Genomic DNA, 109,517 nt, shown 5'->3' on the forward strand with positions numbered 1-109,517 from the left:
GGCCGCGAACGACTCCGAGGCGGCCCGCGAGGCGATGATCGCAGAGTTCACCGAACGCACGAACGCCGTCCGCGCCGCCGAACACATCGGCATCGACGGCGTCGTCGAACCTGCCGAGACACGGGAGTTACTCTGTCGGACACTCGACCGGGCGGAAGCGACCGGTGACGACGATTGGCCCCCCAAGAAGCACTCGATTAACCCAATTTAGACAGACCTTTGTTATCAGTTGTACTAGAAATATAAAATTAATAAACTTTATTTGATATGGTAGAGGATGGCTGATTGTTAGTAGACACAATGTCAGGGAACAATCGACAGGGCAGACAGGGCGGACAAGGCGGACAACAGCCACAACAAGGCCGACAGCAGCGCGGTGGCCAGCAACCGCAGGGTCAGCGCGGGCAACCGCCACAGGGCGGCGGCCGACCGCCGCAGCGAGGCGGTTCGAGCGGTGGTGGTGGTGGTGGCGGTATCGACACCGACGCGATCAGAAGTGTCGTCGTCTGGGGTGTCGCCGCGTTCGCCGTCGCCGGCCTGGTTTTCGGACTCTCCCCGTTTTTGTTCGGGTTTGCCGGTGACGCCAACGGAGTCACCGAAGATGTCAACGCGAACTCGACGCAGGCCCAGGAGGCAAACCAGGAAGAGCAGGTCGCCAACAACGTCATCTCGAACGATCTCTCGAACGACAATCAAAGCGCTGCTGCCGCGTACGCACAGATGCAATCACAGAACTCCGTGATCCAGGTGATTGTCGGACTAGCCCCGTATTTCGGGATTCTGTTCGCCATAATCAGCGCGTTGCTGATGGGACTGCGAAGTTCCGCTGACGACAAGACGCTTGCCGCCGGTGTCGCTGTCGCGACTGTTGCCGGCCTCGTTCTCTTTGTCGTGTTGAGTACGGCCGTCGCCGGGTTCCAGTACAACTCCATGTCAGAGGACGACTGGGTTGAGCAGTACAATACGAACCCGGACGACTGGGGATTCAATCAGTATCCAGCCAGCGATGTTGATCAGGAGAGCCAGGAGCAGTTCGTGAACGACTACGAGGACCAGTACGGTGATACACCCAACCAGAACGTCGCAGAGGCATCGTCGATACCAACGATCAGTACGATCAGTGGTCTGAGCATTAGTTACGGAACGCTGGTCATCAACGGCCTGTTGTTCGGAATCGTCTCCGCACTCGGTGGTGCCGGGATTGCCGTCGCGAGCAGTCGGATCTCCGGGATTCTCGAGTAATCTGCGCTATTCCGGTTTTTAAAAACGAGTTTCCTCGTACTTGCGAGTCAGTAACACGGCCCAGTCCCCCCGGTACGGGCGGCTGAATTGTCCCACACCAAAGGGTTTATATAGAATCACATTCAATCAACGAGTGATTATGGCTCAGCAGATGGGTAACCAGCCGCTTATTGTACTTTCGGAGGAAAGCCAGCGAACGTCCGGGAAGGACGCCCAATCGATGAATATCACGGCCGGGAAGGCCGTCGCGGAGTCCGTCCGGACGACACTCGGTCCGAAGGGGATGGACAAGATGCTCGTCGACGACGGGGGAAGTGTCGTCGTCACCAACGACGGCGTCACCATCCTCGACGAGATGGACATCGAGCACCCGGCGGCCAACATGGTCGTCGAGGTTGCACAGACACAGGAAGAGGAAGTCGGCGACGGAACGACGACAGCAGTCGTCATCGCCGGTGAACTGCTCTCGAAGGCCGAGGAGCTTCTCGACCAGGATATCCACGCGACGATTCTGGCGCAGGGATACCGACAGGCCGCCGAGCACGCCAAAGACCACCTCGAAGAGGCCGCGACCGACGTCGACGAGGACGACACCGAAGCCCTCGAAAGCGTCGCCCGCACGGCGATGACCGGCAAGGGTGCAGAGAGCGCCAAAGACCACCTCGCCGAACTCATCGTCAGTGCCGTCCAGTCCGTCTCCGACGAGGAAGGCGTCGACACGGACAACGTCAAAGTCGAGACGGTCGTCGGCGGCTCCATTGACGAGTCCGAACTCGTCGAGGGTGTCATCGTCAACAAATCGCGCGTTCACGACAACATGCCCCAGATCAAGGAGGACGCCAACATCGCCCTCCTCGATACGGCCATCGAAGTTCCCGAGACGGAACTCGACGCCGAGGTCAACGTCTCCGACCCTGAACAGCTTCAGGAGTTCCTCGACCAGGAAGAGGAACAGCTCAAGGAGTACGTCGACGACATCGCCGACGCCGGCGCAGATGTCGTCTTCGCGAAGAAGGGCATCGACGACATGGCCCAGCACTACCTCGCCGAAGAGGGTATTCTGGCCGTCCGCCGCGCCAAGAAGTCCGACATCGCCGCGCTCTCGCGAGCGACCGGTGCCTCGACGGTCTCGAACATCGAGGACATCAGCGAAGACGATCTCGGTCAGGCCGGCTCCGTGACCGAGTCCGAACTGGCCGGCGACGAGAAGGTCTTCGTCGAAGAGGTCGACGACGCACGCGCAGTCACGCTCATCCTCCGCGGCGGCACCGAGCACGTCGTCGACGAGGTCGAGCGAGCAATCGAGGACGCACTCGGCGTCGTCGCCGCGACCATCGAGGACGGCAAGGTCCTCGTCGGTGGCGGTGCACCCGAGACGGCTCTCTCGCTCGGTCTGCGTGACTTCGCCGACTCCGTCGGTGGCCGCGAACAGCTCGCCATCGAAGCCTTCGCTGACGCCATCGAAGTCATCCCGCGCACCCTCGCCGAGAACGCCGGGATGGACCCGATCGACTCGCTGGTCGGACTCCGCAGCGAACACGACAGCGGCAACAGCACGGTCGGACTCGACGCCGAACTCGGCGAGGTCGCCGACGTCGAGGATCAGGCCGTCGAGCCGCTCCGAGTGAAAACGCAGGCAGTCGAAAGCGCCACCGAGGCCGCCGTGATGCTGCTGCGCATCGACGACGTGATCGCCGCTGGTGACCTCAAAGGTGGCCAGGGCGACGATGACGACGAAGGAGGCGGACCCGGTGCCGGCGGCCCAGGCGGAATGGGCGGCGGCATGGGCGGCATGGGCGGTATGGGCGGCATGGGCGGCGCAATGTAAGATAGGCCCTTCCCAGACCACTCACTCACCCATCGCAGCCACTTCGTTCAGCATAGACACCGCTGCCGTGCGTAAGTGACGAGCAGCAACCAACCGATTTTACTCCCGACCTTCGCGAGTCCCGAGCACCAGCTATCGCTCCGCGTCGTAGAGTCGCTGGATCTCCTGGTGTAGCCGCATCGTATTTTCGTAGCGGAGCAGTTTCTGTGTGGCCGTTGCTTTGGCGACGATCTCGTCTACCTCTGCAGGCAGATCCGGATTCACCGTCGTCGGCGGCGCGGGAGTGGCCGTCTGGATCTGCTCGCGGACATCCTCGGCCTCGCCCTCGTAGGGCGGTCTGCCGGTCAGGACCCGATACAGAACCATCCCGAGTTGATAGATATCGGTCGTCCCGTCGATACTCCCCTTCGCACCGAACTGCTCGGGAGCGGCGTAACGGATGTCGAGCATCTGCCCGAGATCGGCCCAGCGGCGGTAGACAGAGACCAGCCCGATCATATCCAGCATCGGGTCGACAGCGCCGTCGAGCGTACTCGGCGGATAGCCGACCGTCCGCGGATCGATCCCGCCGTGGACGACGCCGCGCTGATGAACAGAGACCAGCGCCCTGCTCAGCGTTCGGGCGTGTTCGAGTGCCTCCCGGCGAGGGAGTCGGTCGCGGGCCACGAGTGAACTCCCGACAACATCCGTCGCGACCCACGGACGGGGTGACTCACCCCAGTCGGCCACGGTCACGACACTCCCCTCGTCGAGTCGGTCCCAGGCGCGGAGCCGATCAGTGAGCAACTCCCTGAACCCGGGCTCGTCGACCTGATGGAACAACAACAGCGTCAGGGCGTACTCCTCGGCACCGATCCGACCCCGGGTCCGGATCGTCTTCCCGAAACGGTGGCTCCTGAACGGCGAGAGGACTTCGAGTTCATCGAACCGACTGCCCCCCTCGATCACTCGAAAGAGCCGGGAATTCGCGATCCGCTCCATCCGGCGGTGGCGTCGTCTGACCGTCCGTGGCCGGGAGTCCTGTCTGTCTGCCGCCAGTTCGATCTCTTCCTGTGTGGCAGACTCGCCCTCCTCGCCGGGCATCTCCTGAATGAACCGCGTCCAGGCGTCGCTATCCAGCGGATCGCGGTGTTGTTCTTCCAGTTCGACCAGCCGCATGACGGCACTCACGAAGGAAAAATCAGCCTCGTCCGCCTCGGGAACCTCGGTATCGACGGCGGACAGCTCCCAGGGGTCGACGTGTTCGATCAGCCCGTAGATGCGGCGAGCGTCGCTGTATCCCGTCTCAGTCATCAGCGCGCCGCGGATCTCACGGCCGTGATCACCGCGTAGGGTCGCGAGCGTGCGGACGACCGGCTCTGACTCGGGATCCGTGGCGACGAGTTCGACGAGTCGGCCGATGATCCGGGAGGCCTTGCTCGGCTGGTTGCGGGCGACGAGACAGAGCGCAATGCCGCAGTTCTCGGCCATCTCTCCGTCTGCGCTGGTGAGGCCGGCACAGAGCGAACTCACCAGTGGGTGTGTCCGCTCGCGCGGCGGTGGGAGGTCCTCCTCGGCAGCGTCGGCTTCCTGGTCGGAGGAGTCCTCCCGATCAGACGCCATACTGGTGGTTCGAGAGCCACCCTAAAAACCTTCACTCGACTTCGAGCTCGAACTGCTCGTGCTCTTTTTCGGGGTTGAGCACGACGCTGGTGTTAGACTCTTTGATTTCGGGGTCGTTCAGCAGTTCCTTGATCGTGTCGTTCATGTCGTCTGTGTCGTGGAATTTTCCGATGGCGATGATATCGTGATCGCCAGTTGTCTCGTAGACGCTGACCATCTGGTGGTGAGCAGCGAGTGTCTCTGTGACATCGACGAGCGAGCCACCCTCGACTTTGAGTTGGAGGATCGCCGTCACGTCGTATCCGAGCGCGTCGTAGTCGATTTTGGGCGTGTATCCCTGAATGATTCCGTCCTCTTCGAGGTCGGAGAGATGATTCGAAACAGTCGTTACCGAAACGTCCAGGTCCTCGGCGAGACTCCGCAGACTCGCCCTACCGTCACCCAAAAGTGCATTCACTAACTTTCGGTCCAGATTTTCATACGTCATCAACTGCGACAACGACGGCCACCCACTATAATTTTACGAATATGCAATTTCTATCTGAGAAGGCAAGGATTGCGCACTCTGTGTGGACTTTAGTGTATACGCCCCTCTCTAAGACATGTCGAAAGATGACAAGCGAAAACCTATCTCCAGAAGCAGAAGATGTGCTCGATGCGATTGACGAACAGGACGTAGATTTCCTTCGTCTCCAGTTCACGGATATTCTGGGGACACCGAAAAACGTCTCCATTCCGTCCGACCAGGCCGAGAAAGCCTTCGAGGAGGGGATCTACTTCGATGGGTCCTCGATCAACGGCTTTGTCCGCATCCAGGAGTCGGATATGCGCCTGGAACCGGACGCGAGCACCTTCGCCGTGCTCCCGTGGCGCAACAGCGAGAAGGTCACGAGCGCTCGGCTAATCTGTGATGTCATCGATACGTCGACCGGCGAACCGTTCCCGGGCGACCCACGCCGCGTACTGAAAAGCGCAGTCCAGCGCGCTCACGATATGGGCTATACCGTCAACTCCGGTCCGGAGCCTGAATTCTTCCTCTTCGAGGAGGACGAAGACGGGAACGCGACGACGACCACCCACGACTCCGGCGGCTACTTCGATCTCGCCCCAAAAGATCTTGCACAGGACGTGCGTGGCGACATCATCTACGGACTCGAAGAGATGGGCTTCGAGGTCGAAGCCAGCCACCACGAGGTCGCCGAGGGTCAGCACGAAATCGACTTCAAGTACGACGACGCGCTCACCACGGCCGACAACATCGTCACCTTCCGCTCGGTCGTCCGAGCGATTGCGGCCGAACACGACCTGCACGCCACCTTCATGCCGAAACCGATCCCGCGAATCAACGGCTCGGGTATGCACACCCACCTCTCGCTGTTCACCGAGGGCGGCGAGAACGCCTTCCACGACGACGACGACGAACTCGGCCTGAGTCCCACCGCGAAGAAATTCCTCGCTGGTGTCCTCGAACACGCGCCAGCCCTCGCGGCGGTCACCAACCCGACGGTCAACAGCTACAAGCGACTCGTCCCCGGTTACGAGGCCCCGGTCTACGTCGCCTGGTCCGATGTCAACCGCTCGGCGCTCATCCGGAAACCGGCCGCACGCGTTCCGGCCGCGTCCCGAATCGAGGCTCGCTTCCCCGACCCGTCCTGTAACCCGTATCTCGCACTCGCCGCGCTCATCCACGCCGGTCTGGACGGCATCGAGAACGACCTCGATTGCCCGGATCCGGTCCGAGAGAACATCTACGAGTTCGACGAGGAGAAACGCGAAGAGTACGGCATCGACACGCTGCCGTCGAACCTCGGCGAGGCCGTCGACGCACTCGAAGAGGACGAAGTCATCATGGACGCACTCGGTGAGCACGTCTCCGAGAAATTCGTCGAGGCAAAGAGCCAGGAGTTCGAGGAGTACCTGGTCGAAGTCTCCGAGTGGGAGATCGATCGCTACCTGGAAAAATTCTGAAGCGGCGTCGCTGGTTGCCAATCTGCGCGTCGGGTTTCATTTTCCGCGGTGTGAGCCATCGCAATCGGATCTCACGGGATTTATTGTGACTGGCGGTAGAGTGCAGATGTCTACCAATGACAGCCGACCTCTCTGCAGAAGCGGAAGATGTCCTCGACGCAATCGAGGACCAAAGTGTCGATTTCCTCCGTCTCCAGTTCACGGACATTCTGGGGACGCCAAAAAACGTCTCGATCCCGGCCGATCAGGCCGAGAAGGCGTTCGAGGAAGGGATCTACTTCGATGGATCCTCGATCAACGGCTTCGTTCGCATCCAGGAATCGGACATGCGCCTGGAACCGGATCCGAGTACGTTCGCCGTGCTCCCGTGGCGCAACAGCGAGAAAGTCACGAGCGCCCGGCTCATCTGTGACGTGCACGATACGACGACCGGCGAGCCGTTCACGGGCGATCCGCGACTGGTCCTGCAGGACGCCATCGACCGAGCCGAAGAGATGGGCTACACAGTCAACATCGCACCCGAACCCGAGTTCTTCCTCTTCGAGGAAGACGAAGACGGGAACGCGACGACGACCACCCACGACTCCGGCGGCTACTTCGATCTCGCCCCGAAAGACCTCGCGCAGGACGTGCGTGGCGACATCATCTACGGACTCGAAGAGATGGGCTTCGAGGTCGAAGCCAGCCACCACGAGGTCGCCGAGGGTCAGCACGAGATCGACTTCAAGTACGACGACGCGCTCACCACGGCCGACAACATCGTCACCTTCCGCTCGGTCGTCCGAGCGATTGCGGCCGAACACGACCTGCACGCCACCTTCATGCCGAAACCGATCCCGCGAATCAACGGCTCGGGTATGCACACCCACCTCTCGCTGTTCACCGAGGGCGGCGAGAACGCCTTCCACGACGACGACGACGAACTCGGCCTGAGTCCCACCGCGAAGAAATTCCTCGCTGGTGTCCTCGAACACGCGCCAGCCCTCGCGGCGGTCACCAACCCGACGGTCAACAGCTACAAGCGACTCGTCCCCGGTTACGAGGCCCCGGTCTACGTCGCCTGGTCCGATGTCAACCGCTCGGCGCTCATCCGGAAACCGGCCGCACGCGTTCCGGCCGCGTCCCGAATCGAGGCTCGCTTCCCCGACCCGTCCTGTAACCCGTATCTCGCACTCGCCGCGCTCATTCACGCCGGTCTGGACGGCATCGAGAACGACCTCGATTGCCCGGATCCGGTCCGAGAGAACATCTACGAGTTCGACGAGGAGAAACGCGAAGAGTACGGCATCGACACGCTGCCGTCGAATCTCGGCGAAGCCGTCGAGGCACTCGAAGAAGACGAGGTCGTGATGGACGCACTCGGCGACCACGTCGCCGAGAAATTCGTCGAAGCCAAAACCCAGGAGTTCGAGGAGTACCTGGTCGAAGTCTCCGAATGGGAGATCGACCGCTATCTCGAGAAATTCTAACCGCCACGGCCGGTCGCCGGCGATTTTTTGCGAATAGCCAGAAGGGATTTGACAGTGGCCAGTCAATCCACAGCTATGCGCGCAAGCATCGAGGTGGAAACCCTCCTGAAAATTATCCTCGCGCTGGTCGTGGTCTGGCTTGCCCTCCAGATCGTCGAGGCGACACTTGGAATACTCGGATTCCTGCTGGGACCGCTGTCGAACGTCTTCGGTCTCGTGATCATCATCGTCATCATCCTCTGGTGGTTCGATTACATCTGATCGACGGGCTTTTCTCTGTAATCGCCGTGGGATAGAGCGTGTACAGCCTGAACGTGCCTGTTCCGACCCGCGTCGCCAGCGCCGCCCGTGAGGTCGCACGGGAGTTGCCACAGGCCCGGATCCGCAACCGCGGCGAGCACACGCTCGGTGTCAAACGGCTGGCGAGTGATCCGGACGCCCCCTACAGTCGGATCGAAGCACGGACGCGCGAGGTGCTGCGCGGCCAGCCAGCTTTCGAGGTCCGAATTGCTGAGATCGATCTCTTCGAGGACCCACCGCTCGGATCGGCCCCGGTCGTGCATTTTGTCGTCGAATCGCCGGGACTGCTGGCGTTACACGAACGACTCGTGTCGGCGTTCGATCCCGTCGACGAAGCTCTCGAAGGCGACAGCTATAGTCCGCACGTGACCATCGCCCGCGGCGGCTCGATAGAGATGGCCGAACGGGTCACCGGCGAGATCGATCCCATCGAGTGGACGGTGTCGGAACTGATCTTCTGGGACGCGACCCACGACCAGCAGATCAGCACCGTCTCGCTGCCAGCTTAGCTCTCTTCGACAGCCTGCTGTGCATCTTCGAGCGTGAACTCGCCCTCGTAGAGTGCACTCCCGACGACGACTGCACTGGCTCCGGCCTCGCGGAGCGCGAGAATGTCCTCGATTGTGGCGACGCCACCGCTGGCGATGACGGGAATATCGACCGCCGCCGCGAGTCGTTCGACCGGCTCCGTGCGGACACCGTCGAGTTGGCCTTCGACATCGACGTTCGTGAACAGAATCGCGCCTGCGCCGAGATTCTCGTACCGCGTCGCAGCCTCGACTGGATCGAGACCAGTCCCCTCTTGCCAGCCCGAGACGACGACTTCGCCATCCTTGGCGTCGAGACTCACCGTCACAGTACCGGGGTGTGTCTCGCTGATCTCCTCGACAATCTCCGGATTCTCGACCGCTGCGGTGCCGAGAATTACGCGGTCGAGGCCCTGGTCGAGCAGTCCCCGCGCGCCTTCGGCGGTGCGGATTCCGCCGCCGAGTTGCAGGTCGATCTCGCAGGCGTCGACGATGGCATCGATGGCGTCGGCGTTCTTGCGCTCGCCCTCGAAGGCACCATCGAGATCAACCAGATGGAGAGTTTCAGCGCCGGCCTCGACCCAGTCGGTCGCGGCCTCGACCGGATCGCCGTAGGTGGTTTCGGTGCCGCGCTCGCCCCCGACGAGTTGGACGACCTGTCCGTCCTGCATATCGACCGCTGGAATGACCTCGAACTCGTTCATACCGAAAGGTGGCCAGGGAGCGTCGAAAGAATGTCGATTAGGATCAGTCGCGCGCGTACAGCGGCGCGCCGACCAGAAGTGCCGCCTGCTCGCGGTCGGGGACGACAGACAGATACGGCTGTTCGACGGGGCCGAAGACGCTGACGACCGCGCCAACCTCATCGAGATTTTCGTCGATGACATCGGTGCCGAGATCCGGATAGCTCTCGTCGGGGCTGCGGACGATCAGTTTGCCCTGTGCCATCCGCACGGCCTCGCCGATGCGTTTCATGCCCGAATCGCGTCGAGATAGGCCGCCGTCGCCTGCAACAGGTCGCTCTTGCTCGCGTCTTCTGCTCCTTTGACCAGCACGCGGCCGCGGGCCTCGTACTCGCGGGGGTACGTCTTCGAGCGCTCGATGACTGCGTCGTAGCCGACCTGTTGGACCGCCTGTGCGATTTCGTCGACCTCGGGATCTTCGACGGCGAGTTCTTTCGAGACGCGCCGTCCCTCTTCCCGCGTGAGATCAGCATCGAGATAGGCGGGCCAGATGACGTTTTCGACCATACAGAGGATTGCGGGGTCGTGGTACAAACGTCTTATTCTAGCGAGATTTGAGCGCAGCGAAAATCTCGGTACTGCGAGCGGCGCAGCCGCGAGCAGGGAAATCCGAGCATCGCGAGGATCTCGGTTATGTGAATGAACCGACTACGTTGAAATCTCGTCAACTGAGACGAAGGACATGCTGGAAACATTGCGAGAGTTTCGCACTCTCTGCTAGCCGTGCCACGCAGCGAAGGTTCAGGGTTGGGAGTTCCCAGATTATGTACGAACTACTTATATTTTGTTACAAATACAGTGAAATATGCACAATCGTCGTGAGATTCTGGCGACTATCGCTGGAGCAATTGGTGTAGCTGGATGTACTGAAGAAGGAGAAAACCCGACTGGAACGTCTGAACAGCCATCAGCCGACAGTGATGGCGAATCGGCAGCGAATGAAACGGAATCCAACGGAACCGAGGAAGAAAGTGTCGAAGACGAAACCGATGAGGAGGGCACCGCTGACGACGACTCACCCGATTGTGCAACGACAGTAACAATCGAGAGTGGTGGGATGGAGCCAAATCTTTCGAGGAGTGAAGAGGTATGCATAGTCCAATACGACTCCTACATGCCGGTCGAGAATCCTGAAGAGACTGGCGTCATCACCGTCGAAACTGGTGAAGAGATTGGCTACGAGAAATTAGGCGGGACTGGAGACATAATTAGATATTATCCGGATGGCGACGAAGAGGGCACGCCGGTACTTGCGCGTGCAGTCAGGTGGGAGGATGGATCCTATGTCACGAAAGGCGACCGAAACAGCGAACCATATCCGTGGGACGCACCAGTTGAGTCAATCATCGGCGTCGTTCGAACAACTCTCGAATAGGTATGCCGTTGTCCCGATCCGTCTGCCTGGCCGCTGCTGAAGATACGCCGTGTATCGTGCACCGCGATTAGAACACCGTTTTGGCTGGTAGAGGACTCAGCGATCAATTCGCACCGTTCAGCGACCAACTGTTTCGGACAAGGACAGACCTAGTAGAGTGGATTTCGACAGAGCCACCGAAGCGACAATCCCCCCTGCTCACGGGTCGTTCCTCCCCGTTCGTATTCAGGAGATCCGAGCGCCAGCGAGGATCTCCCTGTCGACAACTCCAAATCCCGGGCGAGTGAATGCGACGCCATGAGCGACGATCCAATCGATCCCTCGGATGACCCACCCGAACGGACCCCGACGGTCTCCTGTTCGCGCTGTGACCGCGAGTGGGATCTCGAATACGAACTCGAAGAACTCCACGCCGGCAACAGCGCCGTCGAACAGTTCGCGATGGACCACTTCCGCCACACCGGCCACTACCCCGACGACGTGACACCGTGGCAGGTGGAGTGTCGAGAGTGCCCCAACGGCGAGCAGTTTCTCAGCGAACGCCCCGCTCGACGCTTTGCACGCACACACGCGAGACACACTCGGCATACGGTCGGGATAACGAGTCCTGACGAGGAAACCGAGTCAGTTCAACGGGAGTGATCACTCTCCGCCACGCCACGCAACGACCCGATCCTCGACAACCGTCGAGTACTGCATCAGCATCGTCCCGAGGATACTCATCACGAGGACGTAGCCGACGGCGAAGGCGTTGAGTTCGGTCGCAACCGCCGCCGGGAGCGTCCCGCCGCCGGGAGCGGTGACGATGAGCAGCGAGGCGATGATCAGCGTGAACTCCCCGCGGGTGACCATCCCGAGTCCGACGCGGGTCGCCCGGCGATCCGAGAGGTCGTAGACTTTCCCACCCCAAAAGCCACTCACCAACTTCGTCGGTGTCGTGATGACCACAGCAACAGCGACGAGTCCAACCACGCCAGCCAGCAGCGTCGGGTCGGTGACGAGGCCGATCCAGAAGAAGAAGACCCCCGCGAAGATATCTCGAACCGGTTCGAGCAGTTCCTCCAGCAGTTCGGCCTCTCCAGTCGAACTGAAGGCCATCCCGACGAAGAAGGCCGCGACGGCCTCGCTCACGCCGACCGCCAGTGCGATGCCAGCAATCAGGACAGTGACGCCGGTGACGCGCAACACCACGAACTCGTGGGAGTTGGTGTCGATCAAGCGGCTGAAAAAACCAGTTCCGAGATAGACGACCGCCAACAGCAGGAGGATGAAACCGACTGCCGTTCCGACCGAGAGCACGGCCGTCCCGAGATCGCCGCCGCCGACGACCAGCGCCGAGAGGACCGCCAGATAAACCGCGATAAACAGGTCTTCGTAAACGAGAATCCCCAACATTGGCGAACTCTCCTCGTTTGCGATCCATCCCAGATCAATCAGCGACTTCGTGATGATTGCAGAGGAAGAGATGTAGACCATTCCGGCGACGACGAACGCGGCCAGCGGGTCGCGAAATAGGGCGAAACCGAGCACGAGGCCAACGCCGAAGTTGACGACGAGATCGATCGTCCCGGCGGTACCGATGCGGTCTCTGTTGGCAAACAGTCGTTCGAGATTGAACTCCAGACCGAGGAAAAAGAGGAGAAAGACGATCCCCAACTCCGCGCCGAGTTCGATGAAGTGGTCGGCCCCCGCCGAGAGCCCGACCGCGAGTTCGGTGCCGAGATATGTCTCGGTAAGGCGGCCGGCGACGAAGCCGCCCGAAAGCATTCCGACGACGATGTAGAAGGGAATCACCGACTGGCGGAGTCTGGTCGCGACGGCACCGACAATCGCGAGCGCGACGAACATCACACCGACCTCGAACAGTTCAGCAGCCACGGGAGACACCTCCGGAGCCTGGGCTGCGCGGAGTCAGTGCCGGGACAGAACCACAGATCGCCCTCACGTATATGCCTCGGCGAACTCCTCGTGATTCTCGCCGGTGCCGACGACGATGAGTTGGTCGCCGGCCTCGGCGACGAACTCCGCTTCGGGACTCTGGACCACATCGTCGTCGCGCTCGACCGCTGCGACCGTCGCACCGGTCGCCGAGCGAACATCGGCCTCCGCGAGACTTTTGCCGACCAGTGGGGACTCTTCGTCGAGGGTATACCATTCGAGCATGATGTTGTCCCCGATCCGTGTGGCGGTGTCGTCCACTGCGACGGGCTGGAAATGAGCACCCTCCAGAATCGAACCCACAATACGGGCCTCCTTATCGCTCAAATCGAGCAGTTCCTCCGCGTCAGCATTCGGCTCGGGACGGACGAACAACTCACGGCGACCTGTGTTGTGGACGACGATAATCGCACTTTTGTTGTCCCCAATATCGAGCTCGAACCGTTTGCCGACGCCGGGCAGATCGGTCTCCGAGACGTCCATACCGTCCGTTATCGGGAGACAATGATAATCCTGTGGGATCTCAGGCTAGCTCGATCCGCTCGACGAACGGCAGCGCGCGGATATCGTTGATCAGCCCCCCGGTGATGGGATCGTCAGTGATGACGTACAGTTTCGGCTCGTCGGTAAACTCCGGATCCTCGGTCATTACTTGCCGGATCGAGACATCGTGACCCGCAATCGCCGTCGTCACCTCGGCGACGATCCCCGACTCCTCAGCATCCCGAACGGTGACGGTACAGACCGCCAGATCCAGTACGGGCGCGAGATCCATCAGACTCGGGACGGCAGAGATATTCTGAAAGATCGGCCGGAGTTCTTCGTCGTCGAGAATCGCGTCGGTGGTCGAATCGACGACCCGACGGTCGACGCCAATCTCGCGAGCGATCCCGGTGTTGGGAATCTCGATCCCCCCGGAGACGACCCGGCCGTCGTCGTTGACCGAAAATCCCCGCTCCAGCAGCAGGCGGATGACCTCCTGCTGGCTCGGCGAGTCGGAGAACTTCTCCATAATCTCCTCGAACATACCGGAGGGTCACACTGCAAGAGTAAATGTGTTGGGCATAGTTGCCCATTACTGTGCTAATCTGTGCATTCGCTGGCAGGTGGCTCAGAGTTCGCCTTTGGTGCTCGGCGTGTCCGCACGACGCTCGTCGATTCGGGTCGCGTCGTCGAGGGCGCGAGCCAGCGCTTTGAACAGCGCCTCGATCTCGTGGTGTGCGTTCTCGCCGGTGACGGAAGCGTGCAGCGTCAGCCCGGCGTTCATCGCGAGCGAGCGCAGGAAGTGCCGAGCCATGTGGCTGGTCATCCCGCCGACGGAGTCCTGGCTGAACTCGCCGTCGAACTCGAAGTGCGGTCGTCCGCTGATATCGAGGACGATCCGGCCGCGGGACTCGTCCATCGGGACTGTGCGGTCGGCAAAGCGGGAGATGCCGCGCTTGTCGCCGAGTGCTTCGTCGAGGGCGGTGCCGAGCGTGATCGCCACGTCCTCGACGGTGTGGTGGTCGTCGATATCCAGATCGCCGTCGCAGTCGACGGTCAGATCGAACAGGCCGTGCGTGCTGAAGGAGTCGAGCATGTGGTCGAAAAAGCCGACTCCCGTGTCGATTGTCGAGTCACCGTCGCCGTCGATATCGAGGGTCACGTCGATATCGGTCTCGGCGGTTTCGCGGGTGACTGCGTCGGTGCGCTCGCTCATACCTCTACCCAGCGGGGCCGGGTATTTGGCGATTGTGCCTCTTGGACGGACCTGTGTTCTCAACAGAGGATCGACCGGTGGCAACAACCAGAAAGCCCCCTTCCAGTCCCACCCGCAGTGGCCTGTGACACGAGCAACAGGGTGGGGCTTTCTGGTTCTCCAAGTCTGTGCTCGATAAATCACATACGCGATCTCCAAATCCACTGACCATCACGGGTCGACATGAAACTGTGCTGTCGAAGTTCCTTTCTATCGGCCCCACCCATGAGTGGTATGGAACGGATCGAGTTGTCCAACCACGCGTTCGAGGGAGACAACAACGCCTACCTGTTCGACGACGGGCCGGAGACGGCGCTGGTCGATACGGGCGACTGGCTGGAGGGCTCTGAAGGCCAACTCCGCCAGGAACTGACTGATCGGGGGATCGAATTTTCGGACATCGACCGGATCTTTCTGACACACTGGCACGGCGACCACATCGGACTGGCGAGCGCGATCCAGGCCGCAGGGGATGCGACAGTATACATCCACAGTGCCGACGCGCCGCTGGTCGCCGGTGACGAAGATGCGTGGGCGGAGATGTACGACCGACAGGAACGGTACTTCGATCAGTGGGCTATCCCGAAAGACAAACAGGAGGTCCTGTTCGAGTTGTTGGACGGCGAACCCTACACGGAGAACCCGCCGACAGTGACACCAATCGAGGACGGAGACACGTTCACGATCAACGGCATCGAACTCGAAGCGGTCCACGCGCCCGGCCACGCGGCGGGGCTGTGCATGTACGAGGCCGACATCGACGGCAGCAGCGAGGTGTTCACCGGCGACGCGCTGCTCCCGCAGTACACGCCAAACGTCGGCGGCGCAGACATCCGCGTCGACCGGCCACTCGCGAAGTATCTCGACACCCTCGGTGACATTGCCGAGGCCGATTACGACCGGGCGTGGCCGGGCCACCGCGACCCCATCGACGACCCGACCGCCCGGGCAGAGCATATCATGCACCACCACGAGGAGCGATCCTGGCGGGTGCTGGACGCGCTGCGGCGACTCGGTCCATCTGATGTCTGGACGGTGAGCGCAGATCTGTTCGGCGACCTCGAACACATCCACATCCTCCACGGGCCCGGCGAATCCTACGCCCACCTCGAACATCTCGGGCGGGATGGACTGGTCGAACAGGAGGGCAACGAGTATCGACTGGCCGACGGTGTCGAGGCGGAACTCGACGCACTCGACGAGCAGCGCTGGCCGCTTGTCTGATTCGACGCTCGTACCCGAATGGTAAAGCAGTTCCTGGCCGAAGAGAAGTACAATGACCCGTTCGGAGTCGGTTTCTCGCCGTGAATATTTCAAGTGGCTGGTGTCTGTTGGCGGAACTGCAGCGCTCGCAGCGTGTCTCGACGCCCAGAACGAAGCGCCGGGTGAGGAGTCTGTGCCGATCCCGAAAGGCGATCCGAGCGAGCGACCCGACCGCCAGCACGCGTGGAACGACGCTCTGGAAACCGACGATGCCGGTAATTATCGGCTGCCGACCCACCACGTACTGGTGGCGTTCAATCTACTCGACGATCCGACAGCCGACGATGCAGACACCGTCGAATCGGCCTTGCGTTCGATAGAGTCAGCGTACGGCTACGACTCGGACGGACTCCTCTTTACCGTCGGCTACGGACCGTCGTACTTCGAGCGTCTCAGCGCTGACTCGCCGATTCCCGAACCGAGGGCACTGACAAGCATCGAGGATCCCGTCTTCGACGAGTTCGACGGGCTGATCCACCTCGCCAGCGACAAGCCGGACGTAGTGCTCGAAGCCGAGTCAGCGCTGTTTGGCGAGCTTTCGAAACCGAACGGCGTCGAGATGGATGCGACGCTCAACGGAATCGTCGAGCGGGCCGACCCGCGTCGGACCGGCTTTCTCGGGACCGGTCAACCGGCCGCACACGCCGACGAGATTGGCGGCCTGCCCGACGGAATATCCGAGGAGACGCCGGCGTTCATGGGCTTCAAATCGGGTTTTCAGTCCAGTCAGGCCCCCGAAGATCGGGTTACACTCCAGTCGGGCCCGTACGCCGGTGGGACCACGACGCACCTCGAAACCCTGGATATACAGCTTCGAGCGTGGTTCACCCAGGAGGACCACTGGCTGCGTGTCGCAAAGACGTTCAGCCCGGAACACGCCGCGGAGGGGACAGTCGGAGAGACAGGCGAGAAACTCGATACGGCGACGGGGGCCGCGGAGGCGGCCGAACAGACTGCGTCGGATGCCCGGACTGAAGGGGTCGTCGGCCACGCACAGAAGACCGCCCGCGCCCGCGACGAGGACGGGACAGCGCCGCTGTTGCGCCGGGACTTCAACACGACCGACCGCGACGTGCCCGGGTTGCACTTTCTGGCACACCAGCGAACCATCGACGACTACGTTCGGGTTCGACAGGCGATGGCCGGCGAGGATATCGACGGCGTTGGCCAGCGAGTCAACAACGGCCTGTTACAGTACATCTTCGTCGTGCGGCGAGGGAACTTCCTCGTGCCGCCGCGGTCCAAGCGGTCCTTGCCGGGCATCGGAGAAGCGTAATCGGAGACTCAGACAGTGATCGTCACGTCGGACATCTCCAGGAACGCGGACTCGTAGCCGGCGTGTCGGGCGGTCTGCGGTGGGGCGTCGATGCTGATCGTAATCGTATCCCCAGTCTCGACTCCATCGATCGGACGGCGATAGTGGTAGTCACGGCTCGGATCGATCGTGGGTGTCAACGAGCCCTCGGTGACGGTCTGACCATCGCGTTCGATGCGCGCCGACAGCGACATGAGCGGCAACACGAAGCGGTTGAACGGCGTCCGCGGCGAAACCACGAGCGACGAGTCATCCGCAAAGACCAGAAAGTCAGCGTCGCCGCTGGTGGCCCGTCCGAGCAGGCGACCGGGGATCTCGCTCGGTCGCGGCGCGAACGACAGTGGGTGTCTCGACATCTGCATCGGCGGGACAGCGGCGTGCGTGCCGCGCTTGTTGATTTTCTCTGTCCCGCTAATGTTGTAGTTTCGTTTCGAGAGCTGGAAATTGTACTCGAAGCTCACCGAGTCAATCCCCTCGAAACTTCCCTGGAGGCCACCGCGCTTTTGCAGCGACGGGCTGCCGATATCGACAGTGATCGTATGTTCGCCCCACTCTTCGAGCGTGAAGTTATCGCCGAAGTGAAATCCCATTTTCTGGCTGAGCATCGGCCACAGCGCCTTCTGAATGGGGGACGATCCGTCCCGCTCGACGGAGACACGAAGCCCAGAGGCAATCGGGAAGACCGTCTCTGTGTCGGTGTCCCAGACTGACGCCATGATGTGAACGGCATCATTCCGATCCGTGAGGTCGATTCGATTTCGACGAGAGCCGGCGACTGTCCAGAACTGCGTGGGAAACGCATACGAGAGCCCCACGGTAAGTGAGCCGGATTGGGCGAAGCCGATCATCTCCATTCCGCCGTCGTGACCGGTGTGATAAACTTCGCCGTCCCGTCGCCACGGCGGGCCGGGTTCGACCTCCGGTGAGGGAGAACCCGCAGAGAGACAGCCAGCCAGCGACGCGAGGCCGGCGGCACCGCCAATCTCCAGAAATACTCGGCGTCTCATAGCTACTTATAGGGCAAAACGCGGTTAACCGTTCTGGTGTAGCCCTCGAAGGCCAAACTCACTCCGGGCTGACCAGCGACGCCTCGTCAGGGACGACTTCCCTGTCGAGTTCCTCGACGACTTGCTCTAGAACGGGCACCATGTTCTCGGTATCTTCCTGGTTGTACTCGATGAGTCGCTCCAGTGCGCCGTCGGCACCGCGTTCGTGTTCGTGCCAGAGGCGGACGGCTTCCCGGCCGTCCACGTCGGGCAGTTCCCGGCCGATCCCGAGTTCGCGTTCGATCTCGCTCAGCCCGCCAGAGAGGCCGACTTTCCGACAGGTCGGCATCAGATCGATATGCGGCAGATCGAGGTCGAGATCGAAGGCGTATTCGAGAAACGGGATGTCGAATCGGGCACCGTTGAACGTCACCACCAGCCCAGCGTCCTCGAAGACGCCGAGCAGATCATCGCGCGTCAGATCGTCACCGCGGACGAGCGTTTGGGTCTGACCGTTCTGATGGACGGAAACCGTCGTGACGACGTTCGAACGCTTATCGAGTCCCGTCGTCTCGATATCGAAAAAGCAGGCCTGCTCACGGAACGTCTCGTAGAGTCGCCAGCGCGATCCGGTCGGGAACGACTGCGCGAAATAGGAGACGTTGTCGTCGTCCAGTGCCCGGCGCCCCCCCTCGATGAACGACTCGATTCGGTCCGCCCGGGTCGGCCCGACACCCTCACAGTCGTGATCGAACTCCGTCCAGTGAGTGACTCCCTGTGTCCAGAGACGGCGCTCGATGGTCTCGCCGATCCCCTCTGCTCCGAGAAAGCTGTTCTCGACTCGCACAGGTCTACTGTGTGAGCGGCCGGATTAACCGTTTCGATCAGCGACTGGACTCTCCGTGCGGGTCCGGGCGTGTCGATCTGCGAGCACCGACGACAGGAGTGTCCGTTCGGCTTTGCGGAGATGTTCGTGCAGCGTCGCACGGCTGATCTCCAGTTCCTCGGCTAGCTCCTCGTTGGTAATCTTCCGCGGCCAGTCGTAGTACCCCCGCGAGAGGGCTTCGCGGACGACTTCGCGCTGGCGGTCCGTGACCTGTGACTCGCTTTGTTCCTCGAACTCCGTGAGTGTGCCGAGCGTGACGGTCCCGAACGCTTCGAGGTCACTGATGATTGCCTTGAGATCCTGCCGCCGGAAGACCAGCACATGATACTCGCGCTGGCGACCAGAAATCGTGTTCGACCGGCGCAGCGTCCCGTGGTTCTGGTAGATCGCAGAGTACGCGCCACAGGACGGTTTCGTGACGAGCAGGTTCTCCTCGTCGAGTTTCGCGACGTGTTCGACGTGGTCGGCCGCGTCGAGTTCGGAGTGGAACCGGTCGGTGTGCGAGCCAGATCGCAGGACGAAAGTCACCAGTCCGTCCTGAATCTCCTCGATTTCGATCGGTACTGGCTCCGGGAGGTCGGCGGTCAGCCGGCGGAGGATGCAGTCGCGGTCCTGCGTGAAATGAATGGTTGCGGTAAACATGCTCCCCCTTAGACAGAGACACGCAAGCGGAGAGCAAAAAACCACACCCCGAGAAACGGTTCGAGCGACCCGCAGATCAGGCGTTGACGCGTTCGAGATACTGCGTCACGACAATCTGGCCAGTCGAAGTGAGTATCGGGGCGTGTTCACCCGACTCGACCAGCCCCTTCTCGTGGAGTGCGTGCAGCAGTTTCCGGATCTGATCCGGGTCCGTTCCGAGTACGCTCGCGAGAGAAACCTGCCGGTCTCCGGTGGAGTAAAGCGTCGTCAGCAGTTCGGTTTCTGCCTCGGACAGTGAGAGCTCACGGAGTGTGGCCATCTGCTTGTCGTACTCTCGACGGAGATACCGTCCGAGCACCGAGAGCGTTCGGGCCGAGTCGGTCGCCGCGACCGTCGTGATGGTGTCGCCGGTCCGGACGTGATCGACGACGACCACGGACCGGTCCAGTCCGTCGATCGTCCGCTGCTCGCGGCTGAAATCGATCACGCCGTCGAGCGCGACGACGACGGGCCCGCGTCCCGTCTCGAAGGTGAGTCGCTCGCGTTCGACGGCGAGAACGGCACTGCGGAACCCGGCGTCGAGCACGCGCCCGCCGAGTTTGGCCGGGTGTTTGATCGTGGCGTGGGTGCCGTTCAGAATCGTCTTGAACAGAATCGTAGTGAACTTCCGGACAGTCGGTTCGTCTGTTGCGATCAGCGCGACTTCCTTCCCGCCGGCCCGCTCGAAGGCGACTGTCACGGGTGTTCCGGGCAGCGGGTCGAACAGTTGCGGGACGGAACCGGTTCGAATGTCGAATACCGCCGACAGCGGGATCGCTAACTGTTCGTCGGCCGTCGCCGCCAAGACGAGTTGATCCTTGCGGAGGACGAGACGGCCCGTCGTCGGCGTCTCGATGCCGTCGGCTTCGACGGCGAACTGGGCCGTGAAGTCTGCGAGGACCGACGACATGCTCTGAACTGGCCTATCGGACAGGACCTTCTTTAGCCTTACTACGGAGCGAAAAGAGGCCTCGCAGGAGATCCGATGGCCATCCGCGAGGATAGCCGCCCTTCCGTTCCTGCACAGCGGGATATATACAGCCAACAGGTGTTGGGAGTACTATTAGGCCTGTTTCGACCGTGTGAATACACGGTACGATATAGCATGACACACAATCTCGGCGTCGACGTCGGTGGCACGTTCACCGACGTCATCGTCTTCGATCAGGAGACACACGAACTGACCATCGACAAGGTGCTCTCGACGCCAGCGAACCCCTCAGAGGGAGTCATCGCGGGCGTCGAGGAGGCGGTTGCGAAGGCCGATGCTTCGGTGAGCGACCTCGACCTGCTCTTTCACGGGACGACGGTCGTCACGAATATGCTGCTCGAAGAGACCGGCTCGCGGGTCGGCTTGCTCACCACGGAGGGCCACGAGGACATCCTCCATCTGGCGCGGGCGTGGACGCCCGGTCCGCTGTACGGCTGGATGGACATGGAGAAGCCGGATCCGCTGGCTGATCTGGTCGACACGCGGGGGATCGCGGGGACGATCAGTTCACCGGACGGCGAGGAGACCGAACGGCTCGACGAGGCTGCGGTCAGAGAGGCCGTGCGCGAACTCGACGAGTCGGGTGTCGAGTCGCTGACCGTCGCACTGTTGAACTCCTATCTCAACCCGACCCACGAGCAGCGAGTCCGGGAGATCGTCGAGGAGGAGACTGACGATCTGCCAGTCTCGATCTCTTCGGAGATCGTGCCGGAGTACGGCGAGTACGAGCGAACGCTGACAACAGTCATCAACGACTACGCGCGTCCGACAGTCATCGAGTATCTCGACGACCTCGACGAGTCGCTCGCGGACATTGGCTCGGAGGCGACCATGAACGTTGTGCGGTCGGATGGGGGGCTGATGAGTTCCGAGGCTGCCACGGAGCGACCAGTCGATCTCGCGCTGTCGGGGCCGAGCGGCGGCGTCGTCGGCGCGGCGACCATCGCCCAGAAGAAGGGTGTTCCGGACGTATTGACACTGGACATGGGCGGTACGTCGACAGACGTGTCGCTGGTCGAAGATGGCACGCCGGAGACGAGTCGAGAGACGAAGGTCGGCTACCGGGAGTTCAAGTCTCGGTCTGTCGACGTGAACACGGTCGGGGCCGGCGGCGGCTCGATCGCACGCGTCCAGTTGAGCGGCGCGTTACAGGTCGGGCCGGAGAGTTCCGGTGCCGATCCGGGGCCGGCCTGTTACGGACAGGGCGGCGAACAGCCCACAGTCACGGACGCAAACGTCGTCCTCGGCCGCATCCCGCCGAACGTCGAACTCGGCGGGAAGATGGAACTGGACCGGGAGGCCGCCCGCGAAGCCGTCGCGACGATTGCCGACGAGCGCGACAGCACGGTCGAGGAGGCCGCACAGGCTATTTTAGACATCGTCAACGAGAACATGCACGGCGCGCTCCGTGTGGTGTCGGTCGAACGAGGGTACGACCCCCGGGAGTTCGGACTGGTCGCCTTCGGCGGTGCCGGGCCGATGCACGCTAACGCGCTGGCGGATATCATGGGCGCGTATCCGCTGATCATCCCGCCAGGACCGGGTGTCATGTCCGCCTTCGGCTTCCTGACCTCGGACATCCAAAACGAGTTCTCCGAAACCTATCTGGAGACCGATCAGGATGTGGAGGGAGCAGATGTCCACGACCAACTCAAGACGCTCGAAGCCGAGGCCAGCGAGTGGCTGGCTGGCGAGGGCGTCCCCGAATCTGACCGCGAGTTCGAGTACTTCGCGGAGTGTCGATACTTCCGGCAGGATATCCAGATGTCCATCCCGGTCGATATCGAGAATCTGACCGAGACCGGATTAGGCGAGATTAAAGACGACTTCGAGGCCAGACACGACCAGCGGTTCGGCTTCTCGCTGGACGCGCCGCTGGAGATTGCGAACCTGCGAGTCATCGGCAAGGGTATGCTAGAAGGCGTCACTATCGAGGAGACCGAACCCGGGGATCCTGACCCGTCGGCCGCCGAAATCGACGCAAACGACGTGTACTTCGACGGCGAGTACTACGAGACGCCGACCTACGACCGGACCGAACTGCGACCGGGCAACGAACTCGCTGGGCCGGCCATCGTCACCGACGACGACTCGACGGTCGTCGTCCAGCCGAATCACACCGCGATAATCGACCGCTACGGAAACATCGAAATCACCCGAGGTGACGCACAATGAGCACCGAAACACCCGACTTCGTCGGCGAGCACGATATCGACCGGACCACACTCGATATCATCGAGAGCACACTCGCGAACACTCGCGACGAGATGGATCGAGTCGTCGAGACGACGGCGATCAGCCCCGTCATCCGCGAGCAGTCCGACCAGTTCCCGCTGATCGCCGATCCGCAGGGCCGGATGGTGATGGGACAGTTCGGCTCCGCCATCGACGAGATTATCGAGAACTCCCCCTTCGAGCGCGACGACCTCGAAGACGGCGACGTGATCGCCACGAACGACCCCTACGCCTGCGCTGGCGCAGTCTCGCACACGCCGGACATGCTGCTCCTTCGGCCCATCTTCTACGACGACGACCTGGTGGGCTTCTCCAGTCAGTGGGGTAACCTGATGGACGTCGGCGGGAAGACGCCGGGCAGCATGCCCGTCCAGGCCCGCACCATCTTCGAGGAGGGGATGCGCCTGCCGCCGGTCAAGTTATACAAGGCCGGCGAGTTCGACAGCGAACTCCTCCAGACGTTCGCGCACAACACCCGCCTGCCCGAACACGCCGAGGCGGATATCAAGGCACTGGCGGCAGGAACCAAGGCCGCCGAGAAGCGCATCCACGAACTCTGTGACCGCTTTGGCAAGGAGACCTACCTCGAAGGATGTGACGCCATCCTCGACCGCACCCGCGACGGGATGATCGACCTGATCCACGAGTTCATCCCCGAGGGCGAACGATACACCTTCGTCGATTATGTCGACGACGACGGGATGGGTAACGGGCCGATCAAACTCAAACTCGAAATCTACCGCGAGGGCGAGACGGTCTATCTCGACTGGAGCGGCACCGACGGCCAGGTCGAGGGCACGGTGAACTTCCTCTTGAACGAGGAGATGTTCAAGATGTTCACCGGCGTGTTCCTGATCATGGCCTTCGATCCCCTCCTCACGTTCAACGACGGCTACTACGATCTGTTCGAGGTGAATCTGCCGAAGGGGTCGGTCGTCCAGCCAGAGTTCCCGGCCGCACTCGGCAATCGCCTGCCGATGATGGCTCGGCAGTTCGACGTGCTGCAGGCGACGTTCTCGAAGCTCATCGACGGCTTCTCGGTGGCGGGGAGTTACGGCACCTCGCCGAATCTCGTCTACGCGGGGACGGACTCGGAGGGCAACGACTTTCAGATGCTCGAAATCCTCTACGGCGGGATTCCGGCCCGACCCGGCGGCGACGGCCTCGACGGCCACTCCTGGTGGCCGCTGTTCAGGACCGTGCCGGCGGAGTACCAGGAAGCGTACTACCCGCTGACCATCGAGGAGTACAGCACCCGCGAGGACACCGGCGGAGCCGGGCAGTTCCGCGGCGGCCACGGCATCACGAAAGTCTACACCTTCGAGGAACCCGGCGCGATCACGTTCCAAGACGACCGCGCGCACACCTACCCGTGGGGCGTCGAGGGCGGCAAACACGCCCAGACCAGCGAGAAGAAACTGATCCGCGCCGACGGCACCGAGGAAGAATTACCCTCGAAGGTCGAAAATGTCGCCGTCCAACCTGGCGACAAGCTGCTGTTCAGAACCGCCGGCGGTGGCGGTCTCGGCGACCCGCTCGAACGCGACCCCGAGGTCGTGGCGACAGAGGTCGACCGCGGACTGATCAGCGAAGACGCCGCTCGCGAGGAGTACGGCGTCGTCCTCTCGGGTGGATCGGTCGACGAGTCGGCGACGAAAGACCGCCGGAGCGAGATCCGCGAGAATCGCGGCGAACCCGAGGCCTTCGACTACGGGCCGATGCCGAATGAGGAGGACCTCGCCGAAACCATCGCCGCGGAACGCGACGAGTTCGAGGATCGACACAACTGAGCCATGGACTGGCCATACGACCCCGACGAGGATAGCGGGCCCGACCAGTTCGGCGAGTCGGTCGGACTCGGCGACCGGCCCGCGCTGCTCGTCGTCGATCTCATCAACGCTTTCACCGATCCCTCGACGGGACTCGGCTCGGAGGTCGGCGACGTGCTCGACGAGACAGAGCGCCTGCTCGCGGCCTTCCGGGAGCAGGATCTCCCGCGGTATTTCACGACGGTCGCCTATCAGGACTCCTACGGCGACGCCGGACGGTTCGTCGAGAAAGTGCCGGCGCTGAAAGAGTTGCGTCAGGGGACAGAAGCCGTCGAGGTCGACGAGCAGATCGCACCGGAAAACGACGAGCGCGTGATTCTGAAGAAGTACGCGAGTGCGTTCTACGGAACTGATCTCGAAACAGAGTTGACCACCCACCGGGTAGATACGCTCGTGCTCGCCGGTGTGACCACCAGCGGCTGTATCCGCGCGACGGCCGTCGACAGCCTCCAGCACGGCTATCGGACAATCGTACCAGAAGATGCCGTCGGCGACCGCGAAGAAGGCCCGCACCGGGCGAATCTCTACGACATCAACGCCAAGTACGGTGATGTCGTCACGACCAGCGACGTGATCGACTATCTCGACGATGATTAGGACTATACCACAGATGGCGGCAGGCATCGACAGCGAGCAATCAGCAGGCAAAATGAGAGAGGGACAGCGATGACCGAATCCGGCGCACAAATCAGAAGCCATCTCGCAGGCGACGACCTGCTCGTCTGTCCCGGCGTCCACGATCCGATGACGGCCGCCGCGGCCGATGCCGTCGGCTTCGACGCCATCTATATGACCGGCTACGGCACCTCGCTGTCACAGACCGGCTACCCGGACGCGGGGCTGGTCACCATGCCAGAGATGATCGACAACGCCGCGAACATTCAGGAACGGAGCAGCGTGCCGCTGATCGCCGACGCCGACAACGGCTACGGCAACGCCACCAACGTCATCCGGACAGTTCGAGAGTACATCAAAGCCGGCGTCGGCGCGATACACATCGAAGACCAGACCTTCCCCAAACGCTGCGGGCACACGAAAGGCCGGCAGGTTATCGGCCGCGAGGAAGCGGTCGGAAAGATTGCCGCGGCGGCGGACGTGCGCGACGACCGCGGCGAGGACTTCGTTCTGATCGCCCGAACCGACGCCCGCGGGACCGGCGACGGCTCGCTCGACGAAGCAATCGTCCGCGTCAACGACTTCCTCGACGCGGGCGCTGACGTGGCCTTCGTCGAGGGACCGACCGACGGCGGCGAACTGCAGCGCGTCGGTCGGGAGGTCGACGGCCCGCTCGTCTACAACTTCGTTGGGGACATTGGGAGTTCACCATACGTCGAGTTGGACTCCCTGCGGGAGTGGGGCTTCGATCTGGTCATCTTTCCCATCGCCGCGACGCTGTCGACTATCGCGAACGTCTACGCCGACATGGCCGCCTTCGCCGAGGATCCCGTGGCGGCGATGCGATCGATCGACGACCGATTCGCCGAACAGCCAGTCGGCAGCCTCCACGAGTTTTCGGGCTTCCCAGAGGTCGTCGAGTGGGAGCGGCAGTATCTCCCCGAGGAGGAACAGGAGAAATACGAGGGCTCGCTGGGCGACGAGGTCGACGGGGAGTGAGAGAGCCGCGATTCGGCCGCTCCGGGTCCTTTCGCATCCCTTTTACAGATCGATCTGTTATGTTGTTCTGAATGATTTCGAAGGGCTGTGAACAGTGTGCCGAGGGTGGCAAGATGGTACTCTTTGTCTACGGCTACTGTGACCAGCGCGACTGTTTCTACTGCCCGCTCGGCGAGAACCGCAAGAACGTCACCGACGTCTACGCCAACGAGCGCGAAGTGACCGACGACCAGGATATCATCGACGAGGCCAAGCGAATGGACGCGATGGGGTCGTCGATCACCGGCGGCGAACCGCAGGAAGTCCTCGAACGGACCTGCCGGTACATCGAACTGCTGAAAGACGAATTCGGCGAGGACCACCACACGCACCTCTACACCGGCATCACCGGCGGCCGGGAGAACATGCGCCGCCTCGCCGAGGCGGGACTGGACGAGATTCGCTTCCACCCGCCGTTTGAGCTGTGGGGCGAGATGCACGGTACCGAGTGGGAGGAGATCCTCCACATCGCACGCGACGAAGGCCTCACGCCCGCCTTCGAGATTCCGGGCATCCGCGCCGAAGAGGAGTTCCTGGAGTTCCTCGACGAGGGTGCTGCCGAGTTCTGTAATATAAACGAGTTCGAGATGAGCGACGGGAACTTCCGGCGGATGCAGGAGGAAGGCTACGAACTCAAAGACGGTCACATGAGCGCCGTCGAAGGAAGCCACGAGATTCTGGAGACGATGGGTGACCACGAGAAGGTCTACTTCTGTACCTCGGTGTTCAAAGACGCCGCCCAGCACCGGAATCGCCTCAAACGGATGGCGACGAACATCCGCCGCCCCTTCGACGAGGTGACCGACGACGGCACGCTCGTCTACGGCAAGACGTGGGTGTCGAGCGACCGACTCGACGAACTCGGCGTGCCGACCGACTATTACTCGACGAAAAGCGAGCACATCGAACTCGCGTGGTGGTTGCTTGAGGAGATGATCGAGGAAGGCGACCTCGACGAGGGCGAAATCGTCGAACAGTATCCGACCGTCGAGGGGACTGTCGTCGAACGAACGCCGCTGGCCTGAGCGATGTATCTCTCACACCCCGTCCGGCGGATGCGCGAGGATCCCATCGAGGACGAGGAGGTCGAACTAATCGTGACCGCTGAAGACGAGCAGGAGCGACGCGACCTCGAAACAGAGATCGAAGGCGTGGATGGCTCCGTCGAAGAGCCCCTCCAGTTCGGCGCGCTCCGCGTCGAAATCGAGCAGGAACGCATCGACGACCTCTGTGGCCTCGATGGGATCGAATCTGTCGAGACCGAACACGCCGTCGGCATGGGTGGCGACGCAGGCGAGGATGTCGAGGAACTCGGAGAGTGAATTAGAGTCCCCGAAAGACGACGAGAACCGCGAATCCGATTACTACCAGTTGCCCGCTGCCAAGAGACAGTCGGCACTGATCGAACGTAGCCAAAGGGGAAAGAGCGTGTGACAAGAAGAGGGTAAGACCCTCTATGTGAAACAGATGCCCTCGGTGGGTATATAACCGACCCAGCCGGAGTGAAAGTGAAAGTGCCAGACTGCAGCCGTGTGTGAGTCGAAGTAACAGGAAAAGCGGGTCAGACGAGCAGGGCCGGTCCGAAGACCATCACGAGGACGGCAAAGACCATGCCGATGGTGATGATGCTAGTAAAGACCGTCACGATGAGTCGGCGGTTCGGCACCGGAAGCCGAGAGACGACCGACTCCGAACTCGTCCGCAGGATGTGGCCGCCGTCGAGCGGGAAGGCCGGGATGCAGTTGAACAGTGCGAGGTTAAAATTGACCCACCACGTCCAGAACAGCAGATTGATCGCGGTGAAGACCACCCCGCCGAGCGCCGAGAGCGGCCCCTGCACAACGAAGAACGAAGCCATCTCTCCATTGAATCCGGCGAAGTTGTAGCTGACAGACGGATCGAGCAGCGTCGCGAAGGGCAGGATGAGCAGATTCGCCATGTAGACGAGAACGGAGGTCACGGCGGGGAATGCGGCGGCGTTACTCCCGTCGAGGAAGGAGAGGAACTGCTCGGCCGGATAGGTATCGACGCCGAAATCGTCAAAGGCGAAGCCGCTGTATCCATCCGCGACGATCGTCTCGGGAACTCCGAGCGTCGAATCCCCGTCGACGGTTGCGTTGAGAATCTGACGCTCACCGTCGATATACGCCTCGACAGTAACCTCGCTGCCGGGGTCACGCTCGGCGAGTGCGGATTCGTACGCAGAAGCGTTTGCGGTCCGCGTGTTGTCGATACGAGTGATCGTCACTCCGGTTCCGTCCGTCGGCGCGCCAGCCTCGGCGAGTGCCGTTCCCTCGGGGATTTCGGCAACGTACGCACCGATTGGAATGGTTTCGTTGCCCCGGTTCATCGTTTCGAGAGTGGCGACCGGCCGGTCGGCGACCGCCGACGCGAAGTCGGGTTCGGTGTCGACTGCCGTGCCGTTGACCGCGGTGATGCGGGTCAGTGGATCGGTGTTGACGATCCCATCGGCGACTCCCTCAGCATGTTCGACGATGAGCAACCGTCGGTCGACGGTGACCGATTCGGCGTCGCGTCGGTCGACTTCGACAGTTCCGGCACTGTTTGCGTCGAGTTCGGCCTCCAGTTCGGAGGCGTTCTCGATCGGTGTGCCGTCGATTTCAGTGATCACGTCGCCTTGGTCGATATCGACCGATGCGGCACCGGAGCCGTCGATTGTCGCTCCGACCGGCGCACCGGGGACGACGGCGACTGAGGCGGCAAGCGGGAGCAAGAGGACGACCGCAATCGCACAGATCGCGAAGTTGTTGGTGATACCGGCGGCGAACATTCGGGTCTGTGCGCCCCGATCAGCGGCTTGCTGGTCGTCGGGGTCCGGTTCGACGAACGCACCCATCGGGATGATCGTAAACAGCGCCAGCCCCATCGATTCGATCTCGATGTCCTCGACACGACAGAGCAGTCCGTGCCCCCCCTCGTGGACGACGAGGCCGACGAGCAGGCCAAAGACGATGGCCGGCGCGGCCGACAGCGGGAGGAAATCGTTGACTCCGGGGATCACCAGCGCGTTTTCGGGGCTCTGGAGCGTTCCGGCACCGTCGGGTTGGGCGAACACCGCGGGTACCGACAGGGCAACAGCCAAGCCGGCAATCGCCATCACGACGAGTGCGATACCGACGCCGAGATTCCCCCAGGCTCGCCAGAACCGCTTGCGCTGGGCGATCCGGTTGAGCACCGCCCGGCCGCGTTTCGTGTGGACGGTCGTGAGCGGGCCCGTGACACTGACCGAATCAGGGAGGTAGCCACGCGCACTCAACCCCATCGCAACTGCTGTATAGAGAAGGACACCGAGGAGGACCCACGTCAACAGGCCAAACATTACCTGTACCCTAGGCCGGTCCGGCAAAGAGGGTTTGGTCTCGACAGATCAGGTGCAGGCGGAATATTAACTACCCGGAGCACCCAGGCCCTCCATGGCAGAAATTCCAGCCGAATTCCACGATCTCTTCGAGAAAGCGACGTTCGCACACGTGACGACGATGTTCCCGAACGGACTCCCGCACACGAGCCCCGTCTGGATCGGCTACGACGAGGCCGACGACCGCCTGCTCGTCAACACGGAGCGACACCGACAGAAGGCCAAAAACGTCGAGCGAAACCCCGCCGTCTCGGCGAGCATGCTCGATCCCGACAACCCCTATCGGTTCCTTTCGGTCAGCGGCGAGGTCGAAAAGATCACCACTGAGGGCGCACGCGAACACATCGACGAACTCTCACAGCGGTACTTCGGCGAACCCTACCCACAGGAGATCGTCAGCGAGCGCGTCATCCTCAGAATCCGGCCGGAGCGCGTCTTCTCGGCTGATCCCGACGAATAACGACGTGTCCCAGCCTCCCGGACGCTACCGCTCGCGGCGGAGTCGTCCCACGACGAACTCCTCGTCCAGTCGGGCGAGGAACGGACCGAGTTTCGGGCCCTCGTCGTCGTCGAAGAACAGTCGGTAGCCGGCGCCGAAGAAATCCCCAACAGCGATGTCGTACTCCTCGGCGAGATCGAAAATCTCGGCCTGAATCTCGTCGCCGTCGTGACCCTCCGCGACGAAGTCGGCCAGATCATCGAGCGCCGCCGCCGTCGCGTCGTCGAACGAGGCCTCGGGCATTTCCGCGCGCTTGAGTTCGTAATCGAAGGCGTTCTCGGTGAGACGGGCCCACTCCCGGGCGCGTTTGACTCGCGACAGGGCCTCTTCGATGGCCCACTCGGGCGCATCGTCGGGAATATGACCCTCCCGGCGGGCGATTTCCTCGCGCAGTTCCGGGTCGTCGGTCATCCCCAGCACGGCCGCGAAGGTGTACGGGATGCGAATCCGGTCTTCCGTGATCTCGTCGACGAGATGCGGATAGAGGCGTTCGGCCAGGTCGCGTTCACTGTCCTCGGCGTCGACTTCGCCGAAGTACACCTGCTCCAGTCGGTCGAACTCGTCGACGAGTTGGTCGATTCGCTCGATACTGAAATCCCGCTGTTTGAGCGGTTCTTTCCCGAAGAAATACCGGAATACTTCTGGTTCGAGGATGTCCAGCACCTCGCCGACGGTGACGATGTTGCCCTCCGAAGACGAGAGCGCCTCGCCCTCCAGCGTGAACCACTCGTAGACCATCCCGACCGGCGGTTCGACGTCGACGACGTTGCGGGCGATATCGACGCCGCTGGGCCAGGAGCCCTCGGCGTGGTCCTTGCCGAAGGGCTCGAAGTCCACGCCGAGCACCTTCCACTGGGCGGGCCACTCGAAGCGCCACGGAAGTTTACCGTCGCTGAGATCGGTCGTCCCCTCGTGGCCACACCCGTCGATGGTGTCGCCGCCTGCTTCAGCGTCGGTACAGCGATAGGAGACCGTCCCGGCGTCGAGATCCACGTCGGTGATCGTCTCGGTCAACTGCCCGCAGTTGCCACAGCGGGCGAAAAACGGCACATAGTCGTCGTCGATCTTGTTCTGGTACTGGGCGAGGGTCTCGCGGGCTTGCTCGCGGTTCTCGAGAACGTGCCGTGTCACCTCCTCAAACTCGCCGGATTCGTACAGTTCGGTGTTCGAGACAAAGTCGACGTCGACGCCGAGTTTCTCGGTTTCCAGACGGAGTAGTTCGGTGAAGTGCTCGCCGTAGGAGTCACAGCAACCGAACGGGTCGGGGATGTCGGTGTACGGCTTGCCGAGATTGCGGCCGAGTGCGCCGGCGTCGATCTCACCGAGGCCGACGAGATTGCCGTCGAGATCCGCGAGGCGTCGGGGAATCTTTCGGAGTCGATCGCGGTCGTCGGCGGTGAAGACCTGCCGAACCTCGTGGCCGCGGTCACGGAGCACTTCGGCGACGAGATGACAGCGCAGAATCTCGTTGGCGTGGCCGATGTGGGGAACGCCGGAGGGTGAGACGCCGCCCTTGATGACGATCGGGTCGTCGTCGCTGCGCTGTTCGACCGCATCCGCCACGGCATCGGCCCAGAAGGCGTGGTCGGTGTCGAGCACTTCGTAGGGATCGGGGTAGTCAGCTGTCATGAGTGTCCTCCGGAATCACGTCCGTGCCGTCGTGCGTTCCCTCGACTGCCCGGGAGAGGGCAGTGGGGTCGGTCCCGTCGAGAACGACCGCGCGCAAGCCAGAACGCTGGAGCAGTTTCGTCGCCAGCAGATCGACCGGCGCGTTACTGCCGGCGGACATCTCGATATCGGAGACGACATCCACGAGTTCGGCGGGAGACAGCGAGTCGAGTTTCGTCGCGTCAGGGTCCTCGTTGGGGTCGGCGTCGTAGACGCCCGGGACGCTGGTCGCGTAGATCAACAGATCGGCGTCCGTGTACTCCGCCAGCGCAGTACCGACGGCGTCGGTGGTGTGGCCGGCGACAGTGCCGCCCATGACGGGAATGTCGCCGTGGCGCAGCGCCTCGCGGGCGCGCTCGTGAGTCTCGACCGGCGTCGGGACCGCCCGGTCTTCGAGCGCGGCGATCAACAGGCGCGCGTTGAGTCGCGTCACGGCGATACCTAACTGGTCGAGTTCCATCTCGTTTGCCCCCAGTTCTCGGGCGGCACCGATGTACTCCCGGGCCGTCGGCCCGCCGCCGACGACGGCACCGACGGTGTGACCCGCGTCTTCGAGTTCCCGGAGCACCCGGCCGTACTCGGCGACGCGGTCTGATTCGACACTCGGCGCGAGCACGCTCCCGCCGATTGAGACGATCACTTTCATTGCATCGCCGTAACCGCGATTCCATCTTAAGGGTTGTCAAGGCCAGCGAAGCCGACGTAATCGCCCAACCAAAGCAAGCAAATGGTACATGTTCGGTAGCAACAACCAGAACATTCTGCCGGATCACGGCAGTCATACGGAGATTATTCTGGATAGAACTCTCTGGAATTATCCGTGGTTTTACAATCGATAAGACAACTTCAGATAGTAGCTTAAACAATCTAGGCACCTAAGATCGGTTCGTGAAAAGTCCGTTTTACGCTGATTCAACCTGAATGCAGCCAAACCAACACGAAGCTTCCTTTCTTTATATGCCCCTGTACCGCCATGATATGAGTGTAGACATGAGCACGACACAATCCTCCGACGACACGCGGTCGAAAGAAGAACGACTACGGTCGTATCTCAAGGGGAAAGCCCAAGATGGAGAGATGTACTTCAAAAGCAAGTTCATCGCGGAGGAGGTCGGACTCTCCCCGAAAGAGATCGGAGCGCTGATGGTCAAACTCAAGAAAAATACCGTCGACCTGGAGATCGAAAAGTGGTCGTACACGAGTGCGACCACGTGGCGCATCGAACCGGCATAGTGTGTCGTGTCTGGTCCCCGCGACAACACGCCGCCCGCAACTGACGCCCACAGCCCGACGGGCCGTGGTTTTTATTGATGAACAAGCCCTAACAGACAGCGATGGATAGCAGCGCCGAGACTCCTCCCCCGGCCGAGGAGATCGCATCCGTTTTTAACGCCTACGAAGTCCGCAGGGAAGACGACACTGTCCTTTACGTCGGGGAGCCGACGATCCCCGGTCAGCAACTCGAACGGGAACTGTGGCCGCTCTTTCGGGAACGAGGATACGAACTCTCGATCCAGCGTGGCTACAAGACCAGCAACGGGATCCCGCTGTCTCGCGGCGAGTACGTCCTTGTGGCGGAACCGAACTCGATGGAACTGGACGGCATTCCCCGGACGAATCTGTTCTTGTTCGTCGCGACAATCTTCTCGACGATGTTCGCGGGCGCGTACTTCTGGTATCAGGTGCCCCTGTTCAGCGAGCCGTGGCGGGCCATCGAGGCCTGGCCCTTTGTCGTGGCCGTGCTGGGCGTGCTCGGCGTCCACGAACTCGGCCACTACGTCATGAGCCGCTATCACAACGTGCAAGCCTCGCTTCCGTATTTCATCCCCCTGCCGACGTACATCGGCTCGATGGGGGCAGTCATCAAGATGAAAGGGAAAATTCCCGACCGAAAGGCGCTGTTCGATATCGGTGCCGCGGGACCGCTCGCGGGGCTGGCAGCGACGGTCGTAGTCACGGCAATCGGATTGCAACTCGATCCGCTGCCGGCACAGGAAGCGGCAGTTGCCCAGGCCGAAACCGGTGTCCGGTTCAACCACCCGCCGTTGCTCGAACTGATCGCGCTCGCAACCGGTGCGACCGAACAACTCAGCAAGAACGCGATCCACCCAGTCGTCTTCGGCGGCTGGGTCGGGATGCTCGTCACGCTGTTGAACATGTTGCCGGTCGGCCAACTCGACGGCGGACACATCCTCCGGGCGATGGTCGGCGAACAGCAGGAACGGATCGCCTCGTTCGTCCCCGCCGTGCTGTTCGGACTGGCAGGCTACCTGCTCGTCGTCGTCGACGGGATCGATTCGGTCGGCATCTGGGCGATGTGGGGGCTGTTCGCCGTCGGTCTCGCCTACGCCGGCCCGGCTGATCCGATCAACGACGAGTCGCTGGACCGGAAACGGATGGCACTCGGCGTCATCACCTTCGTTCTCGCTGCGCTCTGTTTCACGCCCATTCCGGTCGAAATCGTCGAACTCGCCTGATCACCCGTGTGTGTAGCCCCGGTCCGGGAGTTCCTCGTCGTCGAGCGTGAGTCCTGAGCCGACAACATCGCCGATTCGCGTGAACGGAACCGAGAGTTCGTCGCGGATCTGCTCGACAGCCGAGTCAGGGACCGTACAGACGAGCTCGAAATCTTCGCCGAAGAAGGCACCCATCTCCCGTCGCTGTTCGTCTGTCTCGGCGACTTCTTCGACGACATCGGCGACCGGAAGCGGCGACTCGATTGCGAACCCGCAGTCGCTGGCTTCGGCCAACTGATGTAGTGACCGCGCGAGACCGTCGCTACTGTCCATCATCGCCCCCGCGTGCTCGGCGAGCGTTCGGCCAGCCGGGACACGTGGGCTGAACCGGAACAACTCGTTCGCCCGGTCGGTCTCCCCGCGTTCGAACAGTTCGAGTGCGGCCCCGCTACGGCCCAGTGTTCCCGTGACACAGACGGCTTCGCCCGGCGTCGCGCCCGAGCGGAAGACCGGCTGGTCGGCCCGACCGACGACCGTCGACGCGACGGTCAGTTCCTCGTGGTCGTCGAGATCACCGCCGACGTACTCCCCGCCTGCTTGTGCACAGACGTCTCTGGCGCCACGCACGAACGATTCGATCTCCTCGTACTCCAGTGAGGTCTCGGCGTAGGCCGCGACGGCAGCAACTGGCTCCGCGCCCATCGCCGCGATATCCGACAGCGACGCGCCGATTGCCCGCCATCCCGCGGTGTAGTGAGTCGTTCCAACCGGGAAATCCGTCGACCGATGGAGCATGTCTGTCGTGACTGCAAGGCCGTCGACGACCGCCGCATCGTCGCCGGCATCGGGAATCGTCCCAGCAAGCGCCCGAAGCGCCTCACGCTCGTCCATACTGACGGTACGCCGTGGGGGCACAAAAACGACCCCACCGAAACTAACAGATTTTGTATGCTCAACATATTTGTTACGAGTGGAGTGACAACAGAGCGATTGCTTGCGGTGTGTTTAAGTCCCCCGGGTGTGGTACGGTACAACGTGTAATCAGGATGAGTGGAGAGCAGGGATCGAACGAGAGAGGGGGAGTGGGGGCCCGGGCCGGAGATTATTCGCATCTCGTCGAGGAGGCTGAAGACGGTCTGTACATGCTCGACGCGGAGGGGCGCTTCGAGCTATTGAACAGCGCGTTCGTGGAGCTGACTGGCTACGCGCGCGAGGATCTGATCGGGGCAGATCCGCAGTTAGTACTCGGGGATGGAGAGGTCGAGCGGTTCAACAGACAGATCAGGTCAGCTATCGCATCCGACGAGACGTCGGGCTCGATGCTGACGACAGTGGTGACCAAGGGGGGCCAGCGAAAGCCCGTCGAGATTCGATTCAGCCTCTTGCCCTCGGAAAACGACGAGTACAACGGCCTGACCGGGGTCGCGCGGGACGTTCGCGCCCGACGCCACCGCGAGCAGAAACTCGACGTGTTGAGTCGGGTGCTCAGACACAACGTCCGCAACCGCCTCAATCTGATTTTCGGCCACGCCGCGACGCTGAAAGACGCCGACGAGCAGCGGTATCGGACCGCGGCAGACAAGATCGAAAGCGCCGCGGAGGAACTGATGGAACTGAGCGAGAAGGCCCGGACGGCACAGACTGAAGTCGGGTTCAATCCCTCGGATCACAACCAAACCGATATCACAGAGTTGATCGAGCATCTGGCCGTCCAGATCCGCCGTGAGTATCCGGACGCGAAGATCAAACTCGACCTCCCGACGGAATTGATTGTCAACGCACCCACCTCCTACCGGATCGCGATCAACGAACTCGTCGAGAACGCTATCGAACACAACCCGAACTCCCAGCCGACCGTCTGGATCCGGGTCGAGCAGACTGACGCCGCCGTGCGAACGATCGTCGAAGACGAGTGTCCGCCGATTCCCGAGAGTGACCGACAAGCGATCAACGAGGGCAAGGAGACGCCGCTGATGCACTCGCTGGGTATCGGCCTGTGGCTGGCCAACTGGGTTGCAGACACCGTCGGCGGCGAACTCGAACTGAACAGGCGGGCAGACGACGGCGGTAACTGTGCGGTGATCGTGCTGCCGCATCGCTGAAAAACCGGCTGTGAGTCGGTAACAGGGGCGCTGTCGGGCTTCACAACTGTTATATGACGCCGACAGGAAGGAATTGCCAATGACAACAGTCTACGACGTGCCTGCCGAGGAACTGATCGAGGCACTCGTCGAAGTGCTCTCCGAGGAAGATGCAGTCGAACAGCCAGAGTGGATCGCCTACACGAAATCCGGCGCGGACCGGGAACTGCCACCCGAGCAGGAGCAGTTCTGGACCCGCCGGACCGCGAGCCTTCTCCGAAAGGTCGCCGTCGACGGTCCCGTCGGCGTCGGTGCGCTCCAGACGGAGTACGGCGGCAGCAAACAGGGCTCGAACCGCTACCAGGTCCGCCCGAAACACAGCGCCGACGGCTCCGGCAACGTGATCCGAACCGCCCTCCAGCAGCTCGAAGAAGCCGGCTACGTCGAGACCGCAGAAGGTGAGGGCCGCAAGGTCACGCCCGACGGACAGGCGCTGCTCGACGACACCGCCGAGGACGTCCTCGACGACCTCGACGACCCCGCGCTCGAACGCTACGCCTGAGGCGATGACCAGCCCGGACGGCTCGACCGAGACGCCGTCGGCGCTCTCTCGGGACCTCCGGGACGGACTCGCGGTTCATCTGCCGTATGCGCTCTTTTCGGCCGTCCTCGTCTGCTGTTCGGTCGTCGCCGGGATGCTCTCGCAGTCGGTCGGCAGCGGACGGCTCGCGCGGCTGCCCTTCACTCGACTCGCGAGTTCGATTCTCACACAGGACCGCCCGCTGGTCGCGCTCATCCGGACGGATACCGAGTTCGTGTCGATGCTGGTCGTCGGCACCGTCACGCTGGGAGCGATCACCGCACTCGGTCTCGTCGCACAGGGCGTCGTCGTCGGTCTCTACGTCGGCTCGTCGATCGGGACGGTGAGCCCTGGCCTTCTCGTCGTCGCGGTAGCACCGCACGGAGTCGTCAAAGTCGTCGGGCTAGCACTCGCAGCGGCCGTCAGTTTCAGGCTCGTTCTCCGGGCACTGGCTGTCCTCGTCGGCCAACAGCCGCGCTATCTCACCAACAGGGAGTGGCGACAGACCGGCCTCGTCGTCGTGATGGCGTGGCTGACCGTGTTGCTGGCGGCAGTGATCGAATCGGTCGTGACCGTCCGACTCACGCGGCTGCTCGTCTGATTAGTCGCCGACGTTGACCGTCAGCACCGGGACCGAGCCGGATCTGACGACCCCTTCGGTGACGCTGCCGAGCATCTCTCGGGCGCTTCCGGTGCGGCCCTCGGTCGCCATGACAACGAGATCGACCTCCTGCTCGTCGACGTAGCCTTCGATCTCTTCGGCCGGGGTCCCACGTCGAACGGCGGCTTCGATGTCCTGGCCGGCTGCACGCGCCTGCTCGCGGACCCTCTCGACCGCTTTCTGACCCGCCTCGTCGAGTCGGTCGAAAACATCCTCGAACTCTGTCTCGTCGAGTGTCTCGGTGATCCCGTCGGCCTGAACGACGTAGATCGTATGGACCGTCGCATCGAACCGGTCGGCGAGGACGAGGGCGTGCTCAAGTGCCTGCGCGACGCTTTCGGACCCGTCGGTGGGAACGAGAATATCGTCGTACATGGAGCCGTGTTTTCGCCCCGGCAAGAAAGTTCTACGGCCGTCTGTCGGCCGGGTGAGAACTAGTCCCCGGCAAGTTCGACAACATCGTCGAAGAAGGACAGCGAGTCGTGGGGGCCGGGGTTGGCCTCGGGGTGGTACTGGCGGGTGATGATCCCGAGGTCGTCGTTGTCCAAGCCTTCAGGGGTGTCGTCGTTGACGTTGCGCTGTGTGACTTCGAGTTTGTCGCCCGGGTCTGCAACGGTGTAGCCGTGGTTCTGCGTGGTCATGACGACCTGGTCGGTTCGCAGGTCACGCACTGGCTGGTTGACGCCGCGGTGGCCGAACTCCATCTTCTCGGTGCGGCCACCGAGGGCGTTGGCGACGACCTGCTGGCCGAGACAGATACCCGCCAGCGGCACCTCGCCGACGTAGGTCTCGACGATTTCGCCGGCCTGCTCAAAGTTCTCCGGGTCGCCCGGCCCGTTCGAGATAAAGAGTACGTCGGGGTCGACGGCGTCGACCTCGTCCTCGGTCGCGTCGTACGGAAGCTGGTGGACGACCGCATCCCGTTCGACCAGCGAGTCGATGATCGATCCCTTCGCGCCGCAGTCGATCAGCGCAACGTCGGGACCAGAGCCGCCCTCGTTGTGAACGGTCGGATCGCGAACGGAGACCTGCGAACCGATATCGGTGTGATCGGACATGTGCTTGCACTGGCGCAGTTCTTCGAGTGCGTCTTCCTCGGTCACGTCCGGACCGGCCGCGATGCCGCATTTCATCGCGCCCTCGTCGCGAATCTCGGTGACGATTTCACGAGTGTCGAGGTGGTCGACCGCCGGCACGCCCTCGTCTTGCAGCCACTCGGCGACATCGTCGGTCATCTCGCGGGCGAGCACACCGCGGGGGTGGACGCGGTCGGACTCGAACCGTTCCTCCCGGACGCCGTAGTTGCCGATCAGGGGATAGGAAAAGGTCAGCAGCTGTTCCTCGTAGCTGGGGTCGGTCAGGCTCTCCTCGTAGCCGGTGTACGCAGTTGTAAACACCAGTTCGCCACGCGTCGTGCCCGGCGAGCGCGCGCGTGCCTCGATAACACGCTCGCCCTCGATTGCGACGTAGGCAGCAGTCATTACGAGATGCGTACGAAAGTCCCGCTGATAAGCGTTGCTTTCGAAGGTGAATTACGAAATTCGTAGCGTTGAAGTACGGGCCGGCTAAACCTACAAATCTCGATGGACGACCTCGACCGCGAGATTCTGAACATCCTCCGCCGCGACGCCCGTACGCCCTATACGGAGATCGCCGATCAGGTCGGCACCTCCGAGGGGACGATCCGCAACCGCGTCGAGCGGATGGTCGAGTCGGGCGTTATCGACCGCTTTACCGTCTCGACGCGGACGGGAAACGTCAAGGCGATGATCGAGATCACCGTCGACGTCGACGTCAACACCGGCGGGCTGACCGAACAGTTCGCCGAGTGGAAACGCGTCGATTTCGTCTGGCAGGTCTCCGGGGAGGAGGATATCGTCCTCGTGGTCGATGCCGCGGACACTGACGACCTCAACGAACTCATCTCACGGGCCAGAGAGCGCGAGGAAGTGATGGGCACGAAAACGAGGCTGATTCTCGACGAGTGGCTCGGGTGAGGGGCCCGAGTGTTACGCGTGATCGCTGGCCGCTGGTTCCGAGTTGTAGGTGTTGAGCCGGTAGATCAGCCAGCCAGTCGCGACGAGAACGGTGACAGCGAGTCCCAGCCCGATCCAGTCCGGCGGGTCGTATCTGGTGAGCGCATAGCCGTACGTACCCGTCGCGACACCGACGCCAAGCATGAAACTCCCGACGAGTCGACCGGCGACGCGGTCCGGAATCTCCGAGTCTTCGTAGCCGGCGATCAGGAATGTCCAGTTGAAAACCGCCATACAGAAGCCGAGAACGACACAGAACCCGCCGATGTAGACTGCTCCGTGTAGATCGAGCAGCAACTCTTCCATGCCGCCACGTTTTCGGTACAGTCCTATCCCAGTTGTGGTCCCGTTTCTAGCGGAGAAACTACGCGTCGGCGACCCGACGGAAGTTCTCGAACACACGGTGAGCACTCACCTCGGCCCACGAAAACCCGTTCGTCTGCCAGTCAAACGCGGCCAGTTCGTCCGTCAGATCGGCGTCGAGTTCCGGATGAAACTGGACAGTCCAGACCGGTCGCTCGCGGTGGGCCGTCCCGAAAATCTCCGCGTGCTCCGCCGCGGCGATCCGATTCAGCCCTTCGCCCATCTCGGTCACGCGGTCGCCGTGCAGCGCCGGGACTGCTGGCCCGACACCCTCGAACAGCGGCCGGTCGGCCAGATCCGCGCTGACCAGCCCGGCGGTCATCTCGCCGGGGTCGACGCTGCCACCGAGGGCGACGTTGACGACCTGGTGGCCGAAACAGACCCCGAGCGTCGGAATCTCTCGCTCGACGAGCGTCCGGATCAGTTCGATCTCATCGTCGATCCACGGGTGTTCGTGACGCTCGTAGACGCCGGCCGTACTCCCGGTGAGAACGACCGCATCCGCGCCGGTGGGGTCGAGTCGCTCTCCAGCAGGATAGTCGATCCGGCGCGCGTCGGGAAATCGGTCGGCCAGCGCCTCACAGTGGAACGTCGCCTCCTCGTCGACTTCGTTCAGGACGACAGCGACCGACGATGCCATACCAACTGAACGTGTCGGTCGGAAAAAAGTCTGTCTCGCGGTCAGTGCGGCGACCGTACACACGACAAAAACCCTTATCAGAATCGGCAGAGTACCTAGGAGAGAATCCATGAGCGTTACACTGAAAGATTTCTACGCTGACTGGTGTGGGCCGTGCAAGACGCAGGATCCGATCGTCGAGGAACTGGAAGACGACCTCGGTGATCGACTCTCCGTCGAGAAAATCGATGTCGACGAGAACCAGGACATCGCGAACGAGTATCAGGTCCGTTCGATCCCGACGATTGTCATCGAAGGCGAAGACGGCTCGGTCGTCGAGAAATTCATCGGCGTCACGCAGCGCGAGGAACTCGAAGCAGCGATCGAACAGGCCGAAGCCGCCTAATTGAGCGGATAACCGAACTTTTGCCGTCGAAGGTAGTGATCGAGCAGCGCCGTGAGCGGCTGCGCTGTCGTTACTCCTGTCGGTCGATGACGAAGGTGGTAAAGTCCCGGAGATGAGTTTCCGGTTCGGATTCCAGGTCGAGGTCGTCGAGGTGGCTCCGGGCGCTCTCAGAGAGTTCCCGCGCACGCGTATCTGCGTACTCGATTGCCCCGACGCTTTGCATAATCTCGATGGCTTCCATGATCTCCTCGTCGTCGTTGTCCTCGGCCCAGAGGATCTCTTCGAGGCGGGCCACATCGTCGGCCGGGGCCTCCTGCGCGGTGTAGATTGCCATCAGGGTCTTTTTGCCCTCGCGGATGTCGTTGCCGAACTCCTTGCCGAACTCGCCGGCCTGATCCAGCGTGTGCTGGATGTCGAGGATGTCGTCGCCGATCTGGAAGGCAATCGAGAGTTCCTCGGCGTACCGAGCGAGTTGTCGTTCGACCTCGTCGGACTGATCCGTGACGATGGCCGCGAGACGGGCGACGATCCGGGCGAGACAGCCCGTCTTGCACGCACACATCTCGTAGTACTGCTGTTCGTCGACGGAGATCTCCTTCTCGTTGTGCCAGCAGATGTCCATCCCCTGTCCGAGATGCGTGCGGTTGAGTTCGTGGGTCAGCATCTCGTAGATCGCGAGTCGCTGGCTATCCGTGAGATCGTCGCTGTACTCCTCGATTACCTTCAACGGAATAAAGTACATCGCGTTGCCGGCGTTCAGTGCGATGTCGGTTCCGTGTTCGTGATGGAGTGCCGGGCCGCCGCGGCGCATCTGCGCCTCGTCTTCGACGTCGTCGACGATGATCGTCCCGTTGTGGAGAATTTCGGGGATACAGGCGTAGGGGAGATACTCCTCGGGGTCTTCGTCCAGCGCCTCGACGATCATCAAGAAGAGAATCGCCCGCCAGCGTTTGCCGCCGCGGTCCAACAGGAGCCAGATCGGATCCGCGAGCGCCTCCTGAATGGCCGCTGGCTGGTACTTGTAGGTCGGCTCGCCGAAGAAATCAGTTAGATAGGCATCGTCGATTCGCCGTGGCAGTATCTCTTCGATCGCATCGTCGATGACCGGCCGCCACTCGGCGAGAACTTCCCGCATGTACGATGTCTCGCAAGCAGTGACCAAAAAACCACTCATACGGCCGAAGGCGCGAACCTGAGAACGCACAACCAGCCCGGAACGACTGCGGCCACAGGACGAGCCAGACGAGCGGGACCAGCGTCCTTCCATCTGATGGTAACAAATGGTATCTGAAGGTAACAGACGTAACATTTATATCCTCAGGGGTAGTACCTAAAGATAGAGGTAGTACAACAATGACAAACTTCACCAATCCGATCGAAACGACCTTCGAACTCCAGCGCCGCTCCATCGAACAGAGCCAGCAAGCCATCGAACAGAGCTTCGACGTCGGCCAGCAGATCAGCGACTCGCTGATCGCCGGCCTCGAAAGTCAAGAGCAGTTCCAGCGTCAGCTCGTCGAACTCAACCGCGACACCGTCACCAGCGCCCTCGACGCCATCGAGGGCCTTCCGGGTGCGGACGTGGCAGTCGACGACCTCCGCGAGAACATCGACGACGGCTACGACGAGTTGCTCGCCGGTCACGAGGACGCCTTCGACAGCATCTCCGAGGAACTCGAAAACGGCGTCGACTCCTACGACGACCTGACCCAGGATCTCCTCGAGACGGTCGACGAACAGCTCGACCTGATCGTCGAGGCCCACGAAGAACTCGAAGACCAGTCCGTCGAAGCCGTCGACGAACTCGCCGGCCGCGTCGAAGAACTGCAGGAGCAGGCCGACGACGTGCAAGACCAGATCGAACAGGTCTCACAGGAAGCCGCACAGGCTGTCGAAGCCTGATCCGTCCCGGTTCTCTCTAACGCGATTCTCTCTGTATTCCCCACTCACCACACGCTCCCCGATTCTCAGTGCGAAAGAAGATTCACTCCAGTTGGTCGGCCGCCTCCCGGAAGAGGCCGTCGAGAATCTCCGGCGTCGTCGGGTGATAGGCCCGGTCGGGAATCTCCCGAACGTCCAGACCGAGTTCGACGATCACCTGTAGTGTCTTGGCCATCGCGTCGGCGTGGAAGTGCAGCCCCTGATATCCGAGGACGGTCCCGTCCTCGCTATCGACGACGAGTTTGGCCAGGCCCGCAGCTACGTCCTTCGCTTTGAAGACGCCGTCGTCCTCGGCGTTCCGTGTCACGGTAACGATATCGTGGCTCGCCGCCCGCGCGCTCCGTTCGCTGTGCCCGACCCGGGCGAAGGGGTAGACGCCCAGTCCGGAGAAGATGACGTGATGATGGGTGTTCTCGTACGGAGCGAGTGAGTCTCCCTCGCTGTGTGCGAGGATGTTCTCGGCGGCCTGAAAGCCCTGTTCTTTGGCGACGTGGAGAATCGGCTCTCTCTCGTTGACATCGCCGACGACGAAGACTCGCTCGCTGTCTCGGGCCTGCATCGTATCCTCGACCCACTCACCGGTGGAATCGAGAGCGGTGTGTTCCAGCCCGAGGCGGTCGAGTGTGGGTCGGCGACCAGTGAAACAAAACAGTTGGTCGGCCTCGACGGTCCGCTCTTCTCCGGCATCGTCTGTGAGTGTGAGCCGGACGCCGCCGTCTGCCGTCGGTTCGAGGCGCTTCTCGTAGACGTTCGTCGGGATGGTTACGTCGAACTCCTCGCGATACAACTGGAGAGCGGCGTCGCCGAACTCGGGGTCGGCCTCGTCGATGGGTCTGTCGTCGTGTTCGACCACCGTGAGTTCCATCCCGCCAGCCTCGCAGAGATAGGGGACCAGTTCCATCCCGATGTAGCCAAAGCCCATCACGATGCCACTGTCAGGGAACTCGGTCGCGTCGAGCACGTCCGCGCTCGTCATGAACTCCACATCCTCGATACCCGGTGTCTCGGGGACGTTGATGGTCGATCCCGTCGCGACGACGACGTAGTCGGGGTCGTACGTCTCGCCGCCGGCCTCGATGGTCCGGTCGTCCACGAAGCGGGCAGTATCGTGGACGAAAGTCACGTCCTCGCGCTCTGCCAGGTCGTGAATGCCCTCCCGGCGGTGTTCGGCCCACCCGAGCGTGTGGTCGTCCTTGCGCTCGACGACACGTTCCAGATCGACATCCGGAATCTCACCGACCAGCCGGTCGTCGTGGCGAGCCTGGTACCGGTGAGCGCCTGCAGAGAGCACTTCCTTCGAGGGCATACAGCCGTCCAGGATGCAGAGCCCCCCGCCGGGTTCGCCGTCGTCGAACAGGAGAAGTTCGACCTCTCCGGCGAGTTCGCCCGCGACCGCCGACCCCGCACTCCCGTAGGCGCCGATAATTGCTACCTGAGTGTTCATACTACGACCTTGATAGGCGGCGGCATAACGCTACCGGGGACTGCCATCGAAGGGACGAGTGTGTATGTATAACATCGAAATCGTTATGACTTGTTAGTAGTATCCTAAATACAGATATCGATGAGTGGAGTCAGCCCGGCGGCCCGTGACGCGAGGGGCCCCAGCGGCAGACACGGGGGGAGTCGATCGGGGACAGAGCGACGACAGGCAGTGCGTGCAGTTGTGCTCGCGGGGTTGCTCGTCTGCTCGGTAGTGGCACCGTTTATCGGGACGATCACGCCTGTCGCGGCACAGAACACGGGCGGCCCCGTCGAGGGGAGCGTCGACCTCGACGTGGAGACACAGGACGGCGACCTCCAGCGCGGTGAGGAGCAGACGCTGAATCTCGCCGTCTCGAACGACGGGACGGTTCTGACGAACGGAACACACCCGACGGAGGTTCGCGACCGCGCGACCCGGGCCGAATCCACGGAGCTCAACATCACCGATTCGCCGGCCGAAATCGACGTGCGCTCGGGCGAGCAGTCCCCCGGCGACATCGACAGCGGCGAGACGGTCGTCAGCGGATTCGACGTCTACGTCGACGAAGACGCCGATCCCGGTGAGTACGACCTCGGCGTCCGCGCGGAGTACAACAACGTCACCGTCACCGAGTACGAGCAAAACAGCGACGGTGACGTGATCGCCGTCGACGAGTCCCGGGAAAATGTGACGGAGCAGTTCACCGTCACGGTCGAGGTGGAACCCGAACCAGCCTTCGAGATCAACGCCGCCGACGCCGACGTACAGGTCGACGAGAGCGGCGACTTCACCGTCGAACTGACAAACACCGGCGGCGAGGACGCCGAGGATGTGGTCGTGACCGCGGAATCGACCGATCAAGACATCACCTTCGGCTCCGGTGGTGGGGCCTCGGACCGGGCAGTCGGCCAGTGGGCTGCCGGGGAGACGAACGAACTCACCTATCAGGTGAACGCGGCCGAAGACACCGTCACGGAGCCGTATCCGATCGATCTCACCGTCGACTTCACTGACCCCGACGGCAACGACGGAACCGATAATTTACGAACGTCGATCCAGCCACAACCCCGACAGCAGTTCGTCGTCGAGGGAACCGACCACAGCGTCCCGGTCGGTGACAACGGCATCGTCGAAATCGACGTTCGCAACGCCGGCCCGCAGGATATCGAGAACGCCTCGGTGACTGTCGCGAGCGGCGATCCGGTGATCACCTTCCCCGAGTCAGACGGTGAAGCCACGTCGACGACGACGTTCGTCGGCGACTGGGCCGCAGAGACGACGGAGCGGCTGGCAGTGCGGGTTGCCGTCGGCTCCGACGCCGTCCGGCGCAACTACACCCTCGATCTGACCGTCGACGGCCGCGACGAGTCCGACTCGGAGTTGAACGAGCGAACCCGGCAGTTCGGCTTCGAGCCCGAGCCGAGACAGGTCTACACGGTCGAGAACGTCTCACACGACCTCGTCGTCGGCGACAACAGCCCCGTGAGCGTGCAGTTGCGAAATCTTGGGCCACAGAACGTGTCCGATGCGAGAGTGACACTCACTTCCAGTGACTCCGCGCTCACCTTCGCGGACGGCACGACGACGACGGAGATTTTCGTCGGCGACTGGACGGCCAACGAGAGCCGGATGATTTCGACGCGGCTGATCGCCTCCGAGGACGCCGTGACGAGTAGCTACTCCATCGAGGCCGCCATCGACGCCCAGGACGGAAACGGGACCGCGTTAGCGACTCGGACGCAGGAGTTCGGCGTCGAACCGCTGCCACGGCAGCGCTACACCATCGAGGAGACAACGCACGACGTGGCTGTCGACGACGACGGCGTTCTCCGGGTCGAGCTCCGAAACGACGGGCCGCTGAATCTCAGCGACGCCTCTGTCGAAGTGACCGGAAACGACGCCGCGATCACCTTCGGAGCTGGCGGGTCCGGGGAGGCAGTCGAGGTACAGGACACCGCCTTCGAGACTGGAGAGACCGGACAGCCATCCTCCGAGGCGTTTGTCGGTGACTGGGCAGTCGGCGAGACGAAGACGGTCGCGTATCAACTCGGCGCCAGTGAGGACGCGCTCGCGCGCAACTACACGCTCGAAGCGACGGTCACCGCACGCGACGCCGACGACGAGGCAGTGACGGCTCGCACACGGGAATTCGGCTTCGAGCCCGACAGCGAGCAGACCTTCGAGATCGACGGCACCGAAAGTACACTCCGGGTCGGCGAGGACGGCACGATCAACGGCACTCTGACGAACACCGGAAGCGAAGCCGTCGAGGGGACAGCAGTCCTGCTGAACTCCGACGCCGAGACGGTACTGCCCCGGGAGACCCAGTACGCGGTCGGCGAACTCGCGCCCGGCGAGACCGCAGACTTCGAGTTCCGCATCGGGATCAGCGAGGAAGCCGAAGCCGGACCGCGGATCTTCGAGTTTGAGAGCCGCTACCGAGACGACGGCGGCGAGAAGCGGGTCGACAACTCTCAGGACGTGTTCGTCGAAGTCGCGCCGGAACGGGACGCCTTCGTCGTTGAGTCGGTCGACGAGACGCTCGAACCCGGTGAGAGCCGGACCGTCGAGATCGAACTGACCAACAACCTCGATTACACCGTCGAGAACATTCGCGCGAAGATCTTCCCGGAGTCGCCGCTTTCGAGCAGTAACGACGAATCGTTCGTCGCCAGCCTCGAACCGGGCGAGACGGGCACCTTCGTCTTCGATCTCAGCGCTGGCGGCGACGCCGTCCCGAAGGGGTATCCGGTCTCGCTGGATGTCCGGTACGACGACGACCGCGGCGAACCGCAACTCGCAGGCACTTACGACGTGGCAGTCGCAGTTGAGGAGAGCAGCGGCGGGGGCATCTCGCTGTGGGTGTGGCTGCTCGGCCCGATGCTCCTGCTCGGCGGGGTTGGCCTGTACTTCCGGGAGACGGTCAGCACTGCCGGCACGCAACTCTCGGCGAAACTACGGGGCAGCTAGGCGATGTCCGGGCGCGGGGTCGACTATCAGCCGGTGCTCGATCTCATCAATAGCTGGGTGACCGGCCGGCCGAAGACGATCATTCTCGTCTTTCTGATCGTGACCGCACTGTTCGGCCTCGGTCTGCCCTACATCGAAGTCGACCCCGGCGAGGAGGGATTCACCGAGGGCACCGACGAACAGGAGGCCTTCGACGCGGTCAACGAGGAGTTCGATCGGCCCTTCGCCAGCGGTGAGGAGACGACACAACTCATCCAGCGCAACGAGAACGTCCTCTCACGTGAGGGAGTCTTGCGGATGCTCGAACTGTTACAACGGGTCGAGCAGGACACATCCTTGCGCGTCCGAGAGGGCTCGGCTCCTGCGGAGGGTGTCGCGACCGTGCTGGACTCCGACGCCGAGACCCGCGAACAGCAAATCAGGATCGTCGAGTCCGCAACCGACGCCGAGGTTCGATCCGCCGCCCGGACACTGCTCGAAGAGAACCCGTCGGTCACGAACTCGCTGAGCAACGATCTCAACGAGGGGGCGCCGTACGCCTCGGCGTCGATCGCCATCGTCGAACACGAGATTCCGACCGGCGACAGCGGCGAACTCGAACGCGTCCAGACGGACATGCAGGACACCGCGGATACCGTCGGCGGCGACGTGGTCGTCTTCGGGTCGGCGATTTTCGACAGCGAGTTCGAGGCGGCACTGATCGACTCGCTGTCGCTGATGGTGCCGGCGGTGATCGTCCTCATTCTCGTCTTTCTCCTCTTTGCCTACCGCGATCCGATCGATATGATCCTGGGACTCGCCGCGCTGTTCATCGCCGTCATCTGGACGTTCGGCTTCATCGGCCACGCCCGGATCCCGTTCAACCAGATGATGGTCGCCATCCCGCCACTCCTCCTCGCGGTCGGGATCGACTTCGGGATCCACGCCGTCAACCGCTACCGCGAGGAACGAGTCGAGGGAAAAGGACCAGAAGAAGGGATGGTGATCGCAAACGAGCAGTTGGTCGTCGCCTTCTTTATCGTGACAGGGACGACAGCCATCGGCTTCGGGGCGAACATGACCAGCGACCTGCCCGCCATCTTCGATTTCGGCTTCGTCGCCTCGCTGGGCATCATCTTCACTTTCCTGATTTTCGGGATCTTCCTGCCCGCCGCGAAACTGTTGCTCGACGAACTCAGACAGGGGACACGGATTCCCGCATTCGGCCAGCAGCCGCTGGGTGACGAGGACTCTCCACTCGGTCGACTCCTGCCGGTGAGTGCCCACGTCGCTAAGAAGGCCCCGTTCGTAATGCTCGCGGTCATCCTGCTCGTCACTGCGGGTGCCGGCTACGTCGGGACGGGCGTCGACACGGAGTTCGACGACGAGGAATTCCTGCCGTACGAGGACGTGCCGGCCTACATCGATGTCGTGCCGGAACCGCTGGGACCGGGTGAGTATCAGGTCCGGGGGCTGGTGACCTTCCTCGGTGACAACTTCGAGAGCGGCGAGGACAACGAGGTGACCGTCTACGTCGAGGGACCGATCTATCAGGGTCACGCCCTGGAGTCTGTCGATCGCGCGAGCGAGGACCCACCGTCGGCCATCGTCTCGGACGGACGGCAGGCCGAGTCCGAGAGCGTCATCGACGTGATCGAGGAGTACGCCGCCGAAGACGAGGAGTTCGCGGCGCTGGTCGACCGCAACGATCTGTCGGGCAACGGCGTCCCCGACCGGAATCTCGAACGGATCTACGCGGAACTGCTCGCCTCGCCGTACGAAGATGAGACACTGCAGTACGTCACCGAGGACCTGCAATCGATGCGAGTCATCTACTCCGTCGACGCCGACGCTTCACAGGAAGCGGTCACGACCGACGCCCGGACGGTCGCAGACCGACACTGGCTCGACGCCACCGCGACCGGCGATACGATCATCTTTCAGACCGTCACCGAGTTACTCTTCGCCTCCGCAATCGTCAGCCTGAGCGTGGCGCTGGGCCTCACGGCGGTCTTCCTGATCATCATCTACGGACTCTTGGAGGGGCGGGCCTCGCTCGGGCTGGCGAATATCGTCCCGATCATCTCGACGGTCACCGTGCTCGCGGCGACGATGGCACTCCTCGATATCCCCTTCAACGCCCTGACGGCGACGATTCTCTCGATCACCATCGGTATCGGTGTCGACTACTCGGTGCATATCACCCACCGCTTCATCGACGAGTACAACGCCGGTCTCGGGGCCTATCCGGCGCTCGTCCGCACACTCCGGGGGACCGGGGGCGGAATCACCGGAAGTATGATCACGACCGCAGGCGGGGTCGGTGCGCTCGTGCTGTCGGTGACACCGATGCTCGCGCAGTTCGGCGTGCTCATGGCGATCAGCGTCATCTACTCCTATCTGGGCTCGATTATCGTCCTGCCGCCGACGCTTTTGGTCTGGGAGCGACTGTTCGGGTAGTCAGGATTCGCGCTCGATATCCCGGTAAGTGTCGACCAGTTCGTCGAATCTCTCGACCTGTTCGCGCAGTTGTGGGGCGAGTTCGTTCGCCCGCTGTTTGGCGCGTTCGTACTCCTCGCTGTCGGCGAGTTCCGCGCGGGTGAGTTCCGTTTCGAGCACGTCGATCTTCGAGATCAGCGAGAGGAAGGTATCGAGGTCATCGGAGTCGTCGCGGCCGGTGTCGAGGTGTTTCGCCAGCGTGTCCTGCAACGTCTCGCTGAAAATCGGCTTGCAGAGATAGTCATCGAAATCCATTTCGAGAATGTTGAGATCGGGATCGACCGCCGTCGCCATGATCACCGGACAGTCGTAGCCGCGCTCGCGCAGTTGTGCGAGCACGTCGTCGCCGTGCATGTCAGGCATCCGGCGGTCGAGCAACACGGCATCGACATCATCGTCCATTGCTTCGAGTGCCTCCTCGCCGCCGTGTGCGATCCGCGTCTCGTAGATCCCCTCCAGCCGAAGTGCGTACGTCTCTGCAACGTCTTCCTCGTCGTCGACGATCAACACGAGGGGGGCTGACCCAGCAGCGGTGCTCACAGCGACAGCTATCAGCTATATGTAAGAAAGGGTTACGTCTGCGTCGTCAGCCCGGGTGGCGGCCGATGCTCTGGAAGGCCTCGTCGAGTGAATCGAACTCGTCGAGGAGGTCGCTGAGATCCTCCCGGAGCGCGTCGGCGCGGTCGGTAAGCCGTTCGAGTTCCTCGCTCTGTTCGCGTTCCTGTGGTGGCAGTTCCGATTCCAGCAAGGCGAGTTTCGAGGTGACCTCGAAGTACTCGGAGAGTTGCTCGTCGTAGCGCTGGATTTGAAGCTGTTGTTCGATTGCAGCGACGAGATCTTCTTTCTCGACGGGCTTGCAGAGATAGTCGTCGAATGGCATCTCGACGATATCGAGGCCGGGATCAACCGCAGTGAGCATGATGACCCGGCAGTCGTAGCCCTTTTTTCGGATCTGTTCGAGCACCTCGTCGCCGGAGATATCCGGCATTCGACGGTCGAGCAAGACAATATCTACGTCGATGTCGATAGTGTCGAGGGCGTCCTCGCCGCCGTAGGCGACGCGCGTGTCGTAGTCGCTGCGCAGGCGCAGGGCATACACGTCCGCGACCTCCTCCTCGTCGTCGACGACGAGAACGGTCGCAGTCTCGCTACCCGATGGCACATTTGGTGTTCGGTACCCCCGGGGTAATAAGTCTGTGTTATCACAGACCCACCGACGGGCAAGCTTAATCAGGACTCAACATAACTATTCGATATGATCCGGCGGTCTGAGGGACAGTTATGAGCGACGACGACTGGTTCGAGAGCGCCCTCTCCGGTGACGACGAGGACGAAGAACACTCTGAGAGCGAGGAGAATCCATGGGGTGACACCGACGATACCGAACAATCTGAAGAGAGGGAGTCACCCTGGGGCGACACCGACGATACCGAACAATCCGAGAGCGAGGACTCTCCTTGGGGTGACGCCGACGACGACAAACGCTCCGACACAGCGGACTCTCCGTGGGACGACAGCGGCGACGGCGAGACCTTCGGCGGAGAGACGACCAACGGAGCAGGCGAGGACAGTCCCTTCGGGTCCGAAGCCAGTTTCGACGAAGAGATGAGCGAGGGTGATTCGTTCGACGGCAGCGGGGAGAGCGATCCCTTCGGCGACGACGGCGGTGGGTTCGGGTCAGGCAATGGGGGCGAGTTCGGCGGCGGCGAAGAGGACCTCTTCGACGACGAGGGGTTCGGCGGTCTCGGCGGCGGCGGAGACTCCGAATTCGAAGAAGAGGACTTCGAGTCCGAAATCCCGCGAATCGATCTCGGGATCGAGGGCCTCGACAATATGATCCAGGGAGGAATTCCGGAGCGACACCTGATGACCACAATCGGAAGCGCCGGGACCGGAAAGACGACTTTCGGCCTGCAGTTTCTCCACCACGGGCTCATAAACGGCGAAAATTCCGTCTTCATCACGCTCGAACAGAGCCACGAGGCGATCATCGCGACGGCCAACGAGTTCGGCTGGGACTTCGAGAGCTACGAGGAAGAGGATCGACTCGCAGTCGTCGACCTCGATCCCGTCGAGATGGCCAACAGCCTCGACAACATCCAGGCCGAACTTCCGCGATTGATCCGGGATTTCGACGCCGACCGCCTCGTACTCGACTCCGTCTCGCTGCTGGAGATGATGTACGACAATCAGGCCAAACGCCGGACCGAGGTCTTCGATTTCACTCGGTCGCTGAAGAAGGCCGGCGTGACGACGTTTCTCACCAGCGAAGCCAGCGAGAACAACGCCTACGCCTCGCGACACGGTATCATCGAGTATCTGACCGACGCCGTCTTCGTCCTGCAGTACGTCCGCGGCGAAACCCAGGAGACCCGACTGGCCGTCGAAATCCAGAAGATCCGAAACGCCAACCACTCCCGCGAGAAGAAGCCCTACGAGATGACCGACGATGGACTGTCGGTCTACCAGCAGGCCAATATCTTCTGATACTGGTGGCTGTAAGAAACTGAGGAATTTCGACCCCATGTGGAGTCGAATATCTTTACGAATTTACAGCCACCAGTATGAGCCGCGACCGGGAAATCCATACCGATCCGGCCGATAGTGGTCGTATGCGAGTACTCGCGTTCGTCTACGATTCTGCGGATCCTACCGAGCACGTCGAGTCGGTGCTGGACCGACTGGATGCCCGCGACGAAGAAGTCGACCACGTCGATATCGCGGCGGCCGAGACCGAAGCCGACGGCCAGCGCGAAGCGATGCTGACGGTCAAAAACGCCGTCGGCATCGGAACACCTCCCGACGAACTGTACGGCGAAGACGGAACGCCTGATCTCTCCGTTGGCGCGTTGATCACCGAGAAACCGACCGGTCGGCGCTCGCTACACGTCGGAGAAGAAGCACTCGACACGCTACGGAACGACGAGTAACGGAGAGAGTAGCACGATAGAGATAATTACGAGACGTCGTCGGGTACTTCGTCGTCCTCGACGGAGCGTTTCATCGAGTCCCGGCGTGCCTTGGCATCACGGCCGGTCGCTTCTTCGAGGAAGTCGTTTTTGATCGCGACGGCTTCTTCGGCGGCCTCGACGTGGCCCTCAGCGATGACCTCCTCGGCCGGTCGCTCCTCGATATCGAGCGCGAGTTTGTCCTTTTTCGAGCCATACTCGACGGTCCCGACGGTGACTTTCGAGAAGACAGGATTGTCCGGATCCTCGATGATGTACAGTTCGCCGTCTTTGTACTCCTCGGTTCCCGAGATGGATCCGAAGTAGTCCTCGATCGTGGCTTCCATATCCTCGATACGGTCTTCGAGGTACTCGCCCCGTCGCATCTTGTACTCTCGCATAGTCGTGGTTTGCGAGGGATCGGTCTTACCTCTTTCGTGCTCAGGACAGCGCGTCACTCGGTGACGTGTTCGAGCGCGCCGCGGTGACACTCCGGACAGAAATCGCCTCGCCGAAGGGAGGATTCCGCAACCGATGTGGTAAACTCACACTCCGGGCAGTGAAACTCGCCTTCGGGGACGGTGACGGCGCTGCCGGCCGGTTCGATCTCCTGCTCGTCGGGTGTGGGGTCGACCTCGGTCTCCGGTTCCCACTGGTCGTCGCCGTCGTCGGGTTCCTCGGGCCACTGACCGGGTTCGCGCTCGGGCGTCTCTTCGGCCTCCTCCTCATCGAGAATCACGCCGTCGTCGGTCTCGGGATCGGTCTCCTCGACGCCCTCCGCGGCGACATCGGCGGCCCCCGATGGCCCCGAGCCGGTGTCCTGAATCGCTGGCTCCGCTGGCTCCTCCGTCGAGTCGTCCGAATCCGAATCGTCGATCACCTCGGCGTCGTCGACCACCTCGGCGTCGTCAACCACCTCGGCGTCTCCGACAGACTCGGACACTTCCTCGACCGATTCGGCCGGTGGGTCCTCGACAGTCGGTTCGCCCCCCTCCGCCTCCTCGTCGGCGTCGAGATCCCCAGCGACGATATCCGCGGCGGTCTCCAGCGTCGTTACTTCCTTGTTCTCGGAAACAACCCGCGTCTCCCCACAGCGTGTACAGGTCTGTGTCTCACGAATCGTCGTGACGACCTCGCTTCCGTCCTCCTCGCGCTCGCGTTCGATCTCGGAGTCGCCATATGCGTGCCCGAAGACGGAACACTTGAAACTCATTGCCATGAATATCTCATCCTGCGAACCATAAGCGTACTGCTTGTGTGAGCGACAACTGCGATAATCTATAAGACCCAGCCTCGCGTACTCTGTACTGATGCGAGCGAAGGAGGAGTACCGTGACCGTGACGAGACAGAGGTTGCCGTCCTCGACGCGCTCGCCGACCGGACGGAGACTGGAACCACGGTGTTCGATCTCCGCGCGCTCGTCGACGAGGACATCGACACCCTAGAAGAGGCCCTCGCCGAGTTGAACGAGGACGGACTGATCGAGGTGACCGAAAAGAACGGGCGAACGATGATCTTTGCCAAAGACCACGCCATCGGGAACGGTACGGCACCCGACGACGGCGGGACCGATTTCTTCGAGGAGCTCCGTCGCCGGTTCCCTTTTTAGGGAACTGTTAACACGCTGTCGGCCGTATGGCTGGTATGCGCGTAGTGTCACTGCTACCCTCTGCCACAGAGATGCTCTTTACGCTCGGGATCGAACCCGTCGGGGTCTCTCACGAGTGTGATTACCCGCCCGAAGCCGCCGACCTGCCGGCGGTCAACAGCTCCCGCATCGACGCGACGGCCGACAGCGGCGAGATCGACGATCAAGTACAGCAAGCCATCGACGACGGCGGCGTCTACGAGATCGATCGGGAGACGCTGGCTGATCTCGATCCCGACGTGATCGTCTCACAGGGTATCTGTGACGTCTGTGCTGTCGAGGACACGGAGATCCGCGAGGCGGTCGCCGACCTGGGGCTGGACGCCGAGGTGATCACGAGCGACCCCCACAGCCTCGCCGACATGCTCGACGACCTGGAACGTCTCGGACGGCGACTCGACCGCGCGGAACAGGCGGCGACCGTCAGAGCCGATCTCGAAGCCCGCATCGAGGAACTGACCGCACAGACGCCGGACAGCGGGCCGCGAGTCGCCGTGCTGGACTGGCTCGATCCGATGATGGTCGCCGGCCACTGGGTCCCCGAACTGCTCGACCGTGCCGGCGCAACCTGCGGGCTGGCCGATCCCGGCGACCGCTCGCGACCCCGCGAATGGAGCGAGATCCGCGAGTACGACCCCGAGGTGTTGATCGTCGCACCCTGTGGGTTCGGACTGGGACAGACCCGCGGGAACATGACTGATCTGACCGAGCGTGAGGGGTGGGCAGAGCTCTCGGCTGTCCAGAACGACCGCGTGTACGCCGTCGACGGCCATCACTACATGAATCGGCCGGGGCCGCGGTTGGTCGACTCGCTGGCCGCGCTCGCGAGTGCGGTCCATCCGGGGACAGTCGAAGGGCCACCCGAAGCGACGGCTCACCTCTCGACGGACCGCATGCTCACAGAACAGCCACTGGACTAGTCGGCAACGTCAGACCGGACGCGAAAGCGCTGGTAGTTGCCGTGGGAGAGTTCGAGCGAGCCGATCCACCAGTTCCAGCGCTCGACGAGCCCGTACTCCGCCGGGGCGTCCTGCAGGTTCGAGACGACCGTCTCGACGGTGAGTTCGTAGCCGAGTTCCTCCTCGATCCGGCCGGAGTCGGCCATATCGCGTGCCTGTCGGGAGACGGCACGGCGAGCGCTCTCGCTTCCGCAGAACTCGGCTTCGAGTCGTTCGACGAGGCGTTCCCGGTCCACATACGACCGTTGTCCCGCTCCTTTGTTAATCTATCTGCGCGGCAAGCAAAAAATCGGGATCGTCGGTTCGAACGTTACTCTTCCTGAACGATGATCGCACCGTGCATCCCGACGCTCTGGTGCGGGGTGCAGTAGTACGGATTGTTACCGGCCGACTCGAAGGTCTTTGAGAACGTGATATCGGAGCCCTGCTGTGCAGAACCGCTGTCGAAACTCGTCGCAGCGGAGTCTGCCGAGACGACGTTGTGTGCGCCGCCGTTGCCGGTCCACTCCCAGGTGACTTCTGTTCCGGGACTGACGATGACGGCCGGCGGGTCGAATGCGAGTCCATCGCTGCCACCACCGACATCGACGGACACCGAACTCGATCCTGTCTCGTCGACTGCGCTTCCCTCGTAGAGGTTGGCGCTGTTGTCGCTCAGATACGTGTCGACTTCGCTGGGAACGTCGGCACCGCCGCTGCTACCGTTGTCACCGTTGTCGTCGTCGCTGCCGCCGCTGCTACAGCCCGCAAGTGCGACGGTCGTTGCTGTTGCACCTGCAGCCGCAAGGAACGTTCGCCTGTCTGTCTTCTTTTGCATAACAGTATATTTGTTCGTCTCTGTAAGTAAGAGTCTCCCGATATATCCCAAAATCTGGGAATAAGGAGTTTCAGCGGCTGAACGGATCATAGTCCCGCCGTTCGTGAACTGTGTGTTGTGTGGCTGAGGGGAGTAAGCCCCCTTCTGTTCGTCGGCATTCGGCTACGCACCCGGACCAGTCGCCGGGCTACCTTATCGGTCCGGGCTTGCACCAGTGAGGGTTCGCCGTTCCAGCCGTTCTCTCCCGTCGTGCGAGACTCAGAGAGTCTCGTTTGCTCACGGACAGCGCAGCGCTACGCGCCGCGACTTCGAGGTGCGGAGCACCTCGCAACGTCCGCTCGCATGTTCGAGGTCCGGGGGACCTCGCTTCCCTCGGCGGGTTAACTCCCCGTTGCTTCGTCGGCGGATGCCTTTTGCGCGGGGTTCGCACGCCTCATCGGTCGGGGAGAGGGGTCGCGTTTCTGTTCCAGAGCCGGCGGTCTCCCGCCCCGGACTTGCGCCCGGTCACCTGCCCGACTGGTGGGGGGACTTTCCTCATGTCCCTTGTCTGTGATGCCGGGACACGGAAGCCGACCTCCCTCTGCCATCTTGCTCTACGATACCGGGGACAGTAAGGCGTTCGGTCGGGAGAATCCCACCTCGGCGGCCGAGCCAAAAGGCAATTGTCAACGATGAGAACCGGACAGAAAGGTGATTACCGTCGACCCCGAACCCTGCGGCATAATTGTGAGTCAGTTCTTGAGTCTCCTTTTCACGTGGCCAGTGCTCGGTGCGTTGGTCGCGGGCCTCGGAACTGCCTCACTCGTGTACTACCTCTCGCAATACCGGGACAGACCCGGTGCGCGGTGGTTCATGCTCGCCCTCACGGGACAGGCACTGTTCTGTCTGAGTTACGCCGTCGGACTCACGGTCTTCGATCCGGCGATTCGAGAGTGGATCGAAATAGCCGGAATCATCGGACTGCACTGGATCGGCGTCCCGTTTCTCGCGTTTGCCCTCGAATACACCGGGCGCTCGAAACTCGTCCGGTCGTGGTGGTTTCGGTCGCTGTTCGCGGTACCACTGGCCGTCACGGTCTTGCTCCCGCTGAACGACTGGCACGAACTGTTCTGGACCGGATTCACGATCGAATCAGTCTACGGTGTCGCGACCGTCTCGTACGCGTTCGAGCCGCTGTTCTACGTGACAGTGCTCGGCGGGACGACGGTCGGCGGAATCGGCGCACTCGTCCTGTTCGATACCGTCTGGAGTTACGGCCCGCTGTACCGGAGTGAGGCGCTCGCGGTCGGACTGAGTTTCGGGCCGGCCGCTGCCGGGTTGTTCGCCTGGCTGCTCGGCGTCAGGCTCGGCGGCGAAGTCAATGTCCTCGTCTACGCGTTGCTCCCGCACATCGCGCTGGACGCCTACGCCTTCGTCGGCAAGGGAATGTTCGAGTTCCATCCAGCGACGAGTCGGGCAGCGGAACGGTCGGCGTTCGAGGACCTCCAGAGCCCCGTGTTTGTCCTCGACACCGACAGTCGGGTCGTCGAATCGAATTCGGCCGCGGCCGACCTATTTGGCGTCGATCCGGAAGCAGTTGCCACGAACCACATCTCCGAAATCGTCGACAGCGAGATCGATATCGAGTCGACGACACAGCGACTCACCATCCAATCCGACGGGCGTCGACGGGAGTTCAGCGTCGAGTGCGCACCACTTTCGGACTCCGATGACAACCACGTCGGCTACACGCTGCTCTTTCAGGAGATCACCGAGGAAGTCCAGCGCAAAGAGCGGCTCTCGGTGCTCAACCGCGTGCTTCGGCACAACCTCCGCAACGAGTTGACCATCGTGCAGGGCCATCTCGGCATCGCCGAAGACCGAGTGATCGACGAGCAGGGCGAACAGAGCCTGACCATTGCGACCGACGCCGTCGACAACCTGCTGAGTACGAGTGAGACGGCACGGACCGTCGAGCGGACACTCGACAGCACCGGGACCGACCGGCAAGTCGTCGACCTCGCGACGATTTTCGAGACGATCAAAGAGATTCAGGCGGAACATCCCGCCGCCACCATCTCGGTCGAAACACCCGCGGTTCGACTCCGGACGAATCCACTCATTCTCCGGTCGGTCCTCCGGCAGTTGGTCGAGAACGCGATCGAACACGGGGAAAGCGACCCGACGGTGCGGATCACTGCCAGCCAGACCGATACCGCCTTCGAGATCACCGTCGACGACGACGGTCCCGGTATTCCGGACCACGAGCTAGAGGTGATCCAGCGGGGCGAGGAGACGGCACTGGAACACGGCAGCGGACTCGGTCTCTGGCTTGTCAAGTGGGGAACGGCACGTCTCGGCGGCGGTGTCACCTTCGAGACCGAGGAGGGAAGCACGATCACGCTGTCGTTTCCCCCGTCAATCGTCGCCGAGACAGCCGAAGAAACCGAGAACGTCGTCGCCGACGGGCCACAGCGAGAGTAGTTAACAGAGTTCGCCGAGCGCGTAGACCGTGTTCTGACCGGTGATCTCGCAGGTGACGATCTCGCCGAGGTCGGCGTACTCCTCCGCACCCGGAACGGCGACCTGTCGATACGCACTGTCGTAGCCGACGAGGCTGTCCTCGGTGCCATCTTCGACCAGCAACACTTCCCGCTCGGTGCCGACCATCGACTCGTAAGCCCCGCCGACAACCTCCATCTTGAGATCGGTCATCTCCGAGGAACGGTCCTTCTTGACCTGTCCGCCCAGCCCCTTCATCTCGGCGGCGTCGGTTCCGGGCCGCTTCGAGAACCGCGTCACGTTGATCTTCTCTGGACGAGTCTCCCGGAGCAGCGCCAGCGACTGCTCGTGGTCGTGTTCGGTCTCGGACGGGAAGCCGACGATGAAGTCCGTCGACAGCGTCCACTCGTCGAGATACTCGTCGAAGGTCTCGACGACTTCGACGTACTCCGAGACGGTATGTTGGCGGCGCATGTCCCGCAGCATCTCGTCGCTGCCGGACTGGACCGGCGCGTGCAGGAAGTTGTATAGCTTGTCGTGTTCCGCGAAGACCTCCGCCAACTGTTCGCGGACACCGTGGACACCCTTCGGGTTAGCCATGCCCACGCGAACCCGGAACTCCCCGTCGATTTCCGTACAGATCCGGTCGAGCAGTTCGGGCAGCAGGCTCTCGCCCTGATTTCGGTCCCAGCCGTAGACGCCGGTGTCCTGGCCGGTAATGCGGATCTCCTTCGCGCCAGCATGGACCAGCGCGCGAGCCTTTCGGACGTTCTCCTCGACCGATGGGGAGTCGATCCGCCCAGTCGCCTGCTTCGTGATACAGTACGAGCAGTCGCTCATACAGCCCCGAGCGATTGGGAGGATGCCGACGACGCCGTCGATGACCGGTTCGGTGTCGGGCGTCGCCGTCGGGCACTCGCCGTTGCGGACATGTTCGGGCACCTCGTCCCAGTGCAGCACTTCGGCGTCGATGTCGGCGTCGCGGAACTGCTCGCCCTGGGCCAGCGCCATACAGCCCGTGATGACGAGATCCGCCGGCGTCTCTTCGTCGAGTTCCTCGGCCCGCCGGAGCATGTTGTGCTCGGTTTTCTCGACGACCGTACAGGTGTTCAGGATTGCAACGTCTGCTTCCTCCGGTCCGTCCGCAGGGTGGTGGCCGCCGTCCCGAAGCGCACGCTCGATCTGGCGGCTCTCACCCCGGTTGGAGGTACACCCATAGGTCTCGATGTGATAGCGGGCCATCTTGTCCGTATTCGGGGATGGGGAGACTAAAACACGGCGTTTCGTGCCGACGGCGCGGTCGTCTCACTCGATCGTCGGGAGTTCGTCGGCGGCCGCGAACACGTCGTTTGTCGGAAACGACTCCGTCCAGTCGTAGGACACGAACATCCCCTCGTACCGCGAGGACGGGAACTGAAACACCACGATATCCTCGAAGAGAAACATCTCGCCGACGAACTCACCACCCTCGATGACGGCGCTGAGATTTTCCGAGGCCAGTTGGCTGGCGAGATGTTCGCGATACGTCTTCTCGAACTCCTCCTCAGTGTACGTCTCTTCGAGATCGTCCCTGATGTACTCGATCTCCCAGTCTGTATTCGCGAAGGTGACGATAATTCGCAGACCACTATCGATCTCCCGAAACGTCTCGACGAACCCCGATGTCATACGTACCAATAGTTTGCAACTAATATAAACGGTCGTGTCGTCTTCGGAGCGGGCCGAGCGCTGATTCAGTTTCGTCGGCCGTTTTCGACGGTAGAGACCAGTAATAACGTAGCTAGCGAAAGACCGGAGATTGAGAGAAAGAACGGGTGAGGGTGTAGGGATCTCGAAGCCGCAGGGGCTACGACTCGCCCTCCCACGCCATGCGGCAGTCCTCGTCACAGAAGTGAGCCGCCTCGACGCTCCCGTCTTCGATCCACGTGATGACGCGGTGTTCGGTGCTGTCGAGGATTGTTTCACCGCAGGACTCACACGCTGGGGCCTCATCCGCCGAGATGTCTTCGTTGAGATCGGACGTCGGATCAACCATGTTGACTCAAGCGATGGGTTGCCCATACTTAATCTCATATATTGGAAGACGAGAGTTGGCGCGCGAGACCGGAGAAATTGGGCGAGTTTTTTACCCGCGGCCCCCTGTGAGACGAGTATGGCATCAGACGGCACGTACGCCGGGTACGGCGGACGACACGTTCCGGAACCGCTCGAAGAACCGCTCGCCCAACTCGCGGCGGGATTCGAGGAAGCGATCGAGTCCGAACAGTTCTGGGAGGAGTTTGAGTATCTGCTCGAACACTACGCCGGTCGACCGACACCGGTCTTCTACGCCGAGACGCTCTCGGAGCGGTACGGCGCGGACATCTACTTCAAACACGAAGACCTGCTCCACGGCGGCGCACACAAACTCAACAACACGCTCGGGCAGGGACTGCTTGCCAAGCAGGCCGGCAAAGAGCGGTTGATCGCCGAGACGGGTGCAGGCCAGCACGGCACCGCGACGGCGATGGTCGGCGCGCTGCTGGATCTCGACACGACCGTCTACATGGGTCGCAAGGACATCCAGCGCCAGGAGATGAACGTCTTCCGCATGCGCCTGATGGGCGCGGAAGTCAAATCGGTCACCCGCGGCAACGAAGGACTCGCCGAGGCAGTCGACGCCGCGCTCGAAGACCTCGTCGAGAACGTCGACGACACGCACTACCTCGTCGGCAGCGCAGTCGGTCCTGATCCCTTCCCACGAATGGTCCGCGAATTCCAGTCCGTGATCGGCAAGGAAGCCCGCGAGCAGATTCAGGAGCTACACGGTGATCTGCCGGACGCCTGTGTTGCCTGTGTCGGCGGCGGCTCGAACTCCATCGGCCTGTTCGATGCCTTCCGCGACGACGAAGATGTCGCACTGTACGGCGCGGAACCCGGCGGGAAAGGGCTCAACTCCGGACACCACTCCGCGCCGCTGTCGGAAAACGCCGACAGCGAGGGCGAAGTGTTCCAAGGCGCGATGACGAAAGTCATCGACGACGACACCGAGAACCACTCCATCAGCGCCGGTCTCGACTATCCGGGCGTCGGTCCGGAACACGCCGCTCTGCAGGAAACCGGACGAGCGGAGTACCGGGCGATTACCGACGAACAAGCGCTGGCCGCCTTCCGCGAACTCTCCGAGAGTGAGGGGATCATCCCGGCCTTCGAGCCGAGTCACGCCATCGCGCTGGCGATCCAACTGGCCGAAGAAGACGAGCACGACACGATCTTAGTCAATCTCTGCGGGCGCGGTGACAAGGATATGCGCTCGGCGGCCGAGCAGTTCGATCTGACGCCCTCCTCGGAGTAGACGGAAGAAAAGTTACTCCTGAATGTGACCTTCGTCGCGGAGTTGGTCGGCTTCCTGCTTGTCGTATCGCCAGGTGATGTCGGCTTTTTCGTCCTGCCAGTCCCACGGTTCGACAAGGACAACATCGTCTTCACGGATCCAGATGCGTTTTTGCATCTTGCCGGGGATGCGAGCAGTTCGTTCGACACCGTCCATGCACCTGACGCGGACGCGGTTGGCTCCGAGCATGTCGACGACGACCGCGAACACCTCTTCGTCGTCGGGCATCCGAAGGTCCTTGCGCCCCTCGTTGTCGCTCATACGTCACGATTTAGGAGGGAGACGTATAACTTCTGCGAGAATCAATCGGCGTCGAAAGTCACCGACTTTATTATCGGGTGTGGTCCATCGATAGCCATGGGACGCATCCAGGAGGCCAGCGAAGAACTCGAAAAGATGGCCGGCAGCGAGGGTAAGTACGGTATCGGTATCGTCGCGGCGGGGTTGGCTGTGATCGCGACCGACCGCCCGAAACTCGCGGGCGGACTCGGGCTGGTGATCGGAGGATTGTGCCTGCTCACCTACGGCATGATCAGCCGGTTTATGAAGTCGATGGGGATGGCCTAGTGGTGAGTAAGCAGAACCGCTCTCGTTCTCTGACGGGATTGGAAGTTTCTTTGCTCTGCACTCAGAGCTACTGCTATGCAACGACGAGCGTATCTCGGTTGTGTTCTATCAGCGGCAATTGCTGGGTGTTCTGAACTCACTGCGCAAACGGAAGATTCGGAACCCACGGCTCAGGAAGAGGGGGACTCACAACAGTCGTATACGACGGACGATGGGATTGAACTGGCCGTCGACCGCGTCGAGACGACAGACGAGGCTGTGCTCGTGCTTGACGAGGAAACCTCACTGGTCCCGAAGGGAGAATTACAGATTCTGGTTGTCGGACTCTCCGCAGACAATCCCACAGAGAGCGCAGGACAACTCCCGACACCACCACAGTTCAGCATCGAAGTAGACGGAGAAACACAAGATCCGTACCAGGTGACGTTTCGAGATGATCCAGACGGCATCGCCTCGGCAATCGCCGAACCGGTCAGCGGATCACTGTTCCCGCCGACGACGGAGCTTTCGAGTGGTAGTGAAACGACTGGCTGGCTGATATTCAGCATTCCGACCGAGTCCGCAACTGCAACGCTTCGACTGCGAGGGCCAGAGGGGAGTGTGTCGAATGAGTGGACGGTTTCCGATCAGGAGTGAGAACGGACTAGCCCTCCGGTCGGTCGGCGCGGTGTTCGCTGATCAACCGGTCGACCATCTCCGCGCTCTGCTGGCGTTCGCGCTCTTCGGCGCGCTCTTCCCAATCTGCGATCGCGTCTTCGACCTCGGATTCCCGCGCAACGGCGAGTTCGTCCACCTCCTGAACCGTCACAAGATCCGCCGGCGCGACCGGAATCTCGTGGTCAAAGAGAACCCGGTCGGCCATGTCCGACAGTTTCCCGTTGCGCAGGACAATCTGCGGGTCGATGTCGGCAAGTAGTTCGGCGGTCGACCGCCCCGCGCCGCTGGCGTCTCGCAGGAAGACCACGTCGTCCTCGGCGAGGCCGAACTGCTCGTCTGCAGTCTCGATTGCGTCGCGGGTGAACTGCTCGACGACCTTCACCGGAACCAACCCGGATTTTTTCTCCGACACGTCGGCGAAATTCGAGTGATCGAGTTTCCACAGTGCTTTCAGCCGTTCGAGTTTGCCGTCCAGTTCCTCGACGCGCTCGCGCTCGTCTTCGAGTTCCCGCTCCAGTCGGTCGTTTTCCCGCTCCAGGCGGGTAACCTCGCGGCTCTTGCGGGTCTCGCGGCGCTGTTCGCTGCGAGCCTCGTCCAGTTTCTGTTCGTACTCGTCGATACGGTCGTCTTTGCGCTGGATGGTCTCTTCGAGCGTATCGACGTGATCTTGCAGGCGCTGGACCTGCGTTTCCAGCCGGTTGATCCGCCGTTCCTCGGCGGTCAGTTCCCGCTCGACGTGTTCGGTCTCCTCGCTGTCGTCGCTGTCGTCCTCTTTGAGATCGTCGAGCACCTCCGCCAGCGGCTCCTCTCCTGCGACGACCCGTTCGATGACGGTGCCGAGATCCTGCCGCGGCGGGGTTTCGCGGGCGATTCGCTCGAACTGGGCTTTGCGGGCGTCGTAGGCCCCGAACGCGGCCGCGATGGCGTCGCGTTCGTGGTCGTTGTCGTAGCCCTCCTCGCGGGTGCGGTGCTGTTTCACGTCGACAGGGAGGTCCCGGTCTGGCACCCAGCCAGCGGCATCGAAACTCCGGCGGATCTTCTCGACAGTCTCGGGCATCGGCGTCACGTCCGCGGCGACGATCACCGGCCGACCGCGTTCGATGATCCACTCGATCACATCCGCGGTATCTGCTGTCCGAGTGCTGATCACATCCAGCACTGCGCCGTCGGTGCTGACGATGGCGACGGCCGTCGTCGTCCCGGGATCGATGCCGACGATGATCCGGTCACGGCGCTTGACGATTGGCTCGAACTCCACGCCGTCGCGGCGCTGTCGTTCGATCTCGATCCGTACGTCGCCGGATCGCTCCGTCGAGACCGGCAGGTCCTGCGGGCGGGCCTCGACGGTGAAGATGGCGTTCGAGAAGCCGCCGTACTTCTCGGTCACGTCCCGTTCGTACTCAAGGCCGGCATCGTCGAGTTCGGACTCGACTTCGCGGGCGCGTCGTTTGACCGAGCCGTGAATCCGGCGGGTGTACCGGTCTTCGCTCCAGCCACCGCCCCCGCCGGTCGATCGCCCGCGGGCGACCTTGACTTCGGTCGTGTTCGTGAAGGCGGTGACCTCCTTGCCGACGTTGGCGGCGGCGAGGCGGGCGGCGGCCTCGGCTTCTTTCATCGGCTGTTTGCCGTAGGGAACGCCGTGGCGGGAGGCAACCCGGGAGAGCGGTTCTGGCTCCGTGCCGCCGGTGACCTGCACGAGTGTCGTCTCCGGCGGGAGCGAGCCGAGAAAGTGAACGAGGGCGTCTTTGTCCTCGGCGAGTTCGTACATGTTGTCGGTCGCGACCATCGCGGGTCGCTCGTCGTCGATCCGACGGCGGAGTTTCCGGTAGCTGACCACGTCTCGCTCGATGTTGTCGCCGTCGAAGACAACGAGTGCGTAGGAGGGGGCATCGCCGCGGACATCCCCGCTCTGAATGTCGACGCCGAAGATGACCGCATCCAGGGCTGCCGTGCGATCGCTCACAGACGGCGGTAGGGCTGGCATTCGTTTGAATGTTATCCCGCGACCCGTGCGGACCAAACCGCACGATTTAGTACGCGGAGTCTCGTGGTGGCCAGTATGAACATCTCCTACGACGACAAACTGGCGGTGCTCGGCCTGGTTGCCGGGGGATATCTGTTGATCACCCTCCTCGGGACGTTCATCGGTCTCCCCTGGGCGACGGCTGCCTCCCCGCTCGTCGGCGTGGTCCAGACCGTCGGCATCCTGCTATCGATCGTCCTCGTTGCCCTCCTCGTGCTCGTCACGCAGGGATACGATCTGGAGGACATCCGCGCGCTGAACTGAGCTATCTGTCCTCGTCGATCGGCAGTTCCGGCTCGTATCCGACCGCTTCGATCACCGCGTCCAGCACCTCTTCGACGTTCTCGTCGGTTGCGACGCTCATCACGTAGTCTGCTTCGTCTGGCGGCGCACCCTCGAATCGATCCCGCTTGTTCGCGACGGTCACCACTGGCACGTCGAACCGGTCGACGATATCCGCCCGCAGTTCCAGTTGGACGTTGAGGGGATAGCCACAGTCGCCGGAGGGGTCGAGAACGACCATCACGGCGTCGCCAGCGTGTTCGAGCGCGCTGACGGCTTGCGATTCGGAATCGTTGCGCTCCTCCGGCGGCCGGTCGAGCAGCCCCGGAGTGTCGACGAGCTGGTACTTGATGCGCTTCGCTTCGACATGGCCGATCTGAATGTCCGTCGTCGTGAACGGATAGGAGGCCTCCTCGTTGCTCGCTCGCGTGACCTCGTTGACGAAGGAGGATTTACCGACGTTGGGGTAGCCGGCGACGACAATCGTCGGCTCGTCCGGGCGGATATCCGGCAGTCCGCGCAACTGCTCGCGGGCGTCGGCGACGGCCAGCAGGTCGTCTTCGATTTCCTCGACAACGTCTGCGATGCGGGCAAACGCCTGCTTGCGGAACTGCGTCGCAGTCTCCCGGTCGCCGGAGAGGCGCGGTTCGTACTCGTAGCGGATCTCGGTAGCCTTGTTGCTCGCCCAACTCAGTTCGTTGAGATGCTGCCGCAGCGCGTCGGCGTCGACGATAGCGTCCGCGAGTTCGTAGTAGAAGGGATCGAGACGGTCGAAATCCGGCCAGTCAGAGACGACGTTCTGGAGATTGTCGGAAACGATATTCGCCGCTGTCAACAGCATCGACTGCTGGGCGTCGGTGCCGTCTTTCGCCCGGCCGGCGCGGGCCGCTCGCGAGAAAGCCTTGTCGATCAGCTCCTCGCTGCGGGGCGTCGTCGGTAAACTCTCGAATGGGTGGCTCATTGTCCATCTCTACCCGGTGAGGACTGAAAAGCGCGTCTGTTCGACAAATACAGCGAGCGCGCCGAACTCCCGGGCCGATCGACGGACACTACGCATTCGGTACCGGATTCGATACTGAGGCGGTGAGTGTGAGTCGAGACCCGCACTTTTATTCAGAGTCTTGAGAACCACAGAAAGCATATATGGGTGTCACAGAGAGAGTTCGATATGTCGACAGTATCGCCGGAGGAAGCGGTGCTGTTCGCCGGGGTCGGGACCGTCGTGGTGTTTGCGTGTGTCGTATTCCTCCGAGAGAAGATCACTCTCGATCTCTCGCGTCCCCAGTTGCTACTACTGGTGACAGTTGTCTGTCCACTGGGCACCGTCGGTGTCGCTGCTGGCATCGAGTACAACGCCAACACGATCGATTATACGGTCGACCAGTGCGGGACTCACTCTGCGGAAACCAACTTCAGCGAGTTATCGCCAGCGGCCCAAGAGGTGTTTCGCTCGACGCTTCAGGCGAACGGCGAATACACGACCCAAACGCACCCCGACGACCTCGTGCTCGAACGGGATACGGGTGCGACGAATTACATCCGGTACGAATCGGAGTGTTACGCGCTGCGCGGCTCGTACCGCGGTGATTTCGGAACGGGGTTCGTGATCTGGCTGGTGTATCTGATCGGCGGTGTCGTGACGCTCGTCTTCTTCGGTGCCACCGCACTCGATTACGCACTAACCGACCGATCTGACACCGGTCGGACGGATCGCTGATCGAGACAGAGAGCCGACGAGCGAGAGACATCGTCTTCCTTCGACAGACACCTAACTAGTTGCTACCCAACAGCTGATCAGATACTAACTAGTTATGCGCAGTATTACTACGTGTCTGTACCGTATTTTAACCTATAATGAACCCCGACGGGACCGCGAATATTCTCATCGTCGACGACGAGCGACCGCTACTGGAATCGTACGCGGCAATGCTGGGAACCAGATACGATGTTGCGACGGCCGCGACCGGCGAGGACGCCCTCGAAGCGGTCGACGAGAAGACAGACGTTGTCCTGCTCGACCGACGGCTCCCGGAGTATGCCGGCCGAGACGTACTGGCCGAGATCCGCGAGCGAGAATTCGACTGTCAGGTGCTGTTCTGTTCCGCCGTCGTCCCGGACGTGGATATCCTCGCGGCCGAACTCGACGGTTACCTGCACAAGCCGGTCGGGACGGACGAACTGATCGACACGATCGAAACCCAGCTCGACGTGCGCGAGCGTTCGGAACCCGTCCAAGAGTACCTCCGGCTCGAACGGCTCAGGGCGACGCTCGACGACGCACAGTCGCAGTCACATCTGAGTGACTCCGAACGGTATCAGCAGTTGCTCGACCAGCTCGAACAGAAAGAGCAGGCGGTCGACAGTTCACAACACACTGCCTCTGCAGTGTAGTCCGACGCCGGGCAGCGGATAGTTACCGTCGGTCGGCGAGTTCCGCCCGCAGATCATCGATGTCCATATCGTGCATCGAGAGCACGACGAGCAGGTGATAGACGATATCGGCCGCCTCGTGGGCCATCTCCGCCTCGTCTTCGTCCTTGGCCGCGAGCAGAAACTCCGTCGTCTCCTCGCCCAGTTTTTCGAGCGCGGCGTTTTGCCCTTTCTCGTGAGTGAACAGCGACGCCGTGTAGGAGTCCTCCGGAAGCGTCTCCTTGCGGTCTTCGATCACGTCGAACAGTTCGTCGAGAATCTCGTCGGCGGACGCGTCGGTCATATTGCATCCTCACCGGGAATGGCCTTCAGCGCGTCGAAAGCATCGGAGTGCGATCAGGCTTCAGCCAGCACCGTCTCGAAGAAGGCCAGATCGTGAATCCGGGAGTCGTCGGTCAGTTCGGGGTGGAAGGAGAGTCCGACGACCGGCCCCTGCCGAACGGCAACGGGGTCGTCCTCGATCTCCGCGAGCACCTCGACATCCTCCCCGACACTGTCGATGACCGGCGCGCGAATGAACACCGCCGGGAAGGGTTCGTCCAATCCGGTGACCGGCAGCGGAGCCTCGAAACTGTCCCGCTGGCGGCCGAAGGCGTTGCGCTGGACCGTCACGTCGAGCAGATCCAGTGTCTCGACGCGGTCATCGTTGGCATCGGTGCTGACGAGGATCAGTCCCGCGCAGGTAGCGAGGATCGGTTTGCCGGTGTCGGCGTGGGCCCGGATCTCTTCGGCGATGCTTTCCTGGTGGACCAGCCGAGAGATTGTCGTCGATTCGCCGCCCGGCAGGAGGAGGACGTCACACTCCGGGACGATGCCGGCGTTGCGAATCTCGACCACCTCGGCGTCTTCGCCGTGGGCCTGGGCGGCCTGCTCGATTGCCTCAGCGTGTTCGCTCACGTCGCCTTGCACCGCCACGACACCTGCTCGAACCGTCATGCACAGGAATAGGGAACGAGTGAGAAAAAGCGTCTCGGTCTCTCTGGCTGGACAGGCAGAGAGACCGAACGAGCAGCGTCAGGGTTAACATGTTCGGGCGCACTACAAGTATCTATGAGTACGACCGACGACAGTCCCCAGCAGTCCGATATCTCGGTCACCAAGACCGCTGCATCGGAGGCGATCTCGCTGCTCGAAGGCGAAAGCATGGACACCGATATCGCCGGACTGCGGTTATACGTCCAGCAGGGCGGCTGTGCCGGACTCTCCTACGGCATGCGCTTCGATAACGAACCCGAGGAGGACGATACGATCTACGAACACCACGGGCTACGTGTGTTCGTCGACCCCGCCAGCATGAACTACATCGAGGGTTCGGTGCTGGATTACGAAGGCGGCCTTCAGGGCGAGGGCTTTCACGTCGAAAACCCCAACGTCGTCAGCGAATGCGGCTGCGGCGAGAGTTTCCGCACCTAACTCTCTAGCTCGAAGGCTACCTCGACCTCTGCCTGGTACTCCCGGCCGTCTACACTCGCGAGTTCGACCCCCATCTCCTCGACTTCCACCCAGTGGACCTTATCGAGGGTGTCGTGTGCCCGCTCGATAGCGTTGTCGACGGCGGCGTCGAACGATTCTGGACTCGATCCAATCAGTGTGACCTTTTTGAATACCATGAGATTCACCTGTCTGCGCACGGCCGTTGCCGTGCCCATGTGTACCATACACCAGATACACAAAGTAGATTGGGGTACGGCGGGAGAGCGATGGGCGTTCCCCACAAGGCTATGTGGATCGAAATCGAAGGGTAGCGCAGATGCCACCATCGGACCCAGTCGTGTTGATCGTCGAGGACGAGGCGGATGTCGCGGAGACCTACCGGCTCTGGCTCGAAGACAGCTACACCGTCGAGACGGCCAAAAACGGCGACGAGGGGATCGAGAAACTCGACGAATCGATCGATGTCGTGTTGCTGGATCGGATGATGCCCGGCCTTTCGGGCGACGAAGTCCTCGAACACATCCGCGAGGAGGGAATCGACTGCCGGGTCGCGATGGTGACTGCGGTTGAACCGGATTTCGATATTCTGGAGATGGGCTTCGACGCGTATCTCTCCAAGCCCGTCAAGAGCCACGAACTCGAAGAGACGGTCGCGAATCTGCTCGAACGCTCGACGTACGACACGCTGTTGCAGGAGTACTACGCGCTCGTCGAGAAGCGCGCAACGCTCGAAGCGAGCAAAAACACGTCCGAACTCGAAGACAACGAGGAGTACGAACAACTGAGAGCACGACTGGACGACCTCCGTGAGGAACTGTCGGAGACCCTCGGCGGGATCGAAGACGACGAGGATTTCATTTCGACACTTCGCAACATCGACGACAACTAATGTACGATCTCGCCACCGTTCTCGGAACCGAGAGCCTCTCAGCGCTCGCTCCCGGATCGAGCCTCCTGCTCGCCGACGCCGGCGGGGCCGATATCGACGAGTGGCTGTTCGCGCTGCTGTTCGACGGACTGGAAAACGGCGACGGTGCTGTCGTCGTTTCGACTGATGAACCGGCGACAGCCGTCGTCGACGCGCTCGACGACCGCGGAGCAGTCGATCCACAGTCGATCTGTGTGATCGAGTGTGCCGGCGACGAACGGTCGCGGCGGACACTCGACAGCGGTGTGTTCGTCTACAGCGTGCCCGATCCCGACGATCTCACCGGGATCGGTATCGGGCTCACCGCGTGTTTCGAGCGCCTGGAAGCCGCGGGCTACGAGCGGAGTCGCGTCGGATTTCGCTCACTGTCCTCGATTCTCGACGCGGCCGGCGAAAAAGCAGCGTTCAAGTTCGCACACGTCGTCACCTCACGGCTCGGGTCGGCGGACTTTCTCGGTGTGTTCGGACTCGAACAGCCGTACGATCCCGAGTCGAAGCGGATTCTCATCGAGGCATTCGACCGAACAATCGAACTCAAAGCGACCGGTGACGGAGCGAAACGTCGAGTACAGGATCGCCAGCACAGACCGGACGCCTGGCAGGCCGTCGGCCCGCCGGGCTCAGATCGGTAGCTCGATCCGGTCGCGAGTGAACTCACGCAGTCGGTCGGCAGCCGCGCGGGCGAACCGGTCGATCGGCTCTCGGAGCCGACGACCGATACCACCGATACGACCCTGTTGATTCTCCGGATTGGTCAGCCACGCCGCTATGCCGACGCTGGCGACGGCGAGGCCGATCCCAGCGATGACGTCGGTCAGCCAATGGATCCCGAGGTACATCGTCGAGATCACGACCGAAAGCGCGAGGACGGCCGAGATCGGAAGCCAGACCGGATACTCCTTCCGGGTTCGGTAGGCGAGCAACACTACCGTGACCGCGAGCGAGGTGTGCAGGGAGGGGAAGACGTTGACGTTAGAGTTGACCTCGCTGGTGAGCAGATTCGACTCTGGCCAGTGGAGATAGAGCAGTTGGTCGACGAGATCCGGCATGACGTTTCGCGGGCCGTAGGCGATAAACAGGACGTAACAGGCCACGCCGATGATGTAATTGAGTGCGTACGCGAGAATCGCCTCTCGAACCGGCCGGTCGTCTTGCATGAGCAGGTAGGCGACGACCGGGAATGCGAGCAGGAAGATGTAGCCGTAGATGTAGGTGTACGAGAAGTACACCGTCGCTGCGGGCGTCGAGTACCCCTGCAAGACAGCGACGAACTCCCCTTCGAGCGCCCAGATCTCGTCAGTGATCTGCCAGTTGAGCAGCCACGATAGCGTCGGCCCGACCGAGCGCAAAAACGAGTTGGCGGTCAGCACGCCGCCCAGCAGGAGGATATACGGGAATAAATAAAAGAGCCTGTCAGCGGCCTCCTGGCGGAACTCCCAGACACGGTCGAGGCCGACGATCGTGACGATGCCGGCGACGATCAGGACGGTCACGACGGCACTGATTTCGGGTAGGAGTGGAATCATTGGAGGATGAAGGTGTCGTTTTCGTCGAACTCGAAGCCTCGCTTTCGGAACGCGGCCCGGGCCTCCGAAACGTTGACTTCACCATCCGAGCCAAGGAAGGGCACGACCGGATCAGTCTGATCGAAGGAGAGCTCTTCGGGATTCCATTGTGTCCCGTCGAACGGATGGGCTGCCGGCCGACCGTATCCCTCGAAAATCTCCTCGGTGACGTACTCTTTGTCGACCAGTCGGGCCAACAACCGACGGAAGTACGGATTACTAAACGGCGTGGATCCAGTATTGAACCCGATCTGATACGGCGAGTGTGATTGTTCGGTGAACTGGGAGACGCCCGACGCACCGATAATTCGCTCGATGATCGCCTCCCGAGGGTCCACGCTGGTCGCGGTCGCGTCGACTTCCCCCTGCGCGACCTGATTGACCGCGGTTTCGTTCGATGGCACCATCACGAATTCGAGCGTGTCGAAGGAGGGTTCACCGACGAACTCCTCCGGGATGCCGTCGAGGATGCCGGCACCGCGCTGGAGGAAGTGATCCTCGAACGGTTGGAGGACGACAGCCTCGTCGCCGGAGACGTTTTCGACTGCCAGCGGTCCGCTGCCGACTGGCTCCGTATTCGAGTTGACAATCGCCTCGGTCACGTTGCCGGAGCCTTCGATGCCCTGAATGTCTGCAACTTCGCTCAGATCTCGCCAGATGTGTTCCGGGAACACCGGGACGGTCAGTGCCTGGATCGCGACTTCTTCGCTGGCATCGACCAGCGAAAGTTCGACGGTCGTGTCGTCGACTGCGTGCGCGTCGGTAACGAGTCCGCTCCAGGCCTGAAATCGCGGAGATGGGACCGTCTGAGCGACCTTGCCGAGCGAGGTGTCGGCGAGGAACTCGTAGGTGAACGCAACGTCGTTCGCGGTGAGTGAGGTTCCGTCGTGCCAGCGCAGTCCTGGCCGGAGTGACACACTGAGCCGACCAGGCGTCTCCAGGCTGTACTCCGCAGCCAGCCACGGAACGAGTTCGTCTTCGATTCGACGGACGAGCGGATCGTACAGCAGATCTGTCACCGGATTCATCTGCCGATACTCGACAGACAGCGGATTGAGATTCTGGGACATCCGCGAGTCAGCAACGGCCAACTGGAGCGCGAGTTCCTCGGAAAACGGGATCGACGGAGCCCGTTCGAGTGTGAGATACGAGAGCGGATTCTGCAACGGCCGATTCTCCCAGCCTGTGAAATTATCTGTTCGGGCGGCCCGTATCTCGTCGGGGAACGCGACGGTCGCCAGCGGCTGATCACGGCAGAGGAGTTCCAGCACGTCACTGACCGCCTCGTGTCGCTGGTCGCCGGACGCACTCCGCTGTGCTTCCAGCAGTTCGTCAGCGGAGAGATCCGCGTACCGGAACGGATTCTGCCAGCCGGGTTCGGTCGCGTACACCGAGTGCAAAAGCGAGTACAGCGCCTGCGGATCGTCCATCGGCGGAATCTGGGCGACGAACAGATCGTAGTTTCCGTTCAACAGCACCTCCCGGTACAGTTCCGTCTCCGGGAGGACGTTCAGCGTCGAGTTGATTCCGACCGCTTCGAGATTCTCGACGAGATGGCGCGCCAGAAGCGTCGCCATCCGATCCGAGTCCGCCGGCGGCGCAGTGACCGATAGCGTCACCGCCGAGGGCGAATCCCGGTTGAGAATACTTCTGATCCGCTGGATACAGCCGCTCGTCGAGCCGAGCGAGAGTGCTGCTGCTCCGCCAAGCAGCTGTCGTCTCGTGATCTGCGGCCCGTTATCTGTGGCTGTTTCCATCGTCTATCTATCTGTATTTAAATCGGTGTGACGTACATAAGCGTAGTGATTACTCTCTCGTTGTGCAACAAGTCCCAAATCTCGACAGTTACGGCAAAACGGCGTCCAGAACGGCATCAGCCCCGTCTCTGACGGGATCAGTCACTGGAACACCGAGTGCCTGTCCGTATCGGTCGAGCTGTTCGTCCGCCCCGTTCCTCTCGAAGTCGGCGGTGTTGAGCAGTCCGGCGTCAACGGTCGCGCCCGAAACCGGGCCGGCCATCGATTCGTACAGCTCTGCGTAGGCCGCCGGATCCGGAAGCTCGAAGGACTCGTAGCCGCCGACGCGCTGCTGGCCTGCCACGTGACAGAAGACGAGCGAATCCGGCTGCGCGCCGTGGAGGATCGCTGCCGTCACGCCCGAGTACGCCGGGTGGACGAGCGCCCCCTGCCCCTCGACGAACAGCACGTCGTGATCGCCAGCCTGCTCGACGAGTCGCTCGGTCGCGCCGGCGGCAAAATCGGAGATGACACGGTCGATGGCGATACCCCATCCCGAGATCATGATGCCAGTCTGGCCCGTCGGGATGACTTCGGCGTCGATGCCGCGCTCGCGAGCCGCCTCGCGGAGTTCGTAGCTGGCGGTCATCTTCCCCGACGAGCAATCCGTCCCGACGGTGAGCACGACGTGGGCGTCGACCTCGCCCGCCGTGCCGGCGGCGACGGTCAGATCGTCCGGCGGTCGGCGTATATCACGGATCTCCGCGCCGTGTTCCGCGGCGAGACGCTGGAACTGTTCGTCGTCGCCGAGGACGTAGTGCAGTCCGGAGACGACATCACAGCCGCGTTCTAGCGCGGCCACCACGTCGGGCCGCCACGACTGCTCGAACCCGCCACCGATGGGTGCGATGCCGATCAGGAGGGCATCACAGTCGGGGACGTCGTCCATGCCGGCAACGATAGGGGCGTCCTGCACGTCGGGAAGGTGACCGTGGACGCGCTGGCCCGCATGCTCGCGGTCGAGGACAGCCACGACGTCGTGATCGCCGTATCTGAGGACACCGACGGCTGTTTTGGCGTCGTCAGGGAACCGCTCGTGAGCGAGGATGGCGATCCGCATATCTGTACACGCGAGAGCATCACCTGTAAATCTGACTTCCCGGCTCATACTGCCGGCTGTAAAACTCTACAAAATTCAGCCACCGAGGTGGCCGATATTTTTACGAATTTACAGCCGGCAGTATCAAAGCACGCGAAGTTGGACCCGCCAGAACTGCTCGGCGGCGTCTCCGAGCGCCTCCTCCGGTGAGCCGGTCGCGTCGACCGCACTCGTCACCGTGGCGAGATCTGAGACCTCGCCGAGGACGGAGCGCTCGCCGACGAGGTACAGCCGGTCGGCCTCGCGTTCTTCCAGGGCGGCCCGGCAGCGGTCAAGGTGGTCGTCGATCTGTTCGTCACGTAGGCGCTCGAAGCGACTCTGGGAGAACCCACCTTTGGAGTGTTGGCTCTTGAGGGCGCTGTCGAAGCCGTGGAATCCGACGCGCTCGTCGCCTTCGTAGGTGCCCATCGCGAACAGATCCGATCGAACCAGCGCGAGCGTGTATCGGCCGCGCGGCCGGAACCACTCACGGTCGATCCGGAAGCCGTCGCTCCACTCGGCGAACGGCTCCGGACTGACTGGGGGCCGCAGGCAGGCCTCGATCAGCCCCGCATCGTCGGCGACGACGAGACACGGCGCTGCCCGGGAGACGAGTGCGGCTCGTTCACCGACGGCCTCGCGAATCTTGTCGGGCAGGTCGTGTTCGTCGGATATGTACGCGGTCAGTGCGCCCTCCGGCTCGGTTTCGACGGAATCCAGCCGGTCGAGCACTTCCACCAGCCGGCGGCCCCGAAGCGTCTCCTCGCGGCGGAACTGCTGGGAGCGGTCCGCGTCGTCGAGTCGCTCGACGCGGTCTTCGAGTTCTTCGACGCGGTCTTCGAGCTTGTTTGCGCGTCGCTGGGCCTGCTGGCGGTCGGTGACGGCATCGGCACGGCGCTGTTGCTCGGCGTCGAGTTGGGCCTGGAGGCTCTCGCGGTCGGCTTCCAGTTCCTCGATGCGCTCTTTGAGTTCGGTCCGGCCGAGCAGGTCATCGAGCATCGTCAGACCGGTCGGCAGGCAGCTATTAAAATCCGATGGCCCACGGCGACCGGTCGTGCTACTGACCCGCCGTCCCGCCGGACAGTCCCAGCAACTGGGCGGCCCTGTCGGCTTTGGCGAGCAACACCTCCTGCAGTGTCGGCGGGTTCCGCAGTTCAGTCTCGGAGAGAACCGACTCGGGGACAGAGAGTGTATCCGCTGGCACCCCCTCGTCGCCATGGACGGCCAGATGTTGCGAGCCGAGTTTCATCACAAGCGGCCGGTCGAGGCGGTCGATCCCCTCGCCGTCGGCGTACAACTGTTCGTTGACCCGCTCGTGTTGGGCCTGACACATCTGGGCGTGCGCTTCCGTAGTTGGTTCGACGTACAGTCGTCCGAGGTAGTATCCATCCGAGAACTGTTCGAACATGCTATTCGTTTCCGTGTTAACGACTGTCACAGATAAGCAGTTTGGCGAGCGTTTATATCGAACGGCAATCAAGGCTGTCGATCGAAGTGCGAACGGCTGTGTCCAGCGGACAGATCTGCGGCCACGGTTCGGAGTGTACGCCAACAGCGAGTACCGACGCAGATCCAATTATAAACGCTATTGGACAGTATAATCCGGTTTAAATGCGGAGTAAACGGCCCGAACGAATATCCGGTTTTATGTGGAAACGGGCATAAGCAGAGAGTACGAGATGAGACACCGCCAGATCACAGCCCTCGGGCTCTTAGTCGTGCTCGGTGTGGCTGTTGTGGTTCCGGCTGTTGCCCTGACAGATCTCGGGACAGCGACGAGCGTTCAGAACGATACTGCGGACAACGAGACCGAATCGCCCGGCCTCGGCGCGCAGATGAGTTCGTTCGCCCAGGCCACCGCCGCCGACGCTGACAGCGGAATCGACCGCGGGCTATGGGGAGTGCAGGCGAACGAGACGACCGGCGACAACGAGACTGCCGAGTTGATCGACGAGCGAGCGACAGAACTCGAAAACCGGTTAGCTGCCCTCCAGAACCGGACCGAGCGCCTCGAACAGAACCGTGAGAATCTCACGGAGGCGGCGTACACCGCTCGTGCGAGTGCGCTGCGCTCACAGATCACAAACGTGCGCTCGTCGATCGATCAGGCCAACCAGACGGCCGCCAGTCGCGGTGTCGATACCGAACAACTCGACCGACTCCGGAACAACGCGGCGAACATGACCGGACCAGAGGTCTCTGCGATTGCACGAAACATTACAGACGCCCCGCGCGGCCCGCCCGACGGAGTTCCCGGTCGCGGCGGCCCGGGTGAGAGCAACGCCGGCCCCGGACAGGCCGGTGACCGCGGACCGTCAACTCCCAGCGGAGACGCACCTGGAAACGGGCCGGGAGAGACCGACACCACCGGCAACGGATCCGCCGACCCGGGAAATCCAGGTGAGGGCGACGCTGGACCCGGCAACGAGACGGCCGGAGATGGCGGTACTCCGGACGGAACAAACGGCGGAGGGTCGGGAAACGATACAGGTGGCCCGGATAGCTCGCCGAACAACAGCAACGACAGTGGAACAGGCTCTGCGGACGACAGAACCGACAACTCGCCCGGCAACGGCGGCCCGCCGAGCGGAGCTGGCCGGTAATTGCAGGCACAGATTTTAATAGGAGAGGTACTTACGTCGGGTGAATGGACTCCGGCGAGTTTCTGGATATTCTCGGAAATGCGAACCGGCGCCGCATTCTCCAGTTGCTCGCGGAGCGGCCCTGTTACGTGACAGAGATCAGTGATTTTCTAGGCGTCAGCCCGAAAGCGGTGATCGACCATCTCGAAAAACTGGAAGCGGCCGGACTGGTCGAGAGCCGGACCGACAGCAAACGTCGCAAGTACTTTTCGATTGCGCGACACGTCCGGCTGGAAGTGACCGTCTCACCGTACGAGTTCGGGACGAAAAGCGCCTATCCGGCCAGTTCGCGGCTCGATATCACCTCCTGCCGGCAGTTGAGTATCGATCTGGAGCACGACCCCGAGGCGACGGATTCGAGCGTCACCGCCTCGGAGATCGAACCCGACGATGTCGTCTCGCTGACCGAGGCACTCAACGATGTCGAGCAGCTAGAAAACGAACTCTCGCTGGCCCAGCGGTGGGCACAGGGGAAACTGACGGAACTGCGCGAACATCTCGAATCGGTGCTCGACGACGAGCAGAGCCGGTTGCTCGCGGATCTGTTGCTCGCACTCGCAGATGGGCCCAGCGACCTCGACGCACTCGCTCGGTCGGTCGGAGCCCCGCCGGCTGTGGTCGACGAACTCCTCGAGAAACTGGTCGACGACGGCATCATCGAAGAAGACGACGGGACGTACAGCCTCGTCGAGGACAATTAATCCAGATCGGTGGTCAGGCCCGCCCGGAGATCCCGACCGAAGTAGTGACCGACGACGCCAGCGACTGCGCCGGCGAGGATGGCGAATCCGACGAGTGTCGCTCCCGACGCGACGAGCGCGACGATCAGGTTGCCCAGAAGCGTCGCGCCGCCGCCGACGGCCGCGCCGGCCAGTGCCATCTCGACGTACCGGCGGGTGTCGGAACCGAGTCCGTAGGCGAAGCCGCCGGCGGCGATTCCGAGAACGGTGCCGGCGACCGAGAGGAAGGGAACGAAGCTAAACACGACCACGCCGACGACCGAGGCGACCAGCGCAGTCGCGAGCGAGCGCTTGGTTGCAATCGAGCCGAGTCGTGACCGAACGACGCCGCTGTCGGTGGTCTCGGATTCGCGCTCAGCCTCGCGGTCCGGACCGGCCGATCCGTCGAGGGCGTCGACGTCGACGGTCACGTCCCGGTCGATCTGGGACTCGCGTTCCCGCATACCATAGCATTGTTCGGCCAGCAACATTTCCCTTGTGTTCGGTTGCTGGCCGAGAAACGTTACGACTCCCAGATCGTCGTCACGACCGCGTCGTCGGTTTCGATGGTCTCGTACTCGTAGCCGCGGTCGTCGAGTTTCGGGAAGAGAAACTGCGGGACGCGGTCGTTGTACTGGACGAGCACGCCGCCGTCCATCTCGACCAGCGTTTCCAGGGTCTGTTTGAGTGGCTCTGGCGGGCCCAGTTCTCGAACGTCCAGCCGTTCGACCGGTGTCCCCGTCGGTGCGCCAGTCCGATCGATTGCACGGTCTTCAGTGAGCATATCGCTGGTTTCGAATCTCGGACACACCAGTACTCCGCCGAAGATGTTCGGGGTTGGTCGATCATTTGCCCATCACTCCTGATCGACAGCAGGCGAGGGGTCGGCCTCGCCGCGCTCGTGGTCGCCGGGGACACCCAGAATCCCGACGAGGGTGTGTGGGCTGTGTCGGCGGACGACCAGCAGCATGTTTGCGGTGAAGATGGACGCGCCGAGAATCACCAGCGCACCGCCGGCCGCCAGCAGTAGCGTCGGCCCGTCGAAGTAGACGCCGGCGAAGACGCCGAGTAAGCCGCCGAACAGACAGCCAAAGTCCGCAACAGCGAGGCGGTCGCTGTAGAGGTCGTCGATCATCGGTACCGGCTCGTAGCCGAGCAGGTCGCTGTAGCGGTGGACCCAGATGATGAAGGGGACAATATGATACAGCGTCCCGAGGACGACGAAGCCGATGACGCCGAAGGCGAGCAGGTGGACCGCCCCGGGCGCGGCGAGCAGGCTGTCTGCCGCCAACGGATCGACGAGCCACGCTCGCGCGGTCAGCACTCCCCACGCACCGATCATCACGACGACGACGGTATACCGTGAGAGCATCGGCGTCCAGTCGACCTGCGTCTCTAACAGTTTGCGGGCGACGATGACGCCGACCGCGAGAATCCCGGCGACGACAACCAGCCCACCGACGCGGGCGAGGGTAGCGATTTCGAGCAGTCGACCGGCCGCGAGGGCGGCGACGCCGGCCGGGTAGACCGCTGACTCGAAGCGCTGGAGGAGTCGATCGCTGCGGTGGAGATCAGTCTGGGTGAACATCGTCACCAGTTGGTAGAGCGCGCCGACGACCGTCGTCATCACCGCCCCGAACACCGCGAGCGTCGCGTGACCCTGGACGACCGCCAGTCGATTGAATCCCCACTCGAACAGCATCCCGGTCGTGAAGTCGATGGCGAGCAGCAGGCCGAGTCCCGTGGCGAGGAGGAAAAAAACGAGCGCCAGCGCGAAGTGGGCCTCGGTGATGTCGAACTCCCTGAGCGGGGGAAGTGTCCGCAAGATGTTGTAGACGAAGATCCAGAAGCCGACGAGCATCACGCTGCCCGCGACTGCGAGCAGTGTGAAATTCATCGTCAGCAGTCCCGCGACGAATCCGGCGAGTCCGCCTGCGACGAGCCAGAGCTGGGCGGCCGCGAGTCGCCGGGAGTGCAGCGAGACGGCCGACCAGACAGGGACGAACTGGGCCATCGCCCCCATGATCGTGATGCAGATCCAGCCGGCCAAAAGGACGTGCAGGTGGGCGAGTCGGACGAATCCGGACAGCCAGCCCATCGCCGTCGCCAGCCCGAGAGCCACGCCTGCAAGCAGAAAGACCAGAGCGACGACGAAATGCCGCAACGGCAGCGTCATCGGTGGCTGTTTGTCCGTCTCCAGTCCCGATGGAATTGCGCTCATACCAGCGGATACGGCTCTGCAATCCCTCCGCCTGATGCCGAAGATGTTCGGAAAAAGCGCGCGGCGGCGTCAGTTCTGGGTGCGAGTCGGCGCGAGCGAGTCGTCCAGTCCCATCGCCTCGTCAGTCGTCGCGACGCTCTCGGACTGGGATTTCGTGCCCAGCACCGCCCGGATCGCGTCGACATTTTCGGGGACAACGTCGGATTCTTGGTGGATGGCCTGGAAGAGATAGAGATCGTTGCCTTCGACGGTAATCGATTCGCCCCAGATGCAGTTCTCCCAGATGTCCGCCCGCGGCCGACCGGCATCCTGTGCGAGTTCCTTGATGGCACCCGCGCCGTCGAGACCGAGCCACTCGGGGATGACGAACGTGCGGCGCTGGTCGTCGAGCAGTTCGCGGACCTCCTCGGCGTCTGGTTCGCTCTCCAGGGAGACGTTGATGCTGTGGGTGTGCATCAGCGTCGCCGGCACCTTCAGCCCGAGCGTGTCGATAGCGAGGTCGGGGAAGATGGTGTTCACGTCCGGGCCGTGATGGGAGGGGAGTTCGAGCGGGTTCGGCAGGATGTCGTTGATCGGACCGCGGCCGCTCTGTGCGGGGTCGCCGCCCCGGCGGACCAGCGTGGCGCGGACCTTCTCGATACCATACTCCTCCTGCAGCGGCGCGACCAGTCGCGAGAGGCCGGTCGTGTTACAGGAGACGACGCGAACGAGATCCATCCCCTCGACGGTGTCGAAATTCGAGCGGGCGTTGAAACTTCCGTCGACCACTTCGGCGTCTTCCCCGCCCTGCAGGAGCGCGGGCGTGTCGTACTCCTCGTACATCTCGGCGTTGTCGGCCCCGATGCCGGAGGGACAGGCGTCGACGACGATATCGCTCTGTTCGACCAGTTCCTCGACATCCCCCGCGAGGTCGATGCCGGCCTCGGCGAAGCGCGGTTTGCGCTCTTCGACGGCCGCGTAGAGGTCGAATCCTTTCTCGACGGCACTGGTGGCCTCGAAGTTCGGTCGGGTCTTCGCGACGCCGACGACTTCCATGTCCGGCTGTTTGCGGACGGCGTCGGCGACCCGTTTTCCGATTGTTCCGTATCCGTTGATTCCGACGTGGATCATTGTGTGAAGGTGTGTACGGTCGGTGTATATCCCTTCCGGAGTCAGTTCTCGGGAACCCCCTCGCCACCGCGGCCCTCGCCGCCAGCGAATCGGTCTGCTCCCTCGTATGCGGTATCCAGCGAACGTGAGCCGTGCCAGCCCTCGATAGCCAGCCCCTCCTCGATCGAAGTGCCGAGTCCGTCGTAGACGGCTTGCCGATCCGACCGGACCGTCTCCTGTGGGAACTGCGCGATGACTTGTCCCATTTCTATCGCCCCTTCCAGCGGGTCGTCGACGATTCGGTTGACCAGCCCCCACTCCCGCGCCTCCTCGGCCTCGACGGCACGACCGGTGAGGATCATCTCCAGGGCGCGGCCGAGACCGACGATCCGCGGGAGTCGCTGGGTACCGCCGTCAACGAGCGGGACGCCGAATCGGCGCTCGAAACAGCCGAGGGTGGCCGACTCGCTGGCCACCCGGAGATCACACCACAGCGCCATCTCCAGTCCGCCCGCGATGCAGTGACCCTCGATCGCCGCGATTGTCGGCTTGGACACCTCTCGGCGGGTGAATCCCAGCCAGCCCTCCGGTGTGTCTTCGAGATCCATCGCTTTGAGATCCGCCCCCGCAGAGAAGGTCCCGTTCGCGCCATGCAGGACGCCAACGAGCGCATTATCGTCCGCCTCGAAGCGATTCCAGGCGTCGCCGAGTTCGCTTGCAGTCTCGTTGTCGATTGCGTTCTGTCGGTCCGGTCGATCGATCGTGATGGTTGCGACCGGCCCCTCACGGTCGTAGCTGACCATGGCTCTGTGCTCGGAGCAGGAGTGCAAAAAACTGGCCCTGTGGCCCCCAGACGGGGTTTCTGTCGGCGAAACGCCGCAGAGTGATTATCCGGGACGGTCGGAAAAAGAGGACACATGGTCGTGGCACAACTCATGATTGTCGGCGTCTCGGCGCTGATCGGGGGACTGATTCTCTCCTCCGCGCGGAGCCGATACGGCCGCGCGCAGACGCTTTCAGCGATCGTGACAGATCAGGGCGGGAATTCGACAGCAGCGGGAGCAGAGACGAAACCGATCGAGGGGGCAATCGAGGTCGACCGTCCGGCTGAGCCGGAGCGTCGACCGCCGGAACACTACAGCCCGGATCAGCCGACCGACGCCGCGCCCGCAGTCTGGGCGTGGCGGGTCCAGCGAGAGCGCGATGCAGAGCAGGGAGCGGATATCTGGACGACAATCGATTCCGGGCTCGCTGTCGGCGAGTTCGCCGTCCGCGAGGACTGGGATCGCGTGCGGATCGATGCCGAGAGCGTCCGTCCCGAGGAAATCGACGACCCGTTCACCGACGACCGGCTCTTTCTCGGCGATCCGGAGATCGACGAGTACGTCGAAGAATACAGCGGCTCGCTCGGTGACTTCGGCCCGCTGGAAAACGTCGAAGTCAGCGTCAGTGTCGGAACCGAGACGACGACGCCCAACAAATATCAGGCGACAGTGATCCGCGACGGCGACGAGATGCTCGCCCGCGGCCGGGTCGACGACCGCGGCGAAGAGTCGGTGCTCCGCGGCAAGGAGGGTATCGAGATGGCGATCGGAGATCTCTCGACACGTGCAGAACAGATGTACAACGCCGCACGGAACCGGGCGATTCTCGGCGCAATCGTGATCGTCCTCGGGGTCGGTGCCGCAATCGCGAGCCTCGTCTGATACTGGTGGCTATACGGAACTGAAGAATCTCGCACCCTCGTGGGTGCGAATATCTTTACGAATTTATAACCACCAGTATGAGCGGTCCTTGCCGGAACGCCAACTCGAAGGGAAATCCCTTTGCCCCGACCACACACACTGTCAACTATGAGCGACGGCGAGGACACAGACAACGCGGACGAGTCGCCCGAAGAGGGGGCGGGCGAGGAGGCACCAGCCGAAGCAGAACCGCCCGAAGAAGAACTCGCGGACCCGGACGAGTTCGACCGACGACTCGACGAGGCCGCCGAACTGGTCGAGGCCGCAGAGACCGAAGACGACCTCGACGAGGCCGACGAGACTATCGACGAGATCGAAGCCGACCTCGACGCAGCGACGCTGCCGACGCCCGAACCGGAGGTCGGCGAGGACGAAGACCCCGAGGATGTCGAGCCACCGGACCCGAAAGAAGAGTTCGAGGATCGCATCTCCGACCTGCGCGACGACATCGAGGAGCAGCGCGGCCCCTACGTCGAGGACATCACCGACGTACTCGACGGCGCGGGGACGACGATCACCACAAGCGAGTGGACCCACGAGGGCGAAGACGAGGTCGCTGAAGCGGTCTCCGCTTTCTTTGCCGACGCGAGCGACACCCTCGGCGAAGATTTCGAGTTGACCGCGGAGGAACCCGAAGCAGTCGCCGAGGAACTGGAGGCAGTCACCGAAACGATCGGCGAGACGGAACTGGATCCCGACGACGACGCCCAGACGATTGCGACCCTGCTCGACCGGAGCGAGACGCTTGAAAGCGACCTCGACGACGCGATGGTCTGGAGCGATCTGGAAGTCCGCGAACAACTCCGCCGACAGGGCTTTTACGACGTACTCGACCCGAGCGTGACGAAGGATTTCCCGCCGGAGTTGAGCGCCATCTACGTCTACGAGGCCCAGGGTGAGGTCGAACCCATCCTCGAAGCGCTAGACTCTTTCGGCTCGGATTTCATGGAGAAGGACATCCTCGACGTGCTGGAACACCTCGCCCCCGAGGAGGCCTTCGACCCCGTCCACGCGCTGGCCCAGCGCCGGAACAAACAGCCCGTCCGAATCCTCGGCCGCATCGGTGACGAAGCCGCCTGCGATACGCTGGAGGACTTCCTCGGCGGCGGCGACGTGGAACTCGAAAAGATCACGCTGCGCTCGCTGGGGATGATCGGTGCCGAACAGTCGACCGATCCCGTCGCACAGCGACTCGCCGCCGACAACCGGGAGATTCGCTCCTCGGCCGCCCGTGCGCTCGGGCTGATCGGCGACACCCGCGCGGTCGAACCGCTCGGTGACGTACTCGAAGACGACGATGCCGACGAGGTCCGTGCGAGTGCCGCGTGGGCACTCAACCAGATCGGGACCGAACGCGCACTCGAAACGGCCGCCGAGTACGCCGACGACCGCTCCTATCTCGTCCAGTCCGAGGCCGAAAAGGCCGAAAGCGTCTGATCTGACGAGCAGCCGTGTCTCCGTTTCTGTGCGCGAGTTGGTAAACAGATACTTGCAGGTCGGTTCCAACTAGGGGGTATGGTTTCGTACGACTACGTGATCGTGGGGGCAGGATCGGCCGGGTGTGTGCTGGCAAACCGGCTCGCGACGGAGACGGAGGGAGACGTGCTCGTTCTGGAGGCGGGCAAGCCCGACGAGAAAGACGAAATCGAGATTCCGGCGGCGTTTCCCGAGACGTTCAAATCCGACGTAGACTGGGAGTACTACACCGAACCGCAGGACGAACTGGCAGGCCGGGAACTGTACTGGCCCCGCGGGAAGACCATCGGGGGGTCAAGTTCGATCAACGCGATGATCTATATCCGCGGCCACCCCGCCGATTACGACGGCTGGGCCGAAGACAACGACGGCTGGAGCTACGACGAGATACGCTCGTACTTCCAGAAGGCCGAACACAACGAACGATTCGACGACGAGTACCACGGCCAGAACGGCCCGCTCAACGTCGCCGACCAGCAGGCCCCGAACGAACTCACCGACGCCTTCGTCGAGGCCGGCAAAGCGGTCGGCTACGACGAGAACCTTGATTTCAACGGCCGTGAACAGGCAGGATTCGGCCAGTACCAGGTCACACAGAAAGACGGCAAGCGGTTCAGCGTCGCCGACGGCTACCTCAAGCCCGTACTGGACCGGGAGAGCGTCACCGCGCTCACGGGTGCACACGTGACCGACATCCGCGTCGAGAACGGGAAAGCGACGGGCGTCGAGTACGAGCGAGCAGGAGGAACCGGCAGCGTCGACGCCGAGAAAGAAGTCATCGTCTCCGCTGGCGCGATCAACTCCCCACAACTGCTGATGCTGTCGGGGATCGGTCCCGCCGAGCATCTCGAAGAGATGGGGATCGACGTGGTGGCGGATCTGCCCGGCGTCGGCAAGAATCTGCAGGATCATCTCTACGTCCCCGTGGTCTACGACTCCGCAGAACCGATCACGCTCGACAACGCTGAAACCATCGCAAACTTCGGGAAGTACAAAGCCTTCGGCGACGGCCCGCTCACCTCGAACGTCGGCGAGGGCGGAGCCTTCCTGCAGACGCCGCTGGCGGACGACCGTCCGGACGTGCAGTTCCACTTCGCGCCAGCGTACTTCATCGAACACGGCTTCCGCGAACTAGATCACGACCACGGATTCTCAGTTGCGAGCCTCCAACTCCGACCGGAGAGTCGCGGCTTCGTCGAACTTGAGTCGACGGATCCTCGCGACCACCCTCGGATCGACCCGCAGTATCTCAGCGCCGAAGGCGACATCGACGTACAGGTCGAGGGACTGAAGATGGCCCGCAAAGTTATGCAGGCCGACCCGTTCGAGGAGTACAGAATCGAAGAACGCCTGCCGGGACCGGACGTGGAGAGCGACGAAGAACTGGCCGACCATGTCCGCCAGTACGGCGAGACGCTGTATCACCCGGTCGGGACCTGCAAGATGGGCAGCGGCGAGATGGCGGTGGTCAACGACCGCCTTCGGGTCCACGGCATCGACGGCCTGCGCGTCGTCGACGCCTCGGTGATGCCGACGATTACGAGTGGCAACACGAACGCACCGGTGGTCGCCATCGCGGAGAAAGCCGCAGAGATGATCATCGAGGACTGAGTCCGCGCGACCGGACCGCACCGACGACGAGATAGACGAAGGGCGTATCGAGGCCGGCGAGCAGCAGTTTGAACAGATACTGGCCGACGATCAACTCGACGACGGCGCTGGTCGGCAAGCCCTGAAAGAGAAAGAAGGCGACGGTGACGAAAATCACCGTATCGATCAGTTGACTCGTCGCCGTCGAGGCGATATTGCGGAGCCACAGCGATTCTCCACCTGTCGCCTCGCGGAGTCGAGAGAACACGAATACATCCCAGTTCTGGCTGACGAGATAGGCGAGAAGACTCCCCACGACGATACCCGTACTCGCGCCGAGCGTCTCGGCGAAGGCGCTTTGCCCGACACTCGACGCACCAGAAACCGGGGCCCAGATGGCGAGCCAGAGCAGCGCCAGCAGGACGAAATTCATCACAAAGGCGACGTTGACGAGCAGTTGGGCCGCCCGCCGGCCGTACAGTTCGGTGTAACAGTCCGAGGCGAAGAAGGTCAAGGCGTAGGAGAACACCGCCGCCGGGACGAGGATGCTGTTGCCGGTGATCGGAAGCGAGACCGGGAGGGAGACGGCAACGACTTTCGCGGCGGTCACCTGTGCCGTCACCAGCGCCGTCACGAACAGCGCTGCAATCGAAAGCTGTGGGAGGCCGAGCAGCGAACTGTCCGTGACGCGGGCGGTTTCCCGGTCAGTCGTCATCGTCTCGTTCCTCGTCGAGCCGTCCCTGTCGTTCGTCGATTTCGTCGAGCAGGTCCAGCGTTTTCCGGATCGAGGCCCGGACTGCCTCGCTGCGGTTGACGAACTTGCCGTCCTCGCCGACGTGTTCGTCCAGATCATCGAGCAGTTCCTGTGGGACTTCGACACTGATCTTGGGCATTGCTGATCACACTTACTCGCCGTGGGTCGCGAGCCTTAGCCGTGTGCAACACGGCCGGGTGGAAAACGCTGTGGATCCACTGGGATGAGAACTGGCCGAAACTCTAACACGGAGGCCGTTGACGTGTCCCTATGGCAGACTCAGAGCCAGCAATGACGCGGTTTCCGGTCCCGGATCTCGAAGACATGCCGGAAGATATTCGAGAACACATCGAGGAGGAAACCGAGCGCGCGGGCTTTATGCCCAACGTAATGCAGGCGTTCGCCTATCGGCCGCACCAGTACCGGGCGTTTTTCGACTATCACGACGCCCTCGTCGACCACTCGCCGCTCGCCCGCGAAGAAATCGAGATGATCATCGTCACCGTCAGCGGTGCGAACGACTGCCTGTACTGCGTCGTCGCCCACGGCGCCATGCTCCGCATCTACGGCGAGGACCCACACCTCGCCGAGCAACTGGCGACCAACCACCGGACGGCCGACATCAGCGACGCTCACACCGCGATGTGTGACGTGGCGGTCAAACTGACCGAATCACCCGCCGAGGTGGGCGAATCCGACCTCGAACGGCTCCGCGAACATGGATTCAGCGAGAAAGAGATCTGGGATATCGGCAGCCTCACCGCACTGTTCAACCTCTCGAACAGGATGGCAAGCTTCGCTGACATGCGGCCAAACGAGGAGTTCTACACGCTCGGGCGAGAGTAATACTCGGTCGTCCGGCAGGGAAACGCGAGCCTTCGAGCTAGTACGGAGTCTATACTTAATTCGCTGTTCGACGCAGTCGGGATATGGACGAGCAACGAAACAGACGGCAGTATTTGCAGTTATTCGGGGCAGCGTTCGTGGTCGGGGCTGCAGGATGTACCGACAGCGGTGACAACGAGACCGGCAGCAGTGACAGCCCTGACACCGAAGACGACACCAACAATGACGAGGGAGCGGATACCGACGACACCAGCGGAAACGAGACCGACGACGACACCGGCGACACTGACGAGGGAGAGAGCAACGGCGATGAACAACCAGACGGAGACGAAGAAGACACCGCACCGCGACTGGCAGAGGTGTTCACCTGGACAGATTCGTACGTGATGGAGATCGAGTCCGACGAGTTCGAGGGGACGTGGCGGTTCAACGACGGCGACTGGCAGCTCACGACAACGACCGACAGCCAGACCTCGGAAACGTACAGCATCAGTACCGACAGCGGGAGAGAGACCTATGTCGTCACGCAGGGCCAGTGTGTCAAGACCGAATCCACCGATCAGTTTGGGGACCGATTCGATCCGGAGGAGCCAGCCGACGACAGTCAGGAGTACGTCGCCAGCGGACGGACCACTATCGACGGCGAGGAGGTCTACGAATTCGACGTCGAAAACGGCACCTACTACGTCAGCGTAGACACCGGCTATCCGGTCAGATTCGAGGGCACAGACGGGACCAACGCCCAGTTTCATTCGTGGGATGACACCGAACCGATTACGCCACCAGACATGGAGTGTGTTGAGCGGTAGCTCTCACTCGGGTTCGGGACGCCGGCGCTCGCGCTGGCGGTCGAGCACCCGCGTAACTCCTTTTCCGGGTCCACCCTCGATTGGCCAGCCACCCTGTCGCCACGTCGGAGGTTCTGGCTCGAACTCCCCACAGGAGGAACTACACTGCCGCGGCGTCTGGTGGCACTCTTTCGCTCCACAGGACGGCCGGGCGACGGCTTCGGTCAGGTCGAACTCGAAGTGCCGACAATCCGACCGCATCGAGTCGATGTAGGAGCGCCAGCCGTTCTCGTAGGCTCGCTCGGCGATTTCTCTGCGTTTTTCGGCTTTCCACTCGGGGTCGGCGTACTCGAACCGGCAGGCTGAGGCGTCGTGTGCACCGCCGGTGGGCCGCTCCCGAATCCGGGTGCCGGGATCGGCGACCGGGAGACTCTGGGGTTGCCACTGCACCGAGACGGCTCCGGGTCCGCGCTGGTTGGGGTCGACGCTCAGGATCCCCGCCTCGACGGGGAGGTCTTCGAGCAGCACCGGCGCGACGCTGCTGTCGGTGTCGCTGGTCGCGACCCACACCTCGTCGGCGAGTGCGAGCGCCACGTCGCTGTGCAGTTGGTCGGTCAACTGGCGTGCGGCGCTGGCGTTGAGGTCGGGCTTGTTCTCGATAGCGACGATCCGTTCGGTCCAGTCGGGATAGCGGAAGCGACGGCGGAGTTCGATCCGATTACCGCTGGTCCGCTCCTCGATCAGATTCCGGTCGGCGGCGCGGTGGACTGCCTCGCGGACGTACCGCCACGGATAGCCCGGATATGGCAGGCAGTCCTGATACCACGCCCACTCGGCGGGGGCGTGGCGGACGACGTGGAGGAGGTCGCTATCGAGCCGCTGTGAGCCGAATTTGGCGCGCTGGCGGAGTCCGTCGGGATCGCATTCGATGACGAGGGTGTCCCAGCGGCGGTGTTTCGTCCCGAACTGGCGGGCGACGATAATCGGCCGCTCGCGCTCGCGGCCCGGCGGCCAGTGCTCTTCGGCCCACTGGCAGACGCTCAACTCGAAGGCGAACTCGCTGTCCACACCGAGTGCCAGCGCGTGTGTATGATTGAATGTATCGACTATGGGGTGTTGTTGGGTGAGAAGGGGCGATCGGATTGAACAACCAGAAAGCCCCCGCCTGTTCGAGTCGGGGGACTCGTTGCGCTCCTCGCCTTCCGGCTGCGGTGCTTACGTCGTCCGCCTTCCTCGAACAGGCGGCCACTTTCAGTCCCGCCCACGGTGGCCTGTGGCACAAGCAATAGGGTGGGACTGAAAGGGGCCGACAGCGTGCCGGCGGAGCCGGCACGTTATGAGGTGGTCGGCAGAGCCGACCACCCACGCTCCGGGAACCCCGGCGTCCGCGGCTTCGCCGCGGGCTCGGGAGACGGAGTCTCCCGGTGACGCAAGCACCTACTGGAGCGTGGTTCGAAAGACGCGAAGCGTCTTTCGTCATCACGAGAGAGCTTCGCTCTCTCGAACGACAGCGAGCCGCGGGACCGGAGCGTGTCGGGGGCTTTCTGGTTCCTCAAAACCACAGATACAGAATTCGAGACTGCTAGCGGAGAATGGTTTCTTGTGTCCGCAGTCCAACCCCCACGCATGGCAACAATCGAGCCCGAATCCCTGTTTCCGAACGAGAAGACCCTCGAAGCCGTCGCGGCCGGCAAGATGACACAGATCCACCGCGGCCAGCAGTACGCTGACGAAGGCGACACCTTCGAACTCGACGGTGATACCTTCGAGGTGGTCGACGTGACCGAACGCAAACTGGGCGATATGACCGACGAAGACGCTCGCCGCGAGGGCTCAGAAGATCTCGAAGCGTACAAGCAACGAATGGTCCGGGCCCACGGCGGGAACTTCGAGTGGGACGACAACGCAGATGTGATTCGACACCGCGTCGAACGCGTCGAATAGTCAGAGTAGCGGTTCGCTTTCGCCGTAGGTCGCGACGACGACCGCAGTCGTGTACTGGTCTGGAGCCGAATCGGCAGTGACGATTTTCGTCTCGACATCGCCGTAATCCAGGTCGCGGATGTAACAGCCGCGCTCGATCCCCGCCCGGAGCAGTTCGCCGACCGTCTCGGGATCCGTATCGGCGACTTCGTAGAAGATGCCCGAATCGTCCTCACCGCCGCCGCGGACCCACGCGAGGCCGGCCGAGGCGCGGGCGCCCGGTGGACTCGTCTGTCGGGCCAGCACCACGTCGAGAGCGTTGCCGGTCGGACCGAGATCCGGCGCGGTATCGACGAGGTCCAGCGGTGCGCCGGCCGGGATCACAGAGGAGAGCGTTCGGAGATTGTACTGGTGGAGACCGGCGTCGGCCAGCGCCGTGTCGAAAGAGGCCTTGGCGGTCGCAGCGTGGCCGGTTCCCCAGACGAGCCTGATCATACACGAACTGCACGCCCCAAGCGGTTTCAGCGTAGCGATCCGCGAAAGCCAATCAGAACGTTCAGGGCCCCGCCAGCCGACAGGGCTGGTAGTGAGTGAGGAGTCCGCCGACCCTGACGAGGAGTCTCCGCCCGACGAGCGCCCGAGTGACGACGAGTCCGCGGAGCGCCGGGAGTCGATCACCGAGGGCAGTCTCCTTCGACCGCTCTTTCAGCTCGCCTGGCCCATCGTCGTCATCCAGCTACTGCAAGTCACCTACAACGTCGTCGACACGCTGTACCTGGGTCGGCTATCGGCCGACGCTGTCGCCGCGATCAGCCTCGCCTTCCCTCTGATCTTCCTGCTGATCTCCGTCGCCGCCGGCTTTACCACGGCGGGCGCGATTCTCGTCGCGCAGTACACCGGCGCAGAGGGCGACCGGTCGGCAGGACTGGTCGCTGGCCAGACGGTCACCTTCGTCGGCCTCCTCTCGGTCGTCATCGCTGCCGTCGGACTGATCTTCACCAGACCGGGACTGGAACTACTCCCGACAGCGCAGGAGACCGGCGAGCGAATCATCCCGCTCGCGGCAGATTACATGGAGATTTTCTTCGTCGGAATCCCCTTCCTGTTCGGCTTTTTCGTCTTCACGGCCATCCTGCGCGGCTACGGCGACACCCGGACGCCGATGTACGTGATGGTCCTCTCAGTCGTCGCGAACATCCTCCTCAATCCCTTCCTGATCTTCGGCTTTCAGGGCAACCCGCTGTTGCACCTCGTCATGCTCGGCGGCGTCGAATCCACTCTCTTCGCGGCGACCGGGTTCACCGGCCTCGGAATCGAGGGCGCGGCACTGGCGACGATCATCGCGCGTGGCTCTGCGAGCGTGATCGGACTCTACCTGCTCTTCGGGACGGCTGTCGGCCCGACAGTCCAACTCGCCCATCTCCGGCCGAATCTCGAATTCATCGAGGATATCGTCAGGCTCGGCGTGCCGAGCATGATCGAGAACTCGATGAACGCGCTGGCACAGATCACGCTGGTCGCCATCGTCGTCACGTTCTCGCCGGCGGTCGTCGCTGCCTACGGCCTTGGCAACCGGATCGTCTCGCTGGTCTTCCTGCCAGCGATGGGACTCGGCCGAGCAATCGACACGATGGTCGGGCAGAATCTCGGTGCCAGCCGTCCCGACCGGGCGACACAGTCGATCTATCTCGCCGTCACGACGGCCGCTGGCGTCATGCTGCTTGTCGCCGTCGTCGCGGTTGTCGCCACCGAACCGATCGTAAGTGTCTTTCTCGGCGACGTGCCCGATGCACCCGAGACAGTCGCCAGCGGCGTCGGGTACGTCCGCACGCGCTCGGTCGAATTTGCCTTCATCGGCATTACGCAGGTCATTCTCGGCGCGTTCCGGGGTGCCGGCAACACGAAGACGGCGATGATCATTTCGATCATCACGCTGTGGGTCGGCCGGGTCGGCTCGGTCTGTCTGCTCGTCTTCGGCCTCGGCTGGGACGAGAGCGGCATCTGGGTCGGGATGGCCGTCGGGAACATCCTCGGGGCGGCCGTCGCGGTGCCGTGGTTGCTTCGCGGCGGGTGGAAGGAAGCGTACATCGACGAGACGGCCGACAGCACCACTGCGGACGACAGTGCCGTTGCCGACGGTTAACGTTCAGCAAATCGACCGAGTCCGACGAACAGGAACGCCAGAAGTAGAAAGAACGCCCCGATGCCGGCAACAAAGACGAGGACCGTCGGATAACCGTACGTGGCGACATCCAGAAATGGGTACGGATACGTGTTCGCGAGTTCGCCGCGAACGAGGACGAAGGCGGCGTACCCGGCCGGGTAGGACAGCCACTTCACTGGCCCCCGCCACGAGAGGTGACGTTTCGGCGTGACGAGCCACCAGTAGCCTACGAAGGCAATTGGAATCAGGTAGTGAAGGAGGAGATTGAGCAGGAGATCGATGCCGAGCGACCCCCACCCGCTGCGGAGCAACAGTTCGTAGACGAGGGCAACGAGCGCGATGCTGGCGGCAACCCCCGTGACGACGCCTGCTCGGCGGAAGAATCGGCCCGGTTTCGATTGGGGGGCCAGAAGCGGAAGCGTCACCGCGAGGGCGACGGCGGTGTTCGTCCAAAACGTAAAGAAACCGCTGAACACCAGCAGTTCCCACAGGAGATCCTGCACACCGCCGGTCGAGGCCAGCGAGCGAAGCAGGGACGCGCCGAGCGCGAACCAGCCAAGCAGTGCGATGGTCGCGGCGAGGAGTTTCGTTCGGTCGGTCTGCTCGATTCGTGGTGAGAGTAGTTCGGCCATGCTTAGCGAACAAAGTAGGGACTGCTGTCGGACTGGAAGCGACCGAGATCTGATATTTGCCGGTAATCCGACGCGAGCAGCGTCTGGAGTCGATCGATCAGTGCCTGTTCGTCATCGTCGGTCCACGTCTCGGGATCGTCAATCGGGACGATTAGCCACCCCGACCCGCGTAACTCCGTCGCGTGCAGGTCGTCCATCTCGGCCGCTCGGTCGGCGTCGATAGCGGTGTACGCTGCCAACACGTGTTCGGTCGCACGCCGGCCCACCGGGAGCAGCACGTGAGCCGTAATCGCCCGGAGTTCGGCGTCGAAATACGGTTCGAGATCGCGGTACGAGGACGCCGCGGGCGGGTGGCTGTCCGGTTCGCACATGTGGAGATACGAAAAGTACGTCTGTGCGGAGTCGACTGTGCCACCCTCGTTATCGACAGCCGTCAGGAGACCGCCGTCGAGAAGCGCATCGAAAAACCGCTCGGACCACGGCATATCGGTGAAAGGGATGTCTGTCGCGAGGCCGCCGTGGACGCCGGGATGATCGCCGATAACGTGAAAGTCGGCATCGGTGACGCCGTATCCGGGCACGAACCGCTCACAGGGTGGGTCCATATCGAAGGGATTCCGGGTCCGATCTGCGATGAATTCCACACATGCGGTACGACGGCAGCCATCAAGGGCATTTCGGAGCGAGATGTCAGCCCGGAACCGGCGAGAGCAATTGCCCGCCGTCGACGACGAAATACGAACCCGTGACGTAGGCGGCCGCCGGGCTACCGAGAAAGACTGCCATCGGCACACAGTCTGCTGGCGTTCCGAGCCGATCCGCCGCGATATCTTCTTTGACCAGTTGGTCGGCAGTGGCCTCGTCCATCACCTCCATCACACCCTTCGTCCTGATGACGCCGGGCGCAATCGTGTTGGCGCGGATACCGAAGTGAGCCCACTCCGCCGCGACCGACTGCATCAGATTGTGGACGCCGGCTTTTCCTGCACCAGAGTGTGCGTAGTAGGGTGCACCGCGGACGGAGTTCGTCGCGCCCATCGAGAGAATGACGCCGCCCTCGCCGCGGTCGATCATCCGCTCGCCGACCTCGAAGGTGCAGTAGGCTGTGCCGTCGAGGATCGTGCCGACGACAGACCGCCAGCCGTTAGCCGAAAGATGCTCGGAGGGCGTGAGGAAGTTCGCCCCGGCGTTGTTGATGAGAACAGTTAGAGAGCCGAGTTCCGCCTCGACGATGTCGACCATCTCTTCGACGCGGTCCGGTTCGCGGATGTCGACCGTGGTTGCGCAGGCGTCGACGCCGCGCTCCTCGATTTGCTCGGCGGTGGGTTCGAGATTGTCCATCGAGCGACTGGCGATCGCCACGTCAGCGCCGTGGTCGGCGAAAGCCAGCGCGATCTGTTCGCCGATGCCGGTGCCGCCGCCGGTGATCAGCGCCGTCTCTCCAGCGAGTAAATCCTCGGCGAAAATATCGGTGCTTGGTGGCGTCTCGGGGAAGTTCTCGGTCATCTACTCGACCCCCATGATCTCGCGGGCTTCGTCTGGCGTCGCGGGTTCGCGGTCGACCTGTCGGGCCATCTCTGCCGCCGCCCCAACGAGGTCGGCGTTGCTCTCGGCCATCTCGCCACTCGGGAGGTAGAAGTTGTCCTCCAGTCCCACACGGACGTTGCCGCCCATCGCCAGCGCCGCATTCACGAGCGGCCACTGATCGCGGCTGATTCCGATCACCTGCCACGTCGAGTCGTCGGGCAGTTGGCGGACCTGATGAGCCAGATTCTCGACGGTTGCCGGAATCCCGCCGAGCACGCCCATGATGAGGCTGACGTGGAACGGTCGGTCGAGGACGCCATCCTGCAGCAGCGGGCGAGTGTTTCCGATATGGCCGGTGTCGAAACACTCCAACTCGGGCGTAACGCCGGCCTCGTTCATCCCCTCCAAGAGGGTCGTGATCTCCGAGAACGGGTTGTCGAAGACCATATCGAAAACGAAGTCCTCCCGTTTCTCGGAGTATTTCGCGTAGTTCATCGAGCCCATATTGAGCGCGGCCATCTCTGGCTGGACTTCCTCGACGTACGCCAGTCGGTCCTCGACGGGCGTTCCGACCGCGCCGGTCGAGAAGTTGATGACGATATCGGTCCGCTCGCGGACTTCGTCGTAGATTTCCTGGTAGGTCTCCGTCTCGAAGGTGGGCGACCCTTCGGGCGTGCGGGCGTGGATGTGCGCGACGGCAGCGCCGGCCTCTCGCGCCGCGGCGGCCTCCTCGGCGATTTCCTCGGGCGTGTACGGAATCGCCTCGCACTGGTCGCGGGTCGTCAGCGCGCCAGTCAGCGCCGCCGAAATGACGACCGTCTCCGGATCGTTACCTTTCGTGGATTCCTGTCGCTCGTAGATGGACATCCTAGCGACCCCTCCAGTCAGGTTCGCTGTCGGTCAGGAAGGCGTTGATCCCCTCCTCGGTTTCGTCGCTCATCGCGATCAGCGTGATTATTTCCTTCAGGTAGGCGAGCGCCTCCCCGAAGCCCATGTCACGCTGCTCGTAGTACGCCTCCTTGCCCATCGCGATCAGGACGGGCGAGTTCGCCGCGAGCGTATCCACGAGGTCGTCCAGTTCCTCCTCAAAGTCCGCAGCCGGAACCACGTCGGTCACGAGACCGATTTCCTTCGCTCGCTCGGCGTCGACTCGCTTGCCGGTAAAGAGCAGATCGAGTACCGCCTTCTCGCTGCCCGCGCGGGCGATTGGAGCCATCGCCTGTGCCGGGAAGAGGCCAACCTCGACCTCAGGTGTGCCGAACTCGGCGTCAGCGCTGGCGATGACGAACTCGCAGGCGCTGGCCAGTCCGAGGCCGCCAGCGAGACAGTAGCCCTCGACGGCGGCGACGGTGAGCGCGTCCGTCGCGTGCATCTTCTCGATCAGTCCCGCGAGCGCGCCGAAGTTGTCGCGGTAGGCCTGGGTTCCCTGGCCGATGGGGAACTCGGTCATGTCCCCGCCGGAGCAGAAGGTGCCCTCCGCGCCGCGAATCACGACGACGCGCTGTTCGCCCTCGTCGGCGGCGTCGAGTACGTCGTGCAACCCAAGTATGACGTTCTCACCCAGCGCGTTGCGCTGGTCCGGGCGGTCGATGGTCGCCCTGACGACGAGTCCGTCGTCGCTGACCGTCACCGCGAGGTCGTCGTTCGAGAGTTGCTCAGTCATCGTCGATCCCCCGGAGTTTCGTCGACGGCGGTACCCCCACTGTTGTGCGTCCGCATAGCATACGAATGCTATTCTGGGGCAGTGAATGTAAAATATCGGTCCGTCTGTCGCGCAAAGTCACTCCAGTCGGTCCCGCAACTTCGCAACGTAAGGACTGTTCTCCCAACTTCGGTTCGAGCCAATCGTCTCCAATAGCGTTCGTGCCGCCTCCTTGGTCGTGTGCTCGTTCCGCGCAAAATCGCAGATGAATCGTGGGGTAGGGACGATCCGCGGCCCCTCTAGCACTGCGTGTACGAGTGGAAAGTTCGTGCCACCGAACTCGTCGGTCAGAAACCCGTCAGCATCGATCGCGTTCGCAAGTACGATCCCGTCGGTCTCGCCGTCGTCGAGTCCAAACGTCGGGCGGGTTTCTGGCGTGTCGGTTCGCTCGTAGGGATCCGTGATCTCGTAGTGATCGCTCGCCGCGAGGACGTTGTTCGCGGCAGCACCGTGGATGCCTCGATACTGGCTGAGTTCTCGGAGTTCGTCGAGCACTTCGGGTGGAACAGACACTGTACAAGAGGTGAGGAGATACTGGAGCGGGTCGGGACACCTGTCGGTACCGTACTCGGGGTCAGCACGCGGAACCGCCAAACTGACGAGCGCGCTCGTGTCGGCAACGGCCGAGCGCAGACGATAGCCGCTCATTGCTCGTCGGCGCTATCGGAATCTGCCGTCGTTGCGTCGCCGCCATAGAGATCGGTCTTCTCGGGAGCCGCCAGATCGAGGGGGTCGTCGTCGAGATCAGATTTGAGTAACCGGAGCCGCTGGGCGGTTTCGACACCGACGAGTTGCTTGACCATCTCGAAGTCAAGTTGGTCGTCGTAATACTTCGTCGCAACTAACTCCTGAAACGTTTCGCTGTCAGCCGTCTCCTCCAGATACTGTCGGATTGCTTCGACGAGGAGGTCCGTCCGGTCTTTGTCGAACAGATCAGCTATCGCGTCGAGGCGCTCGACGAGATACTCCGGGGACTGGAAGTGGACGCGGCGGGGATCGTCACTCGCACTCATTTCGTGTGCATATTCTGCACACAGGACAATAATCGTTGCGACAGATGCGCAAATCTTGCACACAGCTATTCCACTTTCACCGAGGTACGCGAACGCTTAACCCCGCCGCTCTGCAAATCGAGTACGAATGGCAGCGACTGACGCCAGCGAGACCATCGAGCGCCCGCTCGTCACGAAGGGGTTGCTCGAACAGCGAGCCTATCAGACCACCCTCGCCGACCGGGCAGCGGAGGAACATAGCCTCGTCTGTCTGCCGACCGGTCTCGGAAAGACGGCCGTCTCGCTGCTTGTCACGGCGGATCGGCTCTCCTCGGTCGGCGGGAAATCCCTCCTGCTCGCGCCGACGAAGCCGCTGGTTTCCCAGCACGCCGAGTTCTACCGCGAGGGCCTGGAGATTCCCGACGACGAAATCGTCGTCTTCACCGGCGACGTGCGCCCGGACGACCGCGCGGAGTTGTGGGAGGATGCCCGGATCATCATCGCCACCCCGCAGGTCGTCGAGAACGATCTGGTCGGGAATCGAATCTCACTGGCGGCGGTCACCCACTGCACCTTCGACGAGTGTCACCGCGCGACCGGTGACTACGCCTACAACTACATCGCCGAGCGCTACCACGAAGACGCCGAAAACCCCCTCGTCACGGCGATGAGCGCCTCGCCGGGCGACGACGAGGAGGCAATTTTGGAGATCTGTTCGAATCTCGGGGTCTACAACGTCGAGGTGATGACCGAGTCCGACGCCGACGTGTCGGAGTACACTCACGAGACGACGGTCAATTGGGAACGGCTCGAACTCCCCCACGAGATCACCGAAATCCGTGATCTAGTCCAGGAAGTGATCAAGGATCGGCTGGTCGAACTGAAGGATCTCGGGGTGACGGGCAAGACGGCGCCCGATGTCTCAGAGCGGGAGATCCAGAAGATCCAGGGTCGGCTCCAGCAGTTGATGGACGGCGACGACTCCGCGGGCTACGAAGGGATGAGCTATCTCGCCGAAGTCCGAAAACTCCGGACGGCGATGACCTACATCGAGACACAGAGTGTCGAGTCCTTCCGGCGGTACATGGACCGCCAGCAGGAGGCCGCCCGCTCTTCTGGGGCCTCGAAGGCCGACCAGCGGATGGTCTCCGATCCGAACATCAAGATGGCCATCCGCAAGTCCGAGGAGTACGACGATCTCCACCCGAAATTCAGGCGTGCGCGGATGCTCATCGCCGAGACGCTGGGGATCAACGACGGCGAGCGCGTCATCGTCTTCACTGAATCGCGCGACACCGCCGAAGCACTCACCGACTTTCTGGACGATCACTTTACTGCTGAACGCTTCGTCGGCCAGTCCGATACGGACGGGAGCGACGGGATGACCCAGAACGAACAGCAGGACACCCTCGACCGGTTCCGCGCCGGCGAGTTCGAGGTACTCGTCTCCACCTCCGTCGCTGAGGAGGGACTCGACGTGCCGGAGGTCGATCTTGTCCTCTTCTACGAGCCAGTGCCGACGGCGATTCGGGCCATCCAGCGGAAGGGCCGAACCGGCCGCCAAACCGAGGGCGCGGTGACGGTGTTGCTCGCCGAGGACACCCGCGACGAGGCCTACTTCTGGAAGGCTCGGCAGGATCAAAAGCAGATGAAAAAGGAACTCCGGGCGCTGAAGAGTGCGGTCGGAGAGATCGAATCTGCACTCGGTGAACAGGTCGGACTCGACGAGATCGAAGCCGAAGGGGGTGAGACCGACGACGAGAGCAACAGTGAGTCAGCGGAGAGCGCCGGGGACGATGCAGAGGCCGCAGATGACGGACAGACCGGGTTGCACTCGTTCGCCAAGGACGGGAGCGATGCCGAGTCGTCAGACGGCGAAGGTGATGACGAGCCTGAAGCGCCAGAGAAGTCCGCGGGTGAAGACGACGAGGGAATCGTCGCCGAGGCAGCAGGTGACGACGAGACGGTCGAAATCGTCGCGGACCAGCGTGAACTCGACTCGACGATTGCGCGGGATCTCTCGACGCGAGAGGGAATCGAAACGCGACTCGAAACGCTCGCCGTCGGAGACTACGTCCTCTCGGATCGCGTCGTCGTCGAGCGGAAGACCGTCGAGGACTTCCTCGACACGCTGACCGGCGGCGACCGGTCGATGTTCGAGCAGGTCGGCGACGCGGCGCGCAACTACGGTCGCCCGGTGGTGATCATCGAGGGCGGTGATCTCTACGGCGAGCGCAGCATCCACCCGAAGGCGATCCACGGCGCGCTCGCGTCGCTGACTGTGGACTTCGGCGCGAGCATCATGCAGACCGAGGGCGAGGAAGAAACGGCAGATCTGCTCGAAGTAATCGCCAGCCGCGAGCAGGACGAGGAGGGCCGGGAGGTCAGCGTCCACGGCGAGAAACAGTCCCGAACGCTGCCGGAACAGCAGGAGTACGTCGTCGCCTCGATTGCCGAAGTCGGCCCCGTCACCGCGCGGGCGCTGCTCGAAGAACTCGGAAGCGTCGAGGCCGTCATGACCGCCGAGGAGGAGGACCTGCTCGATGTCGAGGGCGTCGGGCCGGTGACAGCCGAGCGGGTTCGGGAAGTCGTCGCGAGTTCGTACTCCCCCGAACACTAAGGTGTCGTCCGACCGAACGATGGGACATGGCTCAGGCAGTACCAGATTCAGTTCTCGCGGAGACAGCGTGGAACAAGCGACGGTTGTACGCGCTGTCGAACCGCATCGGTCCGTCGGGGACCGACTACGACTTGACGCTTCCCGTCACCGCGCCGGCACACAGCGAAGAGATCGGTGAGATTCCCGAACTCGGCGAGGACGACGTCGGGCAGGCAGTCGAGCAGACCCGCGAGGCGGCCAAAGAGTGGCGTGAGTTCAGCGTCGACGAACGGGCAGAAGTACTCACGAAATTCGCGAATCTCGCCGCCGACAACCGGAAAGAACTGCTCGATCTCCTCCAACTGGAGACTGGAAAATCCCGCGCACACGCCCTCGAAGAGACCATCGACGTACCACAGAACGCCGATTATTACGCTGACAAGGGGCCGGGTATCCTCGCGACTGAATCCCGTGCGAGTGGCATTCCCTTCGCGACCAGTGCGGAGGTCCAGTACGATTCCAAAGGCGTCGTCGGGATCATCTCACCGTGGAACTACCCCCTCGTCCTCTCCTTTGCGGACGCGATTCCCGCGCTGTTGGCTGGCAACGGCGTCGTACTGAAACCTGACGAGAAGACGCCCTTTACCGCGCTCCGACTGGCCGAACTGCTCGAAGAAGCCGGCCTCCCCGAGGGCGTCGTGACGATTGTCACCGGCGACGGGCCGACTGTCGGCTCGGCGATCATCGAGCGCGTGGATTATCTGACGTTCACAGGAAGCTCGGAAACCGGCAAGATCGTCGCCGAGCAGGCCGGCCGCAACCTCATCGACTGCTCGCTCGAACTGAGCGGCAAGAATCCGATGATCATCCTCGACGACGCCGATGTGGAGGAGGCCGCCCGCGGCGCAGTCCAGGGCTCGTTCACCAACGCCGGCCAGCTTTGCCTCGCGAACGAACGAATCTACGTCCACGAAGATATTTACGACGACTTCCTCGACGAGTTTGTCTCTCAGACGGAGAGTCTCGAACTCGGCGCTGACTTCGAGTTCGACGCCGACGTTGGCTCGTTGATCGACAGCGACCAACTCGAACGCGTTCAGTCACACGTCGCCGACGCCGTCGAATCCGGGGCGACGGTCCACACCGGCGGCAACGCTCGCTCGGAGATCGGCCCGTACTTCTACGAGCCGACGATCCTGACCGACGTGCCGGCCACATCCTTGCCCGCCTGCGAAGAGACGTTCGGCCCACTGGCTGTCGTCGAGTCGGTCAGCTCTGCCGAGGAGGCAATCGAGAAGGCCAACGACTCCGATCACGGCCTCAACGCGAGCGTCTGGTCGGGTGACCGCGAGCGCGCGAAGGAAATCGCTCGGGAAATCGAGTCGGGAACGGTCTGTATCAACGATCCCTTCCTCGTCGGCTGGGCCTCCTACGACGCGCCGATGGGCGGCGTCAAAGAGTCCGGAATTGGCCGCCGGCACGGACCCGAGGGGCTCAAACGCTACACCGAACCGAAGACAATCGCCACCTCGGCAGTCGGCCCGCTCGGACCCATCCCGGGCGTCCCGGACGAACTCTTCGCCAAGGGCTTCTCGGCCGTCTCGAACATCCAGCGCCGTCTCAATCAGTTGCGGCGGTAGGCTCCGGAAGTCGGGAGAGTTATTGAGCCGGCTTCCTTCCTCTGTGGTATGTATCTCGCCGACGAGACGTGGCCAGACCTCGGCACTTATTTCGACGAGGAATCGCTCGCGCTCGTGCCGCTTGGCTCGACCGAACAGCACGGTCCACACCTCCCGGAGGGGACCGATCACATCATCGCGGAGAATTTCGCCCGGGAAGTCGCCGACCGGACAGGCTATCTCTGCACGCCGACGATCAACATCGGCGTCAGCCCGCATCACAAGCAGTTCCACGGGACGATGTGGGTCGACGCTCCGGTCTTCCGCGACTACGTCGAATCCTTCACGCGGAATCTCGCCTACCACGGCATCGACCGCGTGATCTTCGTCAACGCCCACGGCGGCAACGTCGACCACCTCCGCGAAGTCGGTCGGCGACTGCGCGACGACGGGGTCATCTACGCTATCGAGTGGATGTGGAACGACAGCATCCCCGAACTGGTCGACGACCTCTTCGAGCAGAACGGCCCCCACGGCGGCCCGAAGGAGACGGCGATGATTCAGCATCTCCGGCCCGAACTGGTCCACGACGGCGAACTGGAAAACGCCCGCGACGGCGGCGTGGCGAGCGTCGAGGAAGCAGGGACCGAGAAATTCGGCTCGATGACGTTCTACGACGCGGCCGACAACACGGGCAACGGCGTCCTCGGCGATCAGACCGACGCGACTGCCGAGAAGGGCGCGGAGATGTTCGAGCAAGCGTCGGCGCAGTTGGTGCGGCTGTGTAAGTGGCTCGACGAACAGCCATTCGAGGACCTGATGCCCGAGCCGCACGTCTGAGTTCCGATCCGGGCACAGGAGTCGAACGGTCGGCCGGTTCACCGATCCGACCGACGACAGCCAGAGAATCGAGACAAAAAAGCACAGCCGCGTAGGGCTTTTTGCTGGTAATTACTAAGCTGGTGCAGATGTGGCGTGAAAAGTTCGCTGAGCGTGTCGCCGCCTTCCTGAGCCGCCCACAGACGCGGCGACAGAAACACCTCGGGGCGTTCGAGCGCCTCGAAGAGGGGGCAGTGTCGACCGGGGTGCTCTCACAGTGGGACGGCAGGTCGGCGCTGTATCTCTGCGAAGACTGCAACACACTGAATCAGACGGGCTATCTGCTGTGCCGGCGCTGCGCTGGGCTGTTACGACGCCACCCTCGGCTGCAGCCCAGTCAGATAGACACACATCTGGATGCAGCCGAAGCCGTTCCGGACCAGGGCCGCAGTGATAGTGACTGACTCGCAGATGATCGCGTGATCGAGCGAAACTGTCGTCCAGCAGGCTTGCAGACGGCTCTGTTGGAGAGGTGTGCCACGAGGTGGACTGAGAAGTGGGCCAAGGCGCGGCGACGGGTATCGTAATGCTTTTTTCTACGACCACCATCGATTCTGTTGCCAGCCGCCTTAGCTCAGACTGGGAGAGCACTCGACTGAAGATCGAGCTGTCCCCGGTTCAAATCCGGGAGGCGGCATACCTCTTTTTACTCCCTCGGGTTTCCTCGCTCACTTCGTTCGCTGCGGGAACCGCTCAGTCGCAAAAACTAGGGGAAAAACGGCCGGACGCTCCCTGCGGTCACGTCCGGTGAAACCGCGACTCGCTTCGCTCGTCGCGGTATGCTACATTTGAGTGTGGATCGAACTGTCCCCGTCCCCGCGAGCGAAGGGAGCGGGGGCTCGGAAGACGAGCGCAGCGAAGTCTTCCGGTGGTTCACAATCCGGGAGGCGGCATTTTCCTGCGAACAACGTGAAGGAGCGTAGCGACTGAACTGTGAGCAGTGAAAATGCTCCCGAGCGGATTTGAACTAGGCTGAGGGTCTGCGAGCGTAGCGAGCAGGTTCTCAGGCGTAGGTCACAATCCGGGAGGCGACATTTCAGCACTTTTTACTTCGTCGGGTCGCCGCAAGCGACCACTCTCTGTTCACGACTTCACCGTTCGCTATCGAGGCCTCACCTCGTTCGGCCTCGCACCGCTCACGCCGAGTGAACCGCGCTCGCTGGTGTTCGCACAGATGCTCTCAATAACGCAGACGAGTCGCAGCGCCGAGCGAAGCGAGGCGACCGTCTCGGCGAGATTCACAATTCCGGAGGCAATAGTAAAATCGAGAATAGTAAAATTACGATTTAGATAATCGGAATCATAATTGTTGTCGAGCCGAAACCAGCTGTATGGCCACCCAGCGTTTCGTCAACCGCGGGGACGAACTCGGACTGCTGGAGTCGCGGTTCGAGAGCGACACCGCAGAACTGTTCGTCGTCTACGGTCGACGGCGGCTCGGAAAGAGCGCGCTCGTTCGTGAGGCAGTTCAGGATCGTACAGATGCCATCTACTGGCAGGCGACCGAGGAGACCGCAGCCGCACAGCTCGAGAACTTTGTCGGCACTGCCAGCGAGACGTTTCCCGTACTGGAAGACATTCAGCGCGACTGGGAAGCCTTGCTCCGGGCACTGGGTCGAGAAGACGCGGTGGTCGTTCTCGACGAGTTCCCGTACCTCGTCGAATCCGACGACACGCTCCCCTCGAAGATACAGCGTGTCTGGGATACGCATCTCGAGGAGACGGGTACGACGCTTGTGCTCGTCGGCTCGTCGATCAGCATCATGGAAGACAAGGTTCTCAGCGGCGGGAGTCCACTGTACGGCCGACGAACAGCAACGATCGATCTGCCGCCGCTGGCCCTCGCGGACGCCCGGCAGTTTTATCCCAGTGACGACCCGGATACAGTCATTCAGACCTGGAGTGTCTTCGGCGGCACGCCGTACTATCTCCAGGCGCTCGACCCGACTCACTCGCTGGCCGAAAACGTCCAGTCACAGATCCTCTCGGAACACGGTGTCCTCCACAACGAACCCGAGTTCCTGTTGCGGACGGAGTTCGGGATTCGGGAACCACAGACGTACTACACCATTCTCCGGGCAATTGCGACCGGAAAGCGAGCCGCCAACGAAATTGCTGGCTTCGCCGGTGTCGACTCCAACGCACTCGGCTCGTATCTCTCGAAACTCCGGCGGCTCCGACTCATCGAACGGGATATTCCTGTGACCGCAGACCCCAATTCGACACGGAAGAGTCGATATCGGCTGAAAGAACCACTGTTCCGGTTCTGGTTCCGGTACGTGTACGGTCAGCAGGGCGAACTCGTCCAACTTGGAGATGACGCGTACGAGCAGGCCGTCGAGCCGACGTTTACCGACTACATGGGGACGATGTTCGAGCGGGTCTGTCAGAACGCGCTCCCGACACTAATTCCCAAAACGTACCAGAAGATCGGATACTGGTGGCACAAGCACCACGAAATCGATGTCGTCGGCCTCGCAAGTGACGGAATGCTCGTCGCGGGCGAATGCAAGTACACCACCAGAGAGATGACCGAAGGCGATCTAGCCGATCTCGAGCGGAGTGTGTCGCAGGTGCAGTGGACGCCATCCGGTGGAACCGAGCGCGAGGAACACTACTGCTGTTTCTGTCGGTCGGGGTTCTCCGATGACCTGCAACAGGTAGCTGCGGACCGCGACGATGTGTCGCTGTTCGTACCCAGCGACATCGTCCCGAATGGCGATTCTGAGTGAAGCACGAAGACGGTTCACAATCCGGGAGGCGGCACTTCTGTGATTCTGACCGGTGAGCGAAGCGAACCGTCAGAATCCAGAATGCGACGACAGACGGATTTGAACTAGATTGAGGGTCTGCGAGCGTAGCGAGCAGGTTCTCAGGCGTAGTTCACAATCCGGGAGCCGGCATACCACTTTTTACTTCGTCGGGTTTCCTCGTGAGCCGTGGGCTTGCGGCTCCGCCACTCGCCTACCGAGGTCTCGATAAAACCAGACGAGTGCGGCGAGCATCTCTGGGCGTGGCGCACGAGTCCGAGAACTGTCGTCGAAAGCGTCTCCGGTCACTCTTCGTCGTCGTAGTGTTCGCCGAGCGCGGCCGGAATCCGGGTTCGCTTGACGAACATCAACACGAGGATGACGATGACGAAGGGGAGAATGCGGAAGATGGGTCGTGGAACGTCGAGCGCGCTGATCTGCTGGAGGCGGAACTGGAGTGCGTCGAAACTCCCGAACAACAACGCGCCGCCGACAGAGTAAATCGGGTTGTAGTTGCCGAAGAGATAGGCCACGATGCCGAGGAAGCCGCGGCCACCGATACTCGTCTCGCCAGCGCCGACGAAGCGACCGAGTTGGCCCAGCGTGAACCCGGCACCGCCGATGCCACAGAGGACGCCGGAGAGTAAGACCCCGATATAGCGCGTCCGGCTAACACTCACACCAGCCGTGTCCAGCGCACGTGGGTTCTCTCCAGCGGCACGGATGTACCGTCCGAGCCGTGTCGAGCGCAGCGTGTACCAACAGATCGGGGCACTGATGAGCATCAGATACACCATCGGCGAGGCGTCGAACAGGACGGGTCCGACGGCGGGAATCTCGGACAGGAGCGGAATCTCCCAGGTCCCGAACGTGCCGACCGAGGGGCTGTTGACGCTCTCGTAGAGCACGAGCGAGGCGAAGGGGGCGGCACCGAGTGCCACCAGCCAGACGGCGAGACCGGCGATCACCTGATTCGATTGGTAGCGGATGACGAAGACGGCGAAGGCAGCGGCAGCGCCGACACTCACGAGGATACCGACCACAAAGCCCAGCCACAGCGCCATCCGCGGCGAGACGCCGGCCTCGGTAAAGCGCACGACAGCGACGATACTACTCAGCGCCGAGAGGATGAGGAAGCCCTCGATTCCGATGTTGATGATGCCCGTCTTCTCGGCGAAGATGCCGCCCATCGCAGCGAACGCCACCGGCACTGCCACCCGGAGCACTGCGCTCGCGTATCCTGTGTCGAGCAGTGCGTCGAGTACCTGTCCACTGGTCGATTCGTCCGGGAGCACCACACTCGCGAGCACGAGCGCAGCGAGTAGTCCAAGGCCCGCGAGCAGCCACTTACCGCCCCGTCGGAGTGTTTGGTTCATTCTGTCTCACCCTCGTTGATGTCGATGACGCCACGCCGGTCCAGTCGCCGACCGAGCGCGCGGAACAGTTCCGGTGTCGCGACCAGCAGGATGACCAGCCCGCGCAGTACGCCGACGAGTTCACCGGGAATGCCCGTCTGGAGTTGCACGACTTGTCCCCCACTCTGAAGGGCCCCGAACAGGAGACCTGCGGGCAACAATCCGGCTGGACTGTTGCCGGCGAGAATGGAGACAGCAATCCCGTCGAAGCCGACTGGTGGGGCGCCAGTTTGCCACCGTCCGATCACCATCATCACGAACAACGCACCTCCGAGGCCGGCCACGATGCCAGCCATCGCCATCGAAAACAGTGTCGTGCGCCGTTCGTTCACGCCGCCGAACACTGCCGCTTTCGGCTGGGTGCCCAGCGCCTGAATGTCGTAACCGATGCGACTGCGCGCGAGCAGCCAGTAGAAACCGACGAGCACGACCACGCCGAACACGAAGACGAATATCGAGAAGTTGGCGCTGCTCGGGAACAGCCACGGCTCGAAGGTCGCTTCCTGGGGAAGTGCCGGCGTCTGTGTCCCCTGGACGGTACTGTCGTCGAAGTAGCGGTCGACGAAGACGAACGCCACCGCAGTAGCGATGAAGTTCAACAGAAGCGTCGTGATGACTTCGTTCATCTCGAAGCGGACCTTGAGATATGCCGGTATCAGGCCGTAGGCCCCACCGACGAGTGCGCCCGCGAAAAGCCCCACCGGAATGAGAACGAACCGGCCCGTCGTGCCACTCGGAACGAGTCCCGCAACCCACACGACCGCAACGGCGGACCCGAGTGAGCCGAGGACGAACTGTCCCTGCCCGCCGATATTGAACAGCCCGGCTTTGTACGGAATCGCGAAGCTCAGGCCCGTGAACAGAAGCAGCGTCGTCCACTGTAAGGTGGTCGCGCGCCCGAAACTGTTCCCGAAGGCACCGCTGAACAGAACGCGATACACCTCGACTGGATTGTAACAGAACTCGACGCCGAAGATGAACAACACCGGCGTCTCACACGTCGCGGTGTAGCCCGCTGCGAGGATGACAACCATTCCGACGCCAGTTGCGACGATGATCGCACCGAGACTCACCAGCAGTCGTTCGCTGGCGGAGAGACGAACTAACCCCGCAAACAGCCGTTCGAGCCAGTTGGAATCGTCACTCATTGTTCTGGAGCCTGTGTTTCGAGTTGTTGGCCAGCCATGAGGAGGCCGAGTTGTTCTTTGGTCACCGAGCCCGGGTCGACGACATCGACGAACGACCCGTCGTAGAGCACGCCGATACGGTCCGAGAGGTTCATCACCTCGTCGAGCGAGGCCGACACCAGCAGCGTGGCGACACCCTGCTCGCGCATCTGGAGAATCTGGTCGTGAATGAACTCCATGCTGCCGACATCGACACCTCGTGTCGGATGGGCTGCGACCACAAGTGACGGATCACGAAGGAACTCCCGTCCGACGACGAACTTCTGCTGGTTCCCGCCGGAGAGCGACTTCGCCGTAGCCGTCGGGTCCGGCGGACGAACGTCGTACGTTTCGATTATCTCCTCGGTGTGTTCGCGGACGGCACTCCAGTCGAGTTGTCGCCCGTCGCGGAACCGGTCGGCGTACTGGTTGCCGAGCACGGTGTTTTTGATCAGATCGAACTCCAAAACGAGTGCGCGTTCCTGGCGCTCACCGGGGATGTACGACATCCCCATCTCGATGCGTTCCCGCCGTGAGCGGTCGGAGATGTCCGTCCCCTGGAAGCTGACACTCCCCTCCGATGGGTCGCGGAGACCGGTGATCGCCTCGATCAGTTCTAACTGTCCGTTGCCGTCGACGCCCGCGATGCCGAATATCTCGCCTTGTCGAACACTGAGGTCGACACCGTCGACGGCCGTCACGTCCTGATCGTTCTCGACGAAGAGATTCGAGACCGAAAGCTCGACCTCGCCGGGGTCGGCTGGTTGTTTGTCGACGCTGAGGAGCACGTCACGGCCGACCATCCGCCTGGCGAGGCCGTTTTTCGTCGCCTCGTCGGCGTCGACTGTTCCGACCGTCTGTCCGTCTCGGAGGACGGTAATCTCGTCGGCGGCGGTGAGTGCCTCGCCGAGTTTGTGGGTGATGAAGATGATCGTCTTGCCCTGAGCCGTGAGTTCGTCGAACACCTCGAACAACTGGTCGGCTTCCTGTGGCGTGAGCACCGACGTCGGTTCGTCAAAAATGAAGAAGTCGGCGCCACGGTAGAGCGTCTTGAGAATCTCGACGCGCTGTTGTTGGCCGACACTCAGCCGCTCGACGGGCGTGTGAATATCGTCTTCGAG

Annotated in this window: 118 protein-coding genes, 1 tRNA gene and 1 other RNA gene (2 of these 120 running past the window's edge); 57 read left to right on the forward strand and 63 right to left on the reverse strand. The window is 62.4% G+C overall.

Annotated elements, in window-relative coordinates; all coding sequences use genetic code 11:
• The 3 genes from V8P86_RS02270 to thsA all read left to right on the forward strand — a co-directional run.
• On the forward strand, positions 1-211 hold the 3' end of the coding sequence (locus tag V8P86_RS02270) for an acyl-CoA carboxylase subunit beta (RefSeq protein ID WP_336325617.1). It extends 1,382 nt beyond the left edge of the window; 211 of the gene's 1,593 nt are visible here — the last part of the coding sequence; its start codon lies off the left edge, out of view; its stop codon occupies positions 209-211.
• An 89-nt stretch (positions 212-300) separates the two neighbouring features.
• Positions 301-1,242, forward strand: a complete 942-nt coding sequence (locus V8P86_RS02275) for a hypothetical protein (RefSeq protein WP_336325618.1) — start codon at positions 301-303, stop codon at positions 1,240-1,242.
• A gap of 151 nt (positions 1,243-1,393) precedes the next feature.
• On the forward strand, positions 1,394-3,070 hold the full coding sequence (gene thsA, locus V8P86_RS02280; protein WP_336326290.1) for a thermosome subunit alpha: 1,677 nt from the start codon (positions 1,394-1,396) through the stop codon (positions 3,068-3,070).
• A gap of 132 nt (positions 3,071-3,202) precedes the next feature.
• Here thsA and V8P86_RS02285 read toward each other — a convergent pair whose 3' ends face one another.
• Both V8P86_RS02285 and lrp read right to left on the reverse strand, forming a co-directional pair.
• Positions 3,203-4,672 (reverse strand): protein kinase family protein, encoded by a 1,470-nt coding sequence (locus V8P86_RS02285; protein ID WP_336325619.1) that lies wholly within the window; start codon positions 4,670-4,672, stop codon positions 3,203-3,205.
• Positions 4,673-4,703: 31 nt separating this feature from the next.
• Complete coding sequence (lrp, locus tag V8P86_RS02290; RefSeq protein ID WP_336325620.1) at positions 4,704-5,159, reverse strand: HTH-type transcriptional regulator Lrp; 456 nt, start codon at positions 5,157-5,159, stop codon at positions 4,704-4,706.
• Positions 5,160-5,284: 125 nt separating this feature from the next.
• Between lrp and glnA (V8P86_RS02295) the strand changes: the two genes are divergently transcribed.
• From glnA (V8P86_RS02295) to V8P86_RS02310, 4 genes are all read left to right on the forward strand, one after another.
• On the forward strand, positions 5,285-6,640 hold the full coding sequence (gene glnA / locus V8P86_RS02295; protein WP_336325621.1) for a type I glutamate--ammonia ligase: 1,356 nt from the start codon (positions 5,285-5,287) through the stop codon (positions 6,638-6,640).
• A gap of 116 nt (positions 6,641-6,756) precedes the next feature.
• Positions 6,757-8,109 (forward strand): type I glutamate--ammonia ligase, encoded by a 1,353-nt coding sequence (glnA, locus tag V8P86_RS02300; RefSeq protein ID WP_336325622.1) that lies wholly within the window; start codon positions 6,757-6,759, stop codon positions 8,107-8,109.
• Positions 8,110-8,184: 75 nt separating this feature from the next.
• A complete protein-coding gene (locus V8P86_RS02305; protein WP_336325623.1) occupies positions 8,185-8,370 on the forward strand; it encodes a DUF7554 family protein in 186 nt (61 codons plus the stop codon).
• Between the two features lie 38 nt (positions 8,371-8,408).
• A complete protein-coding gene (locus V8P86_RS02310) occupies positions 8,409-8,918 on the forward strand; it encodes a 2'-5' RNA ligase family protein (protein WP_336325624.1) in 510 nt (169 codons plus the stop codon).
• Here the strand turns inward: V8P86_RS02310 and hisA are convergent.
• From hisA to srp19, 3 genes are read right to left on the reverse strand one after another with little or no spacing between them, the layout of a single operon-like run.
• Entirely contained in the window at positions 8,915-9,640 is a 726-nt protein-coding gene (gene hisA, locus V8P86_RS02315; RefSeq protein ID WP_336325625.1) for a 1-(5-phosphoribosyl)-5-[(5-phosphoribosylamino)methylideneamino]imidazole-4-carboxamide isomerase, read from the reverse strand. The two genes, V8P86_RS02310 and hisA, sit on opposite strands and share 4 nt — an antisense overlap.
• Positions 9,641-9,683: 43 nt before the next feature.
• Positions 9,684-9,911 (reverse strand): H/ACA ribonucleoprotein complex subunit GAR1, encoded by a 228-nt coding sequence (locus V8P86_RS02320; RefSeq protein ID WP_336325626.1) that lies wholly within the window; start codon positions 9,909-9,911, stop codon positions 9,684-9,686.
• Positions 9,908-10,186: a signal recognition particle subunit SRP19 gene (gene srp19, locus V8P86_RS02325; protein ID WP_336325627.1), complete on the reverse strand. Its 279-nt coding sequence runs from the start codon at positions 10,184-10,186 to the stop codon at positions 9,908-9,910. Before srp19 ends, V8P86_RS02320 begins: the two co-directional genes overlap by 4 nt.
• A 298-nt stretch (positions 10,187-10,484) precedes the next feature.
• Here srp19 and V8P86_RS02330 point away from each other — a divergent pair, with 298 nt between their 5' ends.
• Positions 10,485-11,054 (forward strand): S26 family signal peptidase, encoded by a 570-nt coding sequence (locus V8P86_RS02330; RefSeq protein WP_336325628.1) that lies wholly within the window; start codon positions 10,485-10,487, stop codon positions 11,052-11,054.
• A 297-nt stretch (positions 11,055-11,351) separates the two neighbouring features.
• Entirely contained in the window at positions 11,352-11,696 is a 345-nt protein-coding gene (locus V8P86_RS02335) for a DUF8062 family protein (protein ID WP_336325629.1), read from the forward strand.
• Here the strand turns inward: V8P86_RS02335 and V8P86_RS02340 are convergent, their stop codons facing one another.
• From V8P86_RS02340 to hisB, 4 genes are all read right to left on the reverse strand, one after another.
• On the reverse strand, positions 11,697-12,932 hold the full coding sequence (locus V8P86_RS02340) for a cation:proton antiporter (protein ID WP_336325630.1): 1,236 nt from the start codon (positions 12,930-12,932) through the stop codon (positions 11,697-11,699).
• Between the two features lie 63 nt (positions 12,933-12,995).
• Entirely contained in the window at positions 12,996-13,475 is a 480-nt protein-coding gene (locus tag V8P86_RS02345; RefSeq protein ID WP_336325631.1) for a cation:proton antiporter regulatory subunit, read from the reverse strand.
• A 40-nt stretch (positions 13,476-13,515) separates the two neighbouring features.
• Complete coding sequence (trpY, locus tag V8P86_RS02350; RefSeq protein ID WP_336325632.1) at positions 13,516-14,019, reverse strand: TrpY family transcription regulator; 504 nt, start codon at positions 14,017-14,019, stop codon at positions 13,516-13,518.
• Positions 14,020-14,103: 84 nt separating this feature from the next.
• Positions 14,104-14,691: an imidazoleglycerol-phosphate dehydratase HisB gene (gene hisB, locus V8P86_RS02355; protein ID WP_336325633.1), complete on the reverse strand. Its 588-nt coding sequence runs from the start codon at positions 14,689-14,691 to the stop codon at positions 14,104-14,106.
• 273 nt (positions 14,692-14,964) lie between these two features.
• On the opposite strand from hisB, the gene V8P86_RS02360 reads away from it, so the two are divergent.
• Together V8P86_RS02360 and V8P86_RS02365 are read left to right on the forward strand one after the other, a co-directional pair.
• A complete protein-coding gene (locus tag V8P86_RS02360; protein WP_336325634.1) occupies positions 14,965-15,954 on the forward strand; it encodes an MBL fold metallo-hydrolase in 990 nt (329 codons plus the stop codon).
• Positions 15,955-16,006: 52 nt separating this feature from the next.
• The gene (locus tag V8P86_RS02365; protein ID WP_336325635.1) at positions 16,007-17,269 is read left to right on the forward strand and encodes a DUF7405 family protein; all 1,263 of its coding nucleotides are present in this window, start codon (positions 16,007-16,009) and stop codon (positions 17,267-17,269) included.
• 8 nt (positions 17,270-17,277) lie between these two features.
• Here the strand turns inward: V8P86_RS02365 and V8P86_RS02370 are convergent, their stop codons facing one another.
• The 4 genes from V8P86_RS02370 to V8P86_RS02385 form a co-directional block, all read right to left on the reverse strand.
• Positions 17,278-18,315: a DUF7350 domain-containing protein gene (locus V8P86_RS02370; RefSeq protein WP_336325636.1), complete on the reverse strand. Its 1,038-nt coding sequence runs from the start codon at positions 18,313-18,315 to the stop codon at positions 17,278-17,280.
• A gap of 58 nt (positions 18,316-18,373) precedes the next feature.
• Positions 18,374-19,141 carry a ribonuclease H-like domain-containing protein gene (locus tag V8P86_RS02375; RefSeq protein WP_336325637.1) on the reverse strand — a complete coding sequence of 256 codons (768 nt, stop codon included), beginning with the start codon at positions 19,139-19,141 and terminating at the stop codon, positions 18,374-18,376.
• 24 nt (positions 19,142-19,165) lie between these two features.
• On the reverse strand, positions 19,166-19,822 hold the full coding sequence (locus V8P86_RS02380) for a helix-turn-helix domain-containing protein (RefSeq protein ID WP_336325638.1): 657 nt from the start codon (positions 19,820-19,822) through the stop codon (positions 19,166-19,168).
• A 76-nt stretch (positions 19,823-19,898) separates the two neighbouring features.
• Positions 19,899-20,771, reverse strand: coding sequence for a CheF family chemotaxis protein (locus V8P86_RS02385; protein ID WP_336325639.1), 873 nt, complete (start codon positions 20,769-20,771; stop codon positions 19,899-19,901).
• Positions 20,772-20,966: 195 nt separating this feature from the next.
• Here V8P86_RS02385 and V8P86_RS02390 point away from each other — a divergent pair, with 195 nt between their 5' ends.
• The 6 genes from V8P86_RS02390 (at position 20,967) to V8P86_RS02415 (ending at position 27,891) form a co-directional block, all read left to right on the forward strand.
• Positions 20,967-23,027: a hydantoinase/oxoprolinase family protein gene (locus V8P86_RS02390; RefSeq protein WP_336325640.1), complete on the forward strand. Its 2,061-nt coding sequence runs from the start codon at positions 20,967-20,969 to the stop codon at positions 23,025-23,027.
• Positions 23,024-24,877 carry a hydantoinase B/oxoprolinase family protein gene (locus tag V8P86_RS02395; protein ID WP_336325641.1) on the forward strand — a complete coding sequence of 618 codons (1,854 nt, stop codon included), beginning with the start codon at positions 23,024-23,026 and terminating at the stop codon, positions 24,875-24,877. Before V8P86_RS02390 ends, V8P86_RS02395 begins: the two co-directional genes overlap by 4 nt.
• 3 nt (positions 24,878-24,880) lie before the next feature.
• Positions 24,881-25,513 (forward strand): isochorismatase family protein, encoded by a 633-nt coding sequence (locus V8P86_RS02400; RefSeq protein ID WP_336325642.1) that lies wholly within the window; start codon positions 24,881-24,883, stop codon positions 25,511-25,513.
• Positions 25,514-25,582: 69 nt separating this feature from the next.
• Positions 25,583-26,530: an isocitrate lyase/PEP mutase family protein gene (locus V8P86_RS02405; RefSeq protein WP_336325643.1), complete on the forward strand. Its 948-nt coding sequence runs from the start codon at positions 25,583-25,585 to the stop codon at positions 26,528-26,530.
• Between the two features lie 71 nt (positions 26,531-26,601).
• Entirely contained in the window at positions 26,602-27,594 is a 993-nt protein-coding gene (locus V8P86_RS02410) for a radical SAM protein (protein WP_336325644.1), read from the forward strand.
• A gap of 3 nt (positions 27,595-27,597) precedes the next feature.
• A complete protein-coding gene (locus V8P86_RS02415; protein WP_336325645.1) occupies positions 27,598-27,891 on the forward strand; it encodes a hypothetical protein in 294 nt (97 codons plus the stop codon).
• 239 nt (positions 27,892-28,130) lie between these two features.
• On the opposite strand, the gene V8P86_RS02420 is transcribed toward V8P86_RS02415, so the two are convergent.
• Positions 28,131-29,909: a site-2 protease family protein gene (locus V8P86_RS02420; RefSeq protein ID WP_336325646.1), complete on the reverse strand. Its 1,779-nt coding sequence runs from the start codon at positions 29,907-29,909 to the stop codon at positions 28,131-28,133.
• Between the two features lie 94 nt (positions 29,910-30,003).
• On the opposite strand from V8P86_RS02420, the gene V8P86_RS02425 reads away from it, so the two are divergent.
• On the forward strand, positions 30,004-30,408 hold the full coding sequence (locus V8P86_RS02425) for a pyridoxamine 5'-phosphate oxidase family protein (RefSeq protein WP_336325647.1): 405 nt from the start codon (positions 30,004-30,006) through the stop codon (positions 30,406-30,408).
• A 24-nt stretch (positions 30,409-30,432) separates the two neighbouring features.
• Here V8P86_RS02425 and lysS read toward each other — a convergent pair whose 3' ends face one another.
• Both lysS and pyrH read right to left on the reverse strand, forming a co-directional pair.
• The gene (gene lysS, locus V8P86_RS02430; RefSeq protein ID WP_336325648.1) at positions 30,433-32,076 is read right to left on the reverse strand and encodes a lysine--tRNA ligase; all 1,644 of its coding nucleotides are present in this window, start codon (positions 32,074-32,076) and stop codon (positions 30,433-30,435) included.
• Positions 32,066-32,761: a UMP kinase gene (gene pyrH / locus V8P86_RS02435; RefSeq protein WP_336325649.1), complete on the reverse strand. Its 696-nt coding sequence runs from the start codon at positions 32,759-32,761 to the stop codon at positions 32,066-32,068. The genes lysS and pyrH overlap by 11 nt, the downstream gene beginning before the upstream one ends.
• Before the next feature lie 344 nt (positions 32,762-33,105).
• Between pyrH and V8P86_RS02440 the strand changes: the two genes are divergently transcribed.
• Together V8P86_RS02440 and V8P86_RS02445 are read left to right on the forward strand one after the other, a co-directional pair.
• A complete protein-coding gene (locus V8P86_RS02440) occupies positions 33,106-33,348 on the forward strand; it encodes a DUF7123 family protein (protein ID WP_336325650.1) in 243 nt (80 codons plus the stop codon).
• Positions 33,349-33,449: 101 nt separating this feature from the next.
• Positions 33,450-34,592: a site-2 protease family protein gene (locus V8P86_RS02445; RefSeq protein ID WP_336325651.1), complete on the forward strand. Its 1,143-nt coding sequence runs from the start codon at positions 33,450-33,452 to the stop codon at positions 34,590-34,592.
• Here the strand turns inward: V8P86_RS02445 and thiL are convergent, their stop codons facing one another.
• Complete coding sequence (thiL, locus tag V8P86_RS02450; protein WP_336325652.1) at positions 34,593-35,462, reverse strand: thiamine-phosphate kinase; 870 nt, start codon at positions 35,460-35,462, stop codon at positions 34,593-34,595.
• Between the two features lie 155 nt (positions 35,463-35,617).
• Here thiL and V8P86_RS02455 point away from each other — a divergent pair, with 155 nt between their 5' ends.
• The 3 genes from V8P86_RS02455 to V8P86_RS02465 all read left to right on the forward strand — a co-directional run bounded on the left by V8P86_RS02455 (position 35,618) and on the right by V8P86_RS02465 (position 37,833).
• Positions 35,618-36,673: a PAS domain-containing sensor histidine kinase gene (locus V8P86_RS02455; protein ID WP_336325653.1), complete on the forward strand. Its 1,056-nt coding sequence runs from the start codon at positions 35,618-35,620 to the stop codon at positions 36,671-36,673.
• A 79-nt stretch (positions 36,674-36,752) separates the two neighbouring features.
• Positions 36,753-37,214 carry a 30S ribosomal protein S19e gene (locus V8P86_RS02460; protein WP_336325654.1) on the forward strand — a complete coding sequence of 154 codons (462 nt, stop codon included), beginning with the start codon at positions 36,753-36,755 and terminating at the stop codon, positions 37,212-37,214.
• Between the two features lie 4 nt (positions 37,215-37,218).
• On the forward strand, positions 37,219-37,833 hold the full coding sequence (locus tag V8P86_RS02465; protein WP_336325655.1) for a stage II sporulation protein M: 615 nt from the start codon (positions 37,219-37,221) through the stop codon (positions 37,831-37,833).
• Here the strand turns inward: V8P86_RS02465 and V8P86_RS02470 are convergent, their stop codons facing one another.
• Positions 37,834-38,268, reverse strand: coding sequence for a universal stress protein (locus tag V8P86_RS02470; RefSeq protein ID WP_336325656.1), 435 nt, complete (start codon positions 38,266-38,268; stop codon positions 37,834-37,836). It lies immediately after the preceding gene.
• Positions 38,269-38,327: 59 nt separating this feature from the next.
• The gene (carA, locus tag V8P86_RS02475) at positions 38,328-39,374 is read right to left on the reverse strand and encodes a glutamine-hydrolyzing carbamoyl-phosphate synthase small subunit (protein ID WP_336325657.1); all 1,047 of its coding nucleotides are present in this window, start codon (positions 39,372-39,374) and stop codon (positions 38,328-38,330) included.
• Between the two features lie 102 nt (positions 39,375-39,476).
• Here carA and V8P86_RS02480 point away from each other — a divergent pair, with 102 nt between their 5' ends.
• Positions 39,477-39,890, forward strand: coding sequence for an Lrp/AsnC family transcriptional regulator (locus tag V8P86_RS02480; RefSeq protein ID WP_336325658.1), 414 nt, complete (start codon positions 39,477-39,479; stop codon positions 39,888-39,890).
• A gap of 12 nt (positions 39,891-39,902) precedes the next feature.
• Here the strand turns inward: V8P86_RS02480 and V8P86_RS02485 are convergent, their stop codons facing one another.
• Both V8P86_RS02485 and V8P86_RS02490 read right to left on the reverse strand, forming a co-directional pair.
• Complete coding sequence (locus V8P86_RS02485) at positions 39,903-40,235, reverse strand: DUF3784 domain-containing protein (protein WP_336325659.1); 333 nt, start codon at positions 40,233-40,235, stop codon at positions 39,903-39,905.
• A gap of 58 nt (positions 40,236-40,293) precedes the next feature.
• Complete coding sequence (locus V8P86_RS02490) at positions 40,294-40,932, reverse strand: type 1 glutamine amidotransferase (protein WP_336325660.1); 639 nt, start codon at positions 40,930-40,932, stop codon at positions 40,294-40,296.
• A 109-nt stretch (positions 40,933-41,041) separates the two neighbouring features.
• Between V8P86_RS02490 and V8P86_RS02495 the strand changes: the two genes are divergently transcribed.
• On the forward strand, positions 41,042-41,317 hold the full coding sequence (locus V8P86_RS02495; RefSeq protein WP_336325661.1) for a thioredoxin family protein: 276 nt from the start codon (positions 41,042-41,044) through the stop codon (positions 41,315-41,317).
• A 70-nt stretch (positions 41,318-41,387) separates the two neighbouring features.
• Here V8P86_RS02495 and V8P86_RS02500 read toward each other — a convergent pair whose 3' ends face one another.
• On the reverse strand, positions 41,388-42,452 hold the full coding sequence (locus tag V8P86_RS02500) for a polyprenyl synthetase family protein (protein WP_336325662.1): 1,065 nt from the start codon (positions 42,450-42,452) through the stop codon (positions 41,388-41,390).
• A 218-nt stretch (positions 42,453-42,670) separates the two neighbouring features.
• Here V8P86_RS02500 and V8P86_RS02505 point away from each other — a divergent pair, with 218 nt between their 5' ends.
• Positions 42,671-43,219, forward strand: coding sequence for a DNA repair protein RecN (locus V8P86_RS02505; RefSeq protein ID WP_336325663.1), 549 nt, complete (start codon positions 42,671-42,673; stop codon positions 43,217-43,219).
• A gap of 82 nt (positions 43,220-43,301) precedes the next feature.
• On the opposite strand, the gene V8P86_RS02510 is transcribed toward V8P86_RS02505, so the two are convergent.
• Entirely contained in the window at positions 43,302-44,702 is a 1,401-nt protein-coding gene (locus V8P86_RS02510; RefSeq protein ID WP_336325664.1) for a dihydrolipoyl dehydrogenase family protein, read from the reverse strand.
• A 120-nt stretch (positions 44,703-44,822) separates the two neighbouring features.
• On the opposite strand from V8P86_RS02510, the gene V8P86_RS02515 reads away from it, so the two are divergent.
• Together V8P86_RS02515 and V8P86_RS02520 are read left to right on the forward strand one after the other, a co-directional pair.
• Positions 44,823-47,693 carry a COG1361 S-layer family protein gene (locus V8P86_RS02515; protein ID WP_336325665.1) on the forward strand — a complete coding sequence of 957 codons (2,871 nt, stop codon included), beginning with the start codon at positions 44,823-44,825 and terminating at the stop codon, positions 47,691-47,693.
• A 3-nt stretch (positions 47,694-47,696) separates the two neighbouring features.
• Positions 47,697-50,132, forward strand: coding sequence for an efflux RND transporter permease subunit (locus tag V8P86_RS02520; RefSeq protein WP_336325666.1), 2,436 nt, complete (start codon positions 47,697-47,699; stop codon positions 50,130-50,132).
• On the opposite strand, the gene V8P86_RS02525 is transcribed toward V8P86_RS02520, so the two are convergent.
• A complete protein-coding gene (locus V8P86_RS02525; RefSeq protein WP_336325667.1) occupies positions 50,133-50,711 on the reverse strand; it encodes a response regulator transcription factor in 579 nt (192 codons plus the stop codon).
• 46 nt (positions 50,712-50,757) lie between these two features.
• Positions 50,758-51,333, reverse strand: coding sequence for a response regulator transcription factor (locus V8P86_RS02530; RefSeq protein WP_336325668.1), 576 nt, complete (start codon positions 51,331-51,333; stop codon positions 50,758-50,760).
• A gap of 119 nt (positions 51,334-51,452) precedes the next feature.
• On the opposite strand from V8P86_RS02530, the gene V8P86_RS02535 reads away from it, so the two are divergent.
• Both V8P86_RS02535 and V8P86_RS02540 read left to right on the forward strand, forming a co-directional pair.
• Positions 51,453-52,658: a KaiC domain-containing protein gene (locus V8P86_RS02535; protein WP_336325669.1), complete on the forward strand. Its 1,206-nt coding sequence runs from the start codon at positions 51,453-51,455 to the stop codon at positions 52,656-52,658.
• A gap of 125 nt (positions 52,659-52,783) precedes the next feature.
• Positions 52,784-53,101 (forward strand): hypothetical protein, encoded by a 318-nt coding sequence (locus V8P86_RS02540; RefSeq protein WP_336325670.1) that lies wholly within the window; start codon positions 52,784-52,786, stop codon positions 53,099-53,101.
• Positions 53,102-53,127: 26 nt separating this feature from the next.
• On the opposite strand, the gene V8P86_RS02545 is transcribed toward V8P86_RS02540, so the two are convergent.
• Together V8P86_RS02545 and V8P86_RS02550 are read right to left on the reverse strand one after the other, a co-directional pair.
• On the reverse strand, positions 53,128-53,520 hold the full coding sequence (locus V8P86_RS02545; protein ID WP_336325671.1) for a DUF5611 family protein: 393 nt from the start codon (positions 53,518-53,520) through the stop codon (positions 53,128-53,130).
• 53 nt (positions 53,521-53,573) lie between these two features.
• Complete coding sequence (locus tag V8P86_RS02550) at positions 53,574-54,332, reverse strand: DUF7093 family protein (RefSeq protein ID WP_336325672.1); 759 nt, start codon at positions 54,330-54,332, stop codon at positions 53,574-53,576.
• A 97-nt stretch (positions 54,333-54,429) separates the two neighbouring features.
• On the opposite strand from V8P86_RS02550, the gene V8P86_RS02555 reads away from it, so the two are divergent.
• Together V8P86_RS02555 and V8P86_RS02560 are read left to right on the forward strand one after the other, a co-directional pair.
• Positions 54,430-54,729: a DUF6432 family protein gene (locus tag V8P86_RS02555; protein ID WP_336325673.1), complete on the forward strand. Its 300-nt coding sequence runs from the start codon at positions 54,430-54,432 to the stop codon at positions 54,727-54,729.
• A gap of 35 nt (positions 54,730-54,764) precedes the next feature.
• Entirely contained in the window at positions 54,765-55,688 is a 924-nt protein-coding gene (locus V8P86_RS02560; RefSeq protein ID WP_336325674.1) for a cobalamin-binding protein, read from the forward strand.
• Here the strand turns inward: V8P86_RS02560 and V8P86_RS02565 are convergent.
• The 3 genes from V8P86_RS02565 to rnpB form a co-directional block, all read right to left on the reverse strand.
• Complete coding sequence (locus V8P86_RS02565) at positions 55,685-55,963, reverse strand: WNWW family protein (protein WP_336325675.1); 279 nt, start codon at positions 55,961-55,963, stop codon at positions 55,685-55,687. The two genes, V8P86_RS02560 and V8P86_RS02565, sit on opposite strands and share 4 nt — an antisense overlap.
• A gap of 74 nt (positions 55,964-56,037) precedes the next feature.
• Entirely contained in the window at positions 56,038-56,544 is a 507-nt protein-coding gene (locus V8P86_RS02570; RefSeq protein ID WP_336325676.1) for a halocyanin domain-containing protein, read from the reverse strand.
• A 121-nt stretch (positions 56,545-56,665) separates the two neighbouring features.
• Positions 56,666-57,129: RNase P RNA component (gene rnpB, locus V8P86_RS02575), an RNA gene on the reverse strand.
• Between the two features lie 153 nt (positions 57,130-57,282).
• On the opposite strand from rnpB, the gene V8P86_RS02580 reads away from it, so the two are divergent.
• The gene (locus V8P86_RS02580) at positions 57,283-59,007 is read left to right on the forward strand and encodes a sensor histidine kinase (protein WP_336325677.1); all 1,725 of its coding nucleotides are present in this window, start codon (positions 57,283-57,285) and stop codon (positions 59,005-59,007) included.
• Here V8P86_RS02580 and V8P86_RS02585 read toward each other — a convergent pair whose 3' ends face one another.
• From V8P86_RS02585 to V8P86_RS02595, 3 genes are all read right to left on the reverse strand, one after another.
• Positions 59,008-60,267 (reverse strand): tRNA (N(6)-L-threonylcarbamoyladenosine(37)-C(2))-methylthiotransferase, encoded by a 1,260-nt coding sequence (locus tag V8P86_RS02585; protein WP_336325678.1) that lies wholly within the window; start codon positions 60,265-60,267, stop codon positions 59,008-59,010. It lies immediately after the preceding gene.
• A 63-nt stretch (positions 60,268-60,330) separates the two neighbouring features.
• Positions 60,331-60,693, reverse strand: a complete 363-nt coding sequence (locus tag V8P86_RS02590; RefSeq protein ID WP_336325679.1) for a DUF7522 family protein — start codon at positions 60,691-60,693, stop codon at positions 60,331-60,333.
• A 178-nt stretch (positions 60,694-60,871) separates the two neighbouring features.
• On the reverse strand, positions 60,872-61,060 hold the full coding sequence (locus tag V8P86_RS02595; RefSeq protein WP_336325680.1) for a DUF7576 family protein: 189 nt from the start codon (positions 61,058-61,060) through the stop codon (positions 60,872-60,874).
• A gap of 117 nt (positions 61,061-61,177) precedes the next feature.
• On the opposite strand from V8P86_RS02595, the gene trpB reads away from it, so the two are divergent.
• On the forward strand, positions 61,178-62,359 hold the full coding sequence (gene trpB / locus V8P86_RS02600) for a tryptophan synthase subunit beta (protein WP_336325681.1): 1,182 nt from the start codon (positions 61,178-61,180) through the stop codon (positions 62,357-62,359).
• Between the two features lie 12 nt (positions 62,360-62,371).
• Here trpB and eif1A read toward each other — a convergent pair whose 3' ends face one another.
• On the reverse strand, positions 62,372-62,659 hold the full coding sequence (gene eif1A / locus V8P86_RS02605) for a translation initiation factor eIF-1A (RefSeq protein WP_336325682.1): 288 nt from the start codon (positions 62,657-62,659) through the stop codon (positions 62,372-62,374).
• A gap of 96 nt (positions 62,660-62,755) precedes the next feature.
• On the opposite strand from eif1A, the gene V8P86_RS02610 reads away from it, so the two are divergent.
• Positions 62,756-62,965 (forward strand): DUF7470 family protein, encoded by a 210-nt coding sequence (locus V8P86_RS02610; protein ID WP_336325683.1) that lies wholly within the window; start codon positions 62,756-62,758, stop codon positions 62,963-62,965.
• Between the two features lie 75 nt (positions 62,966-63,040).
• Positions 63,041-63,601, forward strand: coding sequence for a hypothetical protein (locus V8P86_RS02615; protein WP_336325684.1), 561 nt, complete (start codon positions 63,041-63,043; stop codon positions 63,599-63,601).
• Positions 63,602-63,608: 7 nt separating this feature from the next.
• On the opposite strand, the gene V8P86_RS02620 is transcribed toward V8P86_RS02615, so the two are convergent.
• The gene (locus V8P86_RS02620; RefSeq protein WP_442909345.1) at positions 63,609-65,585 is read right to left on the reverse strand and encodes a DUF460 domain-containing protein; all 1,977 of its coding nucleotides are present in this window, start codon (positions 65,583-65,585) and stop codon (positions 63,609-63,611) included.
• 96 nt (positions 65,586-65,681) lie between these two features.
• Between V8P86_RS02620 and V8P86_RS02625 the strand changes: the two genes are divergently transcribed.
• Entirely contained in the window at positions 65,682-65,909 is a 228-nt protein-coding gene (locus V8P86_RS02625; protein WP_336325686.1) for a DUF8123 family protein, read from the forward strand.
• A gap of 1 nt (position 65,910) precedes the next feature.
• On the opposite strand, the gene V8P86_RS02630 is transcribed toward V8P86_RS02625, so the two are convergent.
• On the reverse strand, positions 65,911-66,888 hold the full coding sequence (locus tag V8P86_RS02630) for an NOG1 family protein (protein WP_336325687.1): 978 nt from the start codon (positions 66,886-66,888) through the stop codon (positions 65,911-65,913).
• Positions 66,889-67,095: 207 nt separating this feature from the next.
• On the opposite strand from V8P86_RS02630, the gene V8P86_RS02635 reads away from it, so the two are divergent.
• Entirely contained in the window at positions 67,096-67,644 is a 549-nt protein-coding gene (locus V8P86_RS02635; RefSeq protein WP_336325688.1) for a DUF7979 domain-containing protein, read from the forward strand.
• A gap of 137 nt (positions 67,645-67,781) precedes the next feature.
• Positions 67,782-68,318, forward strand: coding sequence for a response regulator transcription factor (locus V8P86_RS02640; RefSeq protein ID WP_336325689.1), 537 nt, complete (start codon positions 67,782-67,784; stop codon positions 68,316-68,318).
• A gap of 22 nt (positions 68,319-68,340) precedes the next feature.
• Here V8P86_RS02640 and hisE read toward each other — a convergent pair whose 3' ends face one another.
• A complete protein-coding gene (gene hisE, locus V8P86_RS02645; RefSeq protein WP_336325690.1) occupies positions 68,341-68,640 on the reverse strand; it encodes a phosphoribosyl-ATP diphosphatase in 300 nt (99 codons plus the stop codon).
• 53 nt (positions 68,641-68,693) lie between these two features.
• Entirely contained in the window at positions 68,694-69,293 is a 600-nt protein-coding gene (gene pdxT, locus V8P86_RS02650; protein WP_336325691.1) for a pyridoxal 5'-phosphate synthase glutaminase subunit PdxT, read from the reverse strand.
• A gap of 114 nt (positions 69,294-69,407) precedes the next feature.
• Between pdxT and V8P86_RS02655 the strand changes: the two genes are divergently transcribed.
• Positions 69,408-69,770, forward strand: coding sequence for a HesB/IscA family protein (locus tag V8P86_RS02655; protein WP_336325692.1), 363 nt, complete (start codon positions 69,408-69,410; stop codon positions 69,768-69,770).
• Here the strand turns inward: V8P86_RS02655 and V8P86_RS02660 are convergent.
• Positions 69,767-69,967, reverse strand: coding sequence for a dodecin (locus tag V8P86_RS02660; protein WP_336326291.1), 201 nt, complete (start codon positions 69,965-69,967; stop codon positions 69,767-69,769). The two genes, V8P86_RS02655 and V8P86_RS02660, sit on opposite strands and share 4 nt — an antisense overlap.
• A 140-nt stretch (positions 69,968-70,107) precedes the next feature.
• Here V8P86_RS02660 and V8P86_RS02665 point away from each other — a divergent pair, with 140 nt between their 5' ends.
• Together V8P86_RS02665 and V8P86_RS02670 are read left to right on the forward strand one after the other, a co-directional pair.
• Complete coding sequence (locus V8P86_RS02665; protein ID WP_336325693.1) at positions 70,108-70,680, forward strand: response regulator transcription factor; 573 nt, start codon at positions 70,108-70,110, stop codon at positions 70,678-70,680.
• A complete protein-coding gene (locus tag V8P86_RS02670) occupies positions 70,680-71,351 on the forward strand; it encodes a DUF7504 family protein (RefSeq protein ID WP_336325694.1) in 672 nt (223 codons plus the stop codon). Before V8P86_RS02665 ends, V8P86_RS02670 begins: the two co-directional genes overlap by 1 nt.
• Here the strand turns inward: V8P86_RS02670 and V8P86_RS02675 are convergent.
• The 5 genes from V8P86_RS02675 to V8P86_RS02695 all read right to left on the reverse strand — a co-directional run bounded on the left by V8P86_RS02675 (position 71,340) and on the right by V8P86_RS02695 (position 76,566).
• Positions 71,340-72,245, reverse strand: coding sequence for a phosphatase PAP2 family protein (locus V8P86_RS02675; RefSeq protein WP_336325695.1), 906 nt, complete (start codon positions 72,243-72,245; stop codon positions 71,340-71,342). The two genes, V8P86_RS02670 and V8P86_RS02675, sit on opposite strands and share 12 nt — an antisense overlap.
• Positions 72,242-74,041, reverse strand: a complete 1,800-nt coding sequence (locus V8P86_RS02680; protein ID WP_336325696.1) for an ABC transporter substrate-binding protein — start codon at positions 74,039-74,041, stop codon at positions 72,242-72,244. The genes V8P86_RS02675 and V8P86_RS02680 overlap by 4 nt, the downstream gene beginning before the upstream one ends.
• Positions 74,042-74,129: 88 nt before the next feature.
• Entirely contained in the window at positions 74,130-75,140 is a 1,011-nt protein-coding gene (locus V8P86_RS02685) for an N-acetyltransferase DgcN family protein (protein WP_336325697.1), read from the reverse strand.
• Between the two features lie 123 nt (positions 75,141-75,263).
• Positions 75,264-76,157: a Vms1/Ankzf1 family peptidyl-tRNA hydrolase gene (locus tag V8P86_RS02690; RefSeq protein ID WP_336325698.1), complete on the reverse strand. Its 894-nt coding sequence runs from the start codon at positions 76,155-76,157 to the stop codon at positions 75,264-75,266.
• 58 nt (positions 76,158-76,215) lie between these two features.
• Entirely contained in the window at positions 76,216-76,566 is a 351-nt protein-coding gene (locus V8P86_RS02695) for a DUF5802 family protein (protein ID WP_336325699.1), read from the reverse strand.
• A 271-nt stretch (positions 76,567-76,837) separates the two neighbouring features.
• On the opposite strand from V8P86_RS02695, the gene V8P86_RS02700 reads away from it, so the two are divergent.
• Both V8P86_RS02700 and V8P86_RS02705 read left to right on the forward strand, forming a co-directional pair.
• Positions 76,838-77,761, forward strand: a complete 924-nt coding sequence (locus V8P86_RS02700; RefSeq protein WP_336325700.1) for a hypothetical protein — start codon at positions 76,838-76,840, stop codon at positions 77,759-77,761.
• Between the two features lie 44 nt (positions 77,762-77,805).
• Positions 77,806-78,501: an ArsR/SmtB family transcription factor gene (locus V8P86_RS02705; protein WP_336325701.1), complete on the forward strand. Its 696-nt coding sequence runs from the start codon at positions 77,806-77,808 to the stop codon at positions 78,499-78,501.
• Here V8P86_RS02705 and V8P86_RS02710 read toward each other — a convergent pair.
• The 5 genes from V8P86_RS02710 to V8P86_RS02730 all read right to left on the reverse strand — a co-directional run bounded on the left by V8P86_RS02710 (position 78,498) and on the right by V8P86_RS02730 (position 82,632).
• Positions 78,498-78,983 (reverse strand): DUF8526 domain-containing protein, encoded by a 486-nt coding sequence (locus V8P86_RS02710; RefSeq protein WP_336325702.1) that lies wholly within the window; start codon positions 78,981-78,983, stop codon positions 78,498-78,500. The two genes, V8P86_RS02705 and V8P86_RS02710, sit on opposite strands and share 4 nt — an antisense overlap.
• Before the next feature lie 59 nt (positions 78,984-79,042).
• On the reverse strand, positions 79,043-79,303 hold the full coding sequence (locus tag V8P86_RS02715) for a DUF2249 domain-containing protein (protein ID WP_336325703.1): 261 nt from the start codon (positions 79,301-79,303) through the stop codon (positions 79,043-79,045).
• Positions 79,304-79,375: 72 nt separating this feature from the next.
• Entirely contained in the window at positions 79,376-80,740 is a 1,365-nt protein-coding gene (locus V8P86_RS02720) for a hypothetical protein (RefSeq protein WP_336325704.1), read from the reverse strand.
• Positions 80,741-80,809: 69 nt separating this feature from the next.
• Complete coding sequence (locus V8P86_RS02725; RefSeq protein ID WP_336325705.1) at positions 80,810-81,850, reverse strand: type II glyceraldehyde-3-phosphate dehydrogenase; 1,041 nt, start codon at positions 81,848-81,850, stop codon at positions 80,810-80,812.
• Positions 81,851-81,891: 41 nt separating this feature from the next.
• On the reverse strand, positions 81,892-82,632 hold the full coding sequence (locus V8P86_RS02730) for a crotonase/enoyl-CoA hydratase family protein (RefSeq protein WP_336325706.1): 741 nt from the start codon (positions 82,630-82,632) through the stop codon (positions 81,892-81,894).
• Positions 82,633-82,746: 114 nt separating this feature from the next.
• On the opposite strand from V8P86_RS02730, the gene V8P86_RS02735 reads away from it, so the two are divergent.
• The 3 genes from V8P86_RS02735 (at position 82,747) to V8P86_RS02745 (ending at position 86,661) form a co-directional block, all read left to right on the forward strand.
• Entirely contained in the window at positions 82,747-83,535 is a 789-nt protein-coding gene (locus V8P86_RS02735; RefSeq protein ID WP_336325707.1) for a hypothetical protein, read from the forward strand.
• A gap of 147 nt (positions 83,536-83,682) precedes the next feature.
• Positions 83,683-85,011, forward strand: coding sequence for a HEAT repeat domain-containing protein (locus tag V8P86_RS02740; protein WP_336325708.1), 1,329 nt, complete (start codon positions 83,683-83,685; stop codon positions 85,009-85,011).
• Positions 85,012-85,089: 78 nt separating this feature from the next.
• Positions 85,090-86,661, forward strand: coding sequence for a GMC family oxidoreductase (locus tag V8P86_RS02745; protein ID WP_336325709.1), 1,572 nt, complete (start codon positions 85,090-85,092; stop codon positions 86,659-86,661).
• Here V8P86_RS02745 and V8P86_RS02750 read toward each other — a convergent pair.
• Positions 86,648-87,355, reverse strand: coding sequence for a queuosine precursor transporter (locus tag V8P86_RS02750; RefSeq protein ID WP_336325710.1), 708 nt, complete (start codon positions 87,353-87,355; stop codon positions 86,648-86,650). The two genes, V8P86_RS02745 and V8P86_RS02750, sit on opposite strands and share 14 nt — an antisense overlap.
• The gene (locus tag V8P86_RS02755; RefSeq protein WP_336325711.1) at positions 87,345-87,533 is read right to left on the reverse strand and encodes a ribbon-helix-helix domain-containing protein; all 189 of its coding nucleotides are present in this window, start codon (positions 87,531-87,533) and stop codon (positions 87,345-87,347) included. Before V8P86_RS02755 ends, V8P86_RS02750 begins: the two co-directional genes overlap by 11 nt.
• A gap of 131 nt (positions 87,534-87,664) precedes the next feature.
• On the opposite strand from V8P86_RS02755, the gene V8P86_RS02760 reads away from it, so the two are divergent.
• Together V8P86_RS02760 and V8P86_RS02765 are read left to right on the forward strand one after the other, a co-directional pair.
• Positions 87,665-88,240: a peroxidase-related enzyme gene (locus tag V8P86_RS02760; RefSeq protein WP_336325712.1), complete on the forward strand. Its 576-nt coding sequence runs from the start codon at positions 87,665-87,667 to the stop codon at positions 88,238-88,240.
• Positions 88,241-88,323: 83 nt separating this feature from the next.
• The gene (locus tag V8P86_RS02765) at positions 88,324-89,049 is read left to right on the forward strand and encodes a hypothetical protein (protein ID WP_336325713.1); all 726 of its coding nucleotides are present in this window, start codon (positions 88,324-88,326) and stop codon (positions 89,047-89,049) included.
• A 3-nt stretch (positions 89,050-89,052) separates the two neighbouring features.
• Here V8P86_RS02765 and V8P86_RS02770 read toward each other — a convergent pair whose 3' ends face one another.
• Complete coding sequence (locus V8P86_RS02770; protein ID WP_336325714.1) at positions 89,053-90,096, reverse strand: DUF5787 family protein; 1,044 nt, start codon at positions 90,094-90,096, stop codon at positions 89,053-89,055.
• 558 nt (positions 90,097-90,654) lie between these two features.
• Between V8P86_RS02770 and V8P86_RS02775 the strand changes: the two genes are divergently transcribed.
• Complete coding sequence (locus V8P86_RS02775; protein WP_336325715.1) at positions 90,655-90,972, forward strand: ASCH domain-containing protein; 318 nt, start codon at positions 90,655-90,657, stop codon at positions 90,970-90,972.
• On the opposite strand, the gene V8P86_RS02780 is transcribed toward V8P86_RS02775, so the two are convergent.
• Positions 90,973-91,446, reverse strand: coding sequence for a pyruvoyl-dependent arginine decarboxylase (locus tag V8P86_RS02780; RefSeq protein ID WP_336325716.1), 474 nt, complete (start codon positions 91,444-91,446; stop codon positions 90,973-90,975).
• Positions 91,447-91,537: 91 nt separating this feature from the next.
• On the opposite strand from V8P86_RS02780, the gene V8P86_RS02785 reads away from it, so the two are divergent.
• Complete coding sequence (locus V8P86_RS02785) at positions 91,538-93,094, forward strand: MATE family efflux transporter (protein ID WP_336325717.1); 1,557 nt, start codon at positions 91,538-91,540, stop codon at positions 93,092-93,094.
• On the opposite strand, the gene V8P86_RS02790 is transcribed toward V8P86_RS02785, so the two are convergent.
• The 7 genes from V8P86_RS02790 to V8P86_RS02820 form a co-directional block, all read right to left on the reverse strand.
• Positions 93,091-93,747, reverse strand: a complete 657-nt coding sequence (locus tag V8P86_RS02790) for a Pr6Pr family membrane protein (protein WP_336325718.1) — start codon at positions 93,745-93,747, stop codon at positions 93,091-93,093. The genes V8P86_RS02785 and V8P86_RS02790 overlap by 4 nt on opposite strands.
• Before the next feature lie 2 nt (positions 93,748-93,749).
• A complete protein-coding gene (locus tag V8P86_RS02795) occupies positions 93,750-94,391 on the reverse strand; it encodes a uracil-DNA glycosylase family protein (protein ID WP_336325719.1) in 642 nt (213 codons plus the stop codon).
• Positions 94,392-94,437: 46 nt separating this feature from the next.
• Positions 94,438-95,253, reverse strand: a complete 816-nt coding sequence (locus tag V8P86_RS02800; protein WP_336325720.1) for an SDR family oxidoreductase — start codon at positions 95,251-95,253, stop codon at positions 94,438-94,440.
• Positions 95,254-96,141, reverse strand: coding sequence for a beta-keto acid cleavage family enzyme (locus V8P86_RS02805; RefSeq protein ID WP_336325721.1), 888 nt, complete (start codon positions 96,139-96,141; stop codon positions 95,254-95,256).
• Between the two features lies 1 nt (position 96,142).
• Positions 96,143-96,937 carry an enoyl-CoA hydratase/isomerase family protein gene (locus tag V8P86_RS02810; RefSeq protein ID WP_336325722.1) on the reverse strand — a complete coding sequence of 265 codons (795 nt, stop codon included), beginning with the start codon at positions 96,935-96,937 and terminating at the stop codon, positions 96,143-96,145.
• Positions 96,938-97,054: 117 nt separating this feature from the next.
• Positions 97,055-97,624 carry a hypothetical protein gene (locus V8P86_RS02815; RefSeq protein WP_336325723.1) on the reverse strand — a complete coding sequence of 190 codons (570 nt, stop codon included), beginning with the start codon at positions 97,622-97,624 and terminating at the stop codon, positions 97,055-97,057.
• Entirely contained in the window at positions 97,621-97,989 is a 369-nt protein-coding gene (locus V8P86_RS02820; protein WP_336325724.1) for a hypothetical protein, read from the reverse strand. Before V8P86_RS02820 ends, V8P86_RS02815 begins: the two co-directional genes overlap by 4 nt.
• A gap of 127 nt (positions 97,990-98,116) precedes the next feature.
• On the opposite strand from V8P86_RS02820, the gene V8P86_RS02825 reads away from it, so the two are divergent.
• From V8P86_RS02825 to V8P86_RS02850, 6 genes are all read left to right on the forward strand, one after another.
• A complete protein-coding gene (locus V8P86_RS02825) occupies positions 98,117-100,588 on the forward strand; it encodes a DEAD/DEAH box helicase (protein ID WP_336325725.1) in 2,472 nt (823 codons plus the stop codon).
• A gap of 26 nt (positions 100,589-100,614) precedes the next feature.
• Positions 100,615-102,207, forward strand: coding sequence for a succinic semialdehyde dehydrogenase (locus V8P86_RS02830; RefSeq protein ID WP_336325726.1), 1,593 nt, complete (start codon positions 100,615-100,617; stop codon positions 102,205-102,207).
• A 48-nt stretch (positions 102,208-102,255) separates the two neighbouring features.
• Positions 102,256-103,026, forward strand: coding sequence for a creatininase family protein (locus V8P86_RS02835; protein ID WP_336325727.1), 771 nt, complete (start codon positions 102,256-102,258; stop codon positions 103,024-103,026).
• Between the two features lie 128 nt (positions 103,027-103,154).
• Positions 103,155-103,469, forward strand: a complete 315-nt coding sequence (locus V8P86_RS02840; protein WP_336325728.1) for a hypothetical protein — start codon at positions 103,155-103,157, stop codon at positions 103,467-103,469.
• A gap of 159 nt (positions 103,470-103,628) precedes the next feature.
• Positions 103,629-103,702, forward strand: a tRNA-Phe gene (locus V8P86_RS02845).
• 694 nt (positions 103,703-104,396) lie between these two features.
• Positions 104,397-105,797 carry an ATP-binding protein gene (locus tag V8P86_RS02850; RefSeq protein WP_336325729.1) on the forward strand — a complete coding sequence of 467 codons (1,401 nt, stop codon included), beginning with the start codon at positions 104,397-104,399 and terminating at the stop codon, positions 105,795-105,797.
• Between the two features lie 323 nt (positions 105,798-106,120).
• Here the strand turns inward: V8P86_RS02850 and V8P86_RS02855 are convergent, their stop codons facing one another.
• The 3 genes in view from V8P86_RS02855 to V8P86_RS02865 are tightly spaced (each overlapping or abutting the next) and all read right to left on the reverse strand, a layout consistent with a single transcriptional unit that may run on beyond the window.
• Positions 106,121-107,191: an ABC transporter permease gene (locus V8P86_RS02855; RefSeq protein ID WP_336325730.1), complete on the reverse strand. Its 1,071-nt coding sequence runs from the start codon at positions 107,189-107,191 to the stop codon at positions 106,121-106,123.
• On the reverse strand, positions 107,188-108,378 hold the full coding sequence (locus V8P86_RS02860; RefSeq protein WP_336325731.1) for an ABC transporter permease: 1,191 nt from the start codon (positions 108,376-108,378) through the stop codon (positions 107,188-107,190). The genes V8P86_RS02855 and V8P86_RS02860 overlap by 4 nt, the downstream gene beginning before the upstream one ends.
• Positions 108,375-109,517: the 3' portion of an ABC transporter ATP-binding protein gene (locus tag V8P86_RS02865; RefSeq protein WP_336325732.1), read on the reverse strand. Its footprint extends 402 nt past the window's final position; the window shows 1,143 of its 1,545 coding nt (coding positions 403-1,545); its start codon lies off the right edge, out of view — the gene reads right to left on this strand; the stop codon is at positions 108,375-108,377. Before V8P86_RS02865 ends, V8P86_RS02860 begins: the two co-directional genes overlap by 4 nt.

It is taken from the genome of Halovenus anhuiensis (assembly GCF_037080055.1).
Lineage (GTDB): Archaea > Halobacteriota > Halobacteria > Halobacteriales > Haloarculaceae > Halovenus.

What these genes read in the sequence shown, in the direction of transcription:
- V8P86_RS02560 (WP_336325674.1), top strand. Translation starts at nt 54,765, where the DNA reads ATGCGCGTAGTGTCACTGCTACCCTCTGCCACAGAGATGCTCTTTACG.
- V8P86_RS02680 (WP_336325696.1), bottom strand. Translation starts at nt 74,041, where the DNA reads ATGGAAACAGCCACAGATAACGGGCCGCAGATCACGAGACGACAGCTG.
- V8P86_RS02675 (WP_336325695.1), bottom strand. Translation starts at nt 72,245, where the DNA reads ATGATTCCACTCCTACCCGAAATCAGTGCCGTCGTGACCGTCCTGATC.
- V8P86_RS02710 (WP_336325702.1), bottom strand. Translation starts at nt 78,983, where the DNA reads ATGCGGGAACGCGAGTCCCAGATCGACCGGGACGTGACCGTCGACGTC.
- V8P86_RS02665 (WP_336325693.1), top strand. Translation starts at nt 70,108, where the DNA reads ATGCCACCATCGGACCCAGTCGTGTTGATCGTCGAGGACGAGGCGGAT.
- thsA (WP_336326290.1), top strand. Translation starts at nt 1,394, where the DNA reads ATGGGTAACCAGCCGCTTATTGTACTTTCGGAGGAAAGCCAGCGAACG.
- V8P86_RS02365 (WP_336325635.1), top strand. Translation starts at nt 16,007, where the DNA reads ATGACCCGTTCGGAGTCGGTTTCTCGCCGTGAATATTTCAAGTGGCTG.
- V8P86_RS02705 (WP_336325701.1), top strand. Translation starts at nt 77,806, where the DNA reads ATGGACTCCGGCGAGTTTCTGGATATTCTCGGAAATGCGAACCGGCGC.
- V8P86_RS02535 (WP_336325669.1), top strand. Translation starts at nt 51,453, where the DNA reads ATGAGCGACGACGACTGGTTCGAGAGCGCCCTCTCCGGTGACGACGAG.
- V8P86_RS02635 (WP_336325688.1), top strand. Translation starts at nt 67,096, where the DNA reads ATGTCGACAGTATCGCCGGAGGAAGCGGTGCTGTTCGCCGGGGTCGGG.
- V8P86_RS02715 (WP_336325703.1), bottom strand. Translation starts at nt 79,303, where the DNA reads ATGCTCACTGAAGACCGTGCAATCGATCGGACTGGCGCACCGACGGGG.
- V8P86_RS02720 (WP_336325704.1), bottom strand. Translation starts at nt 80,740, where the DNA reads ATGAGCGCAATTCCATCGGGACTGGAGACGGACAAACAGCCACCGATG.
- V8P86_RS02595 (WP_336325680.1), bottom strand. Translation starts at nt 61,060, where the DNA reads ATGGTTGATCCGACGTCCGATCTCAACGAAGACATCTCGGCGGATGAG.
- V8P86_RS02855 (WP_336325730.1), bottom strand. Translation starts at nt 107,191, where the DNA reads ATGAACCAAACACTCCGACGGGGCGGTAAGTGGCTGCTCGCGGGCCTT.
- V8P86_RS02285 (WP_336325619.1), bottom strand. Translation starts at nt 4,672, where the DNA reads ATGGCGTCTGATCGGGAGGACTCCTCCGACCAGGAAGCCGACGCTGCC.
- V8P86_RS02370 (WP_336325636.1), bottom strand. Translation starts at nt 18,315, where the DNA reads ATGAGACGCCGAGTATTTCTGGAGATTGGCGGTGCCGCCGGCCTCGCG.
- V8P86_RS02380 (WP_336325638.1), bottom strand. Translation starts at nt 19,822, where the DNA reads ATGTTTACCGCAACCATTCATTTCACGCAGGACCGCGACTGCATCCTC.
- eif1A (WP_336325682.1), bottom strand. Translation starts at nt 62,659, where the DNA reads ATGAGCGACAACGAGGGGCGCAAGGACCTTCGGATGCCCGACGACGAA.
- V8P86_RS02520 (WP_336325666.1), top strand. Translation starts at nt 47,697, where the DNA reads ATGTCCGGGCGCGGGGTCGACTATCAGCCGGTGCTCGATCTCATCAAT.
- V8P86_RS02470 (WP_336325656.1), bottom strand. Translation starts at nt 38,268, where the DNA reads ATGTACGACGATATTCTCGTTCCCACCGACGGGTCCGAAAGCGTCGCG.
- V8P86_RS02385 (WP_336325639.1), bottom strand. Translation starts at nt 20,771, where the DNA reads ATGTCGTCGGTCCTCGCAGACTTCACGGCCCAGTTCGCCGTCGAAGCC.
- V8P86_RS02590 (WP_336325679.1), bottom strand. Translation starts at nt 60,693, where the DNA reads ATGACATCGGGGTTCGTCGAGACGTTTCGGGAGATCGATAGTGGTCTG.
- V8P86_RS02860 (WP_336325731.1), bottom strand. Translation starts at nt 108,378, where the DNA reads ATGAGTGACGATTCCAACTGGCTCGAACGGCTGTTTGCGGGGTTAGTT.
- V8P86_RS02735 (WP_336325707.1), top strand. Translation starts at nt 82,747, where the DNA reads ATGGTCGTGGCACAACTCATGATTGTCGGCGTCTCGGCGCTGATCGGG.
- V8P86_RS02510 (WP_336325664.1), bottom strand. Translation starts at nt 44,702, where the DNA reads ATGAACACTCAGGTAGCAATTATCGGCGCCTACGGGAGTGCGGGGTCG.
- V8P86_RS02840 (WP_336325728.1), top strand. Translation starts at nt 103,155, where the DNA reads ATGTGGCGTGAAAAGTTCGCTGAGCGTGTCGCCGCCTTCCTGAGCCGC.
- V8P86_RS02780 (WP_336325716.1), bottom strand. Translation starts at nt 91,446, where the DNA reads ATGATCAGGCTCGTCTGGGGAACCGGCCACGCTGCGACCGCCAAGGCC.
- V8P86_RS02415 (WP_336325645.1), top strand. Translation starts at nt 27,598, where the DNA reads ATGTATCTCTCACACCCCGTCCGGCGGATGCGCGAGGATCCCATCGAG.
- V8P86_RS02500 (WP_336325662.1), bottom strand. Translation starts at nt 42,452, where the DNA reads ATGCGGGAAGTTCTCGCCGAGTGGCGGCCGGTCATCGACGATGCGATC.
- V8P86_RS02405 (WP_336325643.1), top strand. Translation starts at nt 25,583, where the DNA reads ATGACCGAATCCGGCGCACAAATCAGAAGCCATCTCGCAGGCGACGAC.
- V8P86_RS02630 (WP_336325687.1), bottom strand. Translation starts at nt 66,888, where the DNA reads ATGAGCCACCCATTCGAGAGTTTACCGACGACGCCCCGCAGCGAGGAG.
- V8P86_RS02550 (WP_336325672.1), bottom strand. Translation starts at nt 54,332, where the DNA reads ATGAGTTTCAAGTGTTCCGTCTTCGGGCACGCATATGGCGACTCCGAG.
- V8P86_RS02305 (WP_336325623.1), top strand. Translation starts at nt 8,185, where the DNA reads ATGCGCGCAAGCATCGAGGTGGAAACCCTCCTGAAAATTATCCTCGCG.
- V8P86_RS02830 (WP_336325726.1), top strand. Translation starts at nt 100,615, where the DNA reads ATGGCTCAGGCAGTACCAGATTCAGTTCTCGCGGAGACAGCGTGGAAC.
- V8P86_RS02745 (WP_336325709.1), top strand. Translation starts at nt 85,090, where the DNA reads ATGGTTTCGTACGACTACGTGATCGTGGGGGCAGGATCGGCCGGGTGT.
- glnA (WP_336325621.1), top strand. Translation starts at nt 5,285, where the DNA reads ATGACAAGCGAAAACCTATCTCCAGAAGCAGAAGATGTGCTCGATGCG.
- carA (WP_336325657.1), bottom strand. Translation starts at nt 39,374, where the DNA reads ATGACTGCTGCCTACGTCGCAATCGAGGGCGAGCGTGTTATCGAGGCA.
- lrp (WP_336325620.1), bottom strand. Translation starts at nt 5,159, where the DNA reads ATGACGTATGAAAATCTGGACCGAAAGTTAGTGAATGCACTTTTGGGT.
- lysS (WP_336325648.1), bottom strand. Translation starts at nt 32,076, where the DNA reads ATGACAGCTGACTACCCCGATCCCTACGAAGTGCTCGACACCGACCAC.
- V8P86_RS02660 (WP_336326291.1), bottom strand. Translation starts at nt 69,967, where the DNA reads ATGGTATTCAAAAAGGTCACACTGATTGGATCGAGTCCAGAATCGTTC.
- V8P86_RS02775 (WP_336325715.1), top strand. Translation starts at nt 90,655, where the DNA reads ATGGCAACAATCGAGCCCGAATCCCTGTTTCCGAACGAGAAGACCCTC.
- V8P86_RS02545 (WP_336325671.1), bottom strand. Translation starts at nt 53,520, where the DNA reads ATGCGAGAGTACAAGATGCGACGGGGCGAGTACCTCGAAGACCGTATC.
- V8P86_RS02515 (WP_336325665.1), top strand. Translation starts at nt 44,823, where the DNA reads ATGAGTGGAGTCAGCCCGGCGGCCCGTGACGCGAGGGGCCCCAGCGGC.
- V8P86_RS02625 (WP_336325686.1), top strand. Translation starts at nt 65,682, where the DNA reads ATGAACATCTCCTACGACGACAAACTGGCGGTGCTCGGCCTGGTTGCC.
- V8P86_RS02570 (WP_336325676.1), bottom strand. Translation starts at nt 56,544, where the DNA reads ATGCAAAAGAAGACAGACAGGCGAACGTTCCTTGCGGCTGCAGGTGCA.
- pyrH (WP_336325649.1), bottom strand. Translation starts at nt 32,761, where the DNA reads ATGAAAGTGATCGTCTCAATCGGCGGGAGCGTGCTCGCGCCGAGTGTC.
- thiL (WP_336325652.1), bottom strand. Translation starts at nt 35,462, where the DNA reads ATGGACGAGCGTGAGGCGCTTCGGGCGCTTGCTGGGACGATTCCCGAT.
- V8P86_RS02465 (WP_336325655.1), top strand. Translation starts at nt 37,219, where the DNA reads ATGACCAGCCCGGACGGCTCGACCGAGACGCCGTCGGCGCTCTCTCGG.
- V8P86_RS02815 (WP_336325723.1), bottom strand. Translation starts at nt 97,624, where the DNA reads ATGAGCGGCTATCGTCTGCGCTCGGCCGTTGCCGACACGAGCGCGCTC.
- V8P86_RS02790 (WP_336325718.1), bottom strand. Translation starts at nt 93,747, where the DNA reads ATGGCCGAACTACTCTCACCACGAATCGAGCAGACCGACCGAACGAAA.
- V8P86_RS02480 (WP_336325658.1), top strand. Translation starts at nt 39,477, where the DNA reads ATGGACGACCTCGACCGCGAGATTCTGAACATCCTCCGCCGCGACGCC.
- V8P86_RS02850 (WP_336325729.1), top strand. Translation starts at nt 104,397, where the DNA reads ATGGCCACCCAGCGTTTCGTCAACCGCGGGGACGAACTCGGACTGCTG.
- hisA (WP_336325625.1), bottom strand. Translation starts at nt 9,640, where the DNA reads ATGAACGAGTTCGAGGTCATTCCAGCGGTCGATATGCAGGACGGACAG.
- V8P86_RS02800 (WP_336325720.1), bottom strand. Translation starts at nt 95,253, where the DNA reads ATGACCGAGAACTTCCCCGAGACGCCACCAAGCACCGATATTTTCGCC.
- V8P86_RS02455 (WP_336325653.1), top strand. Translation starts at nt 35,618, where the DNA reads ATGAGTGGAGAGCAGGGATCGAACGAGAGAGGGGGAGTGGGGGCCCGG.
- V8P86_RS02485 (WP_336325659.1), bottom strand. Translation starts at nt 40,235, where the DNA reads ATGGAAGAGTTGCTGCTCGATCTACACGGAGCAGTCTACATCGGCGGG.
- pdxT (WP_336325691.1), bottom strand. Translation starts at nt 69,293, where the DNA reads ATGACGGTTCGAGCAGGTGTCGTGGCGGTGCAAGGCGACGTGAGCGAA.
- V8P86_RS02400 (WP_336325642.1), top strand. Translation starts at nt 24,881, where the DNA reads ATGGACTGGCCATACGACCCCGACGAGGATAGCGGGCCCGACCAGTTC.
- V8P86_RS02695 (WP_336325699.1), bottom strand. Translation starts at nt 76,566, where the DNA reads ATGTTCGAACAGTTCTCGGATGGATACTACCTCGGACGACTGTACGTC.
- hisB (WP_336325633.1), bottom strand. Translation starts at nt 14,691, where the DNA reads ATGAGCGAGCGCACCGACGCAGTCACCCGCGAAACCGCCGAGACCGAT.
- trpB (WP_336325681.1), top strand. Translation starts at nt 61,178, where the DNA reads ATGGCATCAGACGGCACGTACGCCGGGTACGGCGGACGACACGTTCCG.
- V8P86_RS02460 (WP_336325654.1), top strand. Translation starts at nt 36,753, where the DNA reads ATGACAACAGTCTACGACGTGCCTGCCGAGGAACTGATCGAGGCACTC.
- V8P86_RS02615 (WP_336325684.1), top strand. Translation starts at nt 63,041, where the DNA reads ATGCAACGACGAGCGTATCTCGGTTGTGTTCTATCAGCGGCAATTGCT.
- V8P86_RS02420 (WP_336325646.1), bottom strand. Translation starts at nt 29,909, where the DNA reads ATGTTTGGCCTGTTGACGTGGGTCCTCCTCGGTGTCCTTCTCTATACA.
- V8P86_RS02765 (WP_336325713.1), top strand. Translation starts at nt 88,324, where the DNA reads ATGGACGAGCAACGAAACAGACGGCAGTATTTGCAGTTATTCGGGGCA.
- V8P86_RS02610 (WP_336325683.1), top strand. Translation starts at nt 62,756, where the DNA reads ATGGGACGCATCCAGGAGGCCAGCGAAGAACTCGAAAAGATGGCCGGC.
- V8P86_RS02490 (WP_336325660.1), bottom strand. Translation starts at nt 40,932, where the DNA reads ATGGCATCGTCGGTCGCTGTCGTCCTGAACGAAGTCGACGAGGAGGCG.
- trpY (WP_336325632.1), bottom strand. Translation starts at nt 14,019, where the DNA reads ATGTTCGAGGAGATTATGGAGAAGTTCTCCGACTCGCCGAGCCAGCAG.
- V8P86_RS02750 (WP_336325710.1), bottom strand. Translation starts at nt 87,355, where the DNA reads ATGACGACTGACCGGGAAACCGCCCGCGTCACGGACAGTTCGCTGCTC.
- V8P86_RS02440 (WP_336325650.1), top strand. Translation starts at nt 33,106, where the DNA reads ATGAGCACGACACAATCCTCCGACGACACGCGGTCGAAAGAAGAACGA.
- glnA (WP_336325622.1), top strand. Translation starts at nt 6,757, where the DNA reads ATGACAGCCGACCTCTCTGCAGAAGCGGAAGATGTCCTCGACGCAATC.
- V8P86_RS02495 (WP_336325661.1), top strand. Translation starts at nt 41,042, where the DNA reads ATGAGCGTTACACTGAAAGATTTCTACGCTGACTGGTGTGGGCCGTGC.
- V8P86_RS02425 (WP_336325647.1), top strand. Translation starts at nt 30,004, where the DNA reads ATGGCAGAAATTCCAGCCGAATTCCACGATCTCTTCGAGAAAGCGACG.
- V8P86_RS02670 (WP_336325694.1), top strand. Translation starts at nt 70,680, where the DNA reads ATGTACGATCTCGCCACCGTTCTCGGAACCGAGAGCCTCTCAGCGCTC.
- V8P86_RS02445 (WP_336325651.1), top strand. Translation starts at nt 33,450, where the DNA reads ATGGATAGCAGCGCCGAGACTCCTCCCCCGGCCGAGGAGATCGCATCC.
- V8P86_RS02755 (WP_336325711.1), bottom strand. Translation starts at nt 87,533, where the DNA reads ATGCCCAAGATCAGTGTCGAAGTCCCACAGGAACTGCTCGATGATCTG.
- V8P86_RS02540 (WP_336325670.1), top strand. Translation starts at nt 52,784, where the DNA reads ATGCGAGTACTCGCGTTCGTCTACGATTCTGCGGATCCTACCGAGCAC.
- V8P86_RS02805 (WP_336325721.1), bottom strand. Translation starts at nt 96,141, where the DNA reads ATGTCCATCTACGAGCGACAGGAATCCACGAAAGGTAACGATCCGGAG.
- V8P86_RS02345 (WP_336325631.1), bottom strand. Translation starts at nt 13,475, where the DNA reads ATGGACGTCTCGGAGACCGATCTGCCCGGCGTCGGCAAACGGTTCGAG.
- V8P86_RS02820 (WP_336325724.1), bottom strand. Translation starts at nt 97,989, where the DNA reads ATGAGTGCGAGTGACGATCCCCGCCGCGTCCACTTCCAGTCCCCGGAG.
- V8P86_RS02730 (WP_336325706.1), bottom strand. Translation starts at nt 82,632, where the DNA reads ATGGTCAGCTACGACCGTGAGGGGCCGGTCGCAACCATCACGATCGAT.
- V8P86_RS02335 (WP_336325629.1), top strand. Translation starts at nt 11,352, where the DNA reads ATGAGCGACGATCCAATCGATCCCTCGGATGACCCACCCGAACGGACC.
- V8P86_RS02585 (WP_336325678.1), bottom strand. Translation starts at nt 60,267, where the DNA reads ATGGCCCGCTATCACATCGAGACCTATGGGTGTACCTCCAACCGGGGT.
- V8P86_RS02410 (WP_336325644.1), top strand. Translation starts at nt 26,602, where the DNA reads ATGATTTCGAAGGGCTGTGAACAGTGTGCCGAGGGTGGCAAGATGGTA.
- V8P86_RS02640 (WP_336325689.1), top strand. Translation starts at nt 67,782, where the DNA reads ATGAACCCCGACGGGACCGCGAATATTCTCATCGTCGACGACGAGCGA.
- V8P86_RS02320 (WP_336325626.1), bottom strand. Translation starts at nt 9,911, where the DNA reads ATGAAACGCATCGGCGAGGCCGTGCGGATGGCACAGGGCAAACTGATC.
- V8P86_RS02360 (WP_336325634.1), top strand. Translation starts at nt 14,965, where the DNA reads ATGGAACGGATCGAGTTGTCCAACCACGCGTTCGAGGGAGACAACAAC.
- V8P86_RS02685 (WP_336325697.1), bottom strand. Translation starts at nt 75,140, where the DNA reads ATGCGGATCGCCATCCTCGCTCACGAGCGGTTCCCTGACGACGCCAAA.
- V8P86_RS02740 (WP_336325708.1), top strand. Translation starts at nt 83,683, where the DNA reads ATGAGCGACGGCGAGGACACAGACAACGCGGACGAGTCGCCCGAAGAG.
- V8P86_RS02825 (WP_336325725.1), top strand. Translation starts at nt 98,117, where the DNA reads ATGGCAGCGACTGACGCCAGCGAGACCATCGAGCGCCCGCTCGTCACG.
- hisE (WP_336325690.1), bottom strand. Translation starts at nt 68,640, where the DNA reads ATGACCGACGCGTCCGCCGACGAGATTCTCGACGAACTGTTCGACGTG.
- V8P86_RS02390 (WP_336325640.1), top strand. Translation starts at nt 20,967, where the DNA reads ATGACACACAATCTCGGCGTCGACGTCGGTGGCACGTTCACCGACGTC.
- V8P86_RS02395 (WP_336325641.1), top strand. Translation starts at nt 23,024, where the DNA reads ATGAGCACCGAAACACCCGACTTCGTCGGCGAGCACGATATCGACCGG.
- V8P86_RS02725 (WP_336325705.1), bottom strand. Translation starts at nt 81,850, where the DNA reads ATGATCCACGTCGGAATCAACGGATACGGAACAATCGGAAAACGGGTC.
- V8P86_RS02330 (WP_336325628.1), top strand. Translation starts at nt 10,485, where the DNA reads ATGCACAATCGTCGTGAGATTCTGGCGACTATCGCTGGAGCAATTGGT.
- V8P86_RS02760 (WP_336325712.1), top strand. Translation starts at nt 87,665, where the DNA reads ATGGCAGACTCAGAGCCAGCAATGACGCGGTTTCCGGTCCCGGATCTC.
- V8P86_RS02700 (WP_336325700.1), top strand. Translation starts at nt 76,838, where the DNA reads ATGAGACACCGCCAGATCACAGCCCTCGGGCTCTTAGTCGTGCTCGGT.
- V8P86_RS02555 (WP_336325673.1), top strand. Translation starts at nt 54,430, where the DNA reads ATGCGAGCGAAGGAGGAGTACCGTGACCGTGACGAGACAGAGGTTGCC.
- V8P86_RS02275 (WP_336325618.1), top strand. Translation starts at nt 301, where the DNA reads ATGTCAGGGAACAATCGACAGGGCAGACAGGGCGGACAAGGCGGACAA.
- V8P86_RS02655 (WP_336325692.1), top strand. Translation starts at nt 69,408, where the DNA reads ATGAGTACGACCGACGACAGTCCCCAGCAGTCCGATATCTCGGTCACC.
- V8P86_RS02835 (WP_336325727.1), top strand. Translation starts at nt 102,256, where the DNA reads ATGTATCTCGCCGACGAGACGTGGCCAGACCTCGGCACTTATTTCGAC.
- V8P86_RS02505 (WP_336325663.1), top strand. Translation starts at nt 42,671, where the DNA reads ATGACAAACTTCACCAATCCGATCGAAACGACCTTCGAACTCCAGCGC.
- V8P86_RS02810 (WP_336325722.1), bottom strand. Translation starts at nt 96,937, where the DNA reads ATGACTGAGCAACTCTCGAACGACGACCTCGCGGTGACGGTCAGCGAC.
- V8P86_RS02690 (WP_336325698.1), bottom strand. Translation starts at nt 76,157, where the DNA reads ATGCTCGATGACCTGCTCGGCCGGACCGAACTCAAAGAGCGCATCGAG.
- srp19 (WP_336325627.1), bottom strand. Translation starts at nt 10,186, where the DNA reads ATGGTCGAAAACGTCATCTGGCCCGCCTATCTCGATGCTGATCTCACG.